Raw genomic sequence first — 115,343 nt, forward strand, 5'->3', positions numbered from 1 at the left:
TTTTCTGGATCGCCAGGCCCAATTCCAGGGCGTCTACCGAATCCAGGCCCAGGCCTTCGCCGAACAGGGTTTGGTCGCTGCCGATGTCGTCGGCGCTGATGTCTTCCAGGCCCAGGGCCTCGATGATCAACAGCTTTATGTCGTGCTCAAGGCGGTGTTGGTCGCTCATCTTCGGCGAGCTCCTTAATGAAATAGTGGTGCAGGTAATCGTTGAGCTTGCGTGAGGCCTGGGGCGCGGGCCCCAGTGTTGCGAACGCCTGTGGTTCTATATCGGCCCCCACGCGCAAACTGAAGTGAAAACGGCATTTAGGGATGCGATACCAGGGTTCGGCCTTGGTCAGAGTGGTGGGGCTGACCTTGATCACTACCGGGGTGATGATTGTCGCACCGCGCAGGGCAATGGCGGCGGCCCCGCGATGAAAGGCGGGCGCCACGCCGGGGGTGGTGCGGGTGCCTTCGGGAAAGATGATCAGCGTCTGGCCTTGGCGCAGGGCGTCGGCGGCGGCGTCGAGCATGTCTGCGCTGCCGTCGTTGCTTATGTAACCCGCGTCGCGCACCGGGCCACGGGTGAACGGGTTTTGAAACAGGCTCTGCTTGATCACGCAATTGGTCTGGCGCATCAGGCCGATCAGGAACACCACGTCGATCAGCGACGGATGGTTGGCGATGATCATCTGGCCTGGCTGGCCGAGCCGTTCGGCGCCTTCGACGCTGTAGGTCAGCACGCCGGCGCGCTGCATCAGGCGGATAAAGAACCAGAACAGCTTGCTGATGGTATGGCGGGCGCGGCGCTGGTGCCTTTCTACGTTGCCCGGCAGGCAGCTGAGCAGGGGAAAGACCAGCAAGCGCAGGCACAACCCGCCGACGCCGAATACGAAGAAGCTCGCGGCAGTGGCGAACAGGCGCCAGTAGTAGGCATCCCGTGGCTTATCGTTCACGACTTGCGTTGCCAGTTCCATACACGGTTCTTCCAGGCATGTTGGCAGGCGCCCTGTTCGGTCAGCAGGGCGCGCAGCAGGTTCAGGGCGTGGGGCCACTGGGTTTGAGTGGGTTGGACAGTGCCGGCGCTGAGTTCCAGTTGCCACTCGTCGCCTGGTGTCAGCAGCAGGCCGAGGGCGTAGGGAAACGGCACGTCAACGATCCAACTGGCGTAGGCCTCGGGCGGCTGTTCTTCGGTGATGACCAGTAATACCGCCGGAGCGCCTTCGTTGAGCAGGGCCGCGGCTTCGAGCATGCCGTGCTCCAGGCCATCGCCGGCGGCGGCGATGGCTGTCATTTCGCTGGTTTCATTGCGCAGGATCGACCACAGGCCAATCACCGCGTTATGCACCGACAGGCTGAATTGGGTCGGCGACAGCGGCTGGTCGTTGGCCAGGTCGCTGAGGATGTCGAGGGTGCGCGGGGTTTCGCCATGCCGGGAAATAAACACCAGCGGCAAGTCTTGCAGGCCGTCGGCCAGCGGCCAGCCTACGCTGAACGCCATGCGCGCCAGGCGGCTCAGGCGGCGGCGCTGCATGGCCGGCAGGAACGACACGTCGGGCGAGGCATCGCTGGCAGGCAGCAACACCGGGGCCTGGCACCAGGCGTGCCAGTCGTCCGCGCTTTCCAGGCCGGGGGCCCAGGCGCGCCATTGGGCGATGTTGAAGTTGATCACTGAGAAGTTATCCCGCCCCTGCGGGCTTCCATGTGCGGCTTTTGGCCCCGAATACCGGGACAAGGAGCAATCGCCGAGTGGCGCGCATTATCCCGGTGCTGCGGGGTTCTAGCAAACTTTGGTAAAGAATTGTGCAAGGCCGATTACAAATAAGTCGGGAAGGTTTACAGATTGTCCTTCAACGAGGGGCAACTTGGATCGTCGGACACTTCCTTTTCATTTGTACGCGACATATGACAGACCCGATGCAATGCAGCAATGCATCGATGAACGAGGTAGCTAACAGGCGCTTTTGCCCTCTACACTCGGACATTCATTGATACACGGAGGTTTTTCCATGCGGCGCGTGGTGTTCAATCAAAAAGGCGGTGTTGGCAAGTCGAGCATCGCCTGCAACCTGGCGGCGGTCAGCGCCAGCGAAGGCTATCGAACCCTGTTGGTGGACCTCGATGCACAGGCCAATTCAACCCAATACCTGACGGGGCTGACTGGCGACGACATCCCCATGGGGATCGCGGACTTTTTCAAGCAAACCCTGTCTTCCGGGCCGTTTTCGAAGAAGAACAAGGTCGATATCTACGAAACCCCCTTCGACAACCTGCACGTCATCACCGCCACCGCCGAACTCGCGGACCTGCAGCCCAAGCTTGAGGCCAAGCACAAGATCAACAAGCTGCGAAAGCTGCTCGATGAACTGAGCGAAGATTACGACCGGATCTACCTGGATACCCCGCCAGCCCTGAACTTTTATGCGGTTTCTGCGCTGATTGCCGCTGATCGTGTGTTGATTCCCTTTGATTGCGACAGCTTCTCGCGCCAGGCCCTGTATGGCCTGCTGGCTGAAATCGAAGAATTGAAGGAAGACCACAACGAAGGCCTCGAAGTGGAAGGTATCGTGGTCAACCAGTTCCAGGCACGGGCGAGTTTGCCGCAGCAGATACTCGATGAGTTGATTGCCGAGGGCTTGCCGGTGTTGCCGGTGTACCTGGCCAGCTCGGTGCGCATGCGCGAGTCGCACCAGGAGAACAAGCCGCTGATCCACCTCGACCCACGGCACAAGCTCACGCAGCAATTCGTGGAGCTGCATAACCTGCTGGAAAACGCCTGACCTTTAAGGCAACAAAGAATCCCTGTGGGAGGGGGCTTGCCCCCGATAGCGGTATGCCAGCTAGCTCATCTGTAGCTGAGCCACCGCCATCGGGAGCAAGCCCCCTCCCACACTGTCCAGCATTGTTCTCCAGGTCCGGTTATACCCCCTGGCTACGCAACCAGCTCATCAGCTGCGGCAACGGAAACGCTCCGCTCTGGCGCGCCACTTCGCGGCCGTTCTTGAACAGAATCAGACTGGGGATCGAACGAATCCCCAATTGTGCCGACAGCTGCTGATTGGCCTCGCTGTCCAGCTTGGCCAGCCTGCACTTGCCTTCCAGCTGCCCGGCCGCCTGTTCAAACACCGGCGCAAACGACTTGCATGGTCCACACCAATCGGCCCACACGTCCACCAGCAGCGGCAGGTCGCCCTTGATCTGGCTGGCGTAGTCGCCTTGTTTCAGCTCGAAAGGCTTGCCCAGTAGAACCGGTTGCTTGCAGCGCCCGCACTTGGGCGTATCACCCAGGCGTTCTGCGGGGATGCGGTTGAGGCCGTTGCAATGGGGGCAGGGGATAACGAGAGGTTCGGACATGGTGGGCTCCGTGGATGTGGCCAATGCTCCCTATCTGGAGTCAGGCATCAGCTTTATCAAGCTTGGGGGTAGCGACGCATGTGCTAACAGATTCGCAAATGTCGATTGGCGCGTGCCTATCTAGGCTGGAAGTGCTTGTTCGAAATAGCACCATCGGTCCGTTCGACGCCATAGCAAATTGCGATAGCCGGCGTTCGGGTTTAGCCTTCATAGCAATATGCGATAGGGATGTTGCATGCGTGTAATCAGTGCGAAACAAATCAGAAGTGCCAAGTTGAAGTGGCCTCATTCAGCCAGTGCTTTGGATGAGTGGTATCGGAAAGTCAAAGTCCTCAATCCTGAGGAATTCGCGGCGTTGAAATCGATTTTCCCGCAGTGGATAAGGTGGGGGCGCTACCGAATGCAGCGGCTTTATATTCGGCATGTGCTGGACCATCGGGAATACGACAAGGGTAAATGGAAGGAGTGATTGAAAATGAGTGTGCTGATTGAGCAGGTGGCCGAGCATTGGCAATTCGTGTCGCCCCTGTTGCGCAAGCCCAAAACCGAGGCTGACTACGATGTTCTGGTGGAGGCGCTCGACGAATTACTGGACATCGTCGGGGATGACGAAGCCCATCCGTTGATGGGCGTGGTCGATATCATCGGTGACTGGGTCGAGGCTTATGACCTGGTGCATTGGCCGATGCCTGAGGCGAGCGGTGTCGACGTACTGCGATCAATGATGCAGGAGCATGGCCTGACTCAGAGTGATTTGCCGGGTGTTGGCGCTCAATCGGTGGTCTCGGAAATCCTCAGTGGAAAACGCCAGCTGAACGTGCGACAGATTCGTTGGCTGGCGGATTTTTTCAAGGTGCCGGTCGACCTGTTCATCTAACCGTGGGCATGGCGCGTATCACGATGAACAACTGATCTCCAAATGCTTGCCCCAATCCGGCGGCCGCTGCGCGTATTGTTCCATCCCCGGCTGCTCCTCGAACGGTTTGGAAAGCACCTCATGTAGTCGCTGCACTTCGCTGTAGTCGCCTGATTCGGCGGCGGCGATAGCGTTCTGTGCGAGGTAGTTGCGCAGGATGTACAGCGGGTTCACTGCATGCATCCGCTCACGGCGCTGCTCTTCGCTGTAATCCCCGTCCCGCGCAACACGGGCCGTGTACAGCTCGGCCCAGGCATCGAACCCGGCGAGGTCAACAAAGTCATCGCGCAGCTTCGCCACCGCCAGCGCTGCCGATTCGTCGCCCAGGCGCCGGAAGAACAAGGTGTAATCCACGCCGCTGTTCTGCATCAGCTTCAGCAACCGCTCCACCAGCTTCTGGTCGTCGTCTTCGGCGGTGGTCAGCCCCAGTCGGCGGCGCATCAGGTCCAGATAGTGGGCCTGGTACAGCGGCAGGTACAGGCCAAGGGCTTCTTTCAAGGCATCGACGCTGATAAACGGCGTGAGCGCCTGGGCCAGCGCGCTGAGGTTCCACTGGCCGATGGGCACCTGGTTGCTGAAGGAGTAGCGTCCTTCATGGTCCGAGTGATTGCAGATGAAGTGCGCATCAAAGTCGTCGAGAAACGCAAACGGCCCGAAGTCGAAGGTGATGCCGAGGATCGACATGTTGTCGGTGTTCATCACGCCGTGGCAGAAACCATAGGCCTGCCATTTGGCGATCATCTCGGCATTGCGCTCGACGATTTCTCGGAACATCGCCAGGTAGGGCTCGGGCTGTTCGCGGCACTCGGGGTAATGCAGGTTCAACACGTGTTCGGCCAGCTCGGCCTGCTGTTCGGGCTTCTTGGTGTAGTAGAAATATTCGAAATGACCAAAACGGATATGGCTGGGCGCCAGGCGCAGCACCATCGCCCCACGTTCCTGCTTCTCACGCCAGACCGGGGTGCTGGAGCCGATCACGCACAACGCACGGCTGGTGGGGATGCCCAGTGCATGCAGCGCTTCGGAGGCCAGGAACTCCCGAATCGACGAGCGCAGCACCGCGCGGCCGTCGCCCATGCGCGAGTAGGGCGTCATCCCGGCACCCTTGAGGTGCAGGTCCCAATGTTCGCCGGCCTCGTTGTATACCTCGCCCAGCAGCAATCCCCGACCATCGCCCAACTGCGGGGTGTAGCCGCCGAACTGGTGCCCGGAGTAGACCATTGCCCGCGGCTCGGCTTCGGCCCACAGCTTATGGCCGCTGAACAGCTCGGCGAACACCGGCGTTTGCGCCACGGCAGGGTCGAGGTCGAGCAGGGCCATGGCGGCATTGCTTGCCACCACCAGGCGCGGTTCGTCGAGGGGCTCGGGCAATACGTGGGTTGAGAACGCGTCGCCCAGGCGTGCGAAGCGGTTGTCGAAGGTCAGTTCGTCGAGGGCTTTCACCGGCCATCTCCAGCAGAATGTCCGAGCATTCTGCTGGGGATAGGGCGTTTAGTCGAGTTTGCTGGGCGGTGGCTCGGGTGCATCCGCCACTTTGCCGTCCGGCGGCTCCGGCACATCTTGCGCCTCGGTCGGTCCGACGATGGTTCTCTTCTCGTCCTCCACCGGCACCAGCTTGTACTCCTGGCCGTGGAGGTTTTTCAGGTACACCTCCATCTGCCGGAACGAGATGTTGATGTGGTGGTTCTTGAACTCGCGGTTGATAAAGCGGTTCACTTCGTCGATCACCGGGTTGCGGTCACCGAGGTCGCGCACGTGCATGCGCAGTTCGTGGTCCAGCGTACTTTCGCCGAAGTTGAGGAAGTACACATGGGGTTCCGGTTCCTTCAACACCCTTGGGTTTTCTCGCGCGGCCTTGAGCAACAATTCCTTCACCAGGTCCAGGTCGGAGCCGTAGTCCACGCCCAGCTTGAGGGTCACGCGGGTGATGGTGTCGGTCAGGGACCAGTTGATCAGTTGCCCGGTAATGAACGTCTTGTTCGGGACGATGATGTCCTTGCGGTCGAAGTCGGTGATGGTGGTAGCGCGGATGCGGATCTTGCTTACCGTGCCCGACAGGTTGCCGATGGTGATGGTGTCGCCGATACGCACCGGGCGCTCGAACAGGATCATGATGCCGGAGATAAAGTTGGCGAAGATCTCCTGCATGCCGAAGCCCAACCCCACCGACAGCGCGGCCACCAGCCATTGCAACTTGTCCCAGCTCACGCCGAGGGTGGACAGGGTCGAGACAAAGCCCACGCCGGCAATGATGTAGGACAGCAAGGTGGTCGTGGCGTAGGCACTGCCCTGGGCCAGGTCCAGCTTGGACAGCACCAGCACTTCCAGCAGGCCGGGCAGGTTGCGCGCCAGGGCGAAGGTGATGCCGATGATGATCAGCGCGCCGAGCAGGTCGCCGATGCTGATCGGCACCATGCTGATATTGGCACCGGTGCCGCTGGTGTATTCGTACAGGGTGACGTTGTCCAGGTAGGAAAATACCGAGATCAGGTCCGACCATACCCAGTACAGCGCCGCGATAAAGCCGCCGAGCAGCGCCAGGCGGATCAGGCGCATCGATTGTTCGTTGACCTGTTCGATATCCAGGGTCGGCTCTTCGATCACCGCTTCGCCTTCGCCGGCTTCCTTAGCGGCCTGGCGTTTGGCCAGGGCGCGGGAATAGGCCAGGCGTCGGGCGGCAACGCCCAGGCCGCGCACGAAGGTGGCTTCGATGACTAGCCAGAACATCAGCAGGTACAGGGTGTTGATCAGCCGGTCGCTGAGCTTGAGTGCGGTGTAGTAGTAGCCAAAGCACACGGCAATGAACAGCGCGATAGGCAGGGCGGTAAACAGCAGGCCCACGGCTTTGCGGAACAGCGAGGCTTTTTCGTGGGTCGGGCTGTGCAGCAGCAGGCGTCCCAACAGCCAGGCCATCAGGGCGTAGCAGGTCAGGACCACACCAATGCCCAGCACGTCGTCGGCCAGCGCCGCCGGTTGATGCTCGGCAATCGCCACCACGGCCACCAGGGCCAGCACCACCAGCCCGAGCTTGCGCACCCAGCCCTGGAGGAATTCGACCTGGGGCTTTTCCCAGCGGAAGTGCAACTCGGCCACGCCGCCCGGCGCCAGGATGCGGTAGGCGGTGTAGAACACCAGCCACGCCTGGGCAATCTGCAACAGCGCCGCACCCAGGTTGGCGTTCTGCCCACGTGCGTCGATCTGCAGCGCGTAGCCGCACAGCGCCAGGCCCAGTGCTACCGGCATCGCCAACAGGATATTCACCAGGATCGCCTGGGGCGTGTGCCATTGGCTGTCGCGTTTGAAGTGGCCGATGTCCAGGTGGACTCTTTTCAGGCGCGCGTACAACGCGTTGCGGCGCCACAACAGGGCACCGATCAACAGCAGCAACGGCAAAAACAGCAGCGGACGCTGGGTCAGGCCGTCGTACAGCTCGCTGACGCTGGAGGCCCAGGGCAGGGTGGTGACTTGCTTGCTCAGGTGCGCCGGCACGGTTTCCAGCCACTCGGTGTCCAGCGGCTTGTTGCTGGGGATCCAGAACATCTGTTCATCGAGCGTCGCGCGCAGGGTGGTGGCGGTGCTGAGCAGTTGTTTCTGGTTCAGTTGCAGGGTGATGGATTCGTTGAGCAGCGCGCTCAGCTCGCGGCTCAGGCGCTCCAGCAGGTCGCTGCGGGTGATCGCCAGTTCCAGCAGGGTGCGGCGCAGTTGCGGGGTGACGTCGGCCGGCGGCTGGTTGGCCAGCAGGTTATCCACATAGGTGCTGGGGGAGCTGATCAGCTCGCGCTGTTGGTTGACCTCGAACTGGTACAGGCGAATGTTGGCGATATCGTCCGCCAGGTCGCGGTCCACCGTCAGGCGGGGCAACGCTTGTTTCTGCTTATACAGAATCTTCGAGAGGAGCAGGCTGCCCTTGAGCACATTGATCTGCTCGTCCAGGGCCGAATCGCTCTGGGTCACGGTGTCCAGCTGTTGCTTGGTCTGCAGGTTCTTCTGGGTCAGGTCGTTGAGGCGGTCGGTGCTCTTGAGCAGGTAGTCGGAGAGCTTCAGGTTGGCCGCGCTTTCCGTGGCCAGCAGGCTGCTGCCGCCGGCTTTCTGCGCTTCGATGGACTGTTGGGTGACGGTCTGCTGGGACTGGGCCAGGCGTTTCTGGTTGATCAGGGTTTGCAGGTCCTGGATCTCCTGTTCCAGGCGCGCGGTTTTTTCCTGGATCAGGTCGTGCTGGCTGTTGCCCAGGTCCTGCAGCTGGCTGTTGCCGGCCAGTTCCTGGCGACGCAGGGGGATCAGGGCATTCAGGGAGGCCAGTTCGGCATTCAGCTGGTTGCGCTGGTCGCTGCTGAGGGCTTTGCCATTGTCCTTGCCGGCCTTGAGGGTGGCATTGATCTGCTGGATGCGCGTCTGGCTGCTGCTGATTTCGGTCTGGGCGCGCTCGGGACGGGTCTGGGCGGCGATGGTCAGGCTGTTGGCGTCGGCCAGTTCCTTTTGCAGGTCGCCTTGCTGGGTGCTGCGCTGCACCAGCAATTGCTCGAGCTGCGGCACCGGCAGGGTGGCGTAGCGTTGGGCCACCGGAATGACCTTGGTGGCCTTGAGCCGGGTCAGTTCGCGCTGGTTCTCGCTGGTCTGGCGCGGCGCGTCTTCCAGCTGGCGCTTGAGGTCGACCAGGCGCTGCTCGTAATCCTGCTTGTTGCCCAGGTAGGTCAGGGTCTGTTGCAGGATCGACTGCAGCGCCTTCATGTCGGCGTCGGGCAGTTTGCGATCCGGCAGCTTGTCCAGGGTTTGCTGGATGGCGTCGGCGCTGGGTGGGTCGGCGGCGTAGACGCTGCCGACACAAAGGATCAGGCCCAGCAGGGCAGTGGCGAGAAAAGTGCGCAGGGTTGGCATAGAGACCGATCGAGCAAGGTGAAGAATCGGGGGCGTGCTGTCGCCCCGCAGTTTAGAGGAAGAGTCCGGGGCCCGGGCGACTTCCTTCGGGGAATCTGACGCCGACTTTGCCAATCTTGTTCCCGTCCATGACCGCGACGGTCCAGATGGTGTTGTTCCACTCCACCTGGTCGCCCACGACCGGCGCGCCGCCGACTTTCTGGGTGATGAAGCGGCTCAGCGGCATGTCCGGGTCGATCCCTTCGAGCTTGAGGCCATACAGCGCCGAAACCGCGCCCAGCTGGGCGTCGCCTTCGAGGACGAAGTCGCCGAAGAAGCGCAAATCGAGGCCGCGTTGCGGTGCCTGGCTGAACAGTTTGCCCAGGGCCGGCAGGTTGTGTTCATGGCCGATCACACAGAGCAGATCGCCGACTTCCAGCACCGTACTACCCGACGGATGGAGCAGTTGCTGGCCACGGAACAGGGCCGCGATGCGCGTGCCTTCGGGCATTTTCAGCTCGCGCAGGGCCGCGCCGATGCACCATTTTTCTGCGCCGAGGCGGTAGACGAACAGCTCCCACTCGCTGGTGACGTGCACTTCCAGGGCTGCGCGGGAGATCGGCGCCGGGTCCGGCGGCACGGTCACTTTGAGCAGCTTGGCCACCCACGGCAGGCTGGTGCCCTGTACCAGCAGCGACACCAGGACGATAAAGAACGCCAGGTTGAAGTACAGCTGCGCATGGGGCAGGCCGGCCATCAACGGGAACACCGCCAGGATGATCGGCACCGCGCCGCGCAGGCCGACCCAGGCGATAAAGGCCTTTTCGCGGCCATGGAAGGCTTTGAACGGCAGCAGGCCGACCATCACCGATAGCGGCCGCGCAAACAGGATCATCCACAGCGCCAGGCCCAGGGCCGGCAGGGCAATCGGCAGCAAATCATGGGGCGTGACCAGCAGGCCCAGCACCAGGAACATACCGATCTGCGCGAGCCAGGCCATGCCGTCGAGCATATGCAAAATGCCATGACGGCTACGCACCGGCCGATTGCCGATCACCAGGCCGCACAGGTACACGGCGAGGAAGCCGCTGCCATGGAAGGCGTTGGTCAGGGCGAACACGAACAGGCCGCCGGCGATTACCAGGATCGGGTACAGACCGGTGGCCAGGTTGATGCGGTTGACCATTTGCAGCATCAACCAGCCGCCGCCGAGGCCGACGATGCCACCGATGCCGAACTCGCGCACCAGGTGGGTCAGCAGGCTCCAGTGCAGGCCGGTCTGGCCGCTGGCGAGCATGTCGATCAGGGTGACGGTGAGGAACACCGCCATCGGGTCGTTGCTGCCGGATTCGATCTCGAGGCTGGCGGTCACCCGTTCGTTCAGGCCCTTGCCGCCCAGCAGCGAGAACACCGCTGCGGCGTCGGTCGAGCCGACAATCGCACCGATCAGCAGGCCCTGGATAATATTCAGGTCAAACAGCCAGGCCGCCGCCATGCCGGTGAGGCCGGTGGTAATCAACACCCCCACCGTGGCCAGGGACAATGCCGGCCAGAGTGCCACGCGGAAACTCGCCACCCGTGTACGCAAACCGCCGTCGAGCAGGATCACTGCCAGCGCGAGGTTGCCCACCAGGTAGGCAGTCGGGTAATTGTCGAAAATGATGCCGCCGCCATCGACGCCGGCCACCATGCCCACGGCCAGGATGATCACCAGGATCGGGATACCCAGGCGCGAGGAAAGAGAACTCACCAGAATGCTCGCACTCACCAGCAACGCGCCGATCAAGAACAGGCTGTTGATGGTCGTCGCATTCAAAGGCAGTACTCCATGGGCAAACAAGACGGGACGCAAACTGACCATGCAGTCTACGTGCCAGGGATTCTAACCTGTTGAATTGCGGTACTGTCAAAAAGCTTTTTCTGATTCACGCATAACTAAATGTGGGAGGGGCAAGCCCTAATGCCGTTCAGTTAAGCGAAAGTGATTCACTGTAGGAGCGAGCTTGCTCGCGAAGAACTCAGGGTCACCGCGCTTATCGAGAATGAACGCGTTGCCTGGGCGTTTTTCGCGAGCAGGCTCGCTCCTACAAAAAGCCTTAACTGACCGGCATTAGGGCAAGCCCCCTCCCACATTTCAAGCCAGTGCAGGCAGTTAGAGGCGGAAGCGGCCAACCATCCCATTCAAATCCACCGCCAGGCGCGACAGCTCACTGCTCGCCGCACTGGTCTGGCTGGCGCCGGTGGCCGACTGCACCGACAGGTCACGAATGTTCACCAGGTTGCGGTCCACTTCCCGCGCCACCTGCGCCTGTTCTTCCGCCGCGCTGGCGATCACCAGGTTGCGCTCGTTGATCTCGACAATCGCCGTGTTGATGGTGTCCAGCGACATTCCCGCGCCTTTGGCGATGTTCAGCGTCGACTCCGCCCGCTCGGTGCTGTTGCGCATCGAGTCCACCGCGTGCTCGGTGCCGGCCTGGATACTGCCGATCATCCGCTCGATCTCGCTGGTGGACTGCTGGGTACGATGGGCCAGGGCCCGCACTTCATCGGCGACCACCGCGAACCCGCGACCGGCTTCACCGGCACGTGCGGCTTCAATCGCCGCGTTCAGGGCCAGCAAATTGGTCTGGTCGGCCAGGCCGCGAATCACGTCCAGTACTTTGCCGATATCGCGCGACTCATTGGCCAGTTCGCCGATCAGCGTGGCGGTTGCTTGCACGTCGCCGCTCATGCGCTCGATGGCGCTGACGGTTTCCTGCACTAGGTCGCGGCCGTCGCCAGCAGACGTGGTGGCGTTGCGCGAGGCTTCCGAGGTGCTCACCGCATTGCGTGCGACTTCTTCGACGGCGCTGGTCATCTCGTTGACGGCGGTGGCGGCTTGTTCGATTTCGTTGTTTTGCCGGGTCAGGCCACGAGCGCTTTCGTCGGTGACGGCGTTCAGTTCCTCGGCGGCGGAAGCCAGTTGAGTGGCGGAGCCCGCGATGCGTTGCAGGGTGTCGCGCAGTTTGTCCTGCATCTTGGCCATGGCGGCGAGCAGGCGCCCGGCCTCATCGTTGCCGTCGACTTTTATCGGCCGTGTCAGGTTGCCTTCGGCGACTTCTTCCGCCGCTTCCAGTGCCAGTGAAATCGGCAGGGTGATGCTGCGGGTCAGCAGCCAGGCAAACAGCAGGGTCAGCAGCGTGGCGATCACCAGCAGGCCCACGACCAGGTTGAAGGCCGCGTTGTACTGGTCTTCGGCCTCCTGATTGGTGGCCAGGGCCATCTTGTTATTGAGGTCCAGCAGGCGCGTCAGCACGGCGTTGACCTGCTCGGAGTTGCTCAGCAATTCGGTGTTAAGCAGGCTGCGCAGCTCATCCACCTGGTTGGCCCGTGACAGGCTCTTCATGCGCTCTTCAATCTGATGGTACTGGCCCAGCAGGCTTACATATTCGTTGTAGGTGCTACGTTCTTCGCTGCTTTCAATCAGTTTCTCGTAGACGCCCTGGGCGGTGCGGATCTGCTGGTTGCGCAGTTCGAAGGCTTCCAGGGTCTTTTGCTGCACATCCGGCTCGCGGTTGGTCAGCAAGCGGTAAGACAACACCCGCAGGCGCAGGGTCAGTTGGGTGAACTCATCCAGGGCGCGGATGCTTGGCACGCTGGACAAGGTGATGTCTTCGGTGGCGCCACGGATCTTGCTCATCTGGTTCAGGGCGAACACGCCTAGAAACAACATCAACGCGCCAATAAACGCGAAGCCGAGGAAGGCCCTCGGGGCGATATTCATATTACGAAGCGACATGCGGAAATCCTGGGAGAGGCGCAATCCGTGCGGTCATGAGACGGGGTGTGTCTCTCTATCGGACGTACGACTAAAGTCTAAAGGGGGCTGTGCGTTTTTGTCGCATCTGACGAGGGGATGCGCGGATTCAGGAACCAGATGGGGGAAATGCAGTCACTAAGGCTCGAAAGCGTGGCCCGGCCCATGAAAACGGGCTGCGCGCCGGGGATAACCCTGGCATCCGAGGTGAATTTTCTTTATCGTCACCGCCCTTTGAAAAAGCCCGAGAAATCAAAATGTTAGAAGCATCCCTCAGCCAACTGGAACAACTGGTCAGCGACCTGGTACAGCAGAATCAGGAGCTACTGGGCAGCAACGAATCCCTCAAGGCCGAACTGGCTCGCGCCAAGGATGAGAACGACAGCTTGCAACTGAACCTGATGGAGCAGGAAGAAAAGCACGGCGCCACCGCAGCGCGGATCCAGGCGCTGGTTGAGCGCGTGAGCGCAGGCCCTGTCAGCGCATGAATGAAGGGATAAAGGTCGTTTCGATTCTCGGAGAGGATTACTCGATCAAGGCCCCGGCCGGGGAAGATAAAACCCTGATGCACGCCGTGACCATGCTCAAGGCCTCCCTGGCCACCACCAAGAAAAAGTACCCGACCCTGATCGGTGACAAGCTACTGGTGCTGGCGGCGCTGAACCTGTGCGCCGAGCAGATCGAAATGCAGCAGGCTCACCAGCAGGAACTCGACCGTTACCAAGAGCAAGTCAGCGCCACGGTCGAGGTGATTTCCAAGGCGATCCAGCCCTAGAACCACTCATCCTGCATCCCCAGGCACGTATCATCCCGTGCCTCCAGAATCGCCAGTTCATGATGGCAGCCCGGAATCTCCCAAGTCAGGAAGTACCGGGCGGCCTGGAGCTTGCCTTTATAGAAGGCGACATCGGCCACATTGCCCTTGGCCAGCCCTTCTTCGGCGCGAATCGCCTGTTCCAGCCAGCGCCAGCCAATCACCGTATGCCCGAATACCTTCAGGTACAGCGCCGAGTTCGCCAGGCTGCTGTTGACCTTGCCCTGGGCGAGATCCGTCAGCAGGCCGATGGTCACGCTTTGCAGGCGGCTGACCAGGTGCTCCAGCGGCTCTCTCAATGCCGTCAGGCCTGGATATTCCTGTGCTCGCGCGCCCGTGTCGGCGATCAGCCGGATCAACTGTTTCAGGCCTGCGCCGCCGTTCTGCGCCAGCTTGCGCCCCAGCAGGTCCAGGGACTGGATGCCATGGGTGCCCTCGTGGATCGGGTTCAGGCGGTTGTCGCGGTAGTACTGCTCTACCGGGTATTCGCGGGTATAGCCGTGGCCGCCGAGGATCTGGATCGCCAGTTCGTTGGCCTTGAGGCAGAACTCCGAGGGCCAGGATTTGACGATGGGGGTGAGCAGGTCCAGCAGTTCATGGGCCTGTTTGCGTTCGGCCTCGGTTTCCAGTGTGGTGGTGTCATCGAACAGCCGCGCGGCGTACAACCCCAAGTCGAAGGCACCTTCGACGTAGGCTTTTTGCGTCAGCAGCATGCGCTTGATATCGGCGTGCTGGATGATCGAGACCGGTGCGGTGCCTGGGTCCTTGCTGTCGGGCAAGCGGCCTTGCGGGCGTTCGCGGGCGTACTCCAGCGAATAGAGATAGCCGGCGTAACCGAGCATCACCGCGCCCATGCCGACACCGATGCGCGCCTCGTTCATCATCTGGAACATGCAGCTCAGGCCTTGGTGCGGTTTACCCACCAGATAGCCGACGCAGTTGCCGTTATCGCCGAAATTCAGTGCCGTGGACGTGGTGCCGCGCCAGCCCATCTTATGAAACAGCCCTGCCAGCAGCACATCATTGCGCGCGCCGAGGCTGCCGTCGTCGTTGACCAGGAATTTGGGCACGATAAACAGCGAAATGCCCTTCACCCCAGCGGGCGCGTCCGGCAGCTTGGCCAGCACCATATGCACGATGTTTTCCGACAGCGGGTGATCGCCGCCGGAGATGAAGATCTTGTTGCCTTTGAGGCGATAGCTGCCGTCAGCCGCGGGCTCGGCGCGGGTACGAATATCCGACAGGGACGAGCCTGCGTGGGGCTCGGTCAGGGCCATGGTGCCGAAGAAGCGGCCTTCGATCATCGGTTGCAGGAAGCGCAGTTTTTGCTCCTCGGTGCCGAAACTTTCGATCAGGTTGGCGGCGCCCATGGTCAGGAACGGGTAAGACGTCGAGGCCGCGTTGGCGGATTGGAAGTGAGCGAAGCAGGCCTGGGACAGCAGGGTCGGCAACTGCATGCCGCCGGCTTCGAAACTACGGGCCGCATTGAGAAAGCCGGCTTCAAGGAACGCATCCACCGCCGGTTTGACTTCCGGAATCAGGATGGCTGCGCCGTTTTCGTAGCGCGGTTCGTTTTCGTCGTTCTTACGGTTGTGGGGGGCGAAGTGCTTTTCGGCGATGCTGCGCGCGGTGCTGATCGCGGCATCGAACGTTTCGCGATTGTGCTCGGCAAACCGCTCGCGCTGGGTCAGGCCCTCGGCATCGAGGACTTCATACAGCTCGAAAGCCAGATTGCGGGAACTGAGCAGCGTCTCGGACATGGCGGCTTACCTTTGGGGGAATTGGCCTGAGTCTAAGTGCGCGAATAAAGACTGGATAGCAAGATTGATCTGGGTGATGAAGAGGCAGAACAAGGGGAGGGGAATTGAAATGCGATCAAATGTGGGAGAGGGCAAGCCCCCTCCCACATTCAGTTAGCCGATGGTCATCAGGCTGGCATTACCGCCTGCAGCAGCGGTGTTAACGCTCAACGCACGCTCGATCACCAGGCGCTCCAAGGCAATGGATGTTTCGCCCTGAGACAAACCATGTACCCCGACAATCGCCCCGCCACGCTGCGCCACTTGCTGGCACACCCCACGCAGTTGGTCGGAATCGCCGTGGTGCAGGACGGCGTCAAACACCACCTCGTCCTTGGTCCAGTCGGCCACGCGCTTGATTTTCGCCTGAATCTCCTTCGGCAGGCGTGGGAACACGGCCTTGGTCAGGTCGGTTTCCGGCCACACCGCCGAACCGCCGACCGCCAATACTGCCGCCAGTTGAGTCAACAGATCGCCTTCCACGTCCGCCAGGCACAGTACGTGCTCGCGGGGCAGGATGGCGTAGCTGTTGCGCTCGCCGGTCGGGCCGGCCAACTGACGGGTGATACCGCTTTGGGATTGCGCGGCGAACTGGCTGCACAGCGCACTCAGCTCGCTGAACTTATTGCTGTCGGCCCAGGTTTTCAGGGCGGTCAGCGGTTGGCTCATGGCGTCGCGCAGGCGTACATCCGGTGCCGCCAGCTTGTCGCCACGTACGAAGGATTGCTCGATCGCATCGGTAGGACGGGTCGACAGCAAGCGGTACAGGTACAGCGGACCACCGGCTTTCGGGCCTGTGCCCGACAGGCCTTCGCCGCCGAACGGCTGCACGCCGACCACGGCGCCGACGATGTTGCGGTTGACGTAGACGTTACCGGCATTGACGTTGTCGATGACCTTGGCGATGGTCTCGTCGATACGGGTATGCACGCCGAGGGTCAGGCCATAGCCGGAAGCGTTGATCTGGCCGATAAGCTGGTCGATCTCCTTGCGCTTATAGCGCACCACGTGCAGCACCGGGCCAAAGATCTCCCGTTGCAGCTCGTCGAAGCTTTCCAGCTCGATCAGGGTGGGCATCACGAAGGTGCCGCGCTTGATTTCTTCACCGTCGGCAATCGCCACCTGGTACACATTGCGGCCTTTGTCGCGCATGGCCTGGATGTGTTTCTCGATGCCGGCCTTGGCTTCGGCGTCGATCACCGGGCCGATGTCCACCGACAGGCGCTCCGGGTTGCCCAGGCGGCATTCAGCCATGGCGCCCTTGAGCATTTCGATCACGCGGTCTGCCGAATCTTCCTGCAGGCACAACACACGCAGGGCCGAGCAACGTTGACCAGCGCTGTCGAAGGCCGAGGACACCACGTCGATGACCACCTGCTCGGTGAGCGCCGAGGAATCGACAATCATCGCGTTCTGGCCGCCGGTCTCGGCGATCAGCGGGATCGGACGGCCCTGGGCATCCAGGCGTCCGGCGACATTGCGTTGCAGCAGGCGCGCGACTTCGGTGGAACCGGTGAACATCACCCCCTTGACGCGATCATCACCCACCAGGCGCGCACCCACGCTTTCACCCTGGCCCGGCAGCAATTGCAGCACGCCTTGGGGAATACCGGCTTCGAGCAGGATGCGCACGGCTTGTGCGGCGACCAGCGGGGTTTGTTCGGCAGGCTTGGCCAGGGCCGGGTTACCGGCGGCCAGTGCGGCAGCCACTTGCCCACTGAAAATCGCCAGCGGGAAGTTCCACGGGCTGATGCACACCACCGGGCCCAGTGGGCGGTGGGCGTCATTGGTGAAGTCGTTGCGCGCCTGTACCGCGTAGTAGCGCAGGAAGTCCACGGCCTCACGTACTTCGGCGATGGCGTTGGCGAAGGTCTTGCCGGCTTCGCGGGCCAGCAGGCCCATCAGCGGCTGGATCTCGCCTTCCATCAGGTCGGCGGCACGTTCCAGGATTGCGGCGCGTTCGGCGGGCGGGGTGGCCTGCCAGATCGGGCCGGCGCTGATGGCGCACTGGATCGCGTTGTCGACGTCTTCGACAGTGGCTTCTTGCACGTGACCGACCACGTCACGCAGGTCGGACGGATTCAGAACGGGGGTCGCCGCTTGTTCGCTGGCGGCGCAACCGAGCATCGGCGCGGCCTTCCAGTTGTTGTGGGCGGTGGCGAGCAGGGCGCAGGACAGCGATGCCAGGCGGTGTTCGTTGGCCAGGTCGATACCGGCCGAGTTGGCACGGTCGCTCCCGTACAGGTCACGGGGCAGCGGGATACGCGGGTGCGGCAGGCCGAAGCCGCCTTCCAGCGTCGCCATCTGCTCGATGCTGGCCACTGGATCGGCCACCAGCTCCTGGATTGAGATGGACTGATCGGCGATGCGGTTGACGAACGAGGTGTTGGCGCCGTTTTCCAGCAGGCGACGCACCAGGTAAGCCAGCAGTGTTTCGTGAGTGCCGACCGGTGCGTACACGCGGCACGGACGGTTCAGCTTGCCTTCGGAAACCTTGCCTACTACCTGCTCGTACAGCGGTTCACCCATGCCGTGCAGGCATTGGAATTCATACTGGCCGGGGTAATAGTTCTGACCGGCGATATGGTAAATCGCCGACAAGGTATGGGCGTTGTGCGTAGCGAACTGCGGGTAGATGACTTCCGGTACCGACAGCAGCTTGCGTGCACAGGCAATGTAGGAAACGTCGGTGTACACCTTGCGGGTATACACCGGGTAGCCTTCCAGGCCTTCGACCTGGGCGCGCTTGATCTCGCTGTCCCAGTACGCGCCTTTTACCAGGCGGATCATCAGGCGATGGCGGCTGCGGCGTGCCAGATCGATGACGTAGTCGATCACATACGGGCAACGCTTCTGGTAGGCCTGGATCACGAAGCCAATGCCGTTCCAGCCGGTCAGCTGCGGTTCGAAGCACAGGCGCTCGAGCAGATCCAGCGACAGTTCCAGGCGGTCGGCTTCTTCGGCGTCGATGTTCAGGCCGATATCGTATTGCTTGGCCAGCAGGGTCAGGGACAGCAGGCGTGGGTACAGCTCATCCATCACGCGCTCGTATTGCGCACGGCTGTAACGCGGGTGCAGGGCCGAGAGCTTGATGGAGATGCCCGGGCCTTCATAAATCCCACGGCCGTGGGAGGCTTTGCCGATGGAGTGAATGGCTTGCTCGTACGAGGCCAGGTATTTCTGCGCGTCGTGTTCGGTGAGGGCGGCTTCACCGAGCATGTCGTAGGAGTAGCGGAAACCCTTGGCTTCGAATTTGCTCGCGTTGGCCAGGGCTTCGGCGATGGTTTCGCCGGTCACGAACTGCTCGCCCATCAGGCGCATGGCCATGTCGACGCCCTTGCGGATCATCGGCTCGCCGCTCTTGCCGATGATGCGGCTCAGGGACGAGGTGAGGCCGGCTTCGTTATGGGTAGCGACCAGTTTGCCGGTCAGCAGCAGGCCCCAGGTAGCGGCGTTGACGAACAGCGACGGGCTGTTGCCCAGGTGCGGATGCCAGTTACCGGTGCTGATCTTGTCGCGGATCAGCGCGTCGCGGGTGCCTTTGTCCGGGATCCGCAGCAGTGCTTCGGCCAGGCACATCAGGGCTACGCCTTCCTGGGACGACAGCGAGAATTCCTGCAGCAGGCCCTGAACAATCCCGGCACGGCCGCCGGCACTCTTCTGATTGCGCAGTTTTTCCGCAATCGACGCGGCGAGCTTGTTGGTGGCTTCGGCCATTTGCACCGGCAGGCGGGCCTGTTCGATCAGCATCGGCACCACTTCCGGCTCGGGGCGACGGTAAGCGGCAGTGATCGAAGCGCGCAGTACGGATTGCGGCAGGATGCTCTCGGCGAACTCAAGGAAGCACTGGTGGGCGTGGTCGCTCTGGACTTCGCCTGCGTCGTCAGCGTCCTTGCTGCTCAAGCCGTTGAGTTCGGTCAGGGTTGCACCACCCTCGAGTTTCTCCAGGTAATTGAAAATCGCCTGCTTGATCAGCCAGTGCGGCGTGCGATCAATGGAGGTCGCGGCCGCCTTGAGGCGTTCGCGGGTCGGGTCGTCGAGTTTGACCCCAAGGGTGGTCGTAGCCATTTTCTTATCCTCATGGGTGCCACTACCGAGTGGCATCAGCTGGCGGCAAGATTAGCTTTGCTCAGGGAGAGGTGCAACCGGGTGCAACCCATTTTGTTGATGAATTTTTCGTCGCTTGATCGGAAAAAAATCGGCCGTCGACGGAATCCGCTTCGGCTTGGTGCATTTGCTTCTGAGATCGGCTGTTCTTGCTCCGAAAAGGAGCAAAAAAGGGGCGTTTTGCGGGTTTTACACTTGGGTGCAACTTATTCCCAAGAAACTGGTTGCACCTTATTTGCTTTGTTGAATAGCATTCGCGCCCAAGGTGCAACCGACTGAATGGTTTGGTTCATCGGCTGGCGGCTTTCCTGGGGAAACGTCAGTCATAAATGCGCGGCACGCAGTTACGTTTACCTACTTTCAGTGGGTGGCCGTCTGACAGACCGCTGCTACATAAAAACAAAGCCAGGGCGTCACTCCTATGAGCGTTAGTAATCCAACCCTGATCACGTTCGTGATCTACATCGCAGCAATGGTGCTGATCGGCTTCATGGCCTATCGCTCCACCAACAACCTTTCCGATTACATCCTGGGCGGTCGCAGCCTCGGTAGCGTGGTGACTGCCTTGTCAGCCGGTGCTTCCGACATGAGCGGCTGGTTGTTGATGGGCCTGCCGGGCGCGATCTACATGTCCGGCCTGTCGGAAAGCTGGATCGCCATCGGCCTGATCGTCGGTGCCTACCTCAACTGGCTGTTCGTGGCCGGTCGCCTGCGGGTACAGACCGAGCACAACGGCGACGCCCTGACCCTGCCGGACTACTTCTCCAGCCGTTTCGAAGATAAAAGCGGCCTGCTGCGGATCATCTCTGCGGTCGTGATCCTGGTGTTCTTCACCATCTACTGCGCGTCCGGCATCGTGGCCGGTGCCCGTCTGTTTGAAAGCACCTTCGGCATGTCCTACGAGACCGCGCTGTGGGCCGGCGCTGCGGCGACGATTGCCTACACCTTTGTGGGTGGTTTCCTGGCCGTCAGCTGGACCGACACCGTACAAGCCACGCTGATGATTTTCGCGCTGATCCTTACACCGATCATCGTGCTGCTGGCCACCGGTGGCGTCGACACCACCTTCCTGGCTATCGAAGCCAAGAACCCCGACAACTTCAACATGCTGAAAAACACCACGTTCATCGGCATCATCTCGCTGATGGGCTGGGGCCTGGGTTACTTCGGCCAGCCACACATCCTCGCGCGCTTCATGGCGGCGGATTCGGTGAAGTCGATCGCCAACGCGCGTCGCATCTCCATGACCTGGATGATCCTGTGCCTGGGCGGCACCGTGGCCGTGGGCTTCTTCGGCATCGCCTACTTCTCGGCGCACCCGGAAGTCGCGGGCCCGGTCAACGAGAACCATGAACGCGTGTTCATCGAACTGGCCAAGTTGCTGTTCAACCCATGGATCGCGGGCGTACTGCTGTCGGCCATCCTGGCTGCGGTCATGAGCACCCTCAGTTGCCAGTTGCTGGTGTGCTCCAGCGCCCTGACCGAAGACTTCTACAAGACTTTCCTGCGCAAAAGCGCTTCCCAGATTGAACTGGTCTGGGTCGGCCGCCTGATGGTACTGCTGGTGGCCTTGATCGCCATCGCCATGGCCGCCAACCCGAACAACCGCGTCCTGGGCCTGGTGAGCTACGCCTGGGCCGGTTTCGGCGCTGCATTCGGCCCTGTGGTGCTGATCTCGGTGATCTGGAAGAACATGACCCGTAACGGCGCACTGGCCGGGATCCTGGTCGGCGCGGTCACCGTGATCGTGTGGAAGCACTTCGAACTGCTGGGCCTGTACGAAATCATCCCAGGCTTCATCTTCGCCAGCCTGGCGATCTACGTCGTGAGCAAGCTGGGCGCACCGACAGCCGGTATGGTCGAGCGCTTTGATGCGGCGGAAAAAGACTACAACCTCAACAAGTGATTCGCCGGGCGCTGAGCGCTCGATGAATTAAAAGAAGGCCCGCGTCCTACGGATGGCGGGTCTTTTTTTGCGTGCGATTCGAGCTGGACTGAGTAGGACTCCTACGCACACACGTAGGGTTTTACTGATTTGTTAGGACTGTGCCCGGCAGGGTGAGGCAGTGGTGCAGAATCTCCCGCCCACCCCTCGCAGAGAAACACCGGATGTTCGCTCCTGCCAATCAAAGTGCCTTTACCCTGACCCTCGACGGTGTGCCAAGTGAACTCAAGGTGTTTGAGTTCCAGGGCCGCGAAGCCATCAGCCAGCCGTATCGTTTTGATCTTGAACTGGTCAGCGAACAGCCCGACCTGGACCTGGAAAGCCTGCTGCATCGCCCGGCATACCTGGGCTTCGATGCTCACGGTCGTGGTGTCCATGGCCTGGTTTATCGGGTCGCGCAGGGCGATTCCGGGAGGCGGCTGACGCGTTACCAGATCAGCCTTGTGCCGCAGTTGGCCTATCTCGCGCACAGCAGTCACCAGCGGATCTTCCAGCACAAGACGGTGCCGCAGATCATTGCGCAGGTGCTGGCGGAGCAGCGGCTCCATACGGACCAATTCGAATTTCACCTCAGTGGTGCCTATCCCGAACGCGAGTATTGCGTGCAGTTTGGCGAGAGCGACCTGGCCTTCATTCAGCGCCTGTGTGCCGAACAGGGGATTCACTATCACTTCCAGCATTCGCCCGGAGGACACCTGCTGGTGTTTGGCGATGACCAGACCGTTTTCGCCCCGCCCGATCAGCCTACGCCCTACATGCCGGGCTCCGGGATGGTGGCGGATACGCCGGCCATCAAGCGCTTTGCGCTGCGGTTGGAAACCCGCACCACCGCGGTCAACCTGCGTGACTACGACTTTCTCAAGCCAAGCCTGGTGCTGGAGAGTGGCGTGGTCGGCGAACAGCTTCCACGGTTTGAGGCGCAGGCCTACCCCGGTCACTTTTCCGATCGCCCCCACGGCAAATATCTCGCGCAACGTGGCCTGGAGCGGCACCGTAGCGACTATCGAATAGCCCGTGCCAGCGGCGATGACCCTGCATTGAGCAGCGGCCGGTTCTTCAAGTTGACCGGGCATCCGCGGGACGAATGGAATGACGTGTGGCTGGTGACGCAAGTGACCCACGAAGGCAGGCAGCCCCAGGTTCTGGAGGAGGCTGTCACCGAGGTTGGCGGTGGAGATTTTCTTCAGGGGTATCGCAATGAATGTGTGGCGACTCCGTGGGACGTGATCTTCCGCCCACCCTTGCCTGAGCAGGCGCGGCCGGCGTTGTCGGGTTATCAAAACGCAGTGGTGACCGGCCCCGTCGACAGTGAAATCCACTGCGACGAATACGGCCGGGTCAAGGTGCAGTTGGCCTGGGATCGCGCTGGGGCGCATGACGATCATTCCAGCTGCTGGCTGCGGGTGGCCAGCGGTTGGGCCCATGACCGCTATGGCTCGGTACTTATCCCGCGAGTGGGCATGGAAGTACTGGTGGGGTTCGTCAATGGCGATATGGACATGCCGCTGGTGATGGGCTGCCTGCCGAACGCGGCGACCCCGGTCCCCCTCGACCTGCCGGCAGACAAGACCCGCAGTATCTTCCGTAGCCAGAGCAGCCCCGGTGGCGGTGGCTACAACGAACTGCGCATCGAAGACCGCAAGGGCGCCGAGGAGATCTACCTGCGCGCCCAGCGGGATTGGACCCAGCATGTGCTGCATGACCAGCAGGTGCAGATCGACCATCGGCGACGCATCAGGGTGGGCGGTGAGTCGCACCATGAGCTGCAAGGCGAAGAGCAGCGCATCACCCATGGCAACCGTTTGACGGAACTCAAGCAGGACGACCATCTGGTGGTCGGCGGTTCGCAGCAGATGCGGGCCGGGCGGACGATCCGGATGGGCGCCGGGCAGAGTGTTGTCATTGATGCGGGCGCAAGCGTGACAATCCAGGCCGGTGGGCAGTCGATCACGCTGTCGGCAGAGGGGATTTTCAGCAGCACGCCCATTCAACTGGGAGGCGCGCCTGCTCCGGCGGCGTCGCCATTGATGCCTGGGGTGAAAGCGGCGTTGCTGGCGGTTATACCCGCACCGCTGAGCCGGATACAGGTCGCCAGCCTGAAACGGAGCGCGCCGTTTTGTGAAGAGTGCCAACGCTGCAGTGACGGGCAGTGCGCCCTCCCATTCCATTCAACCTTAAAAGGAATTTACCCTGATGTCCCAACCGTTGAGCCCCGATGACTGGCTGGCACAATTCCCTCTACTCCCCAATGAGCGGCTTTACGTGGTACTGAGCAGTGCCAGCGACGCGAAGCCGCTGGCTGCGTGGCAAGTCTCGGCCGGCGGGATGTTGCCTCAAGCGCTCTGGGCGGGCACGGCCTATGCCGGGTGGGATGAGGTGATGCCCTACGCAGGGGTTGTCGAACCCGACAGTGCCTTCCTCGATTGGATCGCAGCCACTGAAGCCTCGGACTGGGGTTGGCTGGCGGTATCGTCCAGCCCACTGGAAGTCGTGGTTGCTCACCTGCAAGGCCTGACCAAGATAGTGCTTCCCGATGAGCGGAGCGTATTCCTGCGCTTCTGGGATGGCGCCCAGTTTCTGCCGATTGTGCAGAAACTGGGCGATGAAATCGGCGCAGTACTGCCCGTGTTCCAGCGCTATCTGATCAATGGCCAGCCGTTGAGCGTGGCGACGCCATCGGTCACTGCGGCCAAGGCCAGCCCTTGGTGGCGAGTGCCTGACGCGTTATTGGCGCACTTGGCCGCGCAGTCGCCGCAGACCCTGATCGACAACCTGCTGCAGTGGCTGGAAGAACAGCGCCCCGACCTGTATGCCGCTTTCACGCCGGCGACCTTGCGGCACAAGGTCGCCTACTTCGCGCGCAGTACGGACATCAGCGCTGAAGCGCTGGCGGGCTACCTGGACTCAGAGCTGAGTTGAGGCCAGCGCCTGTTGCAGGTCGTCGATCAGGTCTTCGACCGCTTCGATACCCACTGACAGGCGAATCATTTCCGGCTTTACGCCGGCCTTGGCCTGTTCCTGCTCGTTCATCTGTCGGTGAGTGGTGGAAGCCGGGTGGCAGGCCAGGGACTTGGCGTCGCCGATGTTGACCAGGCGCTTGAAGATTTGCAGGGCGTCATAGAAGCGCACACCGGCATCAAAGCCGCCCTTCAAGCCGAAGGACAGGATCGCCGACGGTTTGCCCTGCATGTATTTCTGCGCCAATGCGTGGTGCGGGTGGTCCGGCAGGCCGGCGTAGCTGACCCATTCCACCTGGGCATGGCCTTGCAGGAATTGCGCGATTTTCAGGGCGTTTTCGGTGTGGCGCTCCATGCGTAACGCCAGTGTTTCCAGGCCTTGCAGCAACAGGAAGGCATTCATCGGGGCCAACGCCGCGCCGGTGTTGCGCAGTGGCACGGTACGGGCACGGGCGATGAAGGCGGCGGGGCCGAATTTTTCGGTATAGACCACGCCGTGATAGGCCGGCTCGGGCTGGTTGAGGCCGGGGAATTTATCCGAGTATTTCGTCCACGGGAACGTGCCGCTGTCGACAATTACACCGCCCAGGGAGTTGCCATGGCCGCCGACGTACTTGGTCACCGAGTGCACCACGATGTCGGCGCCGAACTGGATCGGTTTGCACAGGATCGGCGTGGCCACGGTGTTGTCCACCACCAGCGGCACGCCGCGGGCATGGGCGACGTCGGCCAGGGCTTCGATGTCGATGATATTGCCCGCCGGGTTGCCGATGCTTTCGCAGTACACCAGCTTGGTGTTGTCGTCGATCAGTTCGGCGATGGCGGCGGCGCTGTCGTCCCGGGCGAAGCGCACCTCCACGCCAAAGCTCGGCAGCAGGTGGGCGAACAGCGTGTAGGTGCCACCGTAGAGTTGCGGTGTGGTGACGATATTGTCACCCGCACGGGTCAAGGTCTGGATGGCGTAGTGGATCGCCGCGCTGCCGGCCGAGACGGCCAGCGCTGCGATACCGCCTTCAAGGGCGGCGATGCGCTGCTCCAGCACATCGTTGGTGGGGTTCATGATGCGCGTGTAGATATTGCCGGGTACGTCCAGGTTGAACAGGTCGGCGCCGTGTTGGGCGTTATCGAATTCGAAGGCGACGTTCTGGTAGATCGGCACGGCGACCGCCTTGGTGGTCGGGTCCGACTTGAAACCGTGGTGCAGTGCGATGGTGGCGTCTTTCATGATTGTTATTGACCTCCCTGGAGTGGTGGATGGCCACAATAAATCCGCCTCGCCGTCGACATTTAGATTTTTTTCAACGGGCTGCCTGCGTTTGCGGCATAAGCACCGCCCGGCATGCGGCCCTGCACCTTTGCGCCCGTAGAAGGTAAACTTCGCCCCCTGCGCAGGAGCAACCATGAATTATCGTCACGCCTTTCACGCCGGCAACCACGCCGATGTCTTCAAACACCTGACCTTGACCCGCCTCATCGCCCTGATGTCGCGCAAGGAGCAGCCGTTCGCTTACCTCGACACCCATGCAGGGATTGGTCTGTACGACCTGCAAGGTGACCAGGCCAATCGCACGGGTGAGTACCTGGAAGGTATCGCGCGTTTGTGGGGCGCCGACGATCTACCAGCGTTGACCGCCGATTACATGCGCGTGCTGCACGAGATGAACCCCGATGGCCAGTTGCGCTACTACCCGGGCTCGCCGGAGCTGGCGCGCCGCCTTACGCGCCCCCAGGACCGCGTGTTGCTCAATGAAAAGCACCCGGAAGACGGCGTGTTGCTCAAGGACAACATGAAGGGCGATCGTCGGGTCAAGGTTCATTTGGGCGAAGGCTGGCATGTGCCGCGTGCCCTGTTACCGGTGCCGGAAAAGCGCGCGTTGATGCTGATCGATCCGCCGTTTGAAAAACTCGACGAAATGCAGCGCTGCGCTGCCTCCCTCAAGGAAGCCGTCAGCCGTATGCGCCAGACCGTCGCGGCGATCTGGTACCCGGTGAAGGACCAGCGCATGCTGCGTCGCTTCTACCAGGACCTGGCCGGCACCGGTGCGCCGAAGTTGCTGCGCGTGGAATTGCTGGTGCATCCGCTGGACACGCCCAACACCCTGACCGGCTCGGGCCTGGCGATTGCCAACCCGCCGTGGGGCCTGGAAGAGGAGTTGCGCGAGCTGCTGCCGTGGCTGTCCAAGAAGCTTGGCCAGACCCAGGGTGGGTGGCAGATGGATTGGCTCATAGCTGAGTAGTTGTAAGTTGCAAGCCTCAAGCTGCAAGTGAGATCAGAAAACACCACTTGCAGCTTGAAACTTGCAGCTCCGATCTTCAGATCGGGCAAGTCACGCCGGTGCCGCCGATCCCACAGTAGCCCTGTGGATTCTTCGCAAGGTACTGCTGGTGATACGCCTCGGCGAAGTACACCGTCGGCGCCTCTTCGATTTCGGTGGTGATGGTGCCCAGGCCGGCCTTGGTCAATTCGGCCTGATAGGCCTCGGCACTGGCCTGCGCCGCCGCCAGTTGCTCAGGCGTGGTCGCATAGATCACCGAGCGGTACTGGGTGCCGATATCGTTACCCTGGCGCATGCCCTGGGTCGGGTTGTGCAGTTCCCAGAACATCTTCAGCAGGTCTTCGTAGTTCACCTTGGCCTGGTCATATACCACCAGCACCACTTCGCTGTGGCCGGTCAGGCCCGAGCAGACTTCTTCATACGTCGGGTTCGGCGTGAAACCGCCGGCATAGCCGACCACGGTGCTGACCACGCCATCGCGCTGCCAGAACCTGCGCTCGGCGCCCCAGAAACAACCCAGGCCGAAGATCGCGAAGCCGACGTCGTCGACGAATGGGCCCAGCAGCGGGTTGCCGTTGACGAAGTGCGTCTGCGGCAGGTTCATCGGGGTTTCACGACCGGGCAACGCTTGTTCTTGAGTAGGCAGCACGTTTTTGTTCACCAGAATTTCCGAGCGCAAGACCATGAGCAGTCCTCTCGTCAGGTTGGGTTAGCGGTAAATTTCAGACAGCCAGTGTGCCCGAGTGTTACAGCGCTGTCAGGCGATTGGCCCGCGCGGATAGCGTCTAAGCTTCTCGAGCAGCTCTGCACCGGGGATCGGCCGGTCGAACAGGTAGCCCTGGCCAACGTCGCAACGGTGCCGACGCAGGAACGCCAGTTGCTCGGCGGTCTCGATGCCTTCGGCCACCACCTTGAGCTTGAGGTTGTGGGCCATGGCGATCACGGCCGAGGTGATTTCCATGTCGTCCTGGTTGTCCGGGATTTCGTGGATAAAGCTGCGGTCGATCTTGATGATGTCGATGGGGAATTTTTTCAGGTAGCTCAGCGACGAGTAACCGGTGCCGAAGTCGTCCATGGCCAGGGTCAGGCCGAAGCTCTTGAGCTGGTCCAGTTGCAGGCGCGTGTCTTCGGTCGCTTCCAGCAGCAGGCCTTCGGTCAGCTCCAGTTCCAGCAGGTTGGCCGGCAGCTGTTCTTCCTTGAGGATCGTGGCGATCGAGGCCACCAGGTCCGGGTCGGAGAATTGCTTGGGCGACAGGTTGATCGCCACCTGCAGATTGCCCAGGCCGGCGGCGCTCAGTTGCTTGCTCATGCGGCAGGCCTGGCGCGCGATCCATTTGCCGATCGGGATGATCAAGCCGGTTTCTTCGGCGACGCTGATGAACTGATCGGGGCGGATCATGCCCTTTTCCGGATGGTTCCAGCGCAACAGCGCTTCCATGCCCAGCAAGCGGCCGCTGCGCAGGCACAGCTTGGGCTGGTAGAACACGTCCAGTTCGTTCTGGGTCAGGGCACGACGCAGGTTGTTTTCCACAAACAGCTTGTAGCTGGCCTCGGCGTTCAAGGCTTCGGTGAACACCTGTACCTGGTGTTTGCCGTTGGCCTTGGCTTTGTGCAGCGCCAGGCCGGCGTTGCGCATCAGGGTCTGCGGGTCGCGGCCGTGCAGCGGCGCACAGGCCAGGCCCACGGAGCCGGTGACGCTGATCAGTTGGTTGTCGACGAACATCGGTTTGTCGAGGGTCGCCAGCAACTGGCTGGCCACCTGCTGGCCGGTTTCCAGGTCAGTGTCGTCCAGCAGCACCGCAAACTCGTTACTGGCAAAACGCGCCAGGCTGCCGCTGGCACTCAGGCTGTTGCGCAGGCGGCGGGCCAGGCTGATCAGCAGCTTGTCGCCGGTCTGGTGGCCGAGGCTGTCGTTGATGCGCTTGAAGTTGTCGATGTCCACCAGCAACAGGCTGATCGGGCTGTCGCTGTCGCGGGCAAAGCGCTCATCGAGGTTGCGGATGAATGCCGGACGGTTGCCCAGGTTGGTCAGGTTATCGGTGTAGGCCAGGCGTTCGATGCGCTGCTGGGCCAGCTTGTTCTGGGTGATGTCTTCGTAGATGCCGATGTAGTGGGTCAGCTCACGGTTGTCGCCATACACCTTGGAAATCGACAGCTGGCCCCAGTAGGGCTCGAGGTTTTTGCGTCGACTCTTGAACTCGCCCTGCCAGCTGTTGCTCTTGGCCAGGCTTGACGGTGCGTCGAACAGCAGTTCGCTGAGGTTTTCCAGGGCCGGCAGCTGGGCCAGGCGGTGGCCGTGGACCTCTTCGGCGCTGTATTGGGTAATCGCGGTAAAGCTTGGGTTGACGTACTCCACCACGCCGTCGCAGTTGACCAGCAAAAAGGCATTGGCGCTTTGCTCCACGGCACGCTGGAACAAGTGCAGGGCGCTGGTGGCGGTACGCCGGTTGTGGTTGTTGATCACTTGCGCGAATTGGTCGGCCAGTTCGCCGGCAAAGGCAATCTCATCGGCCTGCCAGGCACGCGGGCTGCCTCCCTGTTCCAGGCACAGCACACCGACCACCTGACCATCGACGCGGATGCTCGCATCGAGCATGGCGTGGATATCCTTGGCGCGCAGGTTCTCGGCCATTTCCCGGGTGCGCGGGTCGCGCATCGCGTTGGTCGCGTCGATTGCCCGGCTGGTGTGCAGGGCTTCCAGGTAATCCGGAAAGCAACTGGCGTCGATGGGCTCGGGCAGGTGGTGCTGCTGGTCATCGCGGTGGTAGGCCGAGATCGGTACCAGGCGCTGGCCTTCGAGGTTCCAGATGCTGGCGCAGTCGATCTGGTAGATGTCACAGGCGCTGCGGGTGATCAGCTCTGCGGCTTCCTGCAACGAATTGTTGGCGGTGTAGCGCTGGCGGGCCAGCAACAGGATCAGCTCCTGCTGGGCGCGCACCCGCTCCAGGTGCTGCAGTTGTTCCTGCTGGGCGCGCTGGTTGAGCTCCAGGGCGATCTGCAGGCGGCTGTTCTGGCTTTCCAGATCCTCCGTCGGTGCGGGCAGGGAGATTTCGTTGAACAGGCCGTCGACCACCATCAGGTAGCCGCGCAGCAGGTGGCGATTGTGCTGTTTGTAGGCTTCACCCATTTCCAGCAGGCTCAGGGGACCATCGTTGGTGTGCAGGGTGTAGCGCACCAGGTAGTGAGGGCTGTCGCTCAGTTGCTGTTGGATGGTGTCGTGCAGTTGGTAGCGCGCCTGAGGCTCCATCAGGCTGGCGAAGGGGGTGCCGAGCAGCGCACACAGCTCGACCGCCGACAGGCCGAATTGGCGCTCGCAGTTAGGGTCGAGGTACAGAAGGGCCCAGCTTGCCTCATTAAGCCGCTCGAAACGCAGCATACCGAGGCGCGAAGGCACCGGTAACTGCGTCACTACCTCGGCCGCCATACGGGCGACATCGGGTTGGCTTTTCATGGGGGGAACTCACTTCAAATAACGCGCACGGCGCCGGGCTCACGCCCTCTTTACTGTTGCCTGCGGCAAGGTTGCATCATGCGGCGCGGGCTGACAAGAGAGGATGAAGGCTAAGTGCTATAAGGGGGTTATCGGCCGGGCGGGGGAATTCTTCAGTCAGGATGACAGAAGGTGTACAACCCTGTTCTGTCTGTAGAGAAAAGCAAAAAAAGCCCCGCCAAATTGACGGGGTTGAGGTACGAGCGTGGCGCTCGGAAATCGGTGCAACCAGGCCTCCCCGATGAAAGGGAGGCCGCTTTGGCTTATAGCAGGATGGTGCGGATGTCGTTCAGCAACTGGCTCAGGCGCTGGGTGAAGCGTGCAGCGGCCGCGCCGTTGATCACACGGTGATCGTAGGACAGCGACAGTGGCAGCATCAGCTTGGGCTGGAATGCTTTACCGTCCCAGACTGGCTGGATGGTGGCCTTGGAAACACCCAGGATCGCCACTTCCGGCGCGTTGACGATTGGCGTGAAGCCTGTACCGCCAATGTGACCGAGGCTGGAGATGGTGAAGCACGCGCCTTGCATGTCGTCTGCAGTCAGCTTTTTGTCACGGGCCTTGGCCGCCAGTGCAGCAGCCTCGGCGGCAAGCTGCAGCAGGCTCTTCTGGTCGACGTTCTTGATGACCGGTACCAGCAGGCCATCCGGCGTGTCGACGGCAAAGCCTACGTGCACGTACTTCTTGCGGATGATCGCCTTGCCGCTTGGCGCCAGCGAACTGTTGAAGTCCGGCAGCTCCTTGAGCAGGTGCGCGCAGGCCTTGAGCAGCAGCGGCAGCACGGTCAGTTTCACGCCGGCCTTCTCGGCCACGGCTTTCTGCGCAACGCGGAAAGCTTCCAGGTCGGTAATGTCGGCCTGGTCGAACTGGGTCACGTGCGGAATGTTCAGCCAGCTGCGGTGCAGGCTCGACGCGCCGATTTGCATCAGGCGGGTCATCGGCACTTCTTCGGTCTCGCCGAAGCGGCTGAAGTCCACCACCGGGATCGGTGGAATGCCCGCGCCGCCAGTAGCAGTGCCGGCAGCCGGAGCTTCCTTGGCTTTCTGCATCATGGCTTTGACGTAGACCTGCACGTCTTCCTTCAGCACGCGACCGTGGGGGCCGGTGGCCGACACAGCGTTCAGCTCGACGCCGAATTCACGCGCCAGTTGGCGAACCGCCGGGCCTGCGTGAACCTTGGCACCGCTTGGCGCCGGTGCGGCAGCCGCAGGGGCCGGAGCGGCTTCGGCTTTTGCAGCAGGCGCAGGGGCGGCAGCGGCCGGAGCGGCTTCAGCCTTGGCCGCCGGAGCAGCAGCCGGTGCTGGAGCAGCAGCAGGCGCAGCGCCCTGTACTTTCAGCTTGAGGATGAAGTCGCCCGTGCCGACTTCGTCTTCCAGCTTGACCGCGATGCTTTCCACCACGCCGGCAGCCGGCGATGGGATTTCCATGGAGGCCTTGTCGGACTCCAGGGTGATCAGCGACTGGTCGGCTTCGACGGTGTCGCCGACCTTGACCAGCAGCTCGATGATCTTGGCCTTGCCCGACGAGCCGATGTCCGGAACATGAATGTCCTGGACGGTGGCTTCGGCCGGAGCGGCAGCCGGGGCTGCAGGAGCCTCGGCTGCAGCGGCAGGTTTTTCCGCGGCAGGTGCCGGAGCAGCAGCGGCAGCAGGAGCCGCCGCAGGGGCCGCATCAGCGGCACCTTCGATTTCCAGTTCCAGCAGTTCGTCGCCTTCTTTCAGGCGGTCGCCCAGCTTCACTTTCAGGCTCTTGACCACGCCGGCCTTGGGAGCAGGGATTTCCATGCTCGCCTTGTCCGATTCCAGGGTCAGGATGCTCTGGTCGGCTTCGACGGTGTCGCCGACCTTTACAAACAGCTCGATTACTTCACCTTCACCGCTGCCGATGTCAGGTACGCGAATGAGTTCGCTCACAAAAAGTCTCCTCAGCAGTCCAGTGGGTTGCGTTTTTCCGGGTTGATCCCGAACTTGACGATAGCGTCAGCTACCACCTTGGGTTCGATCTCACCGCGGTCAGCCAAGGCTTCCAGGGCTGCCAACACCACGAAGTGACGGTCGACTTCGAAGAAGTGACGCAGCTTCTTGCGGCTGTCACTGCGGCCGAAACCGTCGGTGCCCAGGACTTTGAATTCCTTGGACGGGACCCACTGGCGAATTTGTTCAGCAAACAGTTTCATGTAGTCGGTAGAGGCAATGACTGGACCTTTACGGCCGGCCAGGCACTCTTCGACATAGCTCTGCGCAGGCTTCTGGCCCGGGTGCAGGCGGTTGTTGCGCTCTACGGCCAGGCCGTCGCGACGCAGTTCGTTGAAGCTGGTAACGCTCCAGACGTCGGCACCGACGTTGAACTCTTCACGCAGGATCTTCGCCGCTTCACGGACTTCACGCAGGATGGTGCCGGAGCCCATCAGCTGCACGTGGTGCGCCGCTTCCTTGGTGTCTTCTTCGAGCAGGTACATGCCCTTGATGATGCCTTCTTCCACGCCGGCCGGCATGGCTGGCTGCTGGTAGGACTCGTTCATCACGGTGATGTAGTAGAAAACGTCCTGCTGCTCTTCGGTCATCTTCTTCATGCCGTCCTGGATGATCACCGCCAGCTCATAGCCGTAGGTTGGATCAAAGGTGCGGCAGTTCGGGATGGTGGCAGCCAGGATGTGGCTGTGACCGTCTTCGTGTTGCAGGCCTTCGCCGTTCAGTGTGGTACGGCCGGCGGTACCGCCGATCAGGAAACCACGGGTACGGCTGTCGCCCGCTGCCCAAGCCAGGTCGCCGATACGCTGGAAACCGAACATCGAGTAGAAGATGTAGAACGGCAGCATCGGCTGGTTGTGGCTGGAGTACGAAGTACCGGCAGCGATGAAGGAGCTCATGGCGCCCGCTTCGTTGATGCCTTCTTCGAGGATCTGGCCCTTCTTGTCTTCCTTGTAGAACATCACCTGGTCTTTATCGACTGGCTCGTAGAGCTGGCCGACGGAGGAGTAGATGCCCAACTGACGGAACATGCCTTCCATACCGAAGGTACGGGCTTCGTCCGGGATGATCGGCACGATACGCGAGCCGATTTCCTTGTCCTTGACCAGCTGCGCGAGGATCCGCACGAAGGCCATGGTGGTGGAGATTTCACGGTCGCCCGAGCCGTCCAGGATTGCCTTGAGGGTATCCAGCGGTGGTGTCGGGATGTTGAAGCTCTTGGCGCGGCGCTGTGGCACGAAACCGCCCAGTGCGGTACGACGCTCGCTCAGGTAGCGGGCTTCGGCGCTGTTCGCCTCCGGCTTGAAGAACGGCAGGTTCTCCAGCTCTTCGTCCTTGACCGGGATGTCGAAGCGGTCGCGGAACAGCTTCAGGCTTTCAACATCAACCTTCTTGGTGTTGTGCGCAGTGTTTTTCGCTTCGCCGGCACCGGTGCCATAACCCTTGATGGTCTTGGCCAGGATGACGGTCGGTTGTTCTTTGTGGTTGACCGCTTCGTGGTACGCAGCATAGACCTTGTACGGGTCGTGGCCGCCACGGTTGAGTTTCCAGATCTCGTCGTCGGACAGGTCGGCAACCATCGCCTTGAGTTCAGGCGTGTTGAAGAAATGTTCACGTACGAACGCGCCGTCTTTGGCCTTGTAGTTCTGGTACTCGCCGTCGATGACTTCGTCCATGCGACGTTGCAGGATACCGTCGACGTCCTTGGCCAGCAGTGGGTCCCAGAAACGGCCCCAGATGACCTTGGTCACGTTCCACTGGGCACCGCGGAACACGCCTTCGAGTTCCTGGATGATCTTGCCGTTGCCGCGAACCGGGCCGTCGAGGCGCTGCAGGTTGCAGTTGATGACGAAGATCAGGTTGTCCAGCTTCTCGCGGCCGGCCAGGGAGATGGCGCCCAGGGATTCCGGCTCGTCGCACTCGCCGTCGCCCAGGAAGCACCAGACTTTCTGCTTGCCTTCCGGGATGAAGCCACGGGCTTCCAGGTACTTCATGAAACGTGCCTGGTAGATCGCCTGGATCGGGCCAAGGCCCATGGATACCGTCGGGAACTGCCAGAAATCAGGCATCAGCCAAGGGTGCGGGTAGGACGACAGGCCCTGACCGTCGACTTCCTGGCGGAAGTTGTTCATTTGCTCTTCGCTGATGCGGCCTTCCATGAACGCACGGGCGTAGACGCCTGGCGAGGTGTGGCCCTGGAAGTAGATCAGGTCGCCGCCGTGTTCTTCGGTCGGGGCCTGGAAGAAGTAGTTGAAGCCGATGTCATACAGGGTTGCGCTGGAAGCGAAGCTGGAGATGTGACCGCCCAGGTCAGAATCTTTCAAGTTCGTGCGCATTACCATCGCCATGGCGTTCCAACGTACCAGCGAGCGAATGCGGCGTTCCATGAACAGGTCGCCAGGCATGCGTGCTTCGTGGGTAACGGGGATGGTGTTGCGGTATGGCGTAGTGATGGCGTAGGGCAGTTGCGAGCCGCTGCGGGTCGCGAGTTCGCCCATACGGGTCATCAGGTAGTGAGCACGGTCTTCGCCTTCTTTGTCGAGAACCGATTCCAGGGCGTCCAGCCATTCCTGGGTTTCGACGGGATCGAGGTCTTGCATGGCTTGCTCCAGGGCGGAAAGGCTACCAGAATCGGTTGCCTGAAGTTTGCGACTGGCCTTGTGGGCAGACGACATAAATTCTTGGATGGCCGAAGGTTGCTTCGGCGTCCTGTAGTTTTACTACAAATCGTCGGCCATTTCAGCCTTTCGAATGTATATACGAGTAGTAAAACTACACAAGACCGAGCGGATTGCTCGGTCTGGCTGGTGAGCATAATCGTTATTGTTGATCTTTTACGAACAAGAAAAGGTAGAAGTTTAATGTTGCCTGCCAAAAATTACATATTTTCAGCTATTTATCACCTTTGTTCGACAGTCCTTCATCGAGTGCGGTGCCTGCCTTCACAGCAGCAGGCCATTTACACGCCGACCAAGGATAGACCATGAGCCTTCCAACGCTGGCCGAACTGCCGGCCATTCTGTTGCCAAAAGCCCAGCGGGCCGAGCAGTCATTTCGTGACGCCGTGGCCGCGCTGGAGGACGATCATGGCCTTTCTGCGTGGACGCCGCAACGGTGGGCCGACTTCGCCCGGGTGTGCGCCGCCAGTGATTTCGTCATTGAACAGAGTGTTCGTGACCCTTTGATGTTGCTCGAACTGGCGGCCTGGGGCGAGCTGGACCGCGGCTTTGCGCCGGGCGAGCTGTGCGGGCAGATTGCCGGTGCCGTGCAACAGGCCGAAACAGAAGATGAGCTGGGCCGCGTACTGCGTCGCCAGCGTACCCGTCAGCAAGTGCGCATTATCTGGCGCGACCTGACCCGCCAGGCCGACCTGGTGCAAACCTGTCGTGACCTCTCCGACATGGCCGACGCCAGTATCGACCAGGCCTACCAATGGCTGTACCAGCGCCACTGTGTGCAATTCGGCACGCCGACCGGGCGGCGCAGCGGCGAACCGCAGCACATGGTCATCCTCGGCATGGGCAAGCTCGGTGCGGTGGAGCTGAACCTGTCGTCGGATATCGACCTGATCTTCGCCTACCCCGAGGGCGGCGAAACCGTGGGCGTGAAGCGCTCCCTGGATAACCAGGAATTCTTTATCCGCCTTGGTCAAAAATTGATCAAGGCCCTCGACCCGATGACCGTCGACGGCTTTGTGTTCCGTGTCGACATGCGCCTGCGCCCCTATGGTTCGGCCGGTGCCCTGGTGCTCAGCTTCAACGCGCTGGAGCAGTACTACCAGGACCAGGGTCGCGACTGGGAACGCTACGCCATGATCAAGGCGCGTGTGGTCGCCGGTGACCAGGTGGCCGGTGCGCAACTGCTCGATATGCTGCGGCCGTTCGTGTACCGCCGTTACCTGGACTTTTCCGCCATCGAGGCGCTGCGCACCATGAAGCAGCTGATCCAGCAGGAAGTCCGGCGCAAAGGCATGGCCGACAATATCAAGCTGGGCTCGGGTGGCATCCGCGAAGTGGAATTTATCGCCCAGGCGTTCCAGCTGATCCATGGCGGCCGCGACCTCAGCCTGCAGCAACGGCCGCTGCTCAAGGTGCTCGGCACCTTGGAAGGCCAGGGCTACCTGCCGCCGGCGGTGATCGCCGAGTTGCGCAATGGCTATGAATTCCTGCGTTACACCGAACATGCGATCCAGGCGATTGCCGACCGCCAGACCCAAATGCTGCCGGACAGCCCTGAAGACCAGGCGCGCATTGCCTTTATGCTCGGGTTTGCCGACTGGGCGACCTTCCATGAGCGCCTGATGCATTGGCGTGGCCGTGTGGACTGGCACTTCCGCCAGGTGATTGCGGATCCTGATGAAGAAGAAGGCGCGGAAAGCGAGTTGGTCGTGGGCGGAGAATGGCTGCCGCTGTGGGAAGAGTCCCAGGATGAAGAGGCCGCTTGCCGTCAATTGGCTGAAGGCGGCTTCACCGACGCCACCAAGGCCCTTAAAGCCTTGGCCAGCCTGCGCAACAGCCCGCAACTGCGGGCCATGCAGCGCCTGGGGCGTGAACGCCTGGATGCCTTTATCCCGCGCTTGCTGGCCCAGGCTGTCGAGCACGCCAACCCGGACCTGGTGCTGGAGCGTGTACTGCCGCTGGTGGAGGCCGTCGCCCGGCGTTCCGCCTATCTGGTGCTGCTGACGGAAAACCCCGACGCCCTGCGCCGCCTGCTGACCCTGTGCGCCGCCAGTCCATGGATCGCCGAGCAGATCACGCGCTTCCCGCTGCTGCTGGATGAATTGCTCAACGAAGGCCGCCTGTTCAAGCCACCGCTGGCGCCGGAACTCGCCGCCGAGTTGCGCGAACGCCTCACGCGCATCCCCGAGGATGACCTGGAGCAGCAGATGGAAGCCCTGCGGCACTTCAAGCTGGCCCACCGCCTGCGCGTGGCCGCGTCGGAAATCGCTGGCAGCCTGCCGTTGATGAAAGTCAGCGACTACCTGACCTGGCTCGCCGAAGCCATCCTCGAACAAGTGCTGGCCCTGGCCTGGCGCCAGACGGTCGCGCGCCACGGCTCGCCGCAGCGCTTGGACGGTACCTTGTGCGATCCTGGGTTCATCATTGTCGGTTATGGGAAAGTCGGCGGCATCGAACTGGGGCATGGTTCGGACCTGGACCTGGTGTTTATCCACGATGGCGACCCGCAGGCCGAGACCGACGGTGCCAAGCCGATCGACGGCGCGCAGTTCTTCACGCGCCTGGGCCAGCGGATCATTCACCTGCTGACCACCCAGACCAACTCCGGCCAGTTGTATGAAGTCGACATGCGCCTGCGACCATCCGGCGCATCCGGGTTGCTGGTCAGTTCCCTCGGGGCGTTTGACCGCTATCAACAAAATGAAGCATGGACCTGGGAACATCAGGCCCTGATCCGCGCGCGGGTGCTGGTGGGCAGCCAGGATGTGGGCCAGGCATTCGAGCAGGTACGGGCTAAAGTGCTGGGGCGTGAGCGCGACTTGGCGAAGTTGCGCCAGGAGGTCAGCGAGATGCGCGCCAAGATGCGTGACAACCTGGGTACCAAGGCCACGGCGGCCGGCACCGGCGCCAATGCCTTCGACGCCACGGTGCTGTTCGACCTCAAGCAGGACGCCGGAGGTATCGTCGATATTGAATTTATGGTGCAATACGCGGCTTTGGCGTGGTCTGCGCAACATCCTTCGTTGCTGCGCTATACCGACAATATCCGCATTCTGGAAGGCCTCGAGCAGGTGGGCTTGATGCCCGCCGCCGATGCCCATCTGCTGCGCGAGGTGTATAAGGCCTACCGTTCCGCCGCGCATCGCCAGGCCTTGCAGAACGAGGCCGGTACGGTACCCGGTGATCAGTTCGCTGACGAACGGCGCCAGGTGATGCGAATCTGGCAGGCGCTGGGGTTGGGTTGAAACACTATTAGGGCGGGGAGGCATAAGCCTCCCCGCATCGTTTGTGGAAACTACATGAATATTCTGATCGTTGGGCCCAGTTGGGTCGGTGACATGGTGATGGCGCAGACTCTGTTCCAGAGCCTGCGTATGCGCTACCCGGACTGCCAGATCGACGTGCTTGCCCCCGAGTGGAGCCGGCCGATCCTCGAGCGCATGCCCGAAGTGCGCAAGGCCTTGAGCTTTCCGCTCGGCCACGGTGCCCTGGAATTGGCGACCCGCCGTCGCATCGGCAAATCCCTGGCGGGCCAGTACGACCAGGCGATCCTGTTGCCCAACTCGCTCAAGTCGGCGCTGGTGCCGTATTTTGCCGGCATTCCCAAGCGCACCGGCTGGCGCGGTGAGTTTCGCTACGTCCTGCTCAACGACGTGCGCACCCTGGACAAGGCGCGCTACCCGCTGATGATCGAACGCTTCATGGCCCTGGCCTATGCGCCGGGCGCCGAGCTGCCCAAGCCGTACCCGCGCCCCAGCCTGCAGATCGACCCGGTGACCCGCGATGCGGCACTGGCCAAGTTCGGCCTGGCCCTGGATCGTCCGGTGTTGGCCCTGTGCCCTGGTGCGGAGTTTGGCGAGTCCAAGCGCTGGCCGTCGGACCACTACGCCAAAGTCGCCGAGATGAAGATTCGCGAAGGTTGGCAGGTGTGGTTGTTCGGTTCGAAAAACGATCACTCGGTGGGTGAAGACATTCGCCAGCGCCTGATCCCGGGCCTGCGCGAAGAGGCCGTCAACCTCAGTGGCGACACGTCCCTGGCCGAGGCCATCGACTTGCTGTCCTGTGCGGACGCTGTGGTGTCCAACGACTCCGGCCTGATGCATGTGGCCGCTGCGCTGAACCGCCCGTTGGTGGCGGTGTACGGCTCCACCTCGCCGGGCTTTACCCCGCCGCTGGCCGACCAGGTCGAAGTGGTGCGCCTGGGGCTGGAGTGCAGCCCGTGCTTTGATCGCACCTGCCGCTTCGGCCATTACAACTGCCTGCGCCAATTGCTGCCGCAGCCGGTAACCGATGCCTTGCAGCGATTGCAGGGCGACGTGGTCGAGGTTCACTGAGTTGCGGGTACTGGTAATCAAGACCTCATCCCTGGGCGACGTGATCCACGCCTTGCCGGCACTGACCGACGCGGCACGGGCGATCCCCGGCATTCGCTTCGACTGGGTGGTGGAAGAAGGCTTTGCTGAAATCCCCACCTGGCATCCGGCGGTGGACAAGGTGATCCCGGTGGCGATCCGCCGCTGGCGCAAGAACCTCTGGCAAACCTTCAAGAGCGGCGAGTGGCGGCGCTTCAAGCAGCAAGTCCAGTCGACCAAGTACGATCTGGTGATCGATGCCCAGGGCCTGTTCAAAAGCGCGTGGCTGACCCGCTACGTGCGGGCTCCGGTGGCTGGTTTCGATAAACACTCGGCCCGTGAGCCGATTGCGGCGCGCTTCTACTCGCGGCGCCTGGCCGTGGCCCGTGGGCAGCATGCGGTGGAGCGTTTGCGTCAACTGTTCGCCGTGGCCCTCGGCTATGACTTGCCCAAAGGCTTGGGTGACTACGGCCTCAGCACCGAAAAACTGCTCGGCCTGCCGCCGAAAAAGCCCTTCGTCCTGCTGCTGCACGGCACCACCTGGGACACCAAGCATTGGCCCGAAGCCTACTGGCGCGAGTTGGCTGAACGCATGGGCCGCCTCGGCGTGGACGTGAAGTTGCCCTGGGGCAACGCCGCCGAAAAGGCCCGGGCTGAGCGCCTGGCCCAAGGCCTGAACAACGCCGAAGTGCTGCCCAAGCTGAACCTGGCCGGCGTGGCCCGGGTACTGGCCGGCGCCCGCGCCTGCGTGGCGGTGGACACCGGGCTGGGGCATTTGGCGGCGGCGCTGGATGTGCCGACCATTTCCCTGTTCGGCCCCACCAACCCCGGCCTGACCGGCGCCTATGGCAAGGGCCAGATTCACCTGGCCAGCGACTTTGCCTGTGCGCCGTGCCTGCAAAAACAATGTACCTATCAACCGACGGCCGACGACCTGCGTCGGTTCGACATCAAGCGCGAGTCGCCCCTGTGTTTCACGCGCCTGAACCCTGAGCGTGTGGCAACCCGGCTGAGCACGTTGTTACTGGCTGAGGAGCTGCACTGATGCAACTGGCTTTTGTTCTGTACAAATATTTCCCCTTCGGCGGCCTGCAGCGCGATTTCATGCGCATCGCCCTGGAGTGCCAGCAGCGCGGCCATCAGATTCGTGTCTACACGCTGATCTGGGAGGGCGACATTCCGCCCGGCTTCGAAGTGCTGGTGGCGCCGGTCAAGGCATTCTTCAACCATCGGCGCAACGAGAAACTCAGCGCCTGGATGCAGGCCGACCTGGCCAAGCGCCCGGTGGACCGCCTGATCGGCTTCAACAAGATGCCTGGCCTGGACGTGTACTACGCCGCCGACGGCTGCTTCGAAGACAAGGCACAAAACCTGCGCCATTCGCTGTACCGCAGTTTTGGCCGCTATCGCCACTTTGCCGAGTACGAGCGCGCGGTGTTTGCCAAGGACGCCAAGACCGAAGTCTTGATGATTTCCGAAGTGCAGCAGCCGCTGTTCATCAAGCATTACGACACGCCGCTGGAGCGCTTTCACCTGTTGCCACCGGGCATTGCCCAGGATCGCCGCGCGCCGCCGAATGCGGCCGAGATTCGTGAAGGCTTCCGCAAGGAGTTCAACCTGGGCGCTGACGACCTGTTGCTGGTGCAGATCGGTTCCGGCTTCAAGACCAAGGGCGTCGACCGCAGCCTGAAAGCGCTGGCCGCATTGCCGGCTGAGCTGAAAAAACGCACGCGCCTGTTTGTAATCGGCCAGGACGACCCCAAGGTATTCCAACTGCAAAGCGCCACCCTCGGGCTGGGCGATAACGTGCAGTTCCTCAAGGGGCGCAGCGATATTCCGCGCTTCCTGCTGGGTGCCGACCTGTTGATCCACCCGGCGTACAACGAAAACACCGGCACCGTGTTGCTCGAAGCCCTGGTGGCCGGGTTGCCGGTGCTGGTCTCGGCGGTGTGTGGTTATGCCCATTACATCGCCGAAGCCGACAGCGGCCTGGTGCTGGACGAGCCGTTTGAACAGGCTCAGTTGAACCAGTACCTGGCGCAGATGTTGACCGATTCTGCACAGCGCGCGGCCTGGGGCCGCAATGGGTTGGCCTTCGCCGAGACGGCCGACCTCTACAGCATGCCGCAGCACGCTGCGGATGTGATTCTGGCGGAGCCAAAACGATGAAGTTGATTCTTGCCGAACCGTTCAAGACGTTATGGGCCGGGCGTGATGCCTTCGCCGAAGTCGAAAAACTGCAAGGCCAGGTATTCCGTGAACTGGCGGCGCGTCGCACGCTGCGCACCGAGGTGGATGGCCGCCCGTATTTCGTCAAAATCCACCGCGGCATCGGCTGGGCGGAAATCTTCAAGAACTTGATCACCGCCAAGCTGCCGGTGCTCGGGGCCGGCCTGGAATGGGATGCCATTCACCGCTTGCAGGCGATCGGCGTACCGACCATGACCGGCGTGGCCTTCGGCGAAAAAGGCAGCAACCCGGCGGACCAGCACTCGTTCATCATCACCGAAGAGCTGGCGCCGACCATCAGCCTTGAAGACCTGACCGTCAACTGGGTTGCCGAACCGCCCACACCTGCACTGCGCCATGCGCTCACGGCCGAACTGGCGCGCATGGTCGGCGACATGCACCGGGGCGGCGTGAATCACCGCGACTGCTACCTGTGCCATTTCCTGCTGGACACGTCCAGGCCGATCGACCCACGCAACATCAAGCTCTCGGTGATCGACCTGCACCGGGCGCAAATGCGCGCCCATCTGCCGCTGCGCTGGCGCGACAAGGACCTCTCCGCGCTGTATTACTCGGCGTTGGACATCGGCCTGACCCGGCGCGATAAATTGCGCTTCCTCAAGGGCTACTTCCGCCAGCCGCTGCGTCAGATCCTGGCCGAGCAATCGGCGTCCCTGAGCCTGATGCAGCGCAAGGCTGACAAGCTCTACGCGCGCAAGCAACGTTATGGGGATGCGATCTGATGGCGGGGTGGAACCTGGAGCCTGCCTACGCCGCCCTGGCGGATGATTTTGGAAGCCTCGAAGCGGTGTTTGCCCTGCAAGGCGAGCGGCTGACCCGCGACCCGCTGTCGGAAGTGATCCGGGTGGAGCGTGGCGGGGTCAACTACTACGTCAAACGCTACACCGGCGCCGGCAAGGGCCTGCGGCGCTACCTGGGCAAGCCGCGGGTCAAGTCCGAATGGCAGAACCTCAAGCGCTTCGCCAAGTGGGGCATTCCCACCGCCGATGTGGTCGCCTGGGGCCTGGAGCGCAGCGGCCTGGCCTATGATCGTGGCGCAATGATCACCCGCGAGTTGCCGAGGACCGAAGACCTCTCGGTCCTGGCCGAACGTAAAGATGCGCGCCTGCGCGACCCCAAGTGGGTCAACGCGGTCAGCCGCCAGCTCGCCGAATACACGCGCACCATGCACGATCATCGCTTTACCCATAACGACTTGAAGTGGCGCAATCTGCTGATCGACGATCAGGCCACCCTGTACCTGATCGATTGCCCCAACGGTGATTTCTGGCGCGGTTTCTGGCTCAAGTACCGCATCACCAAGGACCTGGCCTGCCTGGACAAGGTGGCCAAGTATCACTTGTCGGCCACTCAACGCCTGCGCTTCTACATGCAGTACCGTGGGTGTCGGCACCTGAGTGAGTCGGACAAACGGCGGATTCGCCACGTAGTGAAGTTTTTCGAGGGACGTGAATGAGTGATTTCCTGGCGGCTGAAGATCGCGCCCTGCTGGAGCGCCACGGCCTCGCGACATTCGACGCCCTGTGGGCCCGGCAACTGGACGCGGTGGACGAGCCGAACACCAGCCGTGGCGGCTGGAGCAGTGTGTTTCGCCTGGAACTCGACGGCCACGGCTATTACCTCAAGCGCCAGAGCAACTACCTCACGCGCAGCTTGCACCGGCCATTGGGCGAGCCCAGTTTCTCCCGCGAGTTCCGCAACATCAGCCGTTACCGCAAGCTCGGGATCCCGGCGCTGCAGGCGGCGTTCTATGGCGAGCGCAAAGTCGCCGGTGAGCACCGCGCGATGCTGCTGACCCGTGCCCTGGACGGCTGGAATGACCTGGATTCATTGCTGGAGCAATGGGCGCAACTCAGCGATGCCCAGCACCGCGCGATCCTGCTGGCCTGCGGTCAACTGGCGCGCCGGTTGCACAGCGTCGGCCAGGTGCATGGCTGTTTCTACCCCAAGCATATTTTCCTGCAGGCCACCGGGGACGGCTACGCCGCGCAGTTGATCGACCTGGAGAAAACCCGCCCGCTGCTGTTCGGCTGGCGTGACCGGGTCAAGGACCTGGAGCCGTTGTTGCGCCGGGCACCGCAGTGGTCGGACGCACAGGTGCGTCAATTGCTGGCGGCTTACCTCGATCAGCCCGAAGGCAGCGCCCTCGTCACCACCTGGCTGCAACGCCTGACGAAGCGGCGTAGCCACAAGGAGAACCGCTGATGCGCCTGTCCGAGTTGAAAAGCGCCGGTCGCACGCCAAGCCTGCCCCTCACTGTCGATCTCGCGGATGCCGCCGGCCCTGGCCAACTGCAACTGCTGAGCCTGTTGCGGGTGTTGCCGGGCGAGCGTTACGTGGGCGCGGCGGTATGGCGCGGGCGTCCGGTGTTGGCCAAGTTATTGGTGGGCGGCAAGGCCGCGCGGCATTTCCAGCGTGAACTCAGCGGCGTACGCCTGCTGGCCGAGCAAGGCCTGACCACCCCGCTGTTGCTCGCCGATGGCTTGCAGGACGGCGAGGGCGGCTGGCTGCTGTTCGAGTTTATCGAAGGTGCCGAGAGCCTGGCCGATGCCTGGCACGCCGTTGAAGCGCTACCGCCACTGGCCGACGAGCAAACCGCCGTGCTGGCCGAGGCCCTGGGTGCGATCGGCCAGATGCATGCCAAGGGCCTGTGGCAGGACGACCTGCACTTGGACAACCTGCTGCGCCGGGACGGCAAGCTGTACTTGATCGATGGCGCCGGCATTCGTGTTGAAGAGGCGGGCAAGCCCCTGTCGCGCGACCGCGTGCTGGAAAATCTCGGGGTGTTTTTCGCCCAGTTGCCGAAAAACCTCCAACCGTTTACCGAAGAACTGCTGGTGTACTACCTGCTGAGCAACGGCGAGCACGCCTTGCCCCTGCAAGCCCTGGAAAAACAGGTGCGCAAGGTCAGCGCCTGGCGTTTGAAGGACTTGTTGAACAAAGTGGGCCGCGACTGCACGCTGTTCAGCGTGGTGCGTGGCGCCTTTGCCTTGCGCGCGATCCGTCGCGAGGAAGAGCCGGCGATGCTGCCGGTGCTGGCGCAGGCGGATGCGTTGCTCGACCAGGGCCACCTGTACAAGACCGGTGGTGCGGCCAGCGTGGCCAAGGTCGATGTGGCCGGCCGGCCATTGGTGATCAAGCGCTACAACATCAAGGGCGTTGCCCATTGGCTCAAGCGCTTCTGGCGCCCGAGCCGCGCCTGGCATTCCTGGCGCGAAGGCAATCGCCTGGCCTTCCTTGGCATCGCCACGCCCAAGCCATTGGCCGTCCTGGAAAAGCGCTTTTTCTGGCTGCGCAGCCGCGCTTACCTGGTCACCGAATACCTGCCGGGCCCGGACATCATCGAGCGTTTCGCGCCCTATATCGAACAGGGTGACGCGCCGGAAAACGAACTGCTGGCGCTGGACCAGTTGTTCGCCGAGCTGATTCGCGAGCGCATCAGCCATGGCGACTTCAAGGGCCATAACCTGTTCTGGGATAAGGATCGCTGGTCGCTGATCGACCTCGACGCGATGCGCCAACACAGCTCTGCCGCCAGCTTCGCCCCGGCGTATGCCAGGGACCGTGCGCGGTTTATGCGGAACTGGCCTGAGAGTAGTGCGTTGTATCAGCTGATTGATCAGCGTTTGCCGAAAGGGGTCCAGACTGGTGGCCCTCTGTAGCAGAGCTTGAGGGCAATATGAACGTAGAGGGGCAACCCAGAAGAACCTAAAACCTAGGATTAAATATCCCATGGCAGATGAAGAACTAACCTCTCCGCAGTTTCTGCTCTTTGAAAGTGAGAGTGAGGCGGAGCGTGTTGCAGAAGTTGTGGCAGCGAAACCGCCAAAAGGGGAGTTCAGCGACTTCATCGTCTATGTGGATGAAAGTGGCGATCACGGGATGCAGACACTTGATGTCAACTACCCCATGTTTGTTTTAGCTTTCTGTGTTTTCCATAAGAGGCACTATTGCGAAAAGGTCATCCCTGCCCTTCAAAAGTTCAAGTTCAATCATATGGGGCATGACCTTGTTGGCTTGCATGAGCTGGAAATCCGTAAGGAAAAAGGGGCGTTCTCCAGTATGTTTGTCTCTCGCCAACACAAGCATGTTTTCCTGGAGGAGCTGACCAGCATCATTGAGTCGAGCAATTTCGTCTTGATCAGTTGTGTGATTGATAAAGCTACGCTTAGAGAGCAGCAAGGCCCAATACACAACCCCTACCATCTGGCTTTGGGCTTCTGTCTTGAGACGCTTCACGAGTTTTTACATGAGAAAAATCAGCAGAGCGCACTGACGCATGTGATTTTCGAGCGTCGAGGTCGTAAAGAGGATAACGAGCTTGAGTTGGAGTTTCGTCGGATGTGCGATGGAGCCAACCGTCCAGGTATCCGCCTACCATTTGACATCGTGTTTGCCACGAAGCAGGTCAACTCTACGGGGTTGCAGCTTGCGGATCTTGTTGCGCGCCCCATCGGCATGAGCGTTTTACGACCGGGCCAGGAAAATCGTGCCTTTGACGTGCTCAAACGCAAGTTTTATTGCAGTGGAGGGCGGAGCAAGGTGGGAGAGGGCTTTGAAAATTGGGGGCTGAAAATTTTCCCTACTGCTGAAAGCGAAAAGCCCCGGTGAGACTCACCGAGGCTATAACGCCGACCGGGATCCCCCAGTCCATTTGCGGCAAATTCTATGTCCGCGATTTTAGAGTGTCAACGCGCAGCACCTGAGTAACCGACGGCCGTGGTTGTGCGAGTCTACTGACGCGTTCAATAGTAAGAACTGTTGCCTGAGCAACAGTTAACGGACAGTTGTTGCCCCAGAACGACAGTCTGCCTTCATGCGGAAACGTTATCCCATTGATTTTACGTAATAAAAATCCTGGCACGGGCTCTGCAACGCCTCCTGGTGAACCCTTTCACCGGTCGCAGCGGAGCCCTGTATGCCTTCCAGCTTTTCCTCGCTTTCCCGTTTGATCTGCCTTGGCGCCGCGCTGTTGCTGGGCCATGTCGTCAGTGTCCAGGCCGCCGAGGGCGATGAGGCCGTGCCGTCCCTGGCCGGCAAGCGCATTGCCGTGAGCATGACCGGCACCAGTCACTATTTCGATATCAAGGCGTTCCAGGCCCAGGTCGATGAGATCAAGCGCCTGGGCGGCACGCCGATCACCCTTGATGCCGGGCGTAACGACAAGAACCTGGTGACCCAGCTGCAAACCGTGGTCACCCAGAAACCCGACGCCGTGATCCAGACCCTCGGCACCCTCAGCGTGATCGACCCCTGGCTCAAGCGCATCAGCAAGGCCGGCATCCCGCTGTTCACCATCGATGCACCGTCCCAGTACAGCCTCAACAACACCACCTCCGACAACGTCGCCACCGGCAAGGCGTTGGCCGATCAGTTGATCAAGGACGCCGGCGGCAAAGGCAAGATCCTGGTGTTCAACGGTTTCTACGGCGTGCCGGTGTGTGCGATCCGTTATGACCAGTTGAAGCTGGCGCTCAAGGATTACCCCCAGCTGGAAATCATCCAGCCGGAGCTTCGCGACGTGATCCCCAACACCGTGCAGGATGCTTATTCCCAAGTCTCGGCGCTGCTCAACAAATACCCGGCGGGCAGCGTCTCTGCGATCTGGTCGGCGTGGGACATTCCGCAGTTGGGCGCGAGCAAGGCGCTGATCGATGCCAAGCGCACCGAGATCAAGACTTACGGCGTCGACGGTACGCCGGAAGTGCTGGCGCTGCTCGGCCAGGCAAATTCGCCGGTGGGGGCGGTGGTGGCGCAGCAACCGGCGTTGATCGGCAAGACCGCTGTGCAGAACGTGGCGCGCTACCTGGCCGGGCAACGTGACCTGCCGAAGGAAACCCATGTGGCCACGCTGCTGACCACCGCAGCCAACCTGGACCAGGTTCAGCAACTGCGGGGTGACTGATGCCGGCATTGCACCTGCAACACCTGCATAAACGCTTTGGCGCCACCCTGGCGCTGGATGACGCAAGCCTTAAAGTCGAACGCGGCAGCATCCACGGCCTGGTGGGGGAGAACGGTGCGGGCAAGTCGACCTTGATCAAGATCCTGGCCGGCATCCACAAGGCGGACGCGGGGCAGGTGAGTATCGACGGCCAGTCGTATGCCGCCTTGTCACCGCGCCAGGTGGATGCGCTGGGCGTGCAGTTCATCCATCAGGAACGTCTGTTGCCCGCCAGTTTTACCGTGGGCGAGGCGCTGTTTTTCGGGCATGAATTGCGGCGTGGGCCCTTTGTGGATCGACGCCGGCAGCAACGTGAAGCCGAGCGACTGCTGGCGGAATATTTTGATCTGCAATTGCCCGTCGGTGCGCTGGTGAGCGAGCTGAACAGCGCCGAACGCCAGGTACTGCAAATCACCCGGGCGTTGATTCGCCAGCCGAAGATCCTGGTGTTCGACGAGCCCAGCGTGGCCTTGGTCAAGCGTGAAGTCGACCAGTTGCTGCGCATCGTCAAGCGCCTGCGCGACCAGGGTTTATCCATCCTGTACATCTCCCATTACCTGCAGGAAATCGACAGTCTGTGCGATGAAGTCACGGTGCTGCGCAATGGCCGTGACGTGGCGGTGGTGCAGCCCCGGTATACGTCCAGTGCCGAGATTGCGCGGCTGATGGTCAATCGCGAGGTGCAGGAGATGTACCCCAAGGCCAAGGTTGCACTGGGAGCGCCGCTGTTGCAGGTACGCGGGTTGAGCCTGGCGCGGAGAAATCGTCGGCCTGACCGGGCTGGTTGGCTCGGGAGCCAAGGAGTTGTTCAAGACACTCTTCGGTGTCGAGCGCGCCGACAGCGGCAGTGTGCATCTGGACGGGCGTTTGCTGCGCCTGCGTTCGCCGGGCCAGGCGATTGCCGAGGGCCTTGCGCTGGTGCCGGAAGAGCGGCGCAGCCAGGGGATTTCGCCAGTGCTTTCGGTGCTGGAAAATCTCACGCTGGCGGGGCTCGGGCGGTTCAGCCGCTGGGGCTTGTTGAGCCGCCGCAAGGAGCAGGCGGAAAGCCTGCGGCTGATCGACGAATTGGCAATCAAGGCGCCGGGGGCCCAAGCGGCGGTCAGCCAGCTCAGTGGCGGCAACCAGCAGAAGGTCGCCCTGGGGAAGTGGCTGAGCCGCCGCTCCGCGGTGTACCTGCTGGATGAGCCCTGCGTGGGCGTGGATGTGGGCGCCAAGGTGGAGATCTACCGCTTGATCGGGCGCTTGGTGGAAGAGGGGGCGGCGGTGTTGGTGTTGTCGTCGGATTTGCCGGAGTTGTTGGGGATCAGTGACCGAATCCTGGTGCTGCATCGGGGTGAGATCGCCGGTGAATTCCGTGCCGGGGAGGCGGACAGCGATCAGTTGCTGGCCTGTGCGACGGGAGCCGTGGCTGCGGCGGCTTTAAGCGCTCGAGAGGTGGAACATGCTTGAAGCGGCGACGCCAGGGTTATCGCAGCGGTTATGGGTGCTGGTGCTGCGCCGTGGGTCGGTGGGCGTGTTTGTGGCGATCCTGCTGGGGTTTGCCGTGGCTGCGCCGAATTTTCTGTCGGTGGGCAATCTGGCCAATGTGTTCAGCCAGTCGGCGATCCTCGGCGTACTGGCCTTCGGGCTCACCTGCGTGATTATCGGCGGCGGCTCGAACGTGGTGTCCGGAGGACTGGACCTGTCGCTGGCGGCCAACCTGGGGTTGTGCGCGGCGGTATTCAGCCGCCTCAATAATGCCGGCCTGGATCTCGGGTTGACGCTGCTGCTGACCCTGGGCTGCGGTTTGGCGGTCGGCTTGCTGAATGGGCTGGCCGTGGTGGTGCTGCGCTTGCCGCCGTTGCTGGCGACCCTGGCGAGCATGAATGTACTGGCCGGGCTGGAGTTGGTGCTGACAGAGAACACGGTGGTCTCCACGGACTCGCCGCTGCTGGACCTGCTCAGTGGCGGCGCCTGGTTGGGCGTACCGGCCCTGGCCTGGGTGCTGCTGGTGACGGCGGGCGTGCTGACGCTGCTGATCCAGCACTCGGCCTATGGGCTGCGCCTGCATGCGGTGGGCGAATACCCCCAGGCGGCCGAAGCGGCGGGCATTGGGGTGCCCGTCTATGTGTTGTCGAGCTATCTGCTGTCCGGTCTATGTGCCGGCGTGGCTGCGCTGTGTTCGGCGGCGTTCTTCAGCGGCAGCACCACCGGTTCCGGCGACATGCTGCTGTCGGTGGTGGCGATCGCTTTTCTCGGGGTGGTGTTTTCCCGCCGGCTGGTGGCGAGCATTCCGGGGACTTTGCTGGCGGCGCTGTTGATCGGTTTTCTGATCAATGGCTTTCAACTGCTTAACCTCTCCAGCTTCTGGGTCAATGGTGTGCAGGGCGTGTTGATCCTGCTGGTCGTCGCAGCCTCCAGTGCAGTGAACCGAGGGGCGACGGCATGAACGCACGCGCAGTATTGCCGCTGACATTGCCACTGGTGTTCACCCTGATTGTCGTGGTGTTTGCGCTGCAAGCGCCGGGCTTCCTCAGTGCGGGCAACCTGCAAAGCCTGGTGCTGAACAACTTCGTGCTGCTGGCGATTGTCGCCATCGGCATGACCTACGCGGTGGCGGCCGGTGGCATCGACCTGTCGGTGGGCACGGCGCTGGACTTTGCCAGTTTCAGCTTTGTGGTGCTGCTCAATGGCGGCCATGGCTGGGCGGTGGCGGCCACGGGCGCGCTGGCGGCGGCGCTGCTGGTGGGGCTGGTCAACGCCGGCCTGATTGCCGGGCTGCGAATCAGTCCGTTCCTGGCCACCCTGGGCACCCTGTTTATCGGCACCAGCGCCCAGCAACTGCTCTCGGACGGCGGCCAGCCGATCTATATCAGCCAAGGCTTGAAGCCTGAGCTCACTGGGCTGACGCCGCTGCTGGTGGTAGTGGGGCTGGCGCTGTTCTACGGCCTGGCCCTGGCGCGCGGACGCCTGGGCCGCGAGTTGCTGGCCCAGGGCACCCAGCCGCTGCTGGCGTATTACTCGGGGTTGTCGGTGCGGCGGATCGTCACCGTCGTGGCCCTGGCTACCGCCCTGGCCTGTGGGGTAGCGGGCGTGTTGCTCAGCTCGACAGTCAGCGCCTATGTGCCGCTGTCCGGTAACGCGTTTTTGCTCAATGCGATTGGCGCGGTGTTTATCGGCACCACCTTGAGCCGACAGGGCCGGGCAAATATTCCCGGGACGCTGCTCGGAGTGCTGTTTATCAACGTGATCGCCAACGGGCTGCTGCTGATCGGCTGGAATTTCTACTGGCAGCAGGTGGCGACCGGGGTGCTGATCTTTATCGTGCTGAGCTTCAGTTTCGCCAGCCGGCGGATGCTGGAGCGCGTCTAGTGTTGCACCCCGAAAGCTGGACTCCATCCGATGCTTGGGGTCATGAGCAAACTCCCCTTATTGCATAAACAGTTTCAGGCGACCGCATTCCGGTGGTGAGCGGCTTGCCACAGGGGGGGCCGGTTTGCTGCGCGACAGCGCGGGGCCTCCCGCATTGAAGGTGTGGTGCGTTCAGAATTGATACGCCGCACCCGCCCCGGCATACCACGAGCGCCCAGGCGCCGCCTCGTAGTAGCGGCCATTGCCATCGCCGACGATCACCGAACCGACGTACTGGCGGTCCAGCAGGTTGTCCAGGCGCAGGGTCTGGTGGAAGGTCCAGTGTTCGACCTTCTGCTCGAATCGTACGCGCCAGTTGAACACGCTGTAGCCCGGCGCGGCGTGTTGGCTGTTGGTGTCTTCGACGTAGACCTTGCTGCGGTACAGGCCTTCGACAGCGGTACTGACCCAGTCCCGGGGTTTCCAGTTCATCTCGGCGAACAGCGTGGTTTGCGGCACGCCGGGCAGATAGTTGCCTTTGTCGACGGGTTTTGCGCCGCCGACGAAGTCGCTGTCGTAGGTGGCTTGCAGGCGCGTGTAGGCGAGGTTGGTGCTCCACTGTTCGCTGAGTTGGCTTTCGATACCCAGTTCGAAGCCGCGACGCAGGGTGCGGCCGGCGTTTTGGTAGCTGGTGCGGCCGCCGAGGGACTGGTCGACCACCAGTTCATCCTCGGTGGTGATCTGGAACACAGCGGCGTTGATCCGGGTGTCGTGCACCTGGGCCTTCAAGCCCACTTCGTATTGGGTGCTTTCGGACGGTTTCAGGCCGAAATTGAAGCCCTCGACAGTGCCTGGCGCGTAGGCCATTTCGGCCTGGGTCGGCGTTTCGAAGCCTTTGCCTGCGCTGACGTAGCCGTGCAACTCGGGCGTGAACGCATACATCACGCTCATGGATGGGGTGTTTTTCCGATAGGTCTTGCTGCCGCTGGCGTCGCCATTACTCAGGAATTGATCATCGACATCCATCTGCATGGTGCTGTGACGTACGCCCGCTTGCAGGGTCCAGCGGTCGAGCGCCCAGTTGGCCTGGATGTAGGGGTCAAGGCTGCGCGCCGTGTCGATTTCATCGCGGCGTAGCTGGCCTTTTACGCCAAGGGTATTGCCGCTGTAGTTCTGATAGCCATGGCGGCTGTCTTCGCTCTGGTCGAAATCCAGCCCGGTGATGATCATCAAGTCGCCCGGTGCGCTTTCGACGGGCTGCATCCAGCGCACGCTGCCGCCGTAGAACTTGCGGTCGAATTGCACCACGCCACCGCCACGTTCGTTGGCCGGAGTGCCTTTGGGTATCGACAGATACTGAACCACACTCCGCCGCCCGGTATAGCCATTCACCTGCAGCGTCGCGTCGCCGAAGTACCGCTCATAATTCATGCCCAATTGCTGATGATCGATACTTTTGCGCGTGTTGTACGTCAGCGCATTGCTGCTCACCGAACGCGGGTCGGCCTTGTAGGCGTCCCAGGTCTGCCCCAGTGGATCCTGGGTACCATTCTGTTCCAGGCTGCTGTAGATCAGCGCCAGCTTGCTGTCGTCATCCGGTTGGAAGTTGAGCTTGGCGAAGGTCTGGTCGCGACGGGCACTGCTATGGTCGCGGTAGCCGTTGGTGTCCATGCGCGAGGCGTCGAGTACAAAGCCTGCCCCGTTCGCCGCGCCTTCGGCGCTCAGGTGGTTCTTGTTCAGGCCGTCGCTGCCCACCAGGGTTTCGGCGCCGATGCGTGGCGGGCCTTCGCCATCGCGGGAAAACATCTGGATCACGCCGCCGGCATTGCTGCCATACAGGGTGGCGGCCGGGCCGCGCAGCACTTCGATACGCTCGGCGGTGTCGAGGTTGAACGTGGCGGCCTGGCCCTGGCCGTCCGGGGTGCTGGCGGGGATGCCGTCGGCGATCAGCTTGATGCCACGCACACCGAAGGCCGAGCGGGCGCCGAAGCCGCGAGAGGAAATCTGCAGGTCCTGGGCATAGTTCTGGCGGTTCTGCACCACCAGGCCGGGCACGCGGGCCAGCGCTTCGGAGGCGTTGATGCCCAATCGGCCGTCGCTGATCTGCTCGCGGCCGATGCCGTCCACCGAGTACGGCAGGTCGAAGGTCGGGCTGGCGCTGCGCGAGCCGGTGACGACGCTGGGGTCGAGGGTCAGGGCTGTGTCGTCTGCCTGGACGGTGTTGCACAGGGCGAACAGGCCGGGCAATAACAGGGTGAGGCGGGTGAGGTGGTTCATGAGTCGGCCGGAATCCGTGGCGCTTAGTGTGTAAGCGCGCAAAAGGCCGCGAGTTTAGTGACTCGAGCGATTTTTATCATTTAGGAATCCGCCTACGTTGCAAGTCGGTGTTACTGCACTGGGGCTCCAGGTTTGTCGATGTTAGCGTGATCCGTTTCGGCAAATGACAATGGCCTGGGTCAAAAGGAGTGGTTCGTGAGGATTGCATCGGAAGTCTTGTGTCTGGTCGCCGGGTTGGCGCTTGCCGGTTGCGGAAGCATCAATACCGTGTTCCGCCCTGATGTCGTGACCAGCAAGAACCTCAAGGATTCACGCAGCCACTGTGAAAACGTGCCGCGTATCTACAGCGGGGTGATGTACGGGTTTTGCACCCTCAATGGCGAGCCCAAGCCTGATAAAAGCCTGAGCGACATCAGCCTGATCGACCATGGGCCCGGCGCCTTGCCGATCATCGCCATCGAATTCGCGGCCTCCGGGGTGCTGGACACGCTGATGCTGCCCTATACGATCTACCGCCAGAACAAGGACGGCAGCATCGAGATCTTCCGCTAGCCCCTCTTGCCGCTTGCCGCTAACAGCTTCCCACTGCTTTTGAGCTATAATCCCGCCCTTTAGCTGTTTCCTGCCCAGGCGGGAAGCACACTTTTTTCAGGCGCAACCCGCCTGCATGCAGACTAAAAGAGGCTAGACCCCTGTGGCATTGACGATTCTTGGCCTGTCCGGCGCCCTTAGCCATGATCCTTCCGCAGCCTTGTATATCGACGGCAAGCTGATCGCGGCCGCCGAAGAAGAGCGCTTCGTACGCGACAAACATGCAAAGAACCGCATGCCCTACGAGTCGGCGAAGTTCTGCCTGGAACAGGCCGGCATCAAGCCTTCCGACGTTGATGTGGTGGCGATCCCGTTCGCCCCGATCAGCCTGTTCGGCGAGGCACGCTGGCACTACGCCAAGCGTTACTGGTACGCCCCGGACCGCGCCCTTGACGCGATCCTGATGGGCAACCGTCGCTACAAACGCTACCGCAACAAGATCGTCTGGTGCCTGGAGCAACTGGGCTTCGACCCGAAGAAAATCAAGATCGAACCGGTTGAACACCACCTGGCCCACGCGTCCAGCGCCTACCACTGCTCCGGCTTCCAGGAGAAGACCGCGATCCTCGGCATCGACGGCAAGGGTGAGTACGCCACCACGTTCTTCGGCTACGGCGAGAACGGCAAGATCCACAAGATCAAGGAATTCTACGATCCGGACTCCCTCGGCGGCCTTTACGGCGCGATCACCGAGTTCCTCGGTTTCGAGATGCTCGACGGCGAGTTCAAGGTCATGGGCATGGCGCCGTACGGCGATGCCAGCAAGTACGACTTCTCGCGCCTGGCCTCGTTTGAAAACGGCGAGTTGGTGATCAACACCGACTACGCCAACGTCATCGGCCTGCGCCGTTATAAAGAGAAGGGCAAGGGTTTCTACTTCTCGCCGAAACTGATCGAGTGGCTGGGCCCCAAGCGCGAAGGCGACATCGCCGACGAGCCGTACATTCACTACGCCGCCAGCATGCAGGCGCTGTTTGAAAAGCTGGCCTTGCAGATGATCGACCATTACCTGGGCGATATCCTCAAGGACACCGGCAAGCTGGCCTTCGCCGGCGGCTGCGCGCTGAACGTCAAGCTGAACCAGAAGATCATTGCCCGTGACGACGTGAAAGAGCTGTTCGTGCAGCCGGCGTCCGGCGATGCCGGCACTGCTGTCGGTGCCGCCGCGTACGTGTCCCACGCCCGTGGTATACCGGTGGAGAAGATGGAGCACGTCTACCTAGGTCCGTCCTACAGCAACGAAGACGTAATCGCCGCCTGCGCCAAGCACGAGAGCAAGCCGAACTGGCGCAGGATCGAGAACATGCCCAAGCGCATTGCCAAGATCATGGTCGACGGCAACCCGGTGGCCTGGTTCCAGGGCCGCATGGAGTTTGGCCCCCGCGCCCTGGGCGGTCGTTCGATCATCGGTTGCCCAAGTGCGACCGGCGTGGCCGACCGCATCAACCACCAGATCAAGTTCCGCGAGCGCTGGAGGCCTTTCTGCCCGTCGATGCTCGACACCGTGGCCCCGCAGATGATCAAGGTCGATCACCCGGCGCCGTTCATGACCTTCACCTTTGAAGTGTCGGAAGAGTGGAAGACCCGCGTGCCGGAAGTGGTGCATGAAGACGGCACCTCCCGCGCCCAGGTGCTCAAGCGCGAATACAACCCGCGCTACTACGACATGATGAAAGAGCTGGAAGTACTGACCGGCAACGGCGTGTCCCTGAACACCTCGCTCAACCGTCGTGGCGAAGCGATGATCTGCTCGCCGACCGACGCGCTGAACATGTTCTTCGGCTCCGACCTGCAGTACCTGATCATGGAAGACATCCTGGTCGTCAAAGACGGCGTGGACCCTTATGACGCGCTCGGCTGAACGCCACGTCCTGCAGTTCTGCCATGGCTATGACGGTCCGTTCCTGGACTGCGCGCGGCAGTACGCCAGTTTGTTCGCAGGCTCCGGCTACAAGGTGACCACGGTGTTTCTCACCGGGGTCGCCGACCCGCACGTGGCCGCCGGTTGTGCGTCCGATCAAGTGTTGTTCATGGAATTCAGCTCCAAGGCCATTCGTGGCCTGAAGCTGGGTGCCATTCGTGAACTGCGCAAGATCGCCGCGTCGCGCAACTTCAGCTTTTGTATCGCCCACCGTTTCAAGCCGATCTACATCGCCTTGCTCGGCACACGGCTGCCGGTGATTGGCGTGCATCACGCCTTTGGTGACTACCAGCGTCGCAGTCGCAGGCTGTTTGCCGGGATCTTCCGCAAGCGCCTGAGCCTGCTGGGGGTTTCCGACGCGGTGCGTGACGATATGCGCCGCTGCCTGCCGACCTGGCCGGCGGCGCGCATCCAGACGTTGTACAACCGCATCGACGTTGACGCCTTGCAGGCCACCCAGGTGCCTGCACATGAGGCGCGTGACGCGTTGGGGTTGTCGCCGGACGAATGGGTGGTCGGCAATGTCGGTCGCCTGCACCCGGACAAGGACCAGGCCACATTGCTCAAGGGCTTTGCCCAGGCGCTGGCGCACTTGCCGGCCGAAAGCCGCCTGGCCATCCTCGGCAGCGGTCGCCTGGAGCAGGACCTCAAGGCCCTCGCACGGGAGCTGGGCATTGCCGACAAGGTGCTGTTCCTCGGCCAGGTGCCGGATGCGCGTCGGTACTTTCGGGCATTCGATGTGTTTGCCCTGAGCTCCGACCATGAACCCTTTGGCATGGTGCTGCTGGAAGCCATGGCGGCCGGCGTACCCTTGCTGGCCACGGCCTGTGGCGGCGCGAAGGAAGTGGTCGAAGGCGTGGGTATCCTGTTTCCCTTCGGCGATGCCGAGCACCTTGCCCAGGGGCTGCGGCACCTGGCAGCGATGGACCAACACCAGCAACGGCAGTGCGCCGAGATGATGCTGGAGCGCCTGCGCGAGCGTTTCTCGGATCAGGCGGTACGCGATACCTTCTGGCAATTGCCGCACGTTATTGAACTGACCGCGGGGGCTTGATGCTCAATCGATTCCAAGGCTGGCGCGAGCGTGGCTGGTCCGTCGTCGACGCGCCGGTCTACAGCGATGCCTGGCAACGTTTTGGCGGCAGTGTCGCGACCCACCCGCAAGTGATCGAACGTCTGGCCGGGCTGGCCGACATCCCGGTGCGTTACCTGGCCTGGGAGCAGGGCGGCGAGCTTCAGGCCTGCATCGCGACCTGGGGGCGCGACCTGGCCTTGTCCAAGGATGTGCTCAAGCAGCGCGGCAAAAAAGGCCTGTTCGACCTGGGTAACGCCGAGTTGATCCTGCCCGCTGCGCCTGCAGCCCAGGCGCCCTTGCGGCACCGTGCACGCTATTTGTCGGCCCTGAATGAAGGCCGTTTCAGCGGCCTCAAGCCCCAGGCCGAACAGTTGGCCATGGCCCGCACCCCGGAAGAACTGTCGAAGAAGTTTCGCTACAACCAGCGTCGCGAACTGCGCTTGCTGGAAGAGGCCGGTGGGGTGGTGCGGCCGGTGAGCGAGTTTTCCAGCGAGGAGCTGGCCGCGATCTACTGCGATCTGTTCCTGCGCCGCTGGGGCTTTGTCGCCACCGGCGCCGAACGCATGGCCGAGGTGATCGAGCTGCTGCGCGAATGGCTGATCGGCTCGGTGATTTTCCTCAATGACGCGCCCATCGCGGTCCAGTTGGTGTACCGGGTCGAGTCGCCGGAGTGGATCAGCGTGGAGTACGTCAATGGCGGCGTCGACCCGCAAACCCGTGCGTTCAGCCCGGGCAGTGTCCTGAGCTTCCTCAACACCCAGGGCGCCTGGGAACAGGCACGTGAGGTGGGCAAGCCGCTGCGTTTCTCCTTCGGGCGTGCCGACCGCGAGTACAAGGACCGATGGTGCAACCCTGTGCCGGTGCTGACCGTATGAGCCGCAAACAGCAATTGCTCAAGCGCCATCGGCGCAACAAACGGGTCGGTTTGCTGATCGGCTTGCTGTTGCTGGTGGTGATCGGTATCTGGGTGGCGTGGTGGCTGCCGCTGGGGCTCGGTGTGCTGGCCTGGGTCGCCCACGAAGCATGGTTTGCCGACCATCTGTTTTATGCGCCCAACGAAGACTACCAATACCGGTTTGCGACGGATGCCGAGGTGGCCGGGGTTCGCTTCGACGGTGGACGGCTGCGGGTGGATTCGCCGCTGCAGGCCGAGGCGACGCTGGTATTGGCTATCAAGGTCAAGAGTGGTTGGTTGGGACGTTTCCTGGATCCGGCCATTGAGATTCTGGGCGGCGAGAGCACTGATCGACAGGCCTTCGAGCGCGGGGTGAATGGCGTTCGCTACCTGAACCTCAGTGGCTGGGCGCCGGCCCTGATGTCCGGTGAGCTGCGTTTGCGCGGGCGTTTTTGTACTGTGCAGGGCGCTCCTCGGCTGTGGGCCTGGGGCACGCCGGATTATTCGGCGCAGCGGGTCATGGTTATCGCGCCTCATGCCGACGATGCCGAATTGGCTGCCTTCGGTCTTTACAGCCAGGCCGACAAGCCGTGGATCGTGACCCTCACCGCCGGTGAAATCGAAGCCGAGCACTATCAACGCATGGGCCTGGATCCGGTCGAGGCCGCGCGGACCAAAGGGCGCCTGCGTGCCTGGGACAGCATTGCCGTGCCGCTTTGGGCCGGCGTACCACAGGCACACTGTGTGCAGCTGGGTTACTTCTGCCTGCAACTGCCGGCGATGCGCGCTGCGCCTGATCAGCCGATCGCTTCGCGCGAGGCCGACCTGTCGGATACCCGCCTGTTCCGTCAATTCAACCCTTTCCCGTTGCCGGCGGATGCCGATGGCCTGCCGACCTGGCAGAACCTGCTCGCTGATCTGCGTCAGTTGCTGCTGACTGCACGCCCTGAAGTGATCGTCTTGCCCCATCCGGTCCTGGATCCTCATCCGGACCACATCTGTGCGCAGCAAGCGGTGATCGAAGCCTTGCAAGGTCTGGAATGGCAGCCGACCACCGTGCTCGGTTACGCCAACCACCTGCATGACAACGACCGCTGGCCCATGGGCGACGCGGGCGCCGGTATTGCCCTGCCGCCGCTGTTCGATGACACGCTGGAACTGTGGCCGTGCAGCCTGTCGCTGTCGCCGGCCCGGCAGCGCGACAAGGCCATGGCGCTGGGCATGATGCATGACCTGCAACCCGCCCCGCCGTTCAAGCGCCGTGTGCGGCGCTGGCTGCAACGGGTCTTGGCGGGGCGGTCGCGGTCGCCTTATGGTGAGAACGAATTTTTCCGCAAGGCCGTACGACGGCATGAGTTGTTCTGGCGTCTGTGACGGCATTTGTGAAAGGGAAGGTCATGAAAGTTTTGTTTCTGGTACAGAAAGAACAGCGCGCGATTCTCGATCGCCTGTACGAAGGCATTGCCGAGCACTGCGAGTGCGATACCCGCTGGCTGAGCAGTGCTGAGCAGCGCAACCTGCGCGGTTACTTCAAGCGTGAAGTCGACGTGACCCGTTATGACCGCATCGTGTTCTTCCTGCGGTTCAAGCAGGAGATTCGCCAGGCCGGCTTTATCCGTACGATCCCGAACCTGGTGATCCTCGAACACGATGCCTACCAGAACTACATTCCCTGCAAGTACACGGGCAAGTTCAGTGCCCACTACCGTCGATTGCCGTGGGCGCGGGTCATCAGTTCGGGGCATATGGTGACCGAACGCCTGCGCGCGGAAGGCTTCGATGCGGTGTTCGTGCCCAAGGGCTACGATCAGGCGCTGTTGCAGGCCCAGGGGCTGGAGCGCGACATTGAGCTGGCCTTTGTCGGCAGCACCAACAGCGTGGCCTACAGTGGTCGCAAGGCATTGCTCGATGAGTTGGCCCGCGTTGAACCTTTGGTGGTCACGCGCACCAAATCCGGTGAGGAATACTGCGCAACCCTCAACCGGATTCGTTTTTTCGTCAGTGCCGACGTGGGCATGGGCGAGTATATGATCAAGAACTTCGAAGCCATGGCCTGTGGTTGTGTGCTGCTGGCGTTTGACCAGGGTGCTGCGGAAAACCAGGCCCTTGGCTTCAAGGACATGGTCAATGTGGTGTTCTACAAAGACATTCCCCAGTTGCAGGAAAAACTCGCTGCATTGCGATCCAATCCTCAACTGGCGGCCGAGATTGCGCGCAACGGGCAAGACCTCGCGGTCAGTCAGTTCAGCTTTGCGCGCATCGGACAGCGCATTGTCGAAGCGCTGAAGCCGCCGCTGCGTCCCCGAGCCCCGTTGAGTTTGCTGGAAAAGTTGCGCTTGAAACTGGGCGTTTGATATCTGCCAGGTGGCCGCACTTAGTGGCCTTATGATATTTTGAGGCTTGAATGCAATTCTCCGCTCAAAGCGATATAACGCTCGTCGTGACCAGTTGTGGTCGCTTCGATTTGTTGAAGCGCACGCTCACGAGCTTCGATCTGTTCAATACAGCGGCCATTCGCGAAGTCTTCATTACCGAAGACTCTGGCGATGACGCGGTCCGCCTGGCGATTCCTGAGCATTGGCTCGGCCATTGCACGTTCCTGATCAACCGCCCGAAGCTGGGGCAATTGGCATCCATCGACTTGGCCTACGGGTCGGTCAAGACCGCGTACATATTCCATTGCGAAGATGATTGGGCGTTTTATCGACCCGGTTTTGTCGAGGATTCCAAGACGGTCCTGGAGCAGCGTCCCGATATTCTGCAAGTCTGGTTGCGTAATTACGTCTACGATTTGCAGGTGCACAGTCCCTATATTCATCTGGGGGCGCGTGAGGTGATTGGTGGGGTGCCTTGTTATCCTTTGCTGTCCGATAAGCCTGACTGGCAGGGGTTCTCGCTGAACCCGGGCCTGCGGCGTATCAAGGAATATTGGTTGTGCGCGCCCTATGCCGGGTTTGAAGGTGAGAAAGGGCTTTCCAGGCGTTACGCGCAGCTGAACCTGGCCGCCGTTACCCTGGAAGGTGATGCCGTTTTGCACACCGGTTTTGGTTTGCATGTGGCGACGGCAGGAGAGCGCTTGACCAAGGAGCGGCGTAAGCGACGAGAGCGGGTCAAGCTGGCCGTCATGCTGATCCTTGGGGTCGGTATCGGCTGGTTGATCCATTAGTAAGTACGACGAGCCGCACCCACACCGCATAAGGTTTTTTCGATGAGTATTCTCAACATCATGTGGGCTGGTGGCTCTGCATTCGCTTCGGTGCAGAAGGTTCATCAGCAGATATTGTCCCAGGCCGACAGCGATGTACGGGTGCACACCTGGTTGCTTCAGGGCCGCGCCGAGGGTAACGATGGCTTGGTCAAAGAGGCCGTCGAGTGGAACCTCTCATCTGCCAGGCTCAAGGGGCGGCACCTGTGGAAGTGGCTGATGCCCTGGATGCGTGCGCGTTTCCAGAAGGCCCTGCCTGAAGATGTGCAGGTTGTGTTGCTTGATGGCGTCGGTGTCGCACGCGTGCTTTTACCGGTGCTAAAGCATTTGCCGCAGGTGCGCGCCGTGGTGATTTTTCATGGTGTCACGCGCTTGCGCAAAGCTGATCGCAAGCTCGTCGAGCAGCTTCCAGCGTCGCAACTGACCCTCGCGGCCGTGTCGCAAACCCTCGCCAGCTCCCTTGAGCGTTACCTGCAACGGCCTGTGGCGGTGCTGCGCAGTGCCTTCGATCCTGCTGTGTTCCGTGCCGCAGTGCTTACCCGTGAGCAGGCGCGCTCCCACCTGGGACTGCCATTGGATGGCTCGCTGGCAGTGGGTGCGGTAGGTCGACTGGTAGACGGCAAGGGGTTTGGCTGTTTGCTGGAGGCCTTTGCCAGTGCGACGGCCGATCAGCCGGATGCGCGCCTGGTGATCATCGGCGAGGGGCCGGCGAGGCCCAGGCTCGAGGCGCGTATCGAGGCGCTTGGCTTGCGCGACAAGGTGTCCCTGCCGGGGCATTTTCCTGAGGCGGCGACCCTTTATCGGGCATTTGACTGGGTTGCCATTCCGTCCACGGAAGAGGGCCTGGGGTTGATCCTGCAAGAGGCGGTGATGGCCGGTGTGCCGGTATTGACCAGTGAGCTGGCGGTGTTCCGCGAACAATTGGGTGATGCCGGCTGGTACGCGCCCGTAGACAGCACCGCGTCCTGGGCTGACCTCCTGAACCGTGCGTTCATGAGTTCCAGTGCGCAGGTTGTCGAGGCTCAGTCGCGGGCGTTGGCACCGGAGCAAGCCTGGAATGATTTCACCGAAACCACCCGGCGGCTGTTCTCATGCCGCTAGCAGCGCTTGCTCCAGTGCTTGCATTGGAAAGCGTTCGTTCAGCTTCTCGCGCGCAATATAGCGCGCGAAATGTTGCAGGTTGCGCCTTGCCAATTCAGGGTTCAAGGGCGCGCGCAGGAAGCGCATGTCGGCCACGTCGATCAGGCCCATTTCATTGTCCGGTGTCACGACAATATTGCCCAGGTGCAACGAGCGGAAGTAGATGCCCGCGCCATGCAAGCGGCGAATAAGGGCCACGAGCGGGTCGAGGTTCGTGCGCCAGTCAAAGCCTTCACGGCTGGAAATCTGGCGCAGCGTTTCGCCCGGCAAAGGACGATAGAGTACGGCGGTCATGCCGGGGGTCGTCAGTTGAAAGAACGCGAGCACGGTCATGGTCGGGATGCCGCGCTGTTGCAACTGCGCCACATTGTCGATGAAACGCTTGGAGTACGGGCGAAACAGCGCGGACGACAGCAGGCGCTTGCGGCGAAACAGTTTGAGGATATTCCCGTCGGTCAGCAGGTAGACTTTGGGGCCATAGCTGTCCTGTTCCAGGATTTTGGCACCTTCAATCATCGCGGTTAAATCGGCTTGGGAAAGCCTTGAACATTGCATCGTCGGAAAGCCTTGTGGGGGTCGCGGGCACAGTGATCGGTAATAATGCCGAAAGTTTTGGGTTTTAACCATGCCGGGTTGGTGGGTTGAACGTATTCAGGAGCGGGTGATGCAAGCAAGTCGTTGGGCGCAGGTATGGATGGTTTTCGGGTTACTTTGGTTTTTGTTGGCTATTGCCTTCGCGCCGACCAATAAGATCTATCAACAAGGCTTGACGCTGTTTCTGTGGTTGCCGGCAATGGTGTTTGCCTGGTCGGCGCGTGAGCGTCTCAAGGAAGTCTGGCGCGAACAGCGCTGGCTGTGCCTGCTGGTCGCTGCGCTCGCCGTCTGGGGGCTGGTCAGTCTGTCGTGGACCAATGTCGAAGACCCGTCGCGCGAGGCCAAGCGCCTGCTGTATATCGGTGTGTTCCTGCTGTTTTTTCCTGTGTTTGCGTGTGGTCGAACCGAACGCGTCATTCGTGTGATGCAGTGGGGCGGTTTCGGGCTTGCCTTGTCGTCGCTGGTGGCGATCATCAGGTTCTATGGTGTTGAGCAGAATGCCTGGACTGCCCGCCTCGAAGGTTTAGGGCAGTTGGCCCACCCGATCCTGGGCGCCTACGTGATTGGCCTGGCTGCGGTTTGGCTGTTGCACTGGTTGCCCCGTGGTCGTTGGATGCAAGTGGCGTGGGTGCTGTCTATCGGTTTTCTCGGACTTTTCGTGGTGTTGAGCCAAAGTCGTGGTGCCGCACTGGCCTTGTTGCTGACTGTGGTGGCGATGCCCGCCTGGTGCCGAGACCGCCGTAGCACGGTGATTGCGATTGGCGCGGTCATTGCGGCGCTGGCGGTGTTCTTCGCGATGCAATCCCTGATGCTGGCCCGTGGCGTGTCTTACCGCCCGCAGATCTTCATGGCCGCTGTGCAGATGATCAGCGAGCGCCCGTGGACCGGCCTGGGGCTGGGTGGGGACTACAAGGTATTTGCCGACAACCTCTTTTTCGATCACTCCCACAACCTGTTCACCCACGTGAGCATCGAGTTGGGCCTGCCGGGCCTGCTGCTGTGGTGCTGCCTGTGGTTCGGTGTGCTGTGGCAAGCCTGGAAGGCCCGCGACACGCTCTATGGCAAGGGCATCATCGGCATGTGGGTGTTTTCGTTCCTGGCCATGCAATTCGATGCCGCCAGCCTGACCGGCACGCCGCGGGCCGAGTGGTTTATCTCCTGGCTGCCGATTGCCCTGGCCAGTGTTTTGGTCTGGGCTCGGGCCAAACCCGACGCGTGTGATAAAGTTCGCGTCCTACCCAATCAGTGAGCTCGACACATGAGTGACGCACCGCCCAAAGCGGACCAGGAATCCAGCCTGAAAATCTATTTCCGGCTGCTGGGCTATGTGAAACCGTACCTCGGCATGTTCCTGCTGAGTATCGTGGGCTTCGTGATCTTCGCTTCGACCCAGCCAATGCTCGCTGGGATTCTCAAGTACTTCGTCGATGGCTTGAGCAACCCCGATGTGGTGTTCCTGCCCAAGATCCCGTTGTTCAAGGACCTGAAGTTGCTGATGGCCGTGCCGCTGCTGATCATCCTGATCGCCGCGTGGCAGGGGCTGGGGTCGTTCCTGGGCAACTACTACCTGGCCAAGGTTTCCCTGGGGCTGGTGCATGACCTGCGGGTCCAGCTGTTCAACAAGCTGCTGGTGTTGCCTAACCGCTATTTCGATACCCACAACTCCGGGCACCTGATTTCCCGTATCACCTTCAACGTGACCATGGTCACCGGTGCGGCCACCGATGCGATCAAGGTGGTGATCCGCGAAGGCCTCACGGTGGTGTTCCTGTTTGGCTACCTGCTGTGGATGAACTGGAAGCTGACCCTGGTGATGCTGGCGATCCTGCCGCTGATCGCGATCATGGTCGGCAGCACCAGCAAGAAATTCCGCAAGCAGAGCAAGAAGATCCAGGTGGCAATGGGCGATGTGACGCACGTCGCTTCGGAAACCATCCAGGGGTACCGCGTGGTGCGCAGCTTCGGTGGCGAAAGCTACGAGGAGCGCCGCTTTGCCGCTGCCAGCCAGGGCAATACCGACAAGCAGCTGCGCATGAACAAGACCGGTGCGGTCTATACGCCGATGCTGCAACTGGTGATCTACACGGCCATGGCCGCGTTGATGTTCCTGGTGCTGCTGTTGCGCGGTGAAGCCACGGCGGGTGACCTGGTGGCCTACATTACTGCGGCGGGCCTGCTGCCCAAGCCGATTCGCCAGCTGTCGGAAGTCAGCTCGACGATCCAGAAAGGCGTGGCTGGCGCCGAGAGCATCTTCGAACAACTGGATGAAGAGCCCGAAGTCGACAGCGGCACCGTGGAGCGTGATCGCGTCAGCGGTCGCCTGGACGTGCGCAACCTGAGCTTCACCTACCCGGGTACGGAGCGTGAGGTGCTCAAGAACATCAGCTTCAGCGCAGCCCCTGGGCAGATGATCGCCCTGGTCGGCCGCTCGGGCAGCGGCAAGTCGACCCTGGCCGGCCTGATCCCGCGTTTCTACCATCACGAAACCGGGGAAATCCTGCTGGACGAGGTCGAGATCGAAGACTACCGCCTGCGTAACCTGCGTCGTCACGTGGCCCAGGTGACCCAGCATGTGACCTTGTTCAACGACACCGTGGCCAACAACATCGCCTACGGCGACCTCGCGGATGCACCCCGTGCCGACATCGAGAAAGCCGCCGCCGACGCCTACGCCATGGACTTCATCTCCGAGCTGCCAAAAGGCCTGGACACCGAAGTCGGTGAAAACGGCGTGCTGCTTTCCGGCGGTCAACGTCAGCGCCTGGCGATCGCCCGGGCCCTGCTGAAAAATGCCCCGCTGCTGATCCTCGATGAGGCCACTTCGGCCCTGGATACCGAGTCCGAGCGGCATATCCAGGCTGCACTGGACAAGGTCATGAAAGGTCGCACCACCCTGGTGATTGCACACCGTTTGTCCACCATCGAGAAAGCCGACCTGATTCTGGTGATGGACCACGGTGAAATTGTCGAGCGCGGGACACATCTCGAACTGCTGGCCATGGGCGGTTATTACTCGCGCCTGCACGCCATGGGGCTGGACGAACCGGCCACGGCAAACATCACCTGACCCGCCGGGGCGTGCAATGCGCCCCGGTGTTTGTATCCGGCCCGTTACAGGGCTTGACCAAAGCCAAATAATCCACTGCCTGTCGTTTGTTATGTTGGCCTTCTCGATTCGAATGACGAACGAGAGGGCTAACCTTCTTGCGTGGGTATTGGAATGCTGCAACATCTACTGTGGAAACTGCTGCCCAAACACCAGAGGGTGTTTCTGCTGGGGCGTTTGTCGGTGGTGGATCGTCAGGCGGTGAACAAATCCCTGTCTGGGGTCGCAACGCTCAACCCGGCTTTCGAGCGCCACCGGTGTGTGTTTATCCATGTGCCCAAATGCGCCGGCAGCAGTGTGTGCTCGGCACTTCTCGAGGGACGCTGGCCGGGGCATTTGCCGTATTACTGGTATGAGCAGCAATTTCCCCAGCACTGCGAGCGCAGCTTCAAATTTGCGTTCGTGCGTGACCCGCTCGAGCGGGCCTACTCGGCCTACACCTATTTGCGCGGCAACGCCATGGGCCCTCGCGACCTGCAAGCCCAGGCGCTGGTTTCCAGCTACCGTGACTTCGACCATTTCGTTGCCGGCTGGCTGCACCCGGACAATCTGCGACGCCAATTGCACTTCGCTCCCCAGACCGACTTCCTGGTCGACCACATGGGCCAGATGGCCATGGACTTCCTCGGGCGCCAGGAGTCTTTGCAGCAAGACTTCCAGCACCTGTGCGAACGCCTCGGGGTGGACTCATCCCTGCCGCATCTGAATGTTTCACTGGGGCGTCGCCACGAGCCGGTCAGGGACTTTTGCTCCTCGCGCACGCGCCGATTGGTCAGGCGTGCCTATCAACGTGACTACGAGGTGTTGGGTTATGAATAGCCAGTTGCTGGCCGGCGGTTGCGCTGCCATCCGTCCCTTTGCCCTATCGCTGTCGGTGGCCGCGCGGGCGGCGCTCAAGCATCAGCAGCCTTGCTGCGTATGGTTGACGGGGCTGTCCGGGTCCGGCAAGTCGACCCTGGCCAATGCCCTGGAGGTGCAACTCAATGAGCAGGGACGGCACACCTTCGTGCTCGATGGCGATAATTTGCGCGCGGGGCTGTGCAATGACCTGGGCATGAGCGATGCGGCGCGCAAGGAAAATATCCGGCGTATCGGCGAAGTGGCGCGCCTGATGGTGGACGCCGGCTTGATTGTCATTGTGTCGGCGATCTCGCCGTTCAGCGTCGATCGGGCGAGCGCCAGGGCGCTGTTCGGGCCGGAGCAGTTCTTTGAGATTTATGTCAGCACGCCCTTTGACGTATGCGCCCGGCGCGACCCCAAGGGCTTGTACCGTGCGGCACTGGACGGGCGCATCAAGGCCTTCACCGGGTTGGACAGCCCCTATGAGGCGCCGCTTGCGGCCGACTGCGAAATCAATACCGATGAGGTCGAGTTGGCCGAAGCCGTGGAGCAGATCCTGGCGGCACTGTTTAAAAAGTGATCAGTTTCAGTGCCTGATGCATCGCGGATAAAGCTCTCGAACTAGGCGGCGCTCACCCTGTGCTAATATCGCGCCCCTGTTCATTTTGTATGTGGGTTGCTCCATGAAGTTGTCCATGCCGCGATTCGATCAAGCCCCAGTCTTGGTGGTCGGCGATGTCATGCTCGACCGTTACTGGCATGGTGGTACCTCACGGATTTCCCCTGAGGCGCCGGTACCGGTAGTCAAGGTCGAGCAAATCGAAGACCGTCCAGGCGGCGCTGCCAACGTTGCCCTCAATATTGCCGCCCTCGGCGCCCCGGCCTCCCTGGTCGGTGTGACCGGCGACGACGAAGCCGCCGACAGCCTGGCCAACAGCCTGCGCGGCGCCGGCGTGCGCGCGCTGTTCCAGCGCATTGCCCATCAGCCGACCATCGTCAAGTTGCGGGTGATGAGCCGTCACCAGCAATTGCTGCGTATCGATTTCGAAGAACCCTTCGCCACCGACGCCCTGGCCCTCAGTGGCCAGGTCGACGCGTTGCTCGAAGGTATCAAGGTGCTGGTGTTGTCCGACTACGGCAAAGGCGCCCTGAAGAACCACCAGGAACTGATCCAGGCTGCCAAGGCGCGGAACATTCCGGTACTGGCCGATCCCAAGGGCAAGGACTTCTCGATTTATCGAGGTGCGAGCCTGATCACGCCGAACCTCAGCGAGTTCGAGGCCATCGTCGGCGGTTGCGTCGATGAGCACGACCTGGTGAGCAAAGGCGCGGCACTCATGGCCGACCTTGACCTCGGCGCCTTGCTGGTGACCCGAGGCGAGCACGGCATGACCCTGCTGCGTCCCGGTCACCCGGCGATGCACCTGCCGGCGCGTGCCCGTGAAGTGTTTGACGTCACCGGTGCCGGTGACACCGTGATTTCCACCCTGGCGGCCTCCATTGCGGCCGGCGAAGAGTTGCCCCACGCCGTGGCCCTGGCCAACCTGGCGGCGGGCATTGTGGTCGGCAAGCTGGGTACTGCCGCGATCAGCGCGCCTGAACTGCGCCGTGCGATCCAGCGCTCCGAAGGTTCGGAACGTGGCGTGCTGAGCATCGAGCAATTGCTGCTGGCGATTGACGATGCCCGTGCCCACAACGAAAGCATTGTGTTCACCAATGGCTGTTTCGACATCCTCCACGCCGGCCATGTGACCTACCTGGAGCAGGCTCGCGCCCAAGGTGATCGCCTGATCGTCGCGGTCAACGATGATGCGTCGGTCAGCCGCCTGAAGGGCCCTGGCCGGCCGATCAACAGCGTCGACCGACGCATGGCGGTATTGGCCGGGTTGGGCGCGGTGGACTGGGTGATCAGCTTCCCTGAAGCCACCCCGGAAAACCTGCTGGCCCAGGTCAAGCCGGACGTGCTGGTCAAGGGCGGCGACTACTCCGTCGACCAGGTGGTCGGGGCCGACATCGTCAGCGCCTACGGCGGCAAGGTCAAAGTGCTGGGCCTGGTTGAGAACAGCTCGACCACTGCCATTGTCGAGAAGATCCGCAACAATGAGTAAGGCTGATCCGTTGGTCCTGATCACCGGTGGCGCGGGCTTTATTGGCTCGCACCTGGTCGATGCGCTGCTTGCCAAGGGCTATGCGGTGCGTGTGCTGGATAACCTGTCCACGGGCAAGCGCAGCAACCTGCCGCTGGACAACCCGCGGGTCGAACTGCTTGAGGGGGATGTCGCCGACGCCGGGATGGTGGCGCATGCCGCTGTCGGCGCGGCGGCGGTGGTGCACCTGGCGGCGGTCGCTTCGGTGCAGGCTTCGGTAGATGACCCGGTCAGCACGCACCAGAGTAATTTTGTCGGTACCCTGAATGTCTGCGAAGCCATGCGCAAAGCCGGTGTGAAGCGGGTGGTATTCGCTTCCAGCGCGGCGGTGTATGGCAACAACGGCGAAGGCGCTTCCATTGACGAAGAGACCACCAAGGCGCCGTTGACGCCCTATGCCTCGGACAAGTTGGCCGGCGAGCATTACTTCGACTTCTACCGGCGCCAGCATGGCCTGGAACCGGTGATTTTCCGCTTCTTCAATATCTTCGGCCCGCGTCAGGATCCGTCGTCGCCATACTCCGGCGTGATCAGCATCTTCAGCGAACGGGCTCAGCAAGGCCTGCCGATTACCGTGTTCGGCGATGGCGAGCAGACCCGCGACTTCATGTACGTGGAAGACCTGGTGGACGTGCTGGTGCAGGCCATCGAAGCCCCGGACGCGCCGTTGGGGGCGATCAACGTCGGCTGGAACCGCACGACTACCCTCAAGCAGGTGCTGCAGGCACTGGAAGAGGCCATTGGTACGTTGCCTGCCGTGACTTACGGCCCGGCACGCTCGGGAGACATTCGCCATTCGCGGGCAAATAACCAGCGTTTGCTGGCCAGCTTCAAGCTGCCTGAGCCGACCCCGTTGACGGTTGGCCTGGCGCGGTTGCTCCGAGGCTGACTGTTCACCTGTAGGAGCGAGCTTGCTCGCGAAGCTCGTCAACGATAACGCAGGTATCCTGATTAAAAGCGGTGCCCTTGCGTTTTTCGCGAGCAAGCTCGCTCCTACAGTTATCGAAGCCAGCCCTCAGCGGCTGGTTTTTTTCTTCGGCACGATCTTGCGCAGCATCTGGCGCGCCTTACCGGTCAGGCGCTTCAATTTCGATTCTTTCTCAGGCTCCGCCAGGCCTTGCTGCCGCAGCCAATCCTTCCAGCGAATGCGTTCGTCGCGCACCAGCCAACCTTCCTGCTGGGCGAAGCTTTCCGCCAGGTACAGACCGCGGGTGCTGGCGGGGTAGAGCTGGTCTTTCTTGACGGTGTAGAGCTCGGCGAGCGGTTGGCCGTCTTTCAATGGCATCAGGTACAGGTCCGGGCGCTGTCGGTCCAGGCGTGCGACCAGTTGGTCGCCTTCAAGTCGCTCATCCACATGGAACAGGCTCAGGGATTTGGCTTCCTTCGGCACTTCCAGGCGCAAGTCATAAATCAGTTGCAGCGACGCGGTCGGCACATGCACATAGGCCCGCGGGCGCTCGATCAGTTGGGTGGTTGCGCAGCGCACCGGGCGTGCAGCGCCTGACAAAGGGCTCAAGCGAAACGGCAAGGCTTCGCGGTAATGCAGCGCGGCGGAGTAGGGGGCCGGCAACCAGGTGTCGTTGAAGCGCCCGCCGAGCCAGCCTTCCGGGGTCTCCAGCAGGCACTCCTCGGCAATCTCCTGGATGGCGGTGTGCAGCGGCAGGTTCAGTTCATGGGCGGGCACGTAGCCGGAGATCAGCTTGAGCACCACATCGCCACGGTCCTGGCGACGCTGGCGCACCAACACCCAGTAATCTTTGTTTTGCCAGTGCAGGGTCAGGCGCACCGATACGCCGAGGTTGGCCAGTTCCAGGGCGAAGCGTTCGGCATCCGGCACGTCAACCGGCTTGCGCCGTTGCAAGGTCTGGGCGAAGTTGAGCGGCATCCCCACGCTCTGGTAGCTCAGGCCTTCGGGGGTGGCTTCGACGTGCAGCGGCAGTGTCTTGAAGTTGCTGGGGTTTTTTCTTATGAGCGTTCGCGGCATGTCGGCTCCTTCTTGCGACGGGGTCGGCCGCGTCGGCGGCATCAGAGTTGACGAATGACCTTGGCAGCGGTCGCCACGTTATGGGCCAGGTGCAGCGGATTGATGGTCCCGACAATAGCACTGGCGACGCCCGTTTGCGCAAACAACAGCATGAAACTGGCGTGTATTGGATCCATTCCCGGTTCCAGGCAGACGTGGCCGCTGGCCAGCGCCTTTTTGACCAGAATGCCCTTGCCATGGGCCGCCGCATACTCAATGACGGCTTTTTCCGCCTGTTCGTTCAGATTGTAGGTGACCATCGCGCAATCACCTTGTTCCAGAGCCTTCACGCCACCTTCGACGGTTTTGCCGGAGAAGCCGAAACCGCGAATCTTGCCCTCTTGTTTCAGCTGCGCGAGAGTCTGGTACACCTCACAGTCGTTGAGGATGTGCAGGTCGTTGCCATCGGAGTGCACCAGCACCAGATCGATAAAATCCGTTTCAAGTCGTTTCAAGCTGCGCTCGATCGACATCCGTGTATGGGCAGCGCTGAAATCATGGCGGGACAGGCCTGCTTCGAACTCCTCGCCGACCTTGGTGACAATCACCCAGTCCTGACGCTGGCCGCGCAGCAGTGGCCCCAGGCGTTCTTCACTGCGCCCGTAGGCGGGTGCGGTATCGATCAGGTTGATGCCCAGCTGGCGGGCCTGGCGCAACAACATCCGTGCTTCGTCGTCATCCGGAATGGTGAAGCCGCTGGGGTATTTCACGCCCTGGTCGCGGCCCAGCTTGACGGTGCCGAGGCCGAGCGGCGACACCAGCAGGCCGGTGCTGCCCAAGGGGCGGTGCAGGTCGTGCAGGGTCGGCAGGCTCATGGCAACAGTTGCTCCCAGGCTGGTACGCCGATGGCGGGTTTTGGCAGGTCGGGCAAAGGCTCCGATGCGCTTGGGCGGATGCCGTCGCGCTCGAGGCTGTTGAGCACGCGATCGGCGAAATCCGGCGCCAGCGCCAGCTTGGTCGGCCAGCCCACCAGCAGGCGGCCCTCTTCGGCGACGAAGGCGTTGTCAGGCCGGCTCAGGCCCGATTGCAGGGGCTCTGCGCGGTCGACCCGCAGCGTGGCCCAGCGGGTCTGGCTCATATCGATCCAGGGCAGCAGGTGCGCCAGCTCTTTCCGGGCGGTGGCGATCTGTTCTTCGGGGGAGCGTGCCACGCCGTCGGCTTCGGCAATGTCGCCGCCCAGGTACCACACCCAATTGCCATCGGCAGCCGGGTGCGTGGTGACAGTGATGCGCGGCTTGGTACCGCCGCCCAGGCAGTGGGCGTACAGCGGCTTCAGGCCTGGGCCCTTGGCGATGATCATATGCAGCGGGCGTTTCTGCATGGCCGGCTGGCTCAGGCCCAGGGCGGCGAGCAGTTCGGCGGTACCGCCGCCGGCGCTCAGGACGATGCGCTGGGCGCGGATTTCGCGGCCATCGACCTTCAGGCCCACCAGGGTGTCGCCTTCGCGCAGTGGTTCGATGCGCTGCCCGGCGAGCAGGCCGTCACCGGCCAGTTGCGCCAGGCGTTCGATTACGCTGGGTACGTCCACCACCAGTTCGGCCAGGCGATAGACCTTGCCCTTGAAGCCACTGTCTTGCAGGGCCGGCGGCAGGTCGTCGCCCTTGACCTGATCGACACGGCCGCGCACGGCCTTGCTGGCAAAAAAGCTGGTGAGGTTGCCAGCGATCGTGCCAGGGGACCACAGGTAATGGGCTTGCGAGAGCACGCGCACGCCGGACAGGTCCAGCTCGCCGTCACCGGCCAGGGCTTCACGCCAGCGGCGCGGCATATCGGCAATCGCTTCGGAGGCGCCGGTGAGGGCTCCGTGCAGGGCGTATTTGGCACCGCCGTGGATAATCCCCTGGGATTTCACGCTTTGCCCGCCACCTAATGTGGCGTTTTCCACCAGCACCGTGGAAAACCCCTGGCGGCGTAGGCGCGCATTCAGCCAGAGGCCGGCAACTCCGGCGCCGACAATCAGGACGTCGGTGGAAATAACGGATGGCATGGGCGACCTCATTTCAAAACAAGGCCGCAAGTATACATCCCGCACCATGCACACCGTAGGCGCTGTCGCGCTTTAGCGAGGCGGCGAGTCCTGGATTCAATGGAGGCTCAAGTGAACACTCAATGCCCGGCGGTTTTCGAAAACAGCTGGATGACCACCACGCCCAGCACAATCAGGCCCATCCCCAGCATCGCCGGCACATCGAGCTTCTGCCCATAGATAAACAGCGCGGCAATGCTGACCATCACGATGCCCATCCCGGCCCATACCGCGTAGGCGACGCCGACCGGCACGGTACGCACCACCAGGGTCAGCATCCAGAACGCCACGCCGTAGCCGACGATCACCAGCAACAGCGGGATGGGGGTACTCCAGCCCTTGATGGCTTTCATGGAAACGGTGGCGATCACTTCCGAGCAGATGGCAATAGCCAGGTAGCAGTAGGCGGCGTTCATGGGTGAGTCCTCGGTGTAAAGCAATCTGATAAGGCCGGCATTCTAGAGTTTTATCAGATGGGGTAAAGTCATTACCTATCCGAAATAAAGATGGGTTGTGGCATGAGCGTGCAGTGGAATCTGGAACAAATGCGCCTGTTTGTCAGTGTTGCCGAGCAATGTTCGTTTTCGGCGGTGGCACGCCAGCAACGCAAGGCGCAGTCGGCGGTCAGCAACGGCATCGCCATGCTGGAGGCAGACCTCGGTGTGAGCCTGTTCGACCGTAGCAGCGGCCGCCAGCCCAGCCTGACCGAAGCCGGCAGTGTTTTGCTGGAGGAGGCCCGCGAAGTGCTGCGCCAGTGTGAGCGCCTGAATGGCCGGGCACTGTCATTGACCCGCGGTGAAGAAGCCTGCCTGCGCCTGGCCCAGGATGAGGCCATGTTGTTCCAGCCGGTACTCGACAGCCTTGAGGCGCTGGCGGGGCAGTACCCGTTGCTGGAAGTGCAACTGTCCAGCGCCGCCCAGGGCGATGTGGCGCGCAAGTTGGTGGAGCGCAAGGCCGACCTGGGCCTGTTGTTCTACCACGACCAGATCCCCGAAGCCCTGGAGCGGCGAGTGGTAGGCAGCGTGGAGATGGTCACGGTGTGCGGCGTGAACCACCCGTTGGCCAAGGAGCCCTATGTGACGTGCCAGCACCTGGCCCAGTTTCGCCAGTTGTTGATGTCGACCCAGACCAGCGTCTACCCCGGCAGCGAAGCGGCCAGCCCGCTGGTGTGGCGTGCCGACAGTTTCTACGTACTGGCCGAATGGCTGATGAGCGGCCTGGGCTGGGCGTGGCTGCCACGGCATATCGTGCAGTACCCGACCTATCAGCAGCAGATGGTGGAATTGGACAGCGAATGGACGCCACCGGCCCTGGTGGTGGAGCTGGTATGGCGGCGCGACGAGCACCTGGGCCCCGCCGCGCGCTTTCTCGCCAAACGTTTTGCCGAGTGCTTGCAGGCGATCGACTGAAAAAGCCGATAAACTCCGCCGCCATGAATAGAACTCTCTACAGCTGTCTGTTTTACCTGGCGCTGCCGTTGGTGGCCTTACGTCTCTGGTTGCGTGCACGCAAGGCGCCGGCCTATGCCCGGCGCGTCGGCGAGCGGTTTTCCTATGGCTTGCCGGTGATGCAACCGGGCGGGATCTGGGTGCACGCGGTGTCGGTGGGCGAGAGCATTGCCGCGGCGCCGATGATCCGCGGTTTGTTGGCGCGTTATCCACAGCTGCCGGTCACCGTCACCTGCATGACGCCCACCGGTTCCGAGCGCATCCAGGCGTTGTTCGCCAACGAGCCGCGCATCCAGCATTGCTACCTGCCTTACGATTTGCCCTGTGCAGCCAAGCGGTTTCTCGATCGGGTACAGCCCAGGCTGGCGGTGATCATGGAGACCGAGTTGTGGCCCAACCATATCCACGCCTGCGCCCGGCGCGGTATTCCGGTGGCCTTGGCCAATGCGCGGCTGTCGGCGCGTTCGGCCAAGGGCTATGGGCGTTTTGCCAGGCTGACGGCGCCGATGCTATCGGAGATGAGCCTGTTCGCGGTACAGACCGAGACCGAGGCCCAGCGTTTCCTGAGCCTGGGCGCACGCCCGGAAACCGTCGAAGTCACCGGCTCGATCAAGTTCGACCTGACCATCGACCCCGAGCTGCCGCTGCGCGCTGCCGCCCTGCGCGAGCAATGGGGCGCCGCTGAGCGGCCGGTGTGGATCGCTGCCAGTACCCACGAAGGCGAAGATGAAGTGGTGCTGGCGGCCCACCGGCAACTGCTCGAGAGCTATCCCAACGCGCTGCTGATCCTGGTGCCGCGTCATCAGGAGCGCTTCGGCCCGATGTTCGAGTTGTGCGCGCAACAAGGGTTTGCCACGGTGCGTCGCTCCAGCGGCGAGCCGGTGACCGCGCAAACCTCGGTACTGCTCGGCGATACCATGGGCGAGCTGTTGTTTCTCTATGCCCTGGCCGACAGCGCCTTTGTCGGCGGCAGCCTGGTCGCGACCGGCGGGCACAACCCGTTGGAACCGGCGGCGCTGGCCAAGCCGGTGATCATGGGGCCCCATGTGTTCAACTTCCTCGAAATCAGCGCGATGATGCGCGAAGCGGGGGCGTTGCGAGAGGTGGAGGACGCAGAAGGGCTGGCCGAGGCCGTACGCCAGCTGTTCGAACTGCCGCAGGATGCACGCCGGATGGCGCAGGCGGGGCTCAAGGTGATGCAGGCTAATCAGGGCGCGCTTAAGCGTCTGCTGGATGGTTTGGGTCGATTGATCTCTCACTGACCCAACACCGATCCAAATGTGGTGTGTTCAATAGCCCGGGCGAGCCTTGAGCTGCTCGGCGGCGGCCTTGGCCAGGTCCGGCGGCAGGAAGTCGCGATCCGGGTTGTAGTCGGCCTTGAGGTAGCGCGTCAGGTCCTGCAGGTCCCCCGGGTTCAAGGTGCCCGCCGCCTGTTTCAAGCGCAGGTTGTCGAGGATGTAGTCGTAGCGGCTGTTGTTGTAGTTGCGCACCGACGCGTAGAGCTGGCGCTGTGAGTCCAGCACGTCGACGATATTGCGCGTACCCACCTGGTAACCGATTTCCGTGGCTTCCACGGCGCTCTGGTTGGAGATGATCGACTGGCGGCGCGCCTGGACCTGTTCCACGTCGGTGTTCACCGCACGGTGCAGGTTGCGCGTGTTTTCCACCACCTGGCGACGCAGGCCTTCGCGTTGCTGCTCGGTCTGGCCCAGGCGCGAATACGACTCCCGCACCTGAGAGCTGGTCAGGCCGCCGCTGTAGATCGGGATGTTCAGGCGCAGGCCGATGGTGCGCTGCTCCACATCGCCACGGTAGGGCGTGCCGAAGGCATTCGGGTTGCTGAAGCCGAGGGCGTCGTTGTCACCTTTTTCATACTGTGCGACGGCGTCCAGGGTCGGCGCGTGGCCGGCCTTGCGCTGCTTGAGGGTTTCCTCGGCGGCCGTGACGGCGTAGTTGCTGGCCAGCAGGTTCAGGTTCTGGCGGCCGGCGGTCTCGACCCAGGCCTTGGCGTCGTTGGGCAGCGGCGGCAACACCGGCAGCGTGTGGACAATGCCCTGGATCGAGTTGTACTGGCGGTTGGTCAGGGTAATCAGCGCTTCAAAGGCATCGTCCACCTGGCGCTGGGCCAGGATCCGGTTGGCCCGTGCAGTGTCATAGCTGGCCTGGGATTGCAGCACATCGGTCTTGTCCGACAGGCCCACGTCGAAGCGTTCGTTGGATTGATCCAGCTGGCGCTTGAAGGCATTTTCCTCGGCCTTGGTCGAGGCCAGGTTGTCCTGGGCGCGCAGCACGGCGAAGTAACTCTCGGCGCTTTGCAGGATCAGGTTCTGTTCGGTGGCCGAGAGTTGCAGCGCCGCCTGTTCGTTGGTGGCTTCGGCGGCTTGCAGTTGGAACCAGCGATCGGCGCGGAACAGCGGCTGGCTCAGGGTCGCGCGCCAGGAGTGGGCATCGCGGTTGGCGGTGGCGGCGGGCGTGTCGATCTGGGTGCGCACGTTATTGATGTCGGCACCGCCCGACAGGTTCGGCAGCAACCCCGCGCGGGCCTGGGGCACGACTTCTTTCTGCGCGCCGTATTGGGCGCGGGCGGCAGCGAGGTCGGCGTTGTTATCCACCGCTTCCTGATAGACGCTGACCAGGTCAGTTTTGGCGGACAAGGGCGCTTCAGCTGCCCAGACCATTCCGTTGGTCGCACAAGACACGGCGAGAGCCAGTGAGAGTTTGCGCAGCATGAGGCGATCCCTAGAGTGAATATTACGGCGATAATTTAGCGCCCAAGGCTAAGACGGGCCATTCCTGGCGTCAAGCATTGTGGCGGCAATCGAGTGTAGTGGCGCTGACCCGGCGCAACAATCCCGCAATCACGCCATTCATCACGCTGAATGCAACGCTATTGGCAATTTGCCCACGGCATGGTCTAGACTGGCCGAGTTCTTGTCGGGGTGCCTTGTTGGAAGGCTGAGATCGGTAAATACCGGATCCCGTTGAACCTGATCAGGTTAACGCCTGCGTAGGGAACAAGATTTCTCGTCCCCCGGCGAGTCCTCTTGTGCTTCGTCCGGGATGTTGTTCGACCTTCGAACAACCCTCGTGCACCAAGCACAGCACTGGTTTCAGTGCATCCGTCCGTCACAGGTTCGCTCCGACAAAAAATCCACCGCCTGGATAGTTGGAGAGCCCGTGATGAGCACAGAAATAAAAAGTACAAAACTGAAAAACACCGTGCATTTGAGTGAATCGGCCAAGGTCGACTCCGGCTCCGTGCAGCCGTTTACCCGCTCGCAAAAAATCTACGTGCAGGGCACTCGCCCGGACATTCGCGTACCCATGCGTGAAATCAGCCTGGACGTGACCCCCACCGACTTCGGCGGCGAAATCAATGCGCCCGTGGTGGTCTACGACACCTCCGGCCCGTACACCGACCCGAATGTGATCATCGACGTGCGCAAAGGCCTGGGCGATGTGCGCTCGCCGTGGATCGAAGCGCGTGGCGACACCGAGCGCCTGTCGGGCTTGAGTTCGCACTTTGGCCAACAGCGCCTGAGCGATGCCGAGCTGACCGCCCTGCGCTTCGCCCATGTGAAGAACCCACGCCGTGCCAAGGCCGGGGCCAACGTCACCCAGATGCACTACGCGCGCAAAGGCATCATCACCGCCGAGATGGAATACGTCGCCATCCGCGAAAACATGAAGCTGGAAGAAGCCCGCGCCAGTGGCCTGCTCGACCAGCAACACGCCGGCCACAGCTTCGGCGCCAGCGTGCCGAAAATCATCACCCCTGAATTCGTGCGTGAAGAAATCGCCCGTGGCCGCGCGATCATCCCGGCCAACATCAACCACACCGAACTGGAACCGATGATCATCGGCCGAAACTTCCTGGTGAAGATCAACGGCAACATCGGCAACAGCGCCCTGGGTTCGTCCATCGAAGAAGAAGTGGCGAAACTCACCTGGGGCATTCGCTGGGGCTCGGACACCGTGATGGACCTGTCCACCGGCAAGCACATCCACGAAACCCGTGAGTGGATCATCCGCAACTCGCCGGTGCCGATCGGTACCGTGCCGATCTACCAGGCCCTGGAAAAAGTCGGCGGCGCGGCCGAAGACCTGACCTGGGAGCTGTTCCGCGACACCCTGATCGAACAGGCCGAGCAGGGCGTCGATTACTTCACCATCCATGCGGGCGTGCTGCTGCGCTACGTGCCGCTGACCGCCAAGCGCGTCACCGGCATCGTGTCCCGTGGCGGTTCGATCATGGCCAAGTGGTGCCTGGCGCACCACAAAGAGAACTTCACCTACACGCATTTCGACGAAATCTGCGAAATCATGAAGGCCTATGACGTCAGCTTCTCCCTCGGCGACGGCCTGCGCCCGGGCTCGATTGCCGACGCCAACGACGCCGCGCAGTTCGGCGAACTGGAAACCCTTGGCGAGCTGACCAAGATCGCCTGGAAGCACGACGTGCAAACCATGATCGAAGGCCCCGGCCACGTGCCGATGCAGTTGATCAAGGAGAACATGGACAAGCAGCTCGAATGCTGCGACGAAGCGCCGTTCTACACCCTCGGCCCACTGACCACCGACATCGCGCCGGGCTATGACCACATCACCTCCGGCATCGGTGCGGCGATGATCGGCTGGTTCGGTTGCGCCATGCTCTGCTACGTCACGCCCAAGGAGCACCTGGGCCTGCCGAACAAGGATGACGTGAAGACCGGGATCATCACCTACAAGATCGCAGCCCATGCAGCGGACTTGGCCAAGGGGCATCCGGGCGCGCAGATCCGCGATAACGCCTTGAGCAAGGCGCGCTTCGAGTTCCGCTGGGAAGACCAGTTCAACCTCGGCCTGGACCCGGACACCGCGCGTTCGTACCACGACGAAACCCTGCCGAAGGACTCGGCCAAGGTCGCGCACTTCTGCTCCATGTGCGGGCCGAAGTTCTGCTCGATGAAAATCACCCAGGAAGTGCGCGAGTACGCGGCCAACCAGCGCATTGACGCGGTGGATGTGGACGTGGCCAAGGGCTTGGCGGAGCAGGCGGAGCGGTTCAAGCAGGAAGGCAGTCAGTTGTACAAGAAGGTCTGATCCAGAGACGGCGGTGCCTGTACCGCCGTCATCGGGAGCAAGCCCCCTCCCACCTTTGAATTGCGAACACATTCAAGTGTGGGAGGGGGCTTGTCGAGTCGTCGCACCGCCCCGATAGCAATCTTTCAAACAAAAAATGCCCCTCAGAGATAACACCCTTGAGCATTCAACCCAGCACCTACTCCCCCGACATCGCGGTGCCTGCTGACAAGCGCGTCTTCGGCGCCCGCGACCTGTTCTCCCTGTGGTTCTCCCTCGGCATTGGCCTGATGGTCCTGCAAACCGGCGCCTTGCTCGCGCCGGGCCTGGGCTTGTCCGGTTCCTTGCTGGCGATTTTCCTCGGCACCCTGGTCGGCGTGCTGTTGCTGGCCGCCGTCGGTGTGATCGGCAGCGACACCGGCCTGTCCGCCATGGCCGCGCTCAAGCTCAGCCTCGGAGCCAAAGGCGCGAGCCTGCCGGCGTTGCTGAACCTGTTGCAACTGATCGGCTGGGGCTCGTTCGAGATCATTGTGATGCGCGATGCCGCCAGCCTGTTGGGCGCGCGCACGTTCAGCGACGGCAGCCTCTTGGCCAGCCCGTTGCTGTGGACACTGTTCTTCGGTGGTTTGGCGACCTTGCTGGCGGTCAGCGGGCCATTGACGTTCGTACGGCAGATCCTGCGCAAATGGGGGATCTGGCTGCTGCTGGCGGCCTGCCTGTGGCTGACCTGGAACCTGTTCGCCAAGGCCGACCTCGGCGCACTCCGGGCCCAAGCCGGTGATGGTTCGATGCCCTTTGCGGTGGGCTTTGACATCGCCATCGCCATGCCGCTGTCGTGGTTGCCGCTGATTGCCGATTACTCCCGCTTCGGCAAGCGCGCCAAAAACGTGTTTGGCGGCACGGCGCTGGGCTTCTTTATCGGCAATTTCTGGCTGATGAGCCTGGGCGTGGCCTACACCCTGGCGTTTGCGCCCAGCGGTGAAGTGAATGCGCTGTTGCTGGCGCTGGCCGGGGCCGGCCTGGGGATTCCGCTGTTGCTGATCCTGTTGGACGAGTCGGAAAACGCCTTTGCCGATATTCACTCGGCGGCGGTGTCCAGTGGAATGCTGTTGCGCGTGAAGGTCGAGCACCTGGCCCTGGCCATTGGTGTGATCTGCACCCTGATCGCCTGTTTTGCCCCGTTGGCGCAATACCAGAACTTCCTGTTGCTGATCGGCTCAGTGTTTGCGCCGTTGTTCGGCGTGGTGCTGGTGGATCATTTCATCCTGCGCCGTCGTGGCCATGGCACGCTCGCCAGCCTGCGTTGGCCGGCTCTGTTGGCCTGGCTGGGTGGCATCGGCACGTATCACCTGTTGGCCAACCTGTACCCGGACATCGGCGCAACCCTGCCGGCGCTGGTGCTGGCAGGGTTGTTGCAGTTCATCCTGGGGCGGGCCTTCAGCGGCGCGCGGGCACCAGCTCAGGCTTGAGGATGCCTTCCAGGCGCGAGTAGGGGATCTGCAACTCGACATGGCCCAGGGCGTACGGCGCGATGGTGCTGGTGGGGTACTTGAGGATCACGCCCCCGTAGGTCAGCGCCACGTTTGGGGTTTTCTGGAACGGGTAAGTTTTCACGAACTCCGGTTCCAGGCTCAGGCGGGTGCTGATCAGCCAGCTGTTGTGCGCCACCTGGGCGGCTTTCCAGAACGCGTCTTCCTTGCCTGGCAGCAGCATATCGCTCAGCCACAGGGCCTTTTGCTGCTGGCGCGAATAGTTGATGAACGCGCGGCCAGGCTCGCCGTGGGTGGCGCCCTGGTCCAGGTAGCTGGACAGCTCGATGATTACCAAACCGTCATGCTGCTCCCGTACCTTGGCCTGCAAGTACATGCTGTTGCGTGGGGCGGCGGTGCCGAGGAATTGCTCGCGATAGGACTCCAGGCTCGACGGCAGCGGGTCGCCCGCGTTGGTACGGGTCATTTCCAGCAGGCGTTGCTCGATCAAGGCATCCAGCTTGGGTTCCTTGGCAAAGTGCACGGTGTCGATATTCACCAGCGGGCAATCGCTGGCGGCGCAGCCCGGCTTGCTCTGCTCAGTGGCGTCGCGGGTAGCTTCCAGCGGCGTGCGATAGCTGGGTTGGAACAGGCTTTGGCAGGCGCCGAGGGTCAGGGCGATGCAGGCCACGGAGGCGATTTTTAAAAGCGACATGGATGTCCTTCGTCTATCGATAAGAGCGAAATTGTGCAGCTTCGACTACCAGCAAGGCAGTCAGTTCGCCACTAAGCTGATTGAGCGTGAGTTTGACCTCCTCCGTCTGGCCCGGCAACCGCAAAGGGGCTGCACCAAGGGGCACGAGCGCGTTAGGATGGCGCGAAATGCATGGGACATGATGAGGAAGGATATGACGGACATTGCGAAATCGACGCCGAGTACGATCGAGATTGTTCAGCGCGACAATGCCTACAAGGGCTTCTACCAGCTCGATCGCGTGCAGCTGCGCCACGAAAAGTTCGCTGGCGGCATGAGCCGAGTGATCAATCGCGAAGTCTTCGTCCGTCACGACGCCGTGTGTGTTCTGCCCTACGATCCGCAGCGTGATGAAGTAGTGCTCAACGAGCAGTTTCGCGTGGGGGCCATGGGCCGTACCGACAACCCATGGTTGATCGAGATGGTCGCCGGCCTGATCGACAGGGATGAGCAGCCGGAGGAGGTTGCACACCGCGAGGCCGAGGAGGAAGCTGGGCTGACGTTCTCCGCACTGTGGCCGATCACCAAGTATTTCCCGTCGCCCGGTGGCAGTAGCGAATTTGTCCACTTGTACCTGGGTCGCTGCGACAGCTCGGGGGCCGGTGGTGTCCATGGACTGGAAGAAGAGGCAGAAGACATCCGCGTCTCGGTCTGGGCTTTTGAAGACGCCCTGCAAGCCGTGCGCGACGGTAGGATTTCCAACGCAGCCAGCATTATCGCCCTGCAATGGCTTGCGCTTAATCGCGCGGAAGTGAGGGGGTTATGGCAGTAAAGGCACGGGAACGTTATCGAGTCGACCTGATCGGGCTGCAAGCCGCCTGCGAGGCCAACTATGCGCGGCTGATGCGCCTGTTGCCCGACATGCGCCACACCCCGGAGGCGCGCCGCATCGGCGTGACCCATGGCGACCAGATGCTGGGCGTGCTGGCCCTGGAAGTCATCGTCAATTGCCCGTACACCACCACCCTGCGGGTGCGCCAGGAACACAGCCTGCCGTGGCTGCCGGTGCCGCAGCTGGAAGTGCAGGTGTACCACGATGCGCGGATGGCCGAAGTGATCAGCGCCGAACATGCGCGGCGCTTTCGCAGCATCTATCCTTACCCGAATGTGTTCATGCACCAGCCCGATGAGAAAGCACAGCTCAATGTGTTCCTCGGTGAATGGTTGAGCCATTGCCTGGCCCTGGGCCATGAGTTCGAAGTCGTGCGGTAGATGTGAACTGCGTCTGCTTCCTGGGTTTCCTCTTTGTATCCTGCCCCAGCATAATCGCCCTACCTCCATTTTCCTGTGATTGCCCTGGGAGAGCGCCTTGCCGAGCGTATCCGCCGTGAACCCCGATGCGCCGGCGTTGCTGGTGCAATTGTCCGACAGCCACCTGTTTGCCGAGGCCGACGGCACGCTGCTGGGCATGAACACCCGCGAGAGCCTGCAGCGGGTGGTTGAGTTGGTGCGCCAGCAGCAGCCGCACATCGACCTGATGCTGGCCACTGGGGATCTGTCCCAGGACGGCACGCTGGAGTCATACCAGCAGTTTCGCGCTCTGACCGCGGCCATCGGCGCTCCCATGCGCTGGATTCCCGGCAACCACGACGAGCCGCAGATCATGGCCCACGCCGCGGTACACAGTGACTTGCTCGAGCCGGTGGTGGATGTCGGCAACTGGCGCGTTACCCTGCTGGACTCCGCCGTTCCCGGTTCCGTGCCCGGCTACCTGCAGGACCAGCAACTGCAACTGTTGGCCCAAGCGCTCAGCGAGGCGCCGAGCCGGCACCATCTGGTGTGCTTCCATCATCACCCTGTGCCCATCGGCTGTGCCTGGATGGAACCGATCGGCCTGCGCAACCCCGAAGCCCTGTTTGCCGTGCTCGACCGCTTCCCCCAGGTCAAGGCCGTGCTCTGGGGCCATGTGCACCAGGAGATCGACCGCGAGCGCAACGGCGTGCGCCTGCTGGCTTCGCCGTCCACCTGCATCCAGTTCGCGCCCGGCAGTGAGGATTTCAGCGTCAGCGAGCAAGCGCCGGGTTATCGCTGGTTGCGTCTGCATGCCGACGGACGGCTGGAAACCGGGGTAGAGCGCCTGGTCGGCTTCGCGTTTACGGTGGATTACGGTAGCAACGGCTACTGAGATTTACCTGTAAACTGCGCCTCTTTGGCTGAAGCACGGAGAGCCCGGCATGTCCGCTTCGATCCTGTATATCCACGGTTTCAACAGCGCGCCCGCGTCCAACAAGGCCTGCCAACTGGTGACCGTGATGGATGCCCTCGGCCTGGCCGATCAACTGCGGGTGCCGGCCCTGCATCACCATCCACGTCAGGCAATTCCTCAATTGGAGGAAGCCATTGCCCAGCTGGGGCGGCCGCTGCTGGTCGGCAGCTCGCTCGGCGGCTACTATGCAACCCATCTTGCCGAGCGCCATGGCCTCAAGGCACTGCTGGTCAACCCGGCGGTCAGCCCCCATCGGATGTTCGACGGTTACCTGGGCACCCAGAAGAACCTCTACACCGATGAAACCTGGGAACTGACCCACGACCATGTCACGGCGCTGGCCGAGCTGGAAGTACGGGCCCCCCAGGACGCCGCGCGTTACCAGGTGTGGTTGCAGACCGGCGATGAAACACTGGATTATCGCCTCGCCCAAGGGTATTACCGTGCCTGTGCCTTGCGCATCCAGGCCGGTGGCGACCATGGTTACCAGGGGTTCGCCCGGCAATTGCCGGCGCTGTTGAGTTTTGCCGGCATTGGCGCAGATCAGTATCAATCCTTCGACTTTGCAGCACTGTAAAGCCGCAGGTCACTTTTTAATCGAACGACTCACGACGAGACCCCATGGCCACTCCCAGCGCTAGCTCTTATAACGCCGACGCCATCGAAGTCCTCTCGGGCCTCGACCCGGTGCGCAAACGCCCCGGCATGTACACCGACACCAGTCGGCCGAACCACCTTGCCCAGGAAGTCATCGACAACAGCGTCGACGAAGCCTTGGCCGGGCACGCCAAGTCGGTGCACGTCATTCTTCACGCCGACCACTCCCTGGAAGTGTCCGACGATGGTCGCGGCATGCCGGTGGACATTCACCCGGAAGAGGGCGTGTCGGGCGTCGAGCTGATCCTCACCAAGCTGCACGCCGGCGGCAAGTTCTCCAACAAGAACTACCAGTTCTCCGGGGGCTTGCACGGTGTGGGTATTTCCGTGGTCAACGCCCTGTCCACGCTGGTGCGGGTCAAGGTCAAGCGCGACGGCAACGAGTACGAGATGACCTTCGCCGATGGCTACAAAGCCACCGACCTGCAGGTCATCGGTACCGTCGGCAAGCGCAATACCGGCACCAGCGTGTACTTCGCGCCGGACCCTAAGTACTTCGATTCGCCGAAATTCTCCATCAGCCGCCTCAAGCACGTGCTCAAGGCCAAGGCCGTATTGTGCCCGGGCCTGTTGGTGACCTTTGAAGACAAAGGCACTGGCGAGAAAGTCGAGTGGCATTACGAAGACGGCCTGCGCTCCTACCTGGAAGATTCCGTCAGCGATTTCGAGCGCCTGCCCAATGAGCCGTTCTGCGGCAGCCTGGCCGGCAACAAGGAAGCCGTCGACTGGGCGCTGCTGTGGTTGCCCGAAGGCGGCGACAGCGTGCAGGAAAGCTACGTCAACCTGATCCCCACCGCCCAGGGCGGCACCCACGTCAACGGCCTGCGCCAGGGCCTGCTGGATGCCATGCGCGAATTCTGCGAATACCGCAGCCTGCTGCCTCGTGGCGTGAAGCTGGCGCCGGAAGACGTGTGGGAGCGCATTGCGTTCGTGCTGTCGATGAAAATGCAGGAGCCGCAGTTCTCCGGCCAGACCAAGGAGCGCCTGTCGTCTCGCGAGGCGGCGGCGTTTGTCTCCGGTGTGGTCAAGGATGCTTTCAGCCTGTGGCTCAACGAGCACCCGGAACTGGGCCTGGCCCTGGCGGAACTGGCGATCAACAACGCCGGCCGTCGCCTCAAGGCCAGCAAGAAGGTCGAGCGCAAGCGTATTACCCAGGGCCCGGCATTGCCGGGCAAGTTGGCCGATTGCGCCGGGCAGGACCCGATGCGCTCCGAGCTGTTCCTGGTCGAAGGTGACTCCGCCGGTGGTTCCGCCAAGCAAGCGCGGGACAAGGAGTTCCAGGCGATCCTGCCGTTGCGCGGCAAGATCCTCAATACCTGGGAAGTCGATGGCAGCGAAGTCCTCGCCAGCCAGGAAGTGCACAACATCGCCGTGGCCATCGGCGTCGACCCAGGCGCAGCCGACATGAGCCAGCTGCGCTACGGCAAGATCTGCATCCTCGCCGACGCCGACTCCGACGGCCTGCACATTGCGACCCTGCTGTGCGCGTTGTTCGTGCAGCACTTCCGTCCGTTGGTGGATGCCGGTCACGTCTACGTCGCCATGCCGCCGCTGTACCGGATCGACCTGGGCAAGGAGATTTTCTACGCCCTGGACGAAGCCGAGCGCGATGGCATTCTCGACCGCCTGGTGGCCGAGAAGAAGCGTGGCAAGCCGCAGGTCACGCGATTCAAGGGCCTGGGTGAAATGAACCCGCCGCAACTGCGTGAGACCACCATGGACCCCAACACCCGGCGCCTGGTGCAGTTGACCCTGGAAGACTTCGCCGCCACCTCGGAAATGATGGACATGCTGCTGGCGAAGAAACGCGCGCCGGACCGCAAGTCCTGGCTGGAATCCAAAGGCAACCTCGCCGAGGTCCTGGGCTGATGCGCACAGGTTTCGCCCTGGCGATCCTGATGTTGAGCGGGCTGGTGGCCACTTCGGTAGTTGCCGCGCCCGTGGCTGAGCTCAAGCTGGTGTCCGAACACCCGGTGGACGGCATGCGCGGCGGGAACCTCTCGGGCCTGGCGCTATGTGGCAAGGAGCTGTGGACGGTTTCCGATCGTGATGACGACCAGATCTACCGTCTCGATACCCGTACGCCGACCTGGCAAGCCGAAGCGGTAAGCATCGATGTACCGCCGGTGCCGGAATCCGGGTTGCCCTGGGGGCTGCGTTCGCGCACTAAGGCTGCGTCGTTCATTCGCGGCGGCGACCTGGATTTCGAAGGCATCACCTGCGATGCCGCCGGCAATCGCTACATTGTCAGCGAAGCCCATGCGGCGGTGCTGCAAGTGCCGGTGAACGGTGCGCCTGAATGGTTGAAGATCGCCCCGGGCATGGTGCGTGAAGCCCGGGCCAGTGGCATGTTGCTGCACTTCAATGCGTTGTTCGAAGGCCTGGCAATCAACCCCGAGGGCAATCAGATCTGGCTGGCTGCGGAGCGTGAGCGGCGCGGCCTTATCTCCATCAAGCGCCCGCAAAGCCTGTGGGATTGCGACGGCCCTTGCGTGTTGCTGAGCGAGGCCGGCCAGGAGATGCAGCCGGCCAAGTTCGTCGGTGCCAAGGCGGTGTCCAAGGATTTCGCCGATCTGTCACTGTTCAACGGCAAGCTGTTTACCCTGGAGCGCAATGCGTTCCAGATCTGCCGGCGCGACACGGTCACGGCCAAGGTCGAGCTGTGCTGGTCGTTCGCCGACGAAACCCTGACGCCCGAGCGGCGTTACGCCCAGCCCTATGGCCTGGCCGAAGCCCTGGTGGTGGACGCAGACGGTGCCTGGCTGGGCATCGACAATAATTTCGGCCCCCGCGCCGATGGGGAAAAACGCCCCATGGTCTATCGTTTCGCCGCCCCCGCCGGCGGCTGGAGCGCCCAGCCATGAGCCGCTACTTTTTTGAATCGATCCGGCGCGGCGGCATTTCCGCTGCGCCTTACCAAACAATGATGAGGCCCGCATGAGTGACATCCTCGCAGACAGCTTAGATGGCGTAGAACGCCGGTCGCTGGCTGACTTCACCGAAAATGCCTACCTCAACTACTCCATGTACGTGATCATGGACCGTGCCTTGCCGCATATCGGCGACGGCCTCAAGCCCGTACAGCGGCGCATCATCTACGCCATGAGTGAGTTGGGCCTGGACGCCGATTCCAAGCACAAGAAGTCGGCGCGTACCGTCGGTGACGTGCTCGGTAAGTTCCACCCCCACGGCGATTCGGCGTGCTACGAAGCCATGGTGCTGATGGCCCAGCCGTTCAGCTACCGCTACACCCTCGTCGACGGCCAGGGCAACTGGGGTGCGCCGGATGATCCCAAGTCCTTCGCGGCCATGCGTTACACCGAGGCGCGCCTGTCGCGCTATTCGGAGGTGTTGCTCAGCGAACTGGGCCAGGGTACCGCGAACTGGGGACCGAACTTTGACGGCACTCTCGACGAGCCCCTGGTGTTGCCCGCACGTTTGCCGAATATCCTGCTCAATGGCACCACCGGCATCGCGGTCGGCATGGCCACCGACGTACCTCCGCATAACCTGCGCGAAGTCGCCACCGCCTGCGTACGCTTGCTGGATGAGCCCAAGGCCACGGTCGAACAGCTGTGCGAGCATATCCAGGGCCCGGATTACCCGACCGAAGCCGAAATCATCACGCCGCGCGCCGACCTGCTGAAGATGTACGAAACCGGCAAGGGCTCGGTGCGCATGCGTGCCGTGTATCACATCGAAGACGGCGACATTATCGTCACCGCCCTGCCGCACCAGGTGTCCGGTGCCAAGGTGCTGGAGCAGATTGCTGCGCTGATGCAGGCCAAGCCGTCGAAATTGCCGCAGGTCGCTGACCTGCGTGACGAGTCCGACCACGAAAACCCCTGCCGCATCGTGATCATCCCGACCAACAGCCGGGTCGACCACGAAGTGCTGATGCAACATCTGTTTGCCAGCACGGACCTGGAGTCCAGCTACCGGGTCAACGTCAACATCATCGGCCTGGACGGCAAGCCGCAGTTGAAGAACCTGCGCAACCTGCTGGTCGAGTGGCTGGAGTTCCGGATACAAACCGTACGCCGCCGCCTGCAGTTCCGCCTCGACAAGGTCGAACGGCGCCTGCACCTGTTGGACGGCTTGCTGATTGCCTACCTCAACCTGGATGAAGTGATCCACATCATCCGTACCGCCGAGCACCCGAAAGCCGAGCTGATCGCGCGCTTCGAGCTGAGCGAGATCCAGGCCGACTACATCCTCGACACCCGCTTGCGTCAGTTGGCACGCCTGGAAGAGATGAAGCTGCGCGACGAACAGGACGCGCTGCTCAAGGAGCAAGCCAAGCTGCAAGCCCTACTGGGCAGCGAAGCCAAGCTGAAGAAGCTGGTGCGCAGCGAGTTGATCAAGGACGCCGAAACCTATGGCGACGACCGCCGTTCGCCAATCGTGCAGCGTGCCGAAGCCAAGGCGCTGACAGAGACCGAACTGCTGCCGAACGAGAAAATTACCGTCGTTCTGTCGGAAAAGGGTTGGGTTCGTTCAGCCAAAGGGCATGATATTGACGCCACTGGCCTGTCGTACAAGGCCGGTGATGGCTTCAAGACTGCCGCCGCCGGGCGTTCCAACCAGTTTGCGGTGTTTATTGACTCCACCGGGCGCAGTTATTCGGTACCGGCCCATACCTTGCCATCGGCGCGGGGGCAGGGCGAGCCGTTGACCGGTCGCCTGACGCCGCCACCTGGGGCGAATTTTGAATGTGTGCTGCTGCCGGATGACGATTCGCTGTATGTGATCGCTTCCGACGCGGGCTACGGGTTCGTGGTCAAGGGTGAAGACCTGCAGGCCAAGAACAAGGCGGGCAAGGCATTGTTGAGCCTGCCGAACAACGCCAAGGTCATCCTGCCGCGTCCGGTGGAAGACCGCGAAGGCAACTGGCTGGCGTCGGTGACCACCGAAGGGCGCTTGCTGGTGTTCAAGATCAGCGATCTGCCGCAGTTGGGCAAAGGCAAGGGCAACAAGATTATTGGTATTCCCGGCGAGCGGGTGGCCAGTCGCGAAGAGTACGTGACCGACATCGCGGTGATCCCGGAAGGTGCCACCCTGGTGCTCCAGGCCGGCAAGCGCACGCTGTCCTTGCGTCCTGACGACCTCGAGCATTACAAGGGCGAGCGTGGTCGTCGCGGTAATAAACTGCCCCGCGGCTTCCAGCGTGTGGATGCTTTGCTGGTGGAGACGCCGGTTTAAGGCGTATTAGAGCCCTCGATCTACGATTTAAAGCGTAGATCGACGCTTTGGCGCTGGAGTCATGGCGCATATTCACGGATGATATGGCCTTTCCAGCGCCGGCGTGGCCGAGCGTGTTTAGGTTATTTTTAGTATTACATTGTGGTTCGCCTTGTGGCAGCCACCTGGATGGGATGATGACTGCTCCACGCGTTCCTCTATTTTTGATGCTCGCTGGCCTTTTGGGGTTGGCGGGTTGCAGCACACACCAGCCTGTGTCGCTGTACCAGCTGGACAGCGGAAGTCCAGCTCAGCCAGCCCAGACCGCTGGCATGGCCGTTTTGCTCGGGCCGGTGGTCGTCGCCGACTACCTGCAACGCGAAACCCTGCTGCAACGTCAGAACGATGGAAGCCTGCAAGGTTCCACCGATGGTCGTTGGGCAGGCAGTTTATCGTCTGACATCAACCAGCTGATGTTGCGCCAGGTGGCCGGTCAGTTGGACAGCCAGCGTGTGGTCCTGGCGCCCGCGCCAACCGGCTTCAGCCCGGATGTGCAGGTCTTGCTGACCATTACCCGGCTCGACTCCGGTAAATCGCAACCGGCGATCCTCGATGCGCAATGGCGCTTGATCGACCGTCGCGGCCAGGTGCGTGATAACCGCATCGTGCACCTGCAGGAAGAACATGCCGGCACCACCGCGTCCCAGGTTCAGGCCCAGGGCGTGCTGCTGCAGCAATTGGCGCAGCAGTTGTCGGTGGCCCTCAAGCCCCTGGCCAACCAACCTCCCATCGCCGAGGCGCCCCGTAAGTCGGCCCCGGTGCAGGCCAAGCCGGCAGAGCCGCAAAAGCCGAAGATGCCGATGGCTACGCCGATCCGTACGGATATGGAAGTGTTCAGGTTCTGATCTGAATCGAAGATAAACAAAAGGCCCGCTGATTCAGCGGGCCTTTTTGCTTATCTGCGAATGACTTGAGGCTTGTTGAGATCCAAATGTAGGAGGGGGCAAGCCCTAATGCTTTTTGTAGGAGCGAGCTTGCTCGCGAAAAACTCACAGGCGCCGCGTTCATTCAGGAACAACGCGTTATCGTTGACGTTTTTCGCGAGCAAGCTCGCTCCTACAGGAGACATTAGTCCGGCGGTGTGCTTCAGGGCTTGGAGCGGGTCTCATGCATCCGCGCCAACTGCCGTTCCAGCATCGATGGATACGGCTCCATCAACCGTTCCACGCAGCTTGCCCCCTCGGGGCTGGCAATCGGGCGGATACGCGCGCGTTGGCGGATCAGCGTGTCTTCACTGATCTTGCGCTCCACCAGCAGCAGGTTGCGGCTGTGCTGGGACAAGGCCAGTGCGTCCTGGGCGTTTTCAGTCAGCAGCAGGTCGATCTGGCTCATGCCGAACAGGTCGTCGCCCACGGTGAGGCCCAGTTGCAGTTGCAGGGTGATGCCGCTGTCGGCGACTTCGATCTGCAGTTCATGGCCCAGGGCGCGCAGCAACTCACCGCAGCAAATCGCATTGGTCAGGTAGTCTTCGCCGCTGTCTTCGCTGTGGAACAGCATCAGCGTGCTGCCGTCGTTGAGGGTGTGCAGTTCGCTCTGGTACAGCGAGGCGGCCTGGTCGAGGCAGTCGCGGTAGCGCTCCAGCAGTTCGGTCAGGCGTGCGCGGGGCAGGCGACGCAATTGGTCCTGGGCGCCCAATTGCACGGCGAGCACAGCGCTGTACTGCGGCTCGCTGCTGCGTACCGGCGCCGCCTTGGGGGCGATTGCGGGGCTGTCGGCTGACGTATCGCGCAGGTCGGCGAAGGGGTCTTCATCGTCCAGCTCGTCTTCTTCGGCCTTGAAGGTATGGCGCGGTGCAGGCTTGAGGCCCGCCACCGGCGGACGCTCGTCGAAGCCCGGGTCACGCAGGTTGCGCACTTCGAACTCGGGCTCTTCGTCGTAATCGGTGTCGTCGTATTCAGGCTCTGGCTCGACTTCGGGCACCACCGGTTCCGGGGCGAAGCTGGCGTGCAGCTGGCGGGCAAGGTCGCCGATTTCATCCTGGCGGTCGGTAGCCGGGGTGTGCTCGTCGATGTCCCGCAGCCAGATGCGCAGTTGCATGAGCGGCGTGGAGATATGCCGCCCCAGGCGCAGGCTCAGGGCCAGGGCCAATGCCAGCAGGATGGCGCTGAGGATGCCCATGCTTTGCAGGCTGATGGTCATCGGCTGCTGGAACTGCTGCATGTCGAGGCTGATACGCAGTTGGCCGGCCTTCACATCCTGAAACGTGATATTGCTCTGGTACAGGCCTTCGGCTTCGCCCAACAGGCCGTTTTTCGGGCGCTGCCCGGCTTCGGCCATGATGCGGTTGTCGACGCTGTAGATGGCGGCATGGGCCACCAGCGGGTTCTTGGTCAGGTTGTTGAGCAGCACGTTGAGGCTGAGGATGTCGTTGGACACCAGCAGCTCAGTCGCCGAAGTGGCGGTCTGCGTGGTCAGGCTCTCGCCCAGGGCGTCGGCCTGCTCGTGCATGGCCTGCTTGAATTGCAAACCCATCACGCAGGCGTAGATCACCAGGGCCAATGCGACCAGGATCACGTTATGGCTGGCGATGCGTAATGCGATCGGTACACGGCGGTGGCGCAGTGCCCGGAAGATCAGCAGGAAGAAGTTGTCGGTTTTTACTGGCGTGGGCCGGTTCACTTGAGCTCGGCTCTTGGTCCGTGAAGTTGACGCGCAGTATAGCGACAGGCCCCAGACCGGCAAAGCGCTGGCTGTGCCCGATGGTCACTGAAAGTGGGTAGAATGCGGTTTTTTTCCAGCCTGGGGGTGCGCCTTGCGCGAAATTGTCCTGATTAACATCACTGGTGAAGACCGCCCAGGTCTTACCGCAGCCATTACCGGCGTTCTGGCCCAGGGTGGTGTGAACATTCTCGACATCGGCCAGGCGGTGATCCACGACACGTTGTCGTTCGGTATCCTGGTGGAAATCCCCAGCACCGAGCAGGCCTCATCGGTGCTCAAGGACATCCTGTTTACGGCGTATAAGCTGGATCAGCAGGTGCGTTTCACCCCGGTGTCCGAAGCGGATTACCAGCAGTGGGTGGCCGGCCAGGGCAAGAAGCGCCATATCGTGACGCTGCTGACCCGCAAGGTCACCGCCGAACAGCTGCAGCGCGTCAGCTCCATTACCGCGCAGTATGGTTTGAACATCGACCATATCGACCGTCTGTCGGGCCGCATGCCATTGGACACCCCGGCCGACAAGGGCAAGGGCTGCATCGAGTTCTCCGTGCGCGGTGAGCCGGCCGACCCGCAAGCCCTGCGCGCCGAATTCCTCAGCGTGGCCCAGGAGCTGAATGTCGATATCGCCTTCCAGGAAGATTCGCTGTTCCGCCGCAACCGCCGCCTGGCGGTGTTCGACATGGACTCCACGCTGATCGAGGCCGAAGTTATCGACGAGTTGGCCAAGGCGGCCGGCGTGGGTGAGCAGGTTTCCGAAATCACCGAGCGCGCCATGGCCGGGGAATTGGATTTTCGCGCCAGCTTCAAGGAGCGCCTGGCTTTGCTCAAGGGCCTGGATGTCAGCGTGCTGGACTCCATCGGCGCGTCGCTGCGCCTGACCGAAGGCGCCGAAACCCTGTTTGCCGAACTCAAGCGCCTGGGCTACAAGACGGCAATCCTGTCGGGTGGCTTCACCTACTTCGCCAAGCAATTGCAGGCCAAGCTGGGCATCGACTATGTGTTCGCCAACGAATTGGAAGTGGTGGATGGCAAGGTGACCGGCGTCGCGGTTGAGCCGATTGTCGATGCGCAGCGCAAGGCGGACCTGCTGAAGGAGCTGGCCCACAAGGAAGGTTTGCGTCTGGAGCAGACCATCGCGGTCGGTGATGGCGCCAACGACCTGCCGATGCTGGCAATTGCCGGTTTGGGTGTGGCATTCCGTGCCAAGCCATTGGTCAAGCAATCGGCCAAGCAGGCGATTTCTACCCTGGGGTTGGATGGCGTGCTGTATCTGCTGGGTTTTCGCGACCGCGACGGTCAGTTGTAACTGACTAAATGTGGGAGGGAGCAAACCCCCTCCCACATTGGGTTCGGCGTCAGGCTTTAGGTAAAGCGATGCCTTGGCCCATCTGCACCGGCGAACCCGCCACCAGTTCTTCAGCCCACTTCACCTGATCCGGCCCGAACAGCACGATCGCAGTGGAGCCCAACTTGAAGCGACCCAGTTCCGCACCCTTCTCCAGGTGAATCGGCGCGCGGGCAGCTTCGTCATAGCGGAAGGTTTTCAGCTCGCGCTTCGGCGGAGTCACCAGGCCGGCCCATACGGTTTCAATCGACGCCACAATCATCGCACCGACCAATACCACGGCCATCGGGCCGCGTTCGGTGTCGAACAGGCAGACAACGCGCTCGTTACGCGCGAACAACTCCGGCACGTTTTCGGCGGTGGTCTGGTTCACCGAGAAAATCCGCCCAGGCACGTAGACCATTTCACGCAGGGTACCGGCCAGAGGCATATGTACACGGTGGTAGTCCTTCGGCGACAGGTAGATGGTGGCGAAATCGCCGCCCATGAACGGCGCAGCGACCGCTGCATCGCCGCCCAACAGTTCCAGCACGCTGAAGCTGTGGCCTTTGGCCTGGAACACACGACCGTGCTCGATGGGGCCAAGCTGGCTGACTGCGCCATCGGCTGGGCTCAATACTGCGCCAGGGGTCTGGTCCAGTGGGCGGGCACCGTCTTTCAGGGCGCGGGTGAAGAAGGCGTTGAAGTGCTCGTAAGCGGTCACGTCTTCTACCAGGGCCTGGGACATGTCCACTTGATAGCGCTTGGCGAACCATGTGGTGAAGGCATTCTTGAACCAGCGCACGCGGCACTCGGCGATGCAGCCGGCCAACCGCGACAGCAGGTGGTGCGGCAGCAGGTACTGGCTGAGAATAAACAACTGCTTTTTCATTGACTGTCCTTAAACCTTAAATCTCGACGGGGGTGTCGGGGTGGTTGCCCCATTCGCCCCAGGAACCGGCATAACCTTTGACTCGCGGATAACCGAGCGCCTTGGCCACCAGGTAGGTGAAGCCAGAGCGATGATGAGTCTGGCAGTGGGTGATGATTTCTTTGTCTTTGGTCAGCCCGAGGTCTTCGAGGATCTGCGGCATGTCGCGGCGAATGCGCAGGTTGCGCGCCTTGTCCATGCCGGCGGTCCACTCGAAATTCACCGCGCCGGGGATGTGGCCGCCTTTGGCTGCGAGGACTTTCTCGCCGGAGTATTCCAGCGGGCCACGGGCATCCCAGATGCCCAGGTCGGCAGCCCCAAGACGGCTTTGCAGGTATTCGCGGGTGGCGGTGGGGCCATCGTGCAGCGTAAGGCTGACCGGGCCGCCGGCCGGGGCGCGCACGTCGGTGGAGAGCGGGTGTTTGCCCTCCAGCCACGCCAGCAGGCCGCCATCCAGGTAGTGGTATTTCTGGTGGCCGATCACATCGAGCATCCAGATGAAACGCCCGGCCCAGCCCCCGCCTTCGTCGTCATAGACCACGTAGGTAGCGTCGGGCGTGTGGCCCAGTTCGCCGAACAGTTTCTCAAGCTCGGCCTTGCCGGGCAGCAGGCCAGGTGCCGGCGCCTGGCCCAGTTGGGTGCGCTTGGGGTCAACGAAATGCGCGCCGGGGATGTGCCCTTCGGCGTAGCGGGCGGCACTGGTGAGGTCCACCAGAATCAGGTGTTCGGCATCCAGTTGAGCGAGCAGGTCACTGGACTCGATCACCAGCGGCAAGCCAGAGAAGTCAGGCATGTGAGGTCTCCTGGGCACAAATGTTGGCGTTTAAAGGACGGCGATTGTAGCGCAAGCATCAAGCGCTGCGGTTGGTAAAGCTGTGCAGGGCTTTCTCGATGCATTGGGCGGTTTTGCCGAAGGCCTGCACGGTGGTTTCCGAGAAAGGCCCGCCGCCCTGGTCGGCGATCATCACCATCACCACGCGCCCGTTGCAGCTCATGGACCGCAACAACAGGTGCTCGCCGCTGAACAAGCGGCGCAGGATCGGTGGCAGCAGTGCCGAGAACTGGGCGTGGTTTTCCGGTGTGAGGCGCACCTGAGCGGACTTTTCCAGCAGGCGCTGCAGCAGCGTGCTGTTGACCACATCCAGGCTCAGGTTGGCGGCGTCCTTCGGCAGGCCGTCGGCCTGATGTACGCGCAAGGTGCTCAGGGCACGATCGGCCATGAACAGCATGACGCGCTGCATGCCGCTGGCCACCAGGGCTTCCTTGGCGCACGTGGTCAAATGCATGGCGTTGGCAAAGCGGCTCGGCTCTACCAGCAGTTCGGTACAACGCTTGCGCCAGACAGCCAGGGCTTCGGCGGTGGGCGGTGGCGCGGGCAGCAGGCCGCGATGAATCTTGTGCACATGCCACGGCCAGATCAGCGACAGCGCCGGGTGCCAGAGGTCGGGCATCAAGGTGTCGCGGGCACTGGTGACGGCTTGCTGGTGCACCTGTTGCTGCACTTCGCTCAGGGGCTGTTGCAGGTACAGCGCGGTGAGGTATTGCCAGCGCAGGGTGTGCGGGCAGGTCCAGGATTCCTGGGCCGACATCGCCAGGCCGTTGGCCAGCAGCACTGTATTGGCCGGCTGATTCAACCAGCGGCGCAGGTTTGGGTCGGCGTCGAGCAGTTGCTGGTGACGAAGAGGGTCGTCTTCGCGGGCGATGTGCAGGGCCTTGACCAGTAAGCGCTGCTCGGTCCGCAGCAAGGTATACCCCTGGGATACCCAGATCGGCAGGTGCCAGGTCTCGGTCAGGCCGAGGCACAGGTCCAGCAGGCGCACGCCGAACAATGCCTGTTCGACCTTGCGTGCCGACTCGCCCTTGTGGATGACCCGCAGTTCCCATTCTTCCAGGAGCTTGGGGTAGGCAACGGCCATCGGCCACAGCGGTGAAAGAAACAGCAGGCTGCCCCAATGAATGTCCTGCCACAGCCGCGCCAGGCGGCTGCCGAACAATCCATTGGCTTGTTGCGAGGCGTGCTGGCTGACCAGCAGCAACTGGCGCAGCGCTACGGGAATTTCAGGGGCCGGCACTGACGGCAGGCGTGCCAGCAGTTCCTCGGCGCGTTTGAGGCCCAGGCGGTTAAGCGCCACTTCGAGGTTTTCCGCCGGCGCCGTCAGGCTGCCATGGGTGTGGCTGTTGGCCTCGCGCATGACACTGAGTACGAGGGCCGGGCTGTTTTGCATCAGCTCGGCAATATCCCGCAACGAACTGCGGCTATCGCGGATGGCTTTGCACACGCGGTCATGGCTGGCCTGTGGAACAGGCAGCAGCACTTCGTCCAGGCGCTTGATCCAAGCGGCTAGAGAAGCAGGTTTTGCAGTTGGGACTGTCGTTTCATTAGCCATGATTGGGGCGCGATCATCACTTGCGGTCAACACACCCGGAGCGGGCCGAACTGGCTTTTCGCCTTAACGGGCTATAGTCTGGCGCAGTTTTGCCGATAAGTAGAACAAGAGTTTTCCAGTTCCCCCAAATATGTCCATGAACCCGACGGCGCAAGTACTCATCTCCTATGGCTAAAATTATCGGCATTATCGTCGTCTTCGCGAGCGTGCTCGGCGGCTACGTCCTGTCCCACGGTAAAATTGCGGCACTGATCCAGCCTTTCGAGGTGATGATTATCGGTGGTGCGGCACTGGGCGCCTTCCTGCAGGCGAACCCCGGCTACATGACCATGCACGTGATCAAGAAGTCGCTGAGCATGTTCGGTTCGCGCTTCACCCACACGTTCTACCTGGAAGTGCTGGGCCTGGTTTACGAGATCCTCAACAAGAGCCGCCGCGAAGGCATGATGGCCATCGAGGCCGACATCGAAGACGCCGCGGCCAGCCCGATTTTCGCCAAGTACCCGGCCGTGCTCAAAGATGAGCGCATGACCGCCTACATCTGCGACTACCTGCGCATCATGTCCTCCGGCAACATGGCTCCCCATGAGCTTGAAGGCCTGTTCGACATGGAATTGTTCAGCCTCAAGGAAGAATTGGAGCATCCTTCCCATGCCGTGACCGGTGTGGCCGACGGCATGCCCGGCTTCGGTATCGTCGCGGCGGTACTGGGTATCGTGGTAACCATGGCTTCCCTGGGGGAAGGTGACCAGGCGGCTATCGGCATGCACGTAGGTGCGGCGCTGGTGGGTACCTTCTTCGGTATTCTCGCGGCCTACGGCTTCTTCGGCCCGCTGGCGACCTCCCTGGCCCACGACGCCAAGGAAGAAATCAACCTGTACGAATCGATCAAGGCCAGCCTGGTGGCGTCCGCTTCCGGCATGCCGCCTTCGTTGGCGGTGGAGTTCGGTCGCAAGGTGCTGTACCCGAAGCATCGCCCAAGTTTCGCCGAGCTGGAACAAGCGGTTCGCGGTCGCTAAGCCATGGAAAACAACCAGCCGATAATCATCAAGCGCGTCAAGCGCTTCGCTGCGGGGCACCACGGCGGCGCCTGGAAAATCGCTTTCGCCGACTTTGCCACGGCGATGATGGCGTTCTTCCTGGTGCTGTGGCTGATGTCCACCGCCACGCCCGAACAGAAGATTGCCATTGCCGGCTACTTCAAAGACCCGATTGGCTTCTCGGAAAGCGGCACGCCCTTTGTGATCGACCTGGGCGGTTCGCCGCAGTTGGCGCCTGAGCGCACCATCAACCCGGAAGTCAAGACCGAAGCACCGCAGGAAAAAATCCCGATCGAGCGCGATACCGTCGAAGCCATGGCCGAGCAGGTCGAGCAGGAACGTCTTGAGCTGTTGCTGCAAGAGTTGCAGAACAAGGTCGAGGAAAACCCGCAACTGCTGAAGTTCAAGGACCAGATTTCGTTCGAGATCACCCCGGATGGCTTGCGTATCCAGATCACCGACGCCGCCAACCGGCCGATGTTCGACTCTGGCAGCGCGCGTTTGAAACCGTACTTTGAAGACATCCTGCTGGCCATGGCCGACACCATCAAGGCGGTGCCGAACAAGATCAGCATCAGCGGCCACACCGATGCCAAGCCTTACGCGGGCCAGGGTGACTTCGGCAACTGGGAGCTTTCCGCCAACCGTGCCAACGCCGCGCGTCGTGCGCTGGTGGCCGGCAGCTATCCCGACCCGCAAGTGGCGCGGGTGGTGGGGTTTGCGTCCTCGCAGCTGTTTGATCCCAAGGATCCGTTCAACCCGATCAACCGTCGCATCGATATCGTCGTGCTGACCAAAAAGGCTCAGCGTGCGATTGAAGGTGACCAGCCTGTACCACCACCGGTCCCAACCTCAGGGGCGGGTGCGCCAGGTGAAGTCCCGGCCGACCCGAACGCCATTCCGCCCGGCCAGGAGCCATTGCCGGCCCATGAGCTGCGGCAGAAGCTGAACCTGTTTGATGATGGTGGGGTGAAAGACCCTACGGTACCTGCGACAGGTTCATAAGCCATAAACAACAAGGCCGCGATCATCGCGGCCTTGTTGGTTGTTTAGTAACTGCTTTCCGGCAAGCTCGCAATAATCGACCGATAGCTGTTCATTCGTTGCTGCTGCACGCGGCCGTCTTCCAGGGCCTTGAGCAGGGCGCAGCCCGGCTCGCGATCGTGTTTGCAATCGCGGAAGCGGCAGGTGCCGATCAGGTCGTTGAATTCGATAAAGCCCGCTTCCACGTCGCTGCGGCTGACGTGGCCGAGGCCGAACTCACGGATACCCGGGGAGTCGATCAACTCACCGCCGCCCGGGAAGTGGAACAGCCGCGCCGTGGTGGTGGTGTGGGTGCCCTGGCCGGACAGCTCCGACAGCGGGCCCACGCGGGTATCGACTTCCGGCAGCAGGCTGTTGACCAGCGAGGATTTGCCCACGCCCGACTGGCCGACAAAGACGCTGATACGTCCGTCCAACTGCTGTTGCAGCTGTTCCATGCCATTGCCGTGATGGGCCGAGACTTCCAGCACCGGGTAGCCCAGGGTGCGGTAGACCGCCAGCAGCGCGTTGAGCGCGGGGGCATTCTGCTCGTCGATCAGGTCGAATTTGTTCAGCAGCAATAACGGGCGAATGCCGGCATGCTCGGCCGCCACCAGGTAGCGGTCGATCAGGTTGGCATGGGGCTCGGGCAGCGGTGCAAACACGATCACGATCATGTCGACGTTGGCCGCTACCGGCTTGAGCTGGCCACGGCTGTCGGGGCGGCGCAGTTCGGTGCTGCGCGGCAGTTGGGCGACGATCACGCCGATGCCCTGGTTGCCGGCGCGCCAGACCACCTTGTCACCGGTGACCAGCGCAGGCAGGTTGGCACGCAAGTGGCAGCGGAACACTTGGCCCGCGAGTTCGCCTTCCAGCGCCTCGACTTCGACCTGCACACCGAAGTGCGCGATTACCAGGCCCGTCTGTTCGGGGCCCAGGTCGCCGCCCTCGAGCGCTTCCACGGCGGAGGATTCACGTTTGGCGGCGCGGGCGGCGCGTTCACCTTGAATCTTTTCGATGCGCCAGTTTTGGCGACGGTTGAGCTGGCGTTTGGCCATTGGTGTTCCGTGTCGATAATGCAAAGGTTGGGTAAAACGGTCGCGAGTCTAGCACGGCCCCGCCTGCTAAACTGCGCAGCTACGCCAAGGTGCCAAGAGAATCAAGCCATGCAAAACCCACAGAACCTGATTTGGATCGATCTGGAAATGACCGGTCTGAACCCTGACACCGACGTCATCATCGAGATGGCGACCATTGTCACCGACAGCAACCTCAACACCTTGGCCGAAGGTCCGGTGATCGCCATCCACCACAGCGACGCCGTGCTTGCCACCATGGACGAGTGGAACACCCGAACCCACGGTAACTCCGGCCTGACCCAGCGTGTGCGTGACAGCCGCATCAGCATGGCCGAAGCCGAAGCCGAAACCATTGCCTTCCTGGAGAAGTGGGTGCCCAAGGGCAAGTCGCCGATCTGCGGCAACAGCATCTGCCAGGACCGTCGCTTCCTTTATACCCATATGAAAGCGCTGGAAAGCTACTTCCACTACCGCAACCTGGATGTGTCCACGCTCAAGGAACTGGCTGCGCGCTGGGCGCCCGAGGTCAAGGACAGCTTCCATAAAGGCAGCACCCACCTGGCGCTGGATGATATTCGCGAGTCGATCGCCGAGCTCCAGCACTACCGCAAGCATTTCATCAAGGCTTGAAACGGTTTCTTGCCGTGTCCGGGCTTTCAGTGGTGAGCGGGCTTGCCCCGCGTTGGGCTGCGTAGCGGCCCCACTGCCGTTGCCGCATTTCTCCCTATAGATATCATCGCCAAGTATTTGGGGCTGCTGCGCAGCCCAGCGCGGGGCAAGCCCGCTCACTACAAGGATCGCTTTCATGCTGCTGATGCTCTACCTCATCGCCATCACCGCCGAAGCCATGACCGGCGCGTTGTCCGCCGGCCGGCGCGGCATGGATTGGTTTGGTGTGGTGCTGATCGCCTGCGTGACGGCTTTGGGCGGCGGCTCGGTACGCGACGTATTGCTCGGCCACTACCCGCTGACGTGGGTCAAGCACCCGGAATACCTGGTGCTGACCTCCATCGCGGCGCTGGTGACGATCTTTATCGCACCCTTGATGCGTCGCCTGCGCTCGCTGTTCCTCGCGCTGGATGCCGTGGGCCTGGTCGCGTTCACCTTGATCGGCTGCATGACCGCCCTGGAAATGGGCCACGGCATGCTGGTGGCCTCGGTCAGCGGGGTGATCACCGGCGTCTTCGGCGGCATTCTGCGGGATATCTTCTGCAACGACATTCCGCTGATCTTCCGCCGTGAACTGTACGCCAGCGTGTCATTCCTCGCCGCCTGGTTCTACCTGCTGTGCCTCTATCTGGAACTGCCCAGCGAGCAGGCGATTCTACTGACCCTGTTCAGCGGCTTTCTATTGCGCCTGCTGGCGATCCGGTTTCACTGGGAAATGCCCAAGTTCATCTACAACGACGACGTGCACTAGCGCGATGCGTGCTGGTTCAGCGCCCATTCAACATGTTCGCGCACCAGCTCCGACGGGTAATCCCGACGTGCCTTCAAGGCTTCCAGCACCGGAATGCTCGACGGCGCATTGCCCAGGCCCACCGCCAGGTTGCGCAGCCAGCGCTCGTAACCGGCACGGCGCAATGGTGAGCCTTCGGTACTGCTGAGGAATTTATCCTCATCCCACATGAACAGCTCCGCCAGTTCCGCGTTATCCAGGTTGTGCCGTGGCTTGAAATCGCTTTCGGCAGTGGGTCGCGCGAAACGATTCCACGGACAAACGATCTGACAGTCATCGCAGCCGAATACCCGATTGCCGATCAGCGGGCGCAGGTCTTCCGGGATTGCGCTCTTGAGTTCGATGGTCAGGTAGGAAATACAGCGTCGTGCGTCCAGTACATAGGGACCGACGAACGCATTGGTCGGGCAGATGTCCAGGCAAGCGGTGCAGCGGCCGCAGTGCTCGGTGGCGTGGGGGGGATCCACGGGCAGCGGCAAATCGACAAACAGTTCGCTGAGGAAGAAATAACTGCCGGCCTTGCGATTGAGCACCAGGGTGTTTTTACCGATCCAGCCAAGGCCGGCTTGTTCGGCAATGGCCTTTTCCAGCACGGGCGCGCTGTCGACAAAGGCGCGAAAGCCGAAAGGGCCGATCTGCGCCTGGATGCGGTCAGCCAACTGCTGCACGCGCTTGCGGATCAGCTTGTGGTAGTCGCGGCCCAGGGCATAACGGGAGATGTAGGCTTTTTCCGGTTTTGCCAGGAGTTGCGCCATCTGCGTGTCGCCGGGCAGGTAATCCATGCGCAGCGACACCACGCGCAGGGTGCCTGGCACCAGTTCGTCCGGGTGCGAGCGTTTGCTGCCATGGGCGCCCATGTAGTCCATCTCGCCGTGGTAGCCCGCGTCGAGCCAGCGTTGCAGATGTTGTTCATGCTCGGCCAGGTCCAGGCCGCTGATGCCGACTTGTTGAAAGCCCAGCTCGCGGCCCCAGTCTTTGATCGATTGGGCGAGGGCGGGCAGATCGGAGGTAATAGCGGGCATGAGACACGGGAAACCACAGGTTAGATGCGTATAATTCTGCCAGACATCGGAGCTTGAAGACGCATGCCGCAGACAAAACACGAAATAACCGACGTTCAGCCTTTGTTGCACGGCCATTTGCCGCAACTGGCTGCGCGTTCCCCGGACGCCCATAAAGGCCAGTTCGGTCACCTGCTGATGATTGGCGGCGACTGGGGCTTTGGCGGTGCCGCGTTGCTCGGCGCCGAAAGCGCCTTGCGCAGTGGTGCGGGCATGGTGTCCCTGGCTACTCGCCTTGAGCATGTGCCGGCCGCGCTGGCCCGTTTGCCGGAAGTCATGAGCGTCGGTGTGAGCTCTGCCAACCAGTTGATGGGCTTGCTGGAAAAAATCTCGGTAATCGTCATTGGCCCCGGCCTGGGCGAAGCCGCCTGGGGTAAAAGCCTGTTGTCCGTCGCAGCCAATGCACGGCAGCCGCAGGTCTGGGATGCCGATGCGCTCAATCAACTGGCGACTGGCAGCGTGAGCCTGCCGGCCCATTGCGTGATCACTCCGCATCCGGGGGAAGCGGCGCGCTTGTTGGGGATTTCGACAGCCGAGGTTCAGGCCGACCGTCTTAAGGTGGCGCGCGCGTTGAGTCAGAAATTCAAGGCAGTGGCTATCCTCAAGGGTGCTGGCAGTTTGATTGCCAGCCCGGACGGGCGCGTTTCACGCTGTGACCAAGGCCATCCGGCGATGGCGACGGCGGGCCTCGGTGACGTTTTGGCCGGCCTGGTAGGTGCGCTGCTGGCCCAGGGCATGCCGGCCTATGAAGCCAGCTGCCTGGCCGTCTGGTTGCACGCCACGGCGGGGGATCGCCAGGGCAGCTTTGGTCGCGGGCTGGCCGCCAGCGACCTGATACCCGCCATTCGTCAATTGCTGGAGGAGCAGTCGCCGTGTCTGAAGTAATTCTTTTCCTGGCCGATGAAGACGCCATGGTGGCGTTAGGTCAGCGTATTGCCCAGGTCACGGCCGGGTCAGGGCTGATCTTTCTTGAAGGCGACCTGGGGGCGGGCAAGACCACGCTGTCCCGGGGGATCATTCGCGGTCTGGGCCACGCGGGGGCGGTCAAGAGTCCCACGTTCACTCTGGTTGAACCCTACGAGATCGGCGCAGTGCGGGCTTTTCACTTCGACCTCTACCGCCTGGTGGATCCCGAAGAACTCGAGTTCATGGGCATCCGTGATTACTTCGATGAAGACGCGCTGTGCCTGATCGAGTGGCCAGATAAAGGCACAGGCTTTTTGCCAAAGCCGGACCTGACCATTACCATTACGCCGCATGATCACGGACGTCAGCTGAAGTTGTTGCCCCAGGGTGCGCGCGGTGAGTCGTGGTGCGCCGCTCTGGCTTTGGAATTCAAATAATTGGTGGGGTTAGGTATGCGCTTTCGCGCGTTGGTTGCTGTCGTAGGGGTGTTGCTTGCGGCAATGACTGTCAATGCTCTGGCTGCTTCACAGGTGAAGAGTGTTCGCCTGTGGCGAGCGCCGGATAACACGCGACTGGTGTTCGACCTGTCTGGCCCGGTCCAGCACAGTGTCTTTACCCTCACGGCGCCCGATCGCCTGGTGATCGACATCAATGGTGCGACCCTGGCCGCGCCGTTGAACGTGTCCACCGCCAATACGCCGATTACCGCCATGCGCTCGGCGCAGCGCACGCCGACCGACCTGCGGGTGGTGATCGACCTGAAAAAGGTCGTGACCCCGAAAAGCTTCTCCCTGGCACCAAATGCCCAATACGGCAACCGGCTGGTGGTCGATCTGTTCGACAACGCCGCCGATGCCGCGCCGCCGCCGGCGCCAACCCCGGCCGTGGCGACAGTGCCGGCCGTACCGGTCAACCCGTCCCAACCCCAGGTCAAGCTGCCACCGCCGCCGCCAGCCCCGGCCGGCAAGCGCGACATTATCGTGGTGATCGATGCCGGCCACGGCGGTGAAGACCCGGGCGCCTCCGGTTCGCGCGGTCAGCATGAGAAAGACGTGGTGCTGGCCATCGCCCGTGAGCTGCAGCGCCAGGTCAACGGCATGAAAGGCTACCGCGCCGAACTGACCCGTACCGGCGACTACTTCATTCCGTTGCGCGGCCGTACCGAAATCGCCCGTAAGAAGGGCGCCGACCTGTTCGTCTCGATCCATGCCGACGCCGCGCCTTCGACGGCGGCCTTCGGTGCCTCGGTGTTTGCCCTGTCGGATCGCGGCGCCACGTCCGAGACCGCCCGCTGGCTGGCCGACAGTGAAAACCGTTCCGACTTGATCGGCGGGGCCGGCAACGTGTCCCTCGATGACAAGGACAAGATGCTCGCCGGTGTACTGCTTGACCTGTCGATGACGGCCTCGCTGACCTCCAGCTTGAACGTCGGCCAGAAGGTGTTGAGCAACATCGGCCGGGTGACCTCGTTGCATAAGCAGCGCGTGGAGCAGGCCGGGTTCATGGTGTTGAAATCGCCGGACATCCCATCGATCCTGGTGGAAACCGGATTTATCTCCAATGCCAACGAAGCCTCGAAGCTGGCCAGTGCCAGCCACCAGCAGGCCTTGGCGCGTTCTATCAGCGCCGGTGTGCGCCAGTTCTTCCAGCAGAATCCGCCGCCGGGCACCTACATTGCCTGGCTGCGCGACTCGGGTAAAATCGCCCAGGGCCCGCGCGACCATCGCGTGCAGCCCGGCGACACCGTGGCCATGCTGGCCGTGCGTTTCCAGGTCTCGGCCGCGTCTTTGCGCAGCGCCAACAACCTGAAGAGCGATGAGTTGAAAATCGGCCAGGTATTGACCATCCCCGGCACTGAATTGGCGGCACAGTAATGAGCGAATCAGTCTTGAACAGCGGGTCGCGCATTGAATTGCTCAGCCCGCGCCTCGCCAACCAGATTGCGGCGGGCGAGGTCGTTGAACGGCCGGCCTCGGTGATCAAGGAGTTGCTGGAGAACAGCATCGACTCCGGCGCCAAGCGTATCGATGTCGATGTGGAACAGGGCGGCGTCAAGCTGCTGCGCGTCCGCGACGATGGCAGTGGGATCTCCTCCGATGACCTGCCGCTGGCCCTGGCCCGTCACGCCACCAGCAAGATTCGCGACCTGGAAGACCTGGAGCGGGTGATGAGCCTGGGCTTTCGCGGTGAGGCATTGGCTTCCATCAGCTCCGTGGCGCGCCTGACCCTGACGTCGCGCACCCGTGATGCCGAGCAGGCCTGGCAGGTGGAAACCGAAGGCCGCGACATGGCGCCTCGGGTCCAGCCGGCTGCCCACCCGGTGGGCACCTCGGTGGAAGTGCGCGACCTGTTCTTCAACACCCCGGCGCGGCGCAAATTCCTCAAGGCCGAAAAAACCGAATTCGATCACCTGCAAGAAGTCATCAAGCGCCTGGCCCTGGCGCGTTTCGATGTGGCGTTTCACCTGCGTCACAACGGCAAGACCATCCTCAGCCTGCACGAAGCCAACGACGACGCCGCGCGTGCTCGCCGTGTCGCGGCAGTGTGCGGTGCGGGGTTCCTGGAGCAGGCGCTGCCGATTGAGATCGAACGCAATGGCCTGCGCCTGTGGGGTTGGGTCGGTTTGCCGACCTTCTCCCGCAGCCAGGCGGACTTGCAGTATTTCTTTGTGAATGGCCGCGCGGTGCGCGACAAACTGGTGGCCCACGCGGTGCGCCAGGCTTATCGCGATGTGCTGTTCAACGGTCGGCATCCGACCTTTGTGCTGTTTTTCGAGGTCGACCCATCGGTGGTCGATGTCAACGTGCACCCGACCAAGCACGAAGTGCGCTTCCGTGACGGGCGCATGGTGCATGACTTCCTCTATGGCACCTTGCACCGTGCCCTGGGCGATGTGCGCCCGGATGACCAGTTGTCTGCGCCCATCGTGACGGCGGTGGTGCGGCCGAGCGGCCCCGAAGCGGGCGAGTTTGGCCCTCAGGGCGAAATGAGCCTGGCGGCAAACCTGCTGCAATCGCCGCAACCCCAGCCGAGCTATACGGCGCCGGGCTCTGGCTCGGGAGCGGGTTATCAGTACCAATACACACCGCGTCCGCAATCGGCCGTGCCGGTTGCCGAAGCACAGGCTGCCTATCGTGAATTCTTTGCACCGTTGCCAGGTGCCGAGCCGGGCGCCGTGGCCTTGCCGGAAGGTGGCGGTGATATCCCACCGCTGGGTTACGCGTTGGCGCAGCTCAAGGGCATCTATATCCTCGCGGAAAATGCCCATGGCCTGGTGCTGGTGGACATGCACGCCGCCCACGAGCGGATCATGTACGAGCGCCTGAAGATCGCCATGGCCAGCGAAGGCCTGAGTGGCCAGCCGTTGCTGGTTCCGGAATCCCTGGCGGTCAGCCAGCGTGAGGCCGATTGCGCCGAAGAGCATCACAGTGTGTTCCAGAAACTGGGCTTCGAGTTGCAGCGCCTGGGCCCTGAGACCCTGGCGATTCGCCAGATTCCCGCGCTGCTCAAGCAGGCCGAAGCCAACCGGCTGGTGGCCGATGTATTGGCTGACTTGATGGAGTACGGCACCAGTGACCGTATCCAGGCGCACATCAACGAACTGCTCGGCACCATGGCCTGCCACGGCGCTATCCGCGCCAATCGCCGCCTGGCCTTGCCGGAAATGAACGGCCTGCTGCGCGACATGGAAAACACCGAACGCAGTGGCCAGTGCAACCATGGCCGTCCGACCTGGACCCAGATGGGCCTGGATGATCTGGACAAACTGTTCTTGCGCGGCCGCTGATGAGTGCCTTGCCCCCCGCGATCTTCCTGATGGGCCCCACGGCCGCCGGCAAGACCGACCTGGCCATCGAGCTCACCAAAGTGCTGCCATGCGAGCTGATCAGTGTCGACTCTGCCCTGGTTTACCGGGACATGGACATCGGCACCGCCAAGCCTTCCAAAGCGCTGCTGGCGCAGTATCCGCATCGGTTGATCGACATCATCGACCCGACCGAGAGCTATTCCGCAGCGGATTTCCGCACCGACGCCCTGGCCGCCATGGCGCAAATCACCGCGCGGGGCAACATCCCCTTGCTGGTGGGCGGCACGATGCTCTACTACAAGGCTTTGCAGGAAGGGCTGGCCGACATGCCGCCCGCCGATGCCCAGGTGCGCGCCGAACTCGAAGAAGAGGCTGCACGCCTTGGCTGGCAAGCCCTGCACGACCAATTGGCAGCGGTTGACCCGGTATCTGCCGCGCGCATTCACCCCAATGATCCCCAACGCCTCAGTCGCGCCCTGGAAGTCTGGCGCGTCAGCGGGCAGACCATGACTGAACTGCGGCTGAAACAAACTGCGCAAAGTGCTGATGCAGGCGCATCTGGACAGTCACAATTGCCCTATACTGTGGCGAATCTGGCCATCGCTCCGGCAAATCGCCAGGTGCTGCATGAACGAATTGCACAAAGATTCACAATTATGTTGGAACAGGGGTTTGTGGACGAGGTCGTAGCACTGCGGTCAAGAGGTGACCTGCATCCAGGGTTACCTTCGATCCGTGCTGTAGGCTACCGCCAAGTCTGGGATCATCTGGATGGCAAGCTGACGTCAGCCGAAATGCAGGAGCGCGGCATCATTGCCACGCGCCAATTAGCGAAGCGCCAGTTCACCTGGCTGCGCAGCTGGAGCGATTTGCACTGGTTGGACAGCCTGGGCAGCGACAATCTGTCACGCGCCTTGAAATACTTGGGAACGGTCTCCATATTGAGCTGAGTCCTTGCAATTGCCGTCTATCCTTGGGGGTGTGACGGCCATAAGCTATCTATTTTCCGATTTTTTATTATTGATCCTTAAAGGAGTGCGGCACATGTCAAAAGGGCATTCGCTACAAGACCCTTACTTGAATACTTTACGTAAAGAGAAAGTGGGGGTTTCCATCTACCTGGTCAACGGTATCAAGCTGCAAGGCACGATCGAGTCGTTCGACCAGTTCGTGATCCTGCTGAAAAACACCGTCAGCCAGATGGTCTACAAGCACGCTATCTCGACAGTGGTTCCAGTTCGTCCAATCCGTCTGCCTAGCGCCGCCGGTGATGATGCAGCTGACGCTGAGCCAGGTAACGCCTGATAGGAGTCTCCTTTGTTCTTTGAGCGCCACGGTGGTGGTGAGCGAGTCATACTCGTTCACTTGGATGGACAGGACCCTGAGGCGCGCGAAGATCCGCAGGAGTTTCAGGAGTTGGCAAATTCGGCCGGCGCCGAGACCGTTGCGTTTTTTAACGTGCCGCGTCATCGGCCAACCGCCAAATTCCTGATTGGCAGCGGCAAGGTCGAGGAACTGCGCGACCTGGTTCATGCCGAAGAAGCCGATCTGGTGATCTTCAATCACACCCTCACGCCCAGTCAGGAACGTAACCTCGAACGTGTATTCGAGTGTCGCGTGATCGACCGCACCGGTCTGATTCTCGATATTTTCGCCCAACGCGCCCGTACCCATGAGGGCAAGCTCCAGGTAGAACTGGCCCAGCTTGACCATATGAGCACCCGGCTGGTTCGTGGTTGGACTCACCTTGAGCGTCAGGGTGGCGGTATCGGCATGCGGGGGCCGGGTGAAACCCAGTTGGAAACCGACCGGCGCCTGCTGCGGGTTCGCCTGCGTCAGATCAAGGGCCGACTGGAGAAGGTGCGCAGCCAGCGCGAGCAATCGCGACGTGGCCGTTCGCGTGCCGATATCCCTACCGTGTCCCTGGTGGGCTACACCAACGCCGGCAAGTCCACGCTGTTCAACAACGTGACCAAATCGGACGTGTACGCGGCTGACCAACTGTTCGCTACCCTCGACCCGACCTTGCGCCGTCTGGATATTGACGATCTGGGGCCGATTGTCCTGGCCGATACCGTGGGTTTCATTCGGCACCTGCCCCACAAGCTGGTCGAGGCATTTCGGTCTACGCTCGAAGAGTCGAGCAATTCCGACCTGTTGTTGCACGTGATCGATGCGGCCGAACCGGATCGCATGTTGCAGATTGAACAGGTGATGGTTGTGCTGGGTGAGATTGGTGCCCAGGACTTGCCGATCCTCGAGGTCTATAACAAACTCGATTTGCTTGAAGGCGTTGAGCCACAAATCCAGCGCGACGAGAACGGCAAGCCCCAGCGGGTCTGGCTGTCGGCGCGCGATGGCAGTGGTTTGGAGCTGCTTGAACAAGCGATTGCCGAATTGCTCGGCAGCGATTTGTTCGTCGGCACCTTGCGCTTACCTCAGCGTTTTGCTCGACTGCGTGCACAGTTTTTCGAGCTGGGCGCGGTACAGAAAGAAGAACACGACGAAGAAGGTGTCAGCTTGCTGGCCGTTCGATTGCCGCGCTCGGAGCTCAATCGGCTGGTCAGCCGTGAAGGCGTAGTACCGACAGAGTTCATCGAACAACACACTTTGCAATAAAAGCCTCCGAAAGCGGTTGTGCCGCAGTAGCAGGCATTCTGTAGCATTGGTCGGCGCGCCGTGGGTGCGTCTTTGCTTTATCAGATGGAGAGCGCTATGGCTTGGAATGAGCCGGGTGGCAACTCGAATAATCAGGATCCTTGGGGTGGTAAGCGCCGCAATAATGGCGACCGCAAGGGGCCACCAGATCTCGACGAGGCCTTCCGAAAGCTGCAGGAAAGCCTGAATGGGTTGTTCGGTGGTGGAAAAAAACGTGGTGGTGATGAAGGTGGTCGCACCAGCAAGGGCGGCGGCTACGGCCTGCTGGGCCTGGGTCTTGTCGTGTTGGCGGCCGTATGGCTGTACAGCGCCGTATACGTCGTGGACGAGCAGGAGCAAGCCGTGGTGCTGCGCTTCGGCAAGTACTACGAGACTGTCGGTCCTGGCCTGAATATCTATTTCCCGCCGATCGACAAGAAGTACATGGAGAACGTCACGCGTGAGCGTGCCTACACCAAGCAGGGCCAGATGCTGACCGAAGACGAGAACATCGTCGAAGTGCCGCTGACCGTGCAGTACAAGATCAGCAACCTGCAGGACTTCGTGCTGAACGTCGATCAGCCGGAAATCAGCCTGCAGCACGCAACCGAAAGTGCCCTGCGCCACGTGGTGGGTTCCACCGCCATGGACCAGGTGCTGACCGAAGGTCGTGAGCTGATGGCCAGCGAAATCAAGGAGCGCCTGCAACGCTTCCTCGATACCTATCGCACCGGCATCACCGTCACCCAGGTGAACGTACAGAGCGCAGCGGCACCGCGTGAAGTGCAGGAAGCCTTCGACGACGTGATCCGCGCCCGCGAAGACGAACAGCGTTCGCGCAACCAGGCTGAAACCTACGCCAACGGCGTCGTGCCGGAAGCCCGTGGCCAGGCCCAGCGTATCCTCGAGGATGCCAACGGTTACCGTGACGAAGTGGTCTCCCGTGCCAAGGGTGAAGCGGATCGCTTTACCAAGCTGGTCGCCGAGTACCGCAAGGCGCCTGAAGTGACGCGTGAGCGTCTGTACCTGGACACCATGCAGGAAGTCTTCAGCAATACCAGCAAGGTCCTCGTGACCGGCAGCAAGGGTGGGCAGAACAACCTGCTGTACCTGCCGCTGGACAAGATGATCGAAGGTGGTCGCAGCAGCTCCAGTGCACCGTCCACCGGTTCCAATGCCGCTGCCAATGAAGCGAGCGCCCGTGCGGCCGCTGACTTGCTGCAACAGCAAACACGTACCAGGGAGAGTCGTTGATGAGCAATAAATCGCTGACCGCCCTGATTGTGGGCGTCGTCGTGGTCATCGCTGCCTGGAACTGCTTCTACATCGTGGCTCAGACCGAGCGTGCGGTGCTGCTGCAATTCGGTCGCGTGGTCCAGGCGGATGTCCAGCCGGGCCTGCATGTGAAAGTCCCTTACGTCAACCAGGTGCGCAAGTTCGACGCCCGCCTGATGACCCTGGATGCACCGACACAGCGCTTCCTGACCCTGGAAAAGAAAGCCGTGATGGTTGACGCCTACGCCAAGTGGCGCGTCAAGGACGCCGAGCGCTTCTACACTGCGACCTCCGGCCTCAAGCAGATTGCCGACGAGCGTTTGTCGCGCCGTCTGGAGTCGGGCCTGCGTGACCAGTTTGGTAAGCGCACCCTGCACGAGGTGGTGTCCGGTGAACGTGATGCGCTGATGGCGGATATCACCCGTTCGTTGAACACGATGGCGGAAAAAGAGCTGGGCATCGAAGTTGTCGATGTTCGGGTCAAGGCCATCGATTTGCCGAAGGAAGTGAACCGCAGCGTGTTCGAGCGCATGAGCACCGAGCGTGAGCGTGAGGCCCGTGAGCACCGTGCCAAGGGTAACGAGCTGGCTGAAGGTATCCGTGCGGATGCCGACCGTCAGCGCCGTGTACTGCTGGCAGAAGCCTATCGCGAGTCTGAAGAGGCCCGTGGTGACGGTGATGCTCAAGCTGCGGCGATCTACGCCAAGGCTTATGGCCAGGACCAGGAGTTCTACGCGTTCTACCGTAGCCTGCGTGCCTACCGTGAAAGCTTCGCGAACAAAACCGACGTCATGGTGCTGGACCCAAGCAGCGACTTCTTCCGCTACCTGGAAAAGTCCAAGTAACCAGCCCGTGATTTTGTAGGGCGCACTCCGTCGGGCGGCTAAAACGCCTGGCGGGGTGATCCTTTCAGAAAACGGGTGTATGATGCGGCAGCCGGGAAATTCCCGGCTTTTTTGCGTCTGCATGTTTGATTCGGCAGGCGTGACAGGTTTTTCGAGGAAAGTGCCCGACGAGGCCGTTAACAGGTCGTTCGTCACGTCGCTCTTGCGCGTGGTTTATGCAGGGGGCGGGTATTTTCTGCTTCACTCAAGGCTCGGCCGAGGGCTGGCCGCCCGGATCATAGGGGAATGGCGTAATGGCAACGGTAGACCGCTGGCTGCTGCCAGATGGCATCGAAGAAGTACTGCCACCAGAAGCTGCGCGCATTGAAGTAGCGCGTCGCCAGGTGTTGGATCTGTTCCAGAGCTGGGGTTACGAGTTCGTCGTGACCCCCCATATCGAGTACCTGGAATCCCTGCTGACCGGCGCGGGCCAGGACCTGGATCTGCGCACCTTCAAGGTCATCGACCCGCAATCGGGCCGGCAAATGGGGTTCCGTGCCGACATCACGCCGCAAGTGGCGCGCATCGATGCGCACACCCTGCGCCGTGAAGGCCCGAGCCGCCTGTGCTACGCCGGCAGCGTGCTGCACGCTCAACCGCGTGCCTTGTCGTCTTCCCGCAGCCCGATCCAGTTGGGCGCGGAGTTGTACGGTGATGCCAGCCCGAGCAGCGACGTTGAAGTGATCAGCCTGATGCTGGCCATGCTGCAACTGGCTGATGTGCCAGATGTCCACATGGACCTCGGTCACGTGGGTATCTACCGTGGCCTGGCCCGTGCGGCCGGTTTGTCCGGTGAAGCCGAGCAGCAGCTGTTCGATGCCCTGCAGCGCAAGGCGATCGATGAAGTCATCGCCCTGACCGCTGGGGTGCCTGCGGATCTGGCCGAGATGCTGCGTGCACTGGTCAACCTGTGTGGCGGCCGTGAAGTGCTGGTGGCTGCACGTGAGCGCCTGGCCAAGGCGCCGGCGCCGGTATTGGCTGCACTGGATGACGTGCTGGCGATTGCTGAGCGGTTGTCGGCGCGGTTCCCGCAGTTGCCGCTGTATTTTGATCTGGGCGAGTTGCGCGGTTACCACTACCACACCGGTGTGGTGTTCGCGGTGTTTGTGCCGGGCGTTGGCCAGGCCATCGCCCAAGGTGGTCGTTACGACGACATCGGCGCCGACTTCGGTCGTGCGCGTCCGGCCACCGGCTTTTCCACCGATTTGAAGACCCTGGTGACCCTGGGGCGTGCTGAGGTCGAGCTGCCGTCTGGTGGCATCTGGATGCCCGACAGTACGGACGCAGCACTCTGGCAGCAGGTTTGCCAGTTGCGCAGTGAGGGTCAGCGTGTTGTCCAGGCATTGCCTGGGCAGCCATTGGCCGCCGCCCGTGAAGCGGACTGCGACCGGCAATTGATTCTGCAGAACGGGCTTTGGCAAGTATCGCCACTGGCTTCTTGAGTTTTCCTGCCGGCCATCGCCGGCACCAAGTTTGCGCGAATGAGGACAAGTGTTATGGGTAAGAATGTCGTAGTCCTGGGCACCCAATGGGGTGATGAGGGCAAAGGCAAGATCGTTGATCTGCTGACCGAACATGCTGCCGCCGTAGTGCGCTACCAAGGCGGTCACAACGCTGGCCACACCCTGGTCATCGACGGCGAAAAAACCGTCTTGCACCTGATCCCGTCGGGCGTCCTGCGCGAAGGCGTGCAGTGCCTGATCGGCAACGGCGTCGTGGTTGCGCCGGATGCCCTGCTGCGTGAGATCACCAAGCTGGAAGAGAAAGGCGTACCGGTGCGCGAGCGCCTGCGTATCAGCCCGTCCTGCCCGCTGATCCTGTCCTTCCACGTCGCGCTGGACCAGGCCCGTGAAAAGGCCCGTGGCGAGCTGAAGATCGGCACCACCGGTCGCGGCATCGGCCCGGCCTACGAAGACAAGGTCGCGCGTCGTGGCCTGCGTGTGGGCGACCTGCTCAACATGCCGCGCTTTGAAGACAAGCTGCGTGAACTGGTGGATTACCACAACTTCATGCTGGTGGGTTACTACAAAGAGCCAGCCATCGAATTCGACAAGACCCTGGCCGAGTGCAAGGAATACGCTGAGCTGCTCAAGCCGCTGATGCTGGATGTGACCGCCGAGCTGCACGACCTGCGTCGCGCCGGCAAGGACATCATGTTCGAAGGCGCCCAGGGTTCATTGCTGGACATCGACCACGGTACCTACCCGTACGTGACCAGCTCCAACACCACTGCTGGCGGCGTTGCGACTGGTTCGGGCGTTGGTCCTATGTTCCTGGACTACATCCTCGGCATCACCAAGGCCTACACCACCCGTGTAGGTTCGGGCCCGTTCCCGACCGAACTGTTCGACGAAGTCGGTGCTCACCTGGCCAAGCAAGGTCACGAATTCGGCGCGACCACCGGCCGTGCTCGTCGCTGTGGCTGGTTCGACGCCGTTATCCTGCGTCGCGCGATCGATGTGAACAGCATCTCGGGCATCTGCTTCACCAAGCTGGATGTACTCGACGGCCTGGAAACCATCAACATCTGCGTCGGCTACAAAGATGCCGAAGGCAAGGACGTTGCCCCGGTTGACGCCGACAGCTACGTGGGCCTGCAGCCTGTGTACGAAGAAGTGCCGGGCTGGAGCGAGTCGACCGTGGGTGCCAAGACCCTGGAAGAGTTGCCAGCCAATGCCCGTGCCTACATCAAGCGCGTTGAAGAGCTGATCGGTGCGCCGATTGACATTATTTCGACGGGCCCGGATCGCAACGAGACCATCGTTCTGCGTCACCCGTTCGCTTAATAAGCTATTGATGTAAAAAGCAAAGGGCTCCTTCGGGAGCCCTTTGTCGTATCTGCATGCCAAGCGGCACGACCCTTGCTATGTTTCTTTCTTTCGCGGTGCTATCAAATTAATGGCACCCGTGATGGAGGGATTCCCGATGTCTGCCGTTCTCTCATTGTTACAAAGCCGTCTGTTGCGGCCGGTGTTCGTTACCCTAGGTATCGCTCTTTTGGTGCAAGTGCTGGTGGCGGTCGCTCTCACCCGGAGCACAGTCACGGCGCTGGAGGCCGATTTAGGCAATCGCCTGGGCATCGACAGCCAGAAGCTGTCCGGTGAGTTGGCCCAGGCCGGCAAGGAAGTCACGTCGAGCCTGGACAGCTTGTCCACCAGTACCCGTCAGCGCCTGACCGCCGGGCTTTCCGAGCGCCTGCAGGCAGAGCAGAAACAGTTGCGTGCGACCCTGGAAAAAGACCTGCAAGACTCCGCCAACGATATGGCGCAACTGCTGGCTTCGGTGGCGCCCCGCGCCATGTGGGATAGCGATGTGCCAACGCTGTCCGAGTTTGCCCGACGCGCCCAGCGCAATCCCAACGTGCTGTTCGTGGTT

93 protein-coding genes, 2 pseudogenes and 1 riboswitch (2 of these 96 only partly in view) are annotated in these 115,343 nt (G+C 62.0%); of the genes and pseudogenes, 66 read left to right on the top strand and 29 right to left on the bottom strand.

Going from position 1 to position 115,343, the window contains the following annotated elements; translation table 11 throughout:
- The 3 genes in view from J3D60_RS23695 to J3D60_RS23705 are tightly spaced (each overlapping or abutting the next) and all read right to left on the bottom strand, a layout consistent with a single transcriptional unit that may run on beyond the window.
- Window positions 1-169: the 5' portion of a phosphopantetheine-binding protein gene (locus tag J3D60_RS23695; protein WP_027604978.1), read on the bottom strand. It extends 101 nt beyond the left edge of the window; the window shows 169 of its 270 coding nt (coding positions 1-169); its start codon is at window positions 167-169; its stop codon lies off the left edge, out of view.
- Window positions 147-959 (bottom strand): 1-acyl-sn-glycerol-3-phosphate acyltransferase, encoded by an 813-nt coding sequence (locus J3D60_RS23700; protein ID WP_065940811.1) that lies wholly within the window; start codon window positions 957-959, stop codon window positions 147-149. Before J3D60_RS23700 ends, J3D60_RS23695 begins: the two co-directional genes overlap by 23 nt.
- Window positions 935-1,654, bottom strand: a complete 720-nt coding sequence (locus tag J3D60_RS23705; protein ID WP_253493020.1) for a beta-ketoacyl synthase chain length factor — start codon at window positions 1,652-1,654, stop codon at window positions 935-937. Before J3D60_RS23705 ends, J3D60_RS23700 begins: the two co-directional genes overlap by 25 nt.
- A 337-nt stretch (window positions 1,655-1,991) precedes the next feature.
- On the opposite strand from J3D60_RS23705, the gene J3D60_RS23710 reads away from it, so the two are divergent.
- Window positions 1,992-2,762 carry a ParA family protein gene (locus J3D60_RS23710; protein ID WP_065940813.1) on the top strand — a complete coding sequence of 257 codons (771 nt, stop codon included), beginning with the start codon at window positions 1,992-1,994 and terminating at the stop codon, window positions 2,760-2,762.
- Window positions 2,763-2,901: 139 nt separating this feature from the next.
- Here the strand turns inward: J3D60_RS23710 and trxC are convergent, their stop codons facing one another.
- Window positions 2,902-3,336 carry a thioredoxin TrxC gene (trxC, locus tag J3D60_RS23715; RefSeq protein WP_027604974.1) on the bottom strand — a complete coding sequence of 145 codons (435 nt, stop codon included), beginning with the start codon at window positions 3,334-3,336 and terminating at the stop codon, window positions 2,902-2,904.
- A 235-nt stretch (window positions 3,337-3,571) separates the two neighbouring features.
- On the opposite strand from trxC, the gene J3D60_RS23720 reads away from it, so the two are divergent.
- Both J3D60_RS23720 and J3D60_RS23725 read left to right on the top strand, forming a co-directional pair.
- Entirely contained in the window at window positions 3,572-3,805 is a 234-nt protein-coding gene (locus tag J3D60_RS23720; RefSeq protein WP_065940814.1) for a type II toxin-antitoxin system HigB family toxin, read from the top strand.
- Window positions 3,806-3,811: 6 nt separating this feature from the next.
- Complete coding sequence (locus J3D60_RS23725) at window positions 3,812-4,213, top strand: type II toxin-antitoxin system HigA family antitoxin (protein WP_253493021.1); 402 nt, start codon at window positions 3,812-3,814, stop codon at window positions 4,211-4,213.
- An 18-nt stretch (window positions 4,214-4,231) separates the two neighbouring features.
- On the opposite strand, the gene selO is transcribed toward J3D60_RS23725, so the two are convergent.
- From selO to J3D60_RS23745, 4 genes are all read right to left on the bottom strand, one after another.
- Entirely contained in the window at window positions 4,232-5,695 is a 1,464-nt protein-coding gene (gene selO, locus J3D60_RS23730) for a protein adenylyltransferase SelO (RefSeq protein ID WP_253493022.1), read from the bottom strand.
- 48 nt (window positions 5,696-5,743) lie between these two features.
- Entirely contained in the window at window positions 5,744-9,127 is a 3,384-nt protein-coding gene (mscK, locus tag J3D60_RS23735) for a mechanosensitive channel MscK (protein WP_253493023.1), read from the bottom strand.
- Between the two features lie 52 nt (window positions 9,128-9,179).
- Window positions 9,180-10,922 carry a potassium/proton antiporter gene (locus tag J3D60_RS23740; protein WP_027604969.1) on the bottom strand — a complete coding sequence of 581 codons (1,743 nt, stop codon included), beginning with the start codon at window positions 10,920-10,922 and terminating at the stop codon, window positions 9,180-9,182.
- Window positions 10,923-11,258: 336 nt separating this feature from the next.
- Window positions 11,259-12,884, bottom strand: a complete 1,626-nt coding sequence (locus tag J3D60_RS23745) for a methyl-accepting chemotaxis protein (protein ID WP_065940817.1) — start codon at window positions 12,882-12,884, stop codon at window positions 11,259-11,261.
- 275 nt (window positions 12,885-13,159) lie between these two features.
- On the opposite strand from J3D60_RS23745, the gene J3D60_RS23750 reads away from it, so the two are divergent.
- Window positions 13,160-13,390, top strand: coding sequence for a hypothetical protein (locus J3D60_RS23750; protein WP_003187970.1), 231 nt, complete (start codon window positions 13,160-13,162; stop codon window positions 13,388-13,390).
- Window positions 13,387-13,677: a cell division protein ZapA gene (locus J3D60_RS23755; protein ID WP_017526490.1), complete on the top strand. Its 291-nt coding sequence runs from the start codon at window positions 13,387-13,389 to the stop codon at window positions 13,675-13,677. The genes J3D60_RS23750 and J3D60_RS23755 overlap by 4 nt, the downstream gene beginning before the upstream one ends.
- Here the strand turns inward: J3D60_RS23755 and J3D60_RS23760 are convergent.
- Together J3D60_RS23760 and putA are read right to left on the bottom strand one after the other, a co-directional pair.
- Complete coding sequence (locus tag J3D60_RS23760) at window positions 13,674-15,476, bottom strand: acyl-CoA dehydrogenase (RefSeq protein ID WP_065940818.1); 1,803 nt, start codon at window positions 15,474-15,476, stop codon at window positions 13,674-13,676. The genes J3D60_RS23755 and J3D60_RS23760 overlap by 4 nt on opposite strands.
- A gap of 153 nt (window positions 15,477-15,629) precedes the next feature.
- Window positions 15,630-19,583 carry a trifunctional transcriptional regulator/proline dehydrogenase/L-glutamate gamma-semialdehyde dehydrogenase gene (gene putA / locus J3D60_RS23765; protein ID WP_253493024.1) on the bottom strand — a complete coding sequence of 1,318 codons (3,954 nt, stop codon included), beginning with the start codon at window positions 19,581-19,583 and terminating at the stop codon, window positions 15,630-15,632.
- A gap of 460 nt (window positions 19,584-20,043) precedes the next feature.
- Here putA and putP point away from each other — a divergent pair, with 460 nt between their 5' ends.
- The 3 genes from putP to J3D60_RS23780 all read left to right on the top strand — a co-directional run bounded on the left by putP (window position 20,044) and on the right by J3D60_RS23780 (window position 24,486).
- A complete protein-coding gene (putP, locus tag J3D60_RS23770; protein ID WP_065940820.1) occupies window positions 20,044-21,528 on the top strand; it encodes a sodium/proline symporter PutP in 1,485 nt (494 codons plus the stop codon).
- A gap of 203 nt (window positions 21,529-21,731) precedes the next feature.
- Window positions 21,732-23,786 (top strand): type VI secretion system tip protein VgrG, encoded by a 2,055-nt coding sequence (locus J3D60_RS23775; protein WP_253493026.1) that lies wholly within the window; start codon window positions 21,732-21,734, stop codon window positions 23,784-23,786.
- Window positions 23,761-24,486: a DUF4123 domain-containing protein gene (locus J3D60_RS23780; RefSeq protein WP_253493028.1), complete on the top strand. Its 726-nt coding sequence runs from the start codon at window positions 23,761-23,763 to the stop codon at window positions 24,484-24,486. Before J3D60_RS23775 ends, J3D60_RS23780 begins: the two co-directional genes overlap by 26 nt.
- On the opposite strand, the gene J3D60_RS23785 is transcribed toward J3D60_RS23780, so the two are convergent.
- Window positions 24,472-25,749: an O-acetylhomoserine aminocarboxypropyltransferase/cysteine synthase family protein gene (locus J3D60_RS23785; protein WP_065940823.1), complete on the bottom strand. Its 1,278-nt coding sequence runs from the start codon at window positions 25,747-25,749 to the stop codon at window positions 24,472-24,474. The two genes, J3D60_RS23780 and J3D60_RS23785, sit on opposite strands and share 15 nt — an antisense overlap.
- A gap of 175 nt (window positions 25,750-25,924) precedes the next feature.
- On the opposite strand from J3D60_RS23785, the gene J3D60_RS23790 reads away from it, so the two are divergent.
- Entirely contained in the window at window positions 25,925-26,761 is an 837-nt protein-coding gene (locus J3D60_RS23790; protein ID WP_065940824.1) for a 23S rRNA (adenine(2030)-N(6))-methyltransferase RlmJ, read from the top strand.
- Window positions 26,762-26,837: 76 nt separating this feature from the next.
- Here J3D60_RS23790 and msrA read toward each other — a convergent pair whose 3' ends face one another.
- The 4 genes from msrA to aceE all read right to left on the bottom strand — a co-directional run bounded on the left by msrA (window position 26,838) and on the right by aceE (window position 34,860).
- Complete coding sequence (msrA, locus tag J3D60_RS23795) at window positions 26,838-27,485, bottom strand: peptide-methionine (S)-S-oxide reductase MsrA (RefSeq protein ID WP_253493030.1); 648 nt, start codon at window positions 27,483-27,485, stop codon at window positions 26,838-26,840.
- Between the two features lie 72 nt (window positions 27,486-27,557).
- Window positions 27,558-30,251, bottom strand: coding sequence for a bifunctional diguanylate cyclase/phosphodiesterase (locus J3D60_RS23800; RefSeq protein ID WP_253493031.1), 2,694 nt, complete (start codon window positions 30,249-30,251; stop codon window positions 27,558-27,560).
- A 302-nt stretch (window positions 30,252-30,553) separates the two neighbouring features.
- Entirely contained in the window at window positions 30,554-32,203 is a 1,650-nt protein-coding gene (aceF, locus tag J3D60_RS23805) for a dihydrolipoyllysine-residue acetyltransferase (RefSeq protein WP_065940827.1), read from the bottom strand.
- An 11-nt stretch (window positions 32,204-32,214) separates the two neighbouring features.
- Complete coding sequence (gene aceE, locus J3D60_RS23810) at window positions 32,215-34,860, bottom strand: pyruvate dehydrogenase (acetyl-transferring), homodimeric type (protein ID WP_065940828.1); 2,646 nt, start codon at window positions 34,858-34,860, stop codon at window positions 32,215-32,217.
- 383 nt (window positions 34,861-35,243) lie between these two features.
- On the opposite strand from aceE, the gene glnE reads away from it, so the two are divergent.
- From glnE to J3D60_RS23875, 13 genes and pseudogenes are all read left to right on the top strand, one after another.
- Window positions 35,244-38,183 carry a bifunctional [glutamate--ammonia ligase]-adenylyl-L-tyrosine phosphorylase/[glutamate--ammonia-ligase] adenylyltransferase gene (gene glnE / locus J3D60_RS23815; protein ID WP_253493032.1) on the top strand — a complete coding sequence of 980 codons (2,940 nt, stop codon included), beginning with the start codon at window positions 35,244-35,246 and terminating at the stop codon, window positions 38,181-38,183.
- A gap of 54 nt (window positions 38,184-38,237) precedes the next feature.
- The gene (gene waaF, locus J3D60_RS23820; protein WP_027604956.1) at window positions 38,238-39,272 is read left to right on the top strand and encodes a lipopolysaccharide heptosyltransferase II; all 1,035 of its coding nucleotides are present in this window, start codon (window positions 38,238-38,240) and stop codon (window positions 39,270-39,272) included.
- A 1-nt stretch (window position 39,273) separates the two neighbouring features.
- Window positions 39,274-40,335: a lipopolysaccharide heptosyltransferase I gene (waaC, locus tag J3D60_RS23825; protein ID WP_027604955.1), complete on the top strand. Its 1,062-nt coding sequence runs from the start codon at window positions 39,274-39,276 to the stop codon at window positions 40,333-40,335.
- On the top strand, window positions 40,335-41,459 hold the full coding sequence (locus J3D60_RS23830; RefSeq protein WP_253493033.1) for a glycosyltransferase family 4 protein: 1,125 nt from the start codon (window positions 40,335-40,337) through the stop codon (window positions 41,457-41,459). The genes waaC and J3D60_RS23830 overlap by 1 nt, the downstream gene beginning before the upstream one ends.
- A complete protein-coding gene (gene rfaP, locus J3D60_RS23835) occupies window positions 41,456-42,262 on the top strand; it encodes a lipopolysaccharide core heptose(I) kinase RfaP (protein WP_065940831.1) in 807 nt (268 codons plus the stop codon). The genes J3D60_RS23830 and rfaP overlap by 4 nt, the downstream gene beginning before the upstream one ends.
- Window positions 42,262-42,996 (top strand): lipopolysaccharide kinase InaA family protein, encoded by a 735-nt coding sequence (locus J3D60_RS23840; protein ID WP_027604952.1) that lies wholly within the window; start codon window positions 42,262-42,264, stop codon window positions 42,994-42,996. The genes rfaP and J3D60_RS23840 overlap by 1 nt, the downstream gene beginning before the upstream one ends.
- Window positions 42,993-43,745, top strand: a complete 753-nt coding sequence (locus J3D60_RS23845; RefSeq protein ID WP_027604951.1) for a lipopolysaccharide kinase InaA family protein — start codon at window positions 42,993-42,995, stop codon at window positions 43,743-43,745. Before J3D60_RS23840 ends, J3D60_RS23845 begins: the two co-directional genes overlap by 4 nt.
- Window positions 43,745-45,202, top strand: a complete 1,458-nt coding sequence (locus tag J3D60_RS23850; RefSeq protein ID WP_253493034.1) for a lipopolysaccharide kinase InaA family protein — start codon at window positions 43,745-43,747, stop codon at window positions 45,200-45,202. Before J3D60_RS23845 ends, J3D60_RS23850 begins: the two co-directional genes overlap by 1 nt.
- 70 nt (window positions 45,203-45,272) lie before the next feature.
- The gene (locus J3D60_RS23855; RefSeq protein ID WP_065940834.1) at window positions 45,273-46,151 is read left to right on the top strand and encodes a DUF3800 domain-containing protein; all 879 of its coding nucleotides are present in this window, start codon (window positions 45,273-45,275) and stop codon (window positions 46,149-46,151) included.
- A 307-nt stretch (window positions 46,152-46,458) separates the two neighbouring features.
- Window positions 46,459-47,445 carry a sugar ABC transporter substrate-binding protein gene (locus J3D60_RS23860; protein ID WP_065940835.1) on the top strand — a complete coding sequence of 329 codons (987 nt, stop codon included), beginning with the start codon at window positions 46,459-46,461 and terminating at the stop codon, window positions 47,443-47,445.
- A pseudogene (locus J3D60_RS23865) lies at window positions 47,445-48,933 on the top strand (sugar ABC transporter ATP-binding protein). Before J3D60_RS23860 ends, J3D60_RS23865 begins: the two are co-directional and overlap by 1 nt.
- Window positions 48,926-49,912: an ABC transporter permease gene (locus J3D60_RS23870; protein ID WP_065940837.1), complete on the top strand. Its 987-nt coding sequence runs from the start codon at window positions 48,926-48,928 to the stop codon at window positions 49,910-49,912. The pseudogene J3D60_RS23865 and the gene J3D60_RS23870 overlap by 8 nt, the downstream one beginning before the upstream one ends.
- Complete coding sequence (locus tag J3D60_RS23875) at window positions 49,909-50,835, top strand: ABC transporter permease (protein WP_065940838.1); 927 nt, start codon at window positions 49,909-49,911, stop codon at window positions 50,833-50,835. Before J3D60_RS23870 ends, J3D60_RS23875 begins: the two co-directional genes overlap by 4 nt.
- Before the next feature lie 171 nt (window positions 50,836-51,006).
- Here the strand turns inward: J3D60_RS23875 and J3D60_RS23880 are convergent, their stop codons facing one another.
- Entirely contained in the window at window positions 51,007-53,091 is a 2,085-nt protein-coding gene (locus J3D60_RS23880) for a TonB-dependent receptor (protein ID WP_253493035.1), read from the bottom strand.
- A gap of 195 nt (window positions 53,092-53,286) precedes the next feature.
- On the opposite strand from J3D60_RS23880, the gene J3D60_RS23885 reads away from it, so the two are divergent.
- From J3D60_RS23885 to J3D60_RS23920, 8 genes are all read left to right on the top strand, one after another.
- Window positions 53,287-53,643: a YceK/YidQ family lipoprotein gene (locus J3D60_RS23885; RefSeq protein ID WP_065940840.1), complete on the top strand. Its 357-nt coding sequence runs from the start codon at window positions 53,287-53,289 to the stop codon at window positions 53,641-53,643.
- A gap of 142 nt (window positions 53,644-53,785) precedes the next feature.
- Window positions 53,786-55,543, top strand: coding sequence for a carbamoyltransferase (locus J3D60_RS23890; protein WP_253493036.1), 1,758 nt, complete (start codon window positions 53,786-53,788; stop codon window positions 55,541-55,543).
- The gene (locus J3D60_RS23895; RefSeq protein ID WP_253493037.1) at window positions 55,527-56,657 is read left to right on the top strand and encodes a glycosyltransferase; all 1,131 of its coding nucleotides are present in this window, start codon (window positions 55,527-55,529) and stop codon (window positions 56,655-56,657) included. Before J3D60_RS23890 ends, J3D60_RS23895 begins: the two co-directional genes overlap by 17 nt.
- A complete protein-coding gene (locus J3D60_RS23900; RefSeq protein ID WP_065940842.1) occupies window positions 56,657-57,553 on the top strand; it encodes a GNAT family N-acetyltransferase in 897 nt (298 codons plus the stop codon). The genes J3D60_RS23895 and J3D60_RS23900 overlap by 1 nt, the downstream gene beginning before the upstream one ends.
- Window positions 57,550-58,947: a PIG-L deacetylase family protein gene (locus tag J3D60_RS23905; protein ID WP_253493038.1), complete on the top strand. Its 1,398-nt coding sequence runs from the start codon at window positions 57,550-57,552 to the stop codon at window positions 58,945-58,947. The genes J3D60_RS23900 and J3D60_RS23905 overlap by 4 nt, the downstream gene beginning before the upstream one ends.
- A 23-nt stretch (window positions 58,948-58,970) precedes the next feature.
- Complete coding sequence (locus J3D60_RS23910) at window positions 58,971-59,927, top strand: glycosyltransferase (RefSeq protein WP_065940844.1); 957 nt, start codon at window positions 58,971-58,973, stop codon at window positions 59,925-59,927.
- Between the two features lie 50 nt (window positions 59,928-59,977).
- Window positions 59,978-60,739 carry a hypothetical protein gene (locus tag J3D60_RS23915; protein WP_065940845.1) on the top strand — a complete coding sequence of 254 codons (762 nt, stop codon included), beginning with the start codon at window positions 59,978-59,980 and terminating at the stop codon, window positions 60,737-60,739.
- A gap of 42 nt (window positions 60,740-60,781) precedes the next feature.
- Window positions 60,782-61,879 (top strand): glycosyltransferase, encoded by a 1,098-nt coding sequence (locus J3D60_RS23920; RefSeq protein ID WP_065940846.1) that lies wholly within the window; start codon window positions 60,782-60,784, stop codon window positions 61,877-61,879.
- On the opposite strand, the gene J3D60_RS23925 is transcribed toward J3D60_RS23920, so the two are convergent.
- Window positions 61,868-62,434, bottom strand: coding sequence for a toluene tolerance protein (locus tag J3D60_RS23925; RefSeq protein WP_174557008.1), 567 nt, complete (start codon window positions 62,432-62,434; stop codon window positions 61,868-61,870). The genes J3D60_RS23920 and J3D60_RS23925 overlap by 12 nt on opposite strands.
- Before the next feature lie 148 nt (window positions 62,435-62,582).
- Here J3D60_RS23925 and J3D60_RS23930 point away from each other — a divergent pair, with 148 nt between their 5' ends.
- From J3D60_RS23930 to J3D60_RS23960, 7 genes and pseudogenes are all read left to right on the top strand, one after another.
- Window positions 62,583-63,761, top strand: coding sequence for an O-antigen ligase (locus tag J3D60_RS23930; protein ID WP_253493039.1), 1,179 nt, complete (start codon window positions 62,583-62,585; stop codon window positions 63,759-63,761).
- A 9-nt stretch (window positions 63,762-63,770) separates the two neighbouring features.
- Complete coding sequence (gene msbA / locus J3D60_RS23935) at window positions 63,771-65,579, top strand: lipid A export permease/ATP-binding protein MsbA (protein WP_065940849.1); 1,809 nt, start codon at window positions 63,771-63,773, stop codon at window positions 65,577-65,579.
- A 153-nt stretch (window positions 65,580-65,732) separates the two neighbouring features.
- Window positions 65,733-66,437 (top strand): sulfotransferase family 2 domain-containing protein, encoded by a 705-nt coding sequence (locus J3D60_RS23940; protein WP_065940850.1) that lies wholly within the window; start codon window positions 65,733-65,735, stop codon window positions 66,435-66,437.
- Entirely contained in the window at window positions 66,430-67,038 is a 609-nt protein-coding gene (cysC, locus tag J3D60_RS23945) for an adenylyl-sulfate kinase (RefSeq protein ID WP_141156587.1), read from the top strand. The genes J3D60_RS23940 and cysC overlap by 8 nt, the downstream gene beginning before the upstream one ends.
- A gap of 103 nt (window positions 67,039-67,141) precedes the next feature.
- Window positions 67,142-68,566, top strand: coding sequence for a bifunctional D-glycero-beta-D-manno-heptose-7-phosphate kinase/D-glycero-beta-D-manno-heptose 1-phosphate adenylyltransferase HldE (hldE, locus tag J3D60_RS23950; RefSeq protein ID WP_065940852.1), 1,425 nt, complete (start codon window positions 67,142-67,144; stop codon window positions 68,564-68,566).
- Complete coding sequence (locus J3D60_RS23955; RefSeq protein ID WP_253493040.1) at window positions 68,559-69,494, top strand: NAD-dependent epimerase/dehydratase family protein; 936 nt, start codon at window positions 68,559-68,561, stop codon at window positions 69,492-69,494. Before hldE ends, J3D60_RS23955 begins: the two co-directional genes overlap by 8 nt.
- Window positions 69,495-69,516: 22 nt before the next feature.
- Window positions 69,517-69,606: pseudogene (locus tag J3D60_RS23960) on the top strand (outer membrane lipoprotein carrier protein LolA); the annotation flags it as partial.
- A gap of 14 nt (window positions 69,607-69,620) precedes the next feature.
- On the opposite strand, the gene J3D60_RS23965 reads toward J3D60_RS23960, so the two are convergent.
- The 4 genes from J3D60_RS23965 to J3D60_RS23980 all read right to left on the bottom strand — a co-directional run bounded on the left by J3D60_RS23965 (window position 69,621) and on the right by J3D60_RS23980 (window position 73,070).
- Complete coding sequence (locus J3D60_RS23965) at window positions 69,621-70,589, bottom strand: metal ABC transporter ATPase (protein ID WP_065940854.1); 969 nt, start codon at window positions 70,587-70,589, stop codon at window positions 69,621-69,623.
- A 41-nt stretch (window positions 70,590-70,630) separates the two neighbouring features.
- Window positions 70,631-71,443: an aldo/keto reductase gene (locus tag J3D60_RS23970; protein WP_065940855.1), complete on the bottom strand. Its 813-nt coding sequence runs from the start codon at window positions 71,441-71,443 to the stop codon at window positions 70,631-70,633.
- The gene (locus J3D60_RS23975) at window positions 71,440-72,615 is read right to left on the bottom strand and encodes an FAD-binding oxidoreductase (protein ID WP_253493041.1); all 1,176 of its coding nucleotides are present in this window, start codon (window positions 72,613-72,615) and stop codon (window positions 71,440-71,442) included. The genes J3D60_RS23970 and J3D60_RS23975 overlap by 4 nt, the downstream gene beginning before the upstream one ends.
- 119 nt (window positions 72,616-72,734) lie before the next feature.
- Window positions 72,735-73,070, bottom strand: a complete 336-nt coding sequence (locus J3D60_RS23980) for a multidrug efflux SMR transporter (protein ID WP_027604927.1) — start codon at window positions 73,068-73,070, stop codon at window positions 72,735-72,737.
- A 102-nt stretch (window positions 73,071-73,172) separates the two neighbouring features.
- Between J3D60_RS23980 and J3D60_RS23985 the strand changes: the two genes are divergently transcribed.
- Both J3D60_RS23985 and waaA read left to right on the top strand, forming a co-directional pair.
- A complete protein-coding gene (locus J3D60_RS23985) occupies window positions 73,173-74,063 on the top strand; it encodes a LysR family transcriptional regulator (protein ID WP_253493042.1) in 891 nt (296 codons plus the stop codon).
- A 23-nt stretch (window positions 74,064-74,086) separates the two neighbouring features.
- Window positions 74,087-75,364, top strand: coding sequence for a lipid IV(A) 3-deoxy-D-manno-octulosonic acid transferase (gene waaA, locus J3D60_RS23990; protein WP_253493044.1), 1,278 nt, complete (start codon window positions 74,087-74,089; stop codon window positions 75,362-75,364).
- Between the two features lie 27 nt (window positions 75,365-75,391).
- Here waaA and J3D60_RS23995 read toward each other — a convergent pair whose 3' ends face one another.
- Window positions 75,392-76,831, bottom strand: a complete 1,440-nt coding sequence (locus tag J3D60_RS23995) for a TolC family outer membrane protein (RefSeq protein WP_027604924.1) — start codon at window positions 76,829-76,831, stop codon at window positions 75,392-75,394.
- 196 nt (window positions 76,832-77,027) lie between these two features.
- Window positions 77,028-77,133, top strand: a riboswitch (TPP riboswitch).
- Window positions 77,134-77,282: 149 nt separating this feature from the next.
- On the opposite strand from J3D60_RS23995, the gene thiC reads away from it, so the two are divergent.
- Complete coding sequence (gene thiC / locus J3D60_RS24000; RefSeq protein WP_027604923.1) at window positions 77,283-79,187, top strand: phosphomethylpyrimidine synthase ThiC; 1,905 nt, start codon at window positions 77,283-77,285, stop codon at window positions 79,185-79,187.
- A 158-nt stretch (window positions 79,188-79,345) separates the two neighbouring features.
- Window positions 79,346-80,635 carry a putative hydroxymethylpyrimidine transporter CytX gene (cytX, locus tag J3D60_RS24005; RefSeq protein WP_253493045.1) on the top strand — a complete coding sequence of 430 codons (1,290 nt, stop codon included), beginning with the start codon at window positions 79,346-79,348 and terminating at the stop codon, window positions 80,633-80,635.
- Here cytX and J3D60_RS24010 read toward each other — a convergent pair.
- Window positions 80,604-81,350, bottom strand: a complete 747-nt coding sequence (locus J3D60_RS24010) for an RsiV family protein (RefSeq protein ID WP_253493046.1) — start codon at window positions 81,348-81,350, stop codon at window positions 80,604-80,606. The two genes, cytX and J3D60_RS24010, sit on opposite strands and share 32 nt — an antisense overlap.
- Window positions 81,351-81,543: 193 nt before the next feature.
- Between J3D60_RS24010 and J3D60_RS24015 the strand changes: the two genes are divergently transcribed.
- From J3D60_RS24015 to J3D60_RS24050, 8 genes are all read left to right on the top strand, one after another.
- Entirely contained in the window at window positions 81,544-82,161 is a 618-nt protein-coding gene (locus tag J3D60_RS24015) for an NUDIX domain-containing protein (RefSeq protein ID WP_065940984.1), read from the top strand.
- Window positions 82,152-82,601: a DUF1249 domain-containing protein gene (locus J3D60_RS24020; protein ID WP_017526444.1), complete on the top strand. Its 450-nt coding sequence runs from the start codon at window positions 82,152-82,154 to the stop codon at window positions 82,599-82,601. The genes J3D60_RS24015 and J3D60_RS24020 overlap by 10 nt, the downstream gene beginning before the upstream one ends.
- A 97-nt stretch (window positions 82,602-82,698) precedes the next feature.
- The gene (gene cpdA, locus J3D60_RS24025) at window positions 82,699-83,514 is read left to right on the top strand and encodes a 3',5'-cyclic-AMP phosphodiesterase (RefSeq protein WP_253493047.1); all 816 of its coding nucleotides are present in this window, start codon (window positions 82,699-82,701) and stop codon (window positions 83,512-83,514) included.
- Window positions 83,515-83,563: 49 nt separating this feature from the next.
- Window positions 83,564-84,172, top strand: a complete 609-nt coding sequence (locus J3D60_RS24030; protein ID WP_253493048.1) for a YqiA/YcfP family alpha/beta fold hydrolase — start codon at window positions 83,564-83,566, stop codon at window positions 84,170-84,172.
- A gap of 44 nt (window positions 84,173-84,216) precedes the next feature.
- Window positions 84,217-86,121: a DNA topoisomerase IV subunit B gene (parE, locus tag J3D60_RS24035; protein WP_027604917.1), complete on the top strand. Its 1,905-nt coding sequence runs from the start codon at window positions 84,217-84,219 to the stop codon at window positions 86,119-86,121.
- The gene (locus tag J3D60_RS24040; RefSeq protein ID WP_253493049.1) at window positions 86,121-87,116 is read left to right on the top strand and encodes an esterase-like activity of phytase family protein; all 996 of its coding nucleotides are present in this window, start codon (window positions 86,121-86,123) and stop codon (window positions 87,114-87,116) included. Before parE ends, J3D60_RS24040 begins: the two co-directional genes overlap by 1 nt.
- 73 nt (window positions 87,117-87,189) lie before the next feature.
- Window positions 87,190-89,454: a DNA topoisomerase IV subunit A gene (gene parC / locus J3D60_RS24045; RefSeq protein WP_253493051.1), complete on the top strand. Its 2,265-nt coding sequence runs from the start codon at window positions 87,190-87,192 to the stop codon at window positions 89,452-89,454.
- 173 nt (window positions 89,455-89,627) lie between these two features.
- Complete coding sequence (locus J3D60_RS24050) at window positions 89,628-90,338, top strand: membrane integrity-associated transporter subunit PqiC (RefSeq protein WP_027604914.1); 711 nt, start codon at window positions 89,628-89,630, stop codon at window positions 90,336-90,338.
- A 241-nt stretch (window positions 90,339-90,579) separates the two neighbouring features.
- On the opposite strand, the gene J3D60_RS24055 is transcribed toward J3D60_RS24050, so the two are convergent.
- Window positions 90,580-92,112 carry an AhpA/YtjB family protein gene (locus tag J3D60_RS24055; RefSeq protein ID WP_253493052.1) on the bottom strand — a complete coding sequence of 511 codons (1,533 nt, stop codon included), beginning with the start codon at window positions 92,110-92,112 and terminating at the stop codon, window positions 90,580-90,582.
- A gap of 133 nt (window positions 92,113-92,245) precedes the next feature.
- On the opposite strand from J3D60_RS24055, the gene serB reads away from it, so the two are divergent.
- Window positions 92,246-93,460, top strand: a complete 1,215-nt coding sequence (gene serB, locus J3D60_RS24060; protein ID WP_027604912.1) for a phosphoserine phosphatase SerB — start codon at window positions 92,246-92,248, stop codon at window positions 93,458-93,460.
- Window positions 93,461-93,509: 49 nt separating this feature from the next.
- Here the strand turns inward: serB and asd are convergent, their stop codons facing one another.
- The 3 genes from asd to J3D60_RS24075 are packed head-to-tail and all read right to left on the bottom strand — an operon-like array spanning window position 93,510 to window position 96,796.
- Window positions 93,510-94,370 (bottom strand): archaetidylserine decarboxylase, encoded by an 861-nt coding sequence (gene asd / locus J3D60_RS24065; protein ID WP_003171334.1) that lies wholly within the window; start codon window positions 94,368-94,370, stop codon window positions 93,510-93,512.
- 16 nt (window positions 94,371-94,386) lie between these two features.
- On the bottom strand, window positions 94,387-95,202 hold the full coding sequence (locus J3D60_RS24070) for a rhodanese-like domain-containing protein (protein ID WP_253493054.1): 816 nt from the start codon (window positions 95,200-95,202) through the stop codon (window positions 94,387-94,389).
- Between the two features lie 58 nt (window positions 95,203-95,260).
- On the bottom strand, window positions 95,261-96,796 hold the full coding sequence (locus tag J3D60_RS24075; protein WP_253493056.1) for an HDOD domain-containing protein: 1,536 nt from the start codon (window positions 96,794-96,796) through the stop codon (window positions 95,261-95,263).
- A 167-nt stretch (window positions 96,797-96,963) separates the two neighbouring features.
- On the opposite strand from J3D60_RS24075, the gene motA reads away from it, so the two are divergent.
- On the top strand, window positions 96,964-97,815 hold the full coding sequence (gene motA / locus J3D60_RS24080; RefSeq protein ID WP_003171338.1) for a flagellar motor stator protein MotA: 852 nt from the start codon (window positions 96,964-96,966) through the stop codon (window positions 97,813-97,815).
- 3 nt (window positions 97,816-97,818) lie between these two features.
- Window positions 97,819-98,841: a flagellar motor protein MotB gene (motB, locus tag J3D60_RS24085; RefSeq protein ID WP_065940869.1), complete on the top strand. Its 1,023-nt coding sequence runs from the start codon at window positions 97,819-97,821 to the stop codon at window positions 98,839-98,841.
- A gap of 44 nt (window positions 98,842-98,885) precedes the next feature.
- Here motB and rsgA read toward each other — a convergent pair whose 3' ends face one another.
- A complete protein-coding gene (gene rsgA, locus J3D60_RS24090) occupies window positions 98,886-99,917 on the bottom strand; it encodes a small ribosomal subunit biogenesis GTPase RsgA (protein ID WP_253493059.1) in 1,032 nt (343 codons plus the stop codon).
- Window positions 99,918-100,025: 108 nt separating this feature from the next.
- Here rsgA and orn point away from each other — a divergent pair, with 108 nt between their 5' ends.
- The gene (gene orn / locus J3D60_RS24095; protein WP_010213620.1) at window positions 100,026-100,568 is read left to right on the top strand and encodes an oligoribonuclease; all 543 of its coding nucleotides are present in this window, start codon (window positions 100,026-100,028) and stop codon (window positions 100,566-100,568) included.
- Between the two features lie 175 nt (window positions 100,569-100,743).
- Window positions 100,744-101,358 (top strand): trimeric intracellular cation channel family protein, encoded by a 615-nt coding sequence (locus J3D60_RS24100; protein WP_065940870.1) that lies wholly within the window; start codon window positions 100,744-100,746, stop codon window positions 101,356-101,358.
- Here J3D60_RS24100 and queG read toward each other — a convergent pair.
- The gene (gene queG / locus J3D60_RS24105; RefSeq protein WP_065940871.1) at window positions 101,355-102,419 is read right to left on the bottom strand and encodes a tRNA epoxyqueuosine(34) reductase QueG; all 1,065 of its coding nucleotides are present in this window, start codon (window positions 102,417-102,419) and stop codon (window positions 101,355-101,357) included. The two genes, J3D60_RS24100 and queG, sit on opposite strands and share 4 nt — an antisense overlap.
- A gap of 63 nt (window positions 102,420-102,482) precedes the next feature.
- Here queG and J3D60_RS24110 point away from each other — a divergent pair, with 63 nt between their 5' ends.
- From J3D60_RS24110 to J3D60_RS24165, 12 genes are all read left to right on the top strand, one after another.
- Window positions 102,483-103,343: an NAD(P)H-hydrate dehydratase gene (locus J3D60_RS24110; protein WP_253493062.1), complete on the top strand. Its 861-nt coding sequence runs from the start codon at window positions 102,483-102,485 to the stop codon at window positions 103,341-103,343.
- On the top strand, window positions 103,331-103,801 hold the full coding sequence (tsaE, locus tag J3D60_RS24115; RefSeq protein WP_065940873.1) for a tRNA (adenosine(37)-N6)-threonylcarbamoyltransferase complex ATPase subunit type 1 TsaE: 471 nt from the start codon (window positions 103,331-103,333) through the stop codon (window positions 103,799-103,801). Before J3D60_RS24110 ends, tsaE begins: the two co-directional genes overlap by 13 nt.
- A 15-nt stretch (window positions 103,802-103,816) precedes the next feature.
- Window positions 103,817-105,238, top strand: coding sequence for an N-acetylmuramoyl-L-alanine amidase (locus J3D60_RS24120; protein ID WP_027604902.1), 1,422 nt, complete (start codon window positions 103,817-103,819; stop codon window positions 105,236-105,238).
- Between the two features lie 14 nt (window positions 105,239-105,252).
- Entirely contained in the window at window positions 105,253-107,151 is a 1,899-nt protein-coding gene (gene mutL, locus J3D60_RS24125) for a DNA mismatch repair endonuclease MutL (protein WP_253494033.1), read from the top strand.
- Window positions 107,151-108,122 (top strand): tRNA (adenosine(37)-N6)-dimethylallyltransferase MiaA, encoded by a 972-nt coding sequence (gene miaA, locus J3D60_RS24130; protein WP_253493064.1) that lies wholly within the window; start codon window positions 107,151-107,153, stop codon window positions 108,120-108,122. The genes mutL and miaA overlap by 1 nt, the downstream gene beginning before the upstream one ends.
- Window positions 108,123-108,216: 94 nt before the next feature.
- Window positions 108,217-108,477: an RNA chaperone Hfq gene (gene hfq / locus J3D60_RS24135; protein ID WP_003171355.1), complete on the top strand. Its 261-nt coding sequence runs from the start codon at window positions 108,217-108,219 to the stop codon at window positions 108,475-108,477.
- Between the two features lie 12 nt (window positions 108,478-108,489).
- Window positions 108,490-109,791 carry a ribosome rescue GTPase HflX gene (gene hflX, locus J3D60_RS24140; RefSeq protein ID WP_027604899.1) on the top strand — a complete coding sequence of 434 codons (1,302 nt, stop codon included), beginning with the start codon at window positions 108,490-108,492 and terminating at the stop codon, window positions 109,789-109,791.
- A gap of 96 nt (window positions 109,792-109,887) precedes the next feature.
- Window positions 109,888-111,063, top strand: coding sequence for an FtsH protease activity modulator HflK (gene hflK, locus J3D60_RS24145; RefSeq protein WP_065925625.1), 1,176 nt, complete (start codon window positions 109,888-109,890; stop codon window positions 111,061-111,063).
- Window positions 111,063-111,929: a protease modulator HflC gene (hflC, locus tag J3D60_RS24150; protein WP_010213607.1), complete on the top strand. Its 867-nt coding sequence runs from the start codon at window positions 111,063-111,065 to the stop codon at window positions 111,927-111,929. The genes hflK and hflC overlap by 1 nt, the downstream gene beginning before the upstream one ends.
- 293 nt (window positions 111,930-112,222) lie before the next feature.
- A complete protein-coding gene (locus J3D60_RS24155; protein ID WP_065940876.1) occupies window positions 112,223-113,410 on the top strand; it encodes an ATP phosphoribosyltransferase regulatory subunit in 1,188 nt (395 codons plus the stop codon).
- A 54-nt stretch (window positions 113,411-113,464) separates the two neighbouring features.
- Entirely contained in the window at window positions 113,465-114,754 is a 1,290-nt protein-coding gene (locus J3D60_RS24160; protein WP_027604896.1) for an adenylosuccinate synthase, read from the top strand.
- 139 nt (window positions 114,755-114,893) lie between these two features.
- On the top strand, window positions 114,894-115,343 hold the 5' portion of the coding sequence (locus tag J3D60_RS24165) for a methyl-accepting chemotaxis protein (protein WP_253493067.1). 1,485 nt of this gene lie beyond the right edge of the window; only the first 450 of its 1,935 coding nucleotides appear in the window; it begins with the start codon at window positions 114,894-114,896; the stop codon falls past the right edge of the window.

It is taken from the genome of Pseudomonas sp. S3E17, assembly GCF_024168685.1.
Taxonomy (GTDB): Bacteria; Pseudomonadota; Gammaproteobacteria; order Pseudomonadales; family Pseudomonadaceae; genus Aquipseudomonas; species Aquipseudomonas marginalis.

What these genes read in the sequence shown, in the direction of transcription:
- J3D60_RS23700 (WP_065940811.1), bottom strand. Translation starts at nt 959, where the DNA reads ATGGAACTGGCAACGCAAGTCGTGAACGATAAGCCACGGGATGCCTAC.
- J3D60_RS23710 (WP_065940813.1), top strand. Translation starts at nt 1,992, where the DNA reads ATGCGGCGCGTGGTGTTCAATCAAAAAGGCGGTGTTGGCAAGTCGAGC.
- trxC (WP_027604974.1), bottom strand. Translation starts at nt 3,336, where the DNA reads ATGTCCGAACCTCTCGTTATCCCCTGCCCCCATTGCAACGGCCTCAAC.
- J3D60_RS23720 (WP_065940814.1), top strand. Translation starts at nt 3,572, where the DNA reads ATGCGTGTAATCAGTGCGAAACAAATCAGAAGTGCCAAGTTGAAGTGG.
- J3D60_RS23725 (WP_253493021.1), top strand. Translation starts at nt 3,812, where the DNA reads ATGAGTGTGCTGATTGAGCAGGTGGCCGAGCATTGGCAATTCGTGTCG.
- mscK (WP_253493023.1), bottom strand. Translation starts at nt 9,127, where the DNA reads ATGCCAACCCTGCGCACTTTTCTCGCCACTGCCCTGCTGGGCCTGATC.
- J3D60_RS23745 (WP_065940817.1), bottom strand. Translation starts at nt 12,884, where the DNA reads ATGTCGCTTCGTAATATGAATATCGCCCCGAGGGCCTTCCTCGGCTTC.
- J3D60_RS23750 (WP_003187970.1), top strand. Translation starts at nt 13,160, where the DNA reads ATGTTAGAAGCATCCCTCAGCCAACTGGAACAACTGGTCAGCGACCTG.
- J3D60_RS23755 (WP_017526490.1), top strand. Translation starts at nt 13,387, where the DNA reads ATGAATGAAGGGATAAAGGTCGTTTCGATTCTCGGAGAGGATTACTCG.
- J3D60_RS23760 (WP_065940818.1), bottom strand. Translation starts at nt 15,476, where the DNA reads ATGTCCGAGACGCTGCTCAGTTCCCGCAATCTGGCTTTCGAGCTGTAT.
- putA (WP_253493024.1), bottom strand. Translation starts at nt 19,583, where the DNA reads ATGGCTACGACCACCCTTGGGGTCAAACTCGACGACCCGACCCGCGAA.
- putP (WP_065940820.1), top strand. Translation starts at nt 20,044, where the DNA reads ATGAGCGTTAGTAATCCAACCCTGATCACGTTCGTGATCTACATCGCA.
- J3D60_RS23775 (WP_253493026.1), top strand. Translation starts at nt 21,732, where the DNA reads ATGTTCGCTCCTGCCAATCAAAGTGCCTTTACCCTGACCCTCGACGGT.
- J3D60_RS23780 (WP_253493028.1), top strand. Translation starts at nt 23,761, where the DNA reads ATGTCCCAACCGTTGAGCCCCGATGACTGGCTGGCACAATTCCCTCTA.
- J3D60_RS23785 (WP_065940823.1), bottom strand. Translation starts at nt 25,749, where the DNA reads ATGAAAGACGCCACCATCGCACTGCACCACGGTTTCAAGTCGGACCCG.
- J3D60_RS23790 (WP_065940824.1), top strand. Translation starts at nt 25,925, where the DNA reads ATGAATTATCGTCACGCCTTTCACGCCGGCAACCACGCCGATGTCTTC.
- msrA (WP_253493030.1), bottom strand. Translation starts at nt 27,485, where the DNA reads ATGGTCTTGCGCTCGGAAATTCTGGTGAACAAAAACGTGCTGCCTACT.
- J3D60_RS23800 (WP_253493031.1), bottom strand. Translation starts at nt 30,251, where the DNA reads ATGAAAAGCCAACCCGATGTCGCCCGTATGGCGGCCGAGGTAGTGACG.
- aceE (WP_065940828.1), bottom strand. Translation starts at nt 34,860, where the DNA reads ATGCAAGACCTCGATCCCGTCGAAACCCAGGAATGGCTGGACGCCCTG.
- glnE (WP_253493032.1), top strand. Translation starts at nt 35,244, where the DNA reads ATGAGCCTTCCAACGCTGGCCGAACTGCCGGCCATTCTGTTGCCAAAA.
- waaF (WP_027604956.1), top strand. Translation starts at nt 38,238, where the DNA reads ATGAATATTCTGATCGTTGGGCCCAGTTGGGTCGGTGACATGGTGATG.
- J3D60_RS23830 (WP_253493033.1), top strand. Translation starts at nt 40,335, where the DNA reads ATGCAACTGGCTTTTGTTCTGTACAAATATTTCCCCTTCGGCGGCCTG.
- rfaP (WP_065940831.1), top strand. Translation starts at nt 41,456, where the DNA reads ATGAAGTTGATTCTTGCCGAACCGTTCAAGACGTTATGGGCCGGGCGT.
- J3D60_RS23840 (WP_027604952.1), top strand. Translation starts at nt 42,262, where the DNA reads ATGGCGGGGTGGAACCTGGAGCCTGCCTACGCCGCCCTGGCGGATGAT.
- J3D60_RS23845 (WP_027604951.1), top strand. Translation starts at nt 42,993, where the DNA reads ATGAGTGATTTCCTGGCGGCTGAAGATCGCGCCCTGCTGGAGCGCCAC.
- J3D60_RS23850 (WP_253493034.1), top strand. Translation starts at nt 43,745, where the DNA reads ATGCGCCTGTCCGAGTTGAAAAGCGCCGGTCGCACGCCAAGCCTGCCC.
- J3D60_RS23855 (WP_065940834.1), top strand. Translation starts at nt 45,273, where the DNA reads ATGGCAGATGAAGAACTAACCTCTCCGCAGTTTCTGCTCTTTGAAAGT.
- J3D60_RS23860 (WP_065940835.1), top strand. Translation starts at nt 46,459, where the DNA reads ATGCCTTCCAGCTTTTCCTCGCTTTCCCGTTTGATCTGCCTTGGCGCC.
- J3D60_RS23870 (WP_065940837.1), top strand. Translation starts at nt 48,926, where the DNA reads ATGCTTGAAGCGGCGACGCCAGGGTTATCGCAGCGGTTATGGGTGCTG.
- J3D60_RS23875 (WP_065940838.1), top strand. Translation starts at nt 49,909, where the DNA reads ATGAACGCACGCGCAGTATTGCCGCTGACATTGCCACTGGTGTTCACC.
- J3D60_RS23880 (WP_253493035.1), bottom strand. Translation starts at nt 53,091, where the DNA reads ATGAACCACCTCACCCGCCTCACCCTGTTATTGCCCGGCCTGTTCGCC.
- J3D60_RS23895 (WP_253493037.1), top strand. Translation starts at nt 55,527, where the DNA reads ATGACGCGCTCGGCTGAACGCCACGTCCTGCAGTTCTGCCATGGCTAT.
- J3D60_RS23900 (WP_065940842.1), top strand. Translation starts at nt 56,657, where the DNA reads ATGCTCAATCGATTCCAAGGCTGGCGCGAGCGTGGCTGGTCCGTCGTC.
- J3D60_RS23905 (WP_253493038.1), top strand. Translation starts at nt 57,550, where the DNA reads ATGAGCCGCAAACAGCAATTGCTCAAGCGCCATCGGCGCAACAAACGG.
- J3D60_RS23910 (WP_065940844.1), top strand. Translation starts at nt 58,971, where the DNA reads ATGAAAGTTTTGTTTCTGGTACAGAAAGAACAGCGCGCGATTCTCGAT.
- J3D60_RS23915 (WP_065940845.1), top strand. Translation starts at nt 59,978, where the DNA reads ATGCAATTCTCCGCTCAAAGCGATATAACGCTCGTCGTGACCAGTTGT.
- J3D60_RS23920 (WP_065940846.1), top strand. Translation starts at nt 60,782, where the DNA reads ATGAGTATTCTCAACATCATGTGGGCTGGTGGCTCTGCATTCGCTTCG.
- J3D60_RS23925 (WP_174557008.1), bottom strand. Translation starts at nt 62,434, where the DNA reads ATGATTGAAGGTGCCAAAATCCTGGAACAGGACAGCTATGGCCCCAAA.
- J3D60_RS23930 (WP_253493039.1), top strand. Translation starts at nt 62,583, where the DNA reads ATGCAAGCAAGTCGTTGGGCGCAGGTATGGATGGTTTTCGGGTTACTT.
- msbA (WP_065940849.1), top strand. Translation starts at nt 63,771, where the DNA reads ATGAGTGACGCACCGCCCAAAGCGGACCAGGAATCCAGCCTGAAAATC.
- J3D60_RS23940 (WP_065940850.1), top strand. Translation starts at nt 65,733, where the DNA reads ATGCTGCAACATCTACTGTGGAAACTGCTGCCCAAACACCAGAGGGTG.
- cysC (WP_141156587.1), top strand. Translation starts at nt 66,430, where the DNA reads ATGAATAGCCAGTTGCTGGCCGGCGGTTGCGCTGCCATCCGTCCCTTT.
- hldE (WP_065940852.1), top strand. Translation starts at nt 67,142, where the DNA reads ATGAAGTTGTCCATGCCGCGATTCGATCAAGCCCCAGTCTTGGTGGTC.
- J3D60_RS23955 (WP_253493040.1), top strand. Translation starts at nt 68,559, where the DNA reads ATGAGTAAGGCTGATCCGTTGGTCCTGATCACCGGTGGCGCGGGCTTT.
- J3D60_RS23965 (WP_065940854.1), bottom strand. Translation starts at nt 70,589, where the DNA reads ATGCCGCGAACGCTCATAAGAAAAAACCCCAGCAACTTCAAGACACTG.
- J3D60_RS23970 (WP_065940855.1), bottom strand. Translation starts at nt 71,443, where the DNA reads ATGAGCCTGCCGACCCTGCACGACCTGCACCGCCCCTTGGGCAGCACC.
- J3D60_RS23975 (WP_253493041.1), bottom strand. Translation starts at nt 72,615, where the DNA reads ATGCCATCCGTTATTTCCACCGACGTCCTGATTGTCGGCGCCGGAGTT.
- J3D60_RS23980 (WP_027604927.1), bottom strand. Translation starts at nt 73,070, where the DNA reads ATGAACGCCGCCTACTGCTACCTGGCTATTGCCATCTGCTCGGAAGTG.
- J3D60_RS23985 (WP_253493042.1), top strand. Translation starts at nt 73,173, where the DNA reads ATGAGCGTGCAGTGGAATCTGGAACAAATGCGCCTGTTTGTCAGTGTT.
- waaA (WP_253493044.1), top strand. Translation starts at nt 74,087, where the DNA reads ATGAATAGAACTCTCTACAGCTGTCTGTTTTACCTGGCGCTGCCGTTG.
- J3D60_RS23995 (WP_027604924.1), bottom strand. Translation starts at nt 76,831, where the DNA reads ATGCTGCGCAAACTCTCACTGGCTCTCGCCGTGTCTTGTGCGACCAAC.
- thiC (WP_027604923.1), top strand. Translation starts at nt 77,283, where the DNA reads ATGAGCACAGAAATAAAAAGTACAAAACTGAAAAACACCGTGCATTTG.
- J3D60_RS24010 (WP_253493046.1), bottom strand. Translation starts at nt 81,350, where the DNA reads ATGTCGCTTTTAAAAATCGCCTCCGTGGCCTGCATCGCCCTGACCCTC.
- J3D60_RS24015 (WP_065940984.1), top strand. Translation starts at nt 81,544, where the DNA reads ATGACGGACATTGCGAAATCGACGCCGAGTACGATCGAGATTGTTCAG.
- J3D60_RS24020 (WP_017526444.1), top strand. Translation starts at nt 82,152, where the DNA reads ATGGCAGTAAAGGCACGGGAACGTTATCGAGTCGACCTGATCGGGCTG.
- J3D60_RS24030 (WP_253493048.1), top strand. Translation starts at nt 83,564, where the DNA reads ATGTCCGCTTCGATCCTGTATATCCACGGTTTCAACAGCGCGCCCGCG.
- parE (WP_027604917.1), top strand. Translation starts at nt 84,217, where the DNA reads ATGGCCACTCCCAGCGCTAGCTCTTATAACGCCGACGCCATCGAAGTC.
- J3D60_RS24040 (WP_253493049.1), top strand. Translation starts at nt 86,121, where the DNA reads ATGCGCACAGGTTTCGCCCTGGCGATCCTGATGTTGAGCGGGCTGGTG.
- parC (WP_253493051.1), top strand. Translation starts at nt 87,190, where the DNA reads ATGAGTGACATCCTCGCAGACAGCTTAGATGGCGTAGAACGCCGGTCG.
- J3D60_RS24050 (WP_027604914.1), top strand. Translation starts at nt 89,628, where the DNA reads ATGATGACTGCTCCACGCGTTCCTCTATTTTTGATGCTCGCTGGCCTT.
- asd (WP_003171334.1), bottom strand. Translation starts at nt 94,370, where the DNA reads ATGAAAAAGCAGTTGTTTATTCTCAGCCAGTACCTGCTGCCGCACCAC.
- J3D60_RS24070 (WP_253493054.1), bottom strand. Translation starts at nt 95,202, where the DNA reads ATGCCTGACTTCTCTGGCTTGCCGCTGGTGATCGAGTCCAGTGACCTG.
- J3D60_RS24075 (WP_253493056.1), bottom strand. Translation starts at nt 96,796, where the DNA reads ATGGCTAATGAAACGACAGTCCCAACTGCAAAACCTGCTTCTCTAGCC.
- motA (WP_003171338.1), top strand. Translation starts at nt 96,964, where the DNA reads ATGGCTAAAATTATCGGCATTATCGTCGTCTTCGCGAGCGTGCTCGGC.
- motB (WP_065940869.1), top strand. Translation starts at nt 97,819, where the DNA reads ATGGAAAACAACCAGCCGATAATCATCAAGCGCGTCAAGCGCTTCGCT.
- rsgA (WP_253493059.1), bottom strand. Translation starts at nt 99,917, where the DNA reads ATGGCCAAACGCCAGCTCAACCGTCGCCAAAACTGGCGCATCGAAAAG.
- orn (WP_010213620.1), top strand. Translation starts at nt 100,026, where the DNA reads ATGCAAAACCCACAGAACCTGATTTGGATCGATCTGGAAATGACCGGT.
- J3D60_RS24100 (WP_065940870.1), top strand. Translation starts at nt 100,744, where the DNA reads ATGCTGCTGATGCTCTACCTCATCGCCATCACCGCCGAAGCCATGACC.
- queG (WP_065940871.1), bottom strand. Translation starts at nt 102,419, where the DNA reads ATGCCCGCTATTACCTCCGATCTGCCCGCCCTCGCCCAATCGATCAAA.
- J3D60_RS24110 (WP_253493062.1), top strand. Translation starts at nt 102,483, where the DNA reads ATGCCGCAGACAAAACACGAAATAACCGACGTTCAGCCTTTGTTGCAC.
- J3D60_RS24120 (WP_027604902.1), top strand. Translation starts at nt 103,817, where the DNA reads ATGCGCTTTCGCGCGTTGGTTGCTGTCGTAGGGGTGTTGCTTGCGGCA.
- miaA (WP_253493064.1), top strand. Translation starts at nt 107,151, where the DNA reads ATGAGTGCCTTGCCCCCCGCGATCTTCCTGATGGGCCCCACGGCCGCC.
- hfq (WP_003171355.1), top strand. Translation starts at nt 108,217, where the DNA reads ATGTCAAAAGGGCATTCGCTACAAGACCCTTACTTGAATACTTTACGT.
- hflK (WP_065925625.1), top strand. Translation starts at nt 109,888, where the DNA reads ATGGCTTGGAATGAGCCGGGTGGCAACTCGAATAATCAGGATCCTTGG.
- hflC (WP_010213607.1), top strand. Translation starts at nt 111,063, where the DNA reads ATGAGCAATAAATCGCTGACCGCCCTGATTGTGGGCGTCGTCGTGGTC.
- J3D60_RS24155 (WP_065940876.1), top strand. Translation starts at nt 112,223, where the DNA reads ATGGCAACGGTAGACCGCTGGCTGCTGCCAGATGGCATCGAAGAAGTA.
- J3D60_RS24160 (WP_027604896.1), top strand. Translation starts at nt 113,465, where the DNA reads ATGGGTAAGAATGTCGTAGTCCTGGGCACCCAATGGGGTGATGAGGGC.